The 114,432-nt window shown below is 60.3% G+C and carries 103 protein-coding genes, 18 pseudogenes and 1 other annotated feature; of the genes and pseudogenes, 62 read left to right on the forward strand and 59 right to left on the reverse strand.

Annotated features, from left to right (window positions below; all coding sequences use genetic code 11):
* Positions 1-393 precede the first annotated feature (393 nt).
* From HDG32_RS27785 to HDG32_RS27800, 4 genes and pseudogenes are all read right to left on the reverse strand, one after another.
* Positions 394-927 carry a DUF5943 domain-containing protein gene (locus tag HDG32_RS27785; protein WP_184072224.1) on the reverse strand — a complete coding sequence of 178 codons (534 nt, stop codon included), beginning with the start codon at positions 925-927 and terminating at the stop codon, positions 394-396.
* Between the two features lie 93 nt (positions 928-1,020).
* The gene (locus tag HDG32_RS27790) at positions 1,021-1,992 is read right to left on the reverse strand and encodes a dipeptidase (RefSeq protein ID WP_090807390.1); all 972 of its coding nucleotides are present in this window, start codon (positions 1,990-1,992) and stop codon (positions 1,021-1,023) included.
* A gap of 70 nt (positions 1,993-2,062) precedes the next feature.
* Positions 2,063-2,230: pseudogene (glyA, locus tag HDG32_RS27795) on the reverse strand (serine hydroxymethyltransferase); the annotation flags it as partial.
* A gap of 30 nt (positions 2,231-2,260) precedes the next feature.
* Entirely contained in the window at positions 2,261-3,616 is a 1,356-nt protein-coding gene (locus HDG32_RS27800; protein ID WP_184072225.1) for an MFS transporter, read from the reverse strand.
* 452 nt (positions 3,617-4,068) lie between these two features.
* Between HDG32_RS27800 and HDG32_RS27805 the strand changes: the two are divergent.
* Positions 4,069-4,236: pseudogene (locus HDG32_RS27805) on the forward strand (DAK2 domain-containing protein); the annotation flags it as partial.
* Positions 4,237-4,253: 17 nt separating this feature from the next.
* Here HDG32_RS27805 and HDG32_RS27810 read toward each other — a convergent pair.
* Both HDG32_RS27810 and HDG32_RS27820 read right to left on the reverse strand, forming a co-directional pair.
* Positions 4,254-4,800: pseudogene (locus HDG32_RS27810) on the reverse strand (aldehyde dehydrogenase family protein); the annotation flags it as partial.
* Between the two features lie 53 nt (positions 4,801-4,853).
* Positions 4,854-5,795, reverse strand: a complete 942-nt coding sequence (locus HDG32_RS27820) for a LysR family transcriptional regulator (protein ID WP_184072228.1) — start codon at positions 5,793-5,795, stop codon at positions 4,854-4,856.
* Between the two features lie 291 nt (positions 5,796-6,086).
* Here HDG32_RS27820 and HDG32_RS27825 point away from each other — a divergent pair, with 291 nt between their 5' ends.
* The 10 genes from HDG32_RS27825 (at position 6,087) to HDG32_RS36710 (ending at position 18,754) form a co-directional block, all read left to right on the forward strand.
* Positions 6,087-7,580: a UbiD family decarboxylase gene (locus HDG32_RS27825; RefSeq protein WP_184072229.1), complete on the forward strand. Its 1,494-nt coding sequence runs from the start codon at positions 6,087-6,089 to the stop codon at positions 7,578-7,580.
* Entirely contained in the window at positions 7,573-8,196 is a 624-nt protein-coding gene (locus HDG32_RS27830; RefSeq protein ID WP_090807398.1) for a UbiX family flavin prenyltransferase, read from the forward strand. The genes HDG32_RS27825 and HDG32_RS27830 overlap by 8 nt, the downstream gene beginning before the upstream one ends.
* Entirely contained in the window at positions 8,193-11,222 is a 3,030-nt protein-coding gene (locus HDG32_RS27835; RefSeq protein ID WP_184072230.1) for a molybdopterin cofactor-binding domain-containing protein, read from the forward strand. Before HDG32_RS27830 ends, HDG32_RS27835 begins: the two co-directional genes overlap by 4 nt.
* Positions 11,219-12,040, forward strand: coding sequence for a xanthine dehydrogenase family protein subunit M (locus HDG32_RS27840; RefSeq protein ID WP_184072231.1), 822 nt, complete (start codon positions 11,219-11,221; stop codon positions 12,038-12,040). Before HDG32_RS27835 ends, HDG32_RS27840 begins: the two co-directional genes overlap by 4 nt.
* Positions 12,013-12,579, forward strand: coding sequence for a (2Fe-2S)-binding protein (locus HDG32_RS27845; protein ID WP_184072232.1), 567 nt, complete (start codon positions 12,013-12,015; stop codon positions 12,577-12,579). Before HDG32_RS27840 ends, HDG32_RS27845 begins: the two co-directional genes overlap by 28 nt.
* Complete coding sequence (locus tag HDG32_RS27850; protein ID WP_184072233.1) at positions 12,572-14,128, forward strand: AMP-binding protein; 1,557 nt, start codon at positions 12,572-12,574, stop codon at positions 14,126-14,128. The genes HDG32_RS27845 and HDG32_RS27850 overlap by 8 nt, the downstream gene beginning before the upstream one ends.
* A 6-nt stretch (positions 14,129-14,134) precedes the next feature.
* Positions 14,135-14,941 carry an enoyl-CoA hydratase/isomerase family protein gene (locus HDG32_RS27855; RefSeq protein ID WP_184072235.1) on the forward strand — a complete coding sequence of 269 codons (807 nt, stop codon included), beginning with the start codon at positions 14,135-14,137 and terminating at the stop codon, positions 14,939-14,941.
* A gap of 33 nt (positions 14,942-14,974) precedes the next feature.
* Positions 14,975-16,723, forward strand: coding sequence for a GMC family oxidoreductase (locus HDG32_RS27860; protein WP_184072237.1), 1,749 nt, complete (start codon positions 14,975-14,977; stop codon positions 16,721-16,723).
* 97 nt (positions 16,724-16,820) lie between these two features.
* The gene (locus tag HDG32_RS27865; protein ID WP_184072239.1) at positions 16,821-18,197 is read left to right on the forward strand and encodes an MFS transporter; all 1,377 of its coding nucleotides are present in this window, start codon (positions 16,821-16,823) and stop codon (positions 18,195-18,197) included.
* 314 nt (positions 18,198-18,511) lie between these two features.
* Positions 18,512-18,754: a hypothetical protein gene (locus tag HDG32_RS36710; RefSeq protein ID WP_244145037.1), complete on the forward strand. Its 243-nt coding sequence runs from the start codon at positions 18,512-18,514 to the stop codon at positions 18,752-18,754.
* Between the two features lie 7 nt (positions 18,755-18,761).
* On the opposite strand, the gene HDG32_RS27875 is transcribed toward HDG32_RS36710, so the two are convergent.
* Positions 18,762-19,670, reverse strand: coding sequence for a LysR family transcriptional regulator (locus tag HDG32_RS27875; RefSeq protein WP_090807413.1), 909 nt, complete (start codon positions 19,668-19,670; stop codon positions 18,762-18,764).
* 1,004 nt (positions 19,671-20,674) lie between these two features.
* Positions 20,675-20,959 (reverse strand): DUF4142 domain-containing protein, encoded by a 285-nt coding sequence (locus HDG32_RS27880; RefSeq protein WP_260336617.1) that lies wholly within the window; start codon positions 20,957-20,959, stop codon positions 20,675-20,677.
* Between the two features lie 85 nt (positions 20,960-21,044).
* On the opposite strand from HDG32_RS27880, the gene HDG32_RS27885 reads away from it, so the two are divergent.
* Positions 21,045-24,071: an ankyrin repeat domain-containing protein gene (locus HDG32_RS27885; protein WP_184072241.1), complete on the forward strand. Its 3,027-nt coding sequence runs from the start codon at positions 21,045-21,047 to the stop codon at positions 24,069-24,071.
* 185 nt (positions 24,072-24,256) lie between these two features.
* On the opposite strand, the gene HDG32_RS27890 is transcribed toward HDG32_RS27885, so the two are convergent.
* Positions 24,257-25,732 (reverse strand): PAS domain-containing sensor histidine kinase, encoded by a 1,476-nt coding sequence (locus HDG32_RS27890; RefSeq protein WP_184072243.1) that lies wholly within the window; start codon positions 25,730-25,732, stop codon positions 24,257-24,259.
* Positions 25,733-26,423: 691 nt separating this feature from the next.
* On the opposite strand from HDG32_RS27890, the gene HDG32_RS27895 reads away from it, so the two are divergent.
* Positions 26,424-26,660 carry a hypothetical protein gene (locus tag HDG32_RS27895; RefSeq protein WP_184072245.1) on the forward strand — a complete coding sequence of 79 codons (237 nt, stop codon included), beginning with the start codon at positions 26,424-26,426 and terminating at the stop codon, positions 26,658-26,660.
* Positions 26,661-26,970: 310 nt separating this feature from the next.
* Positions 26,971-27,774: a transglutaminase family protein gene (locus HDG32_RS27900; protein WP_184072247.1), complete on the forward strand. Its 804-nt coding sequence runs from the start codon at positions 26,971-26,973 to the stop codon at positions 27,772-27,774.
* 431 nt (positions 27,775-28,205) lie between these two features.
* Here HDG32_RS27900 and HDG32_RS27905 read toward each other — a convergent pair whose 3' ends face one another.
* Together HDG32_RS27905 and HDG32_RS27910 are read right to left on the reverse strand one after the other, a co-directional pair.
* Positions 28,206-30,656: a glycoside hydrolase family 15 protein gene (locus HDG32_RS27905; protein ID WP_184072250.1), complete on the reverse strand. Its 2,451-nt coding sequence runs from the start codon at positions 30,654-30,656 to the stop codon at positions 28,206-28,208.
* Between the two features lie 707 nt (positions 30,657-31,363).
* Positions 31,364-31,642, reverse strand: coding sequence for a DUF799 domain-containing protein (locus HDG32_RS27910; protein ID WP_260336618.1), 279 nt, complete (start codon positions 31,640-31,642; stop codon positions 31,364-31,366).
* A 144-nt stretch (positions 31,643-31,786) separates the two neighbouring features.
* On the opposite strand from HDG32_RS27910, the gene HDG32_RS27915 reads away from it, so the two are divergent.
* The 3 genes and pseudogenes from HDG32_RS27915 to HDG32_RS27925 form a co-directional block, all read left to right on the forward strand.
* Positions 31,787-32,029 carry a type II toxin-antitoxin system CcdA family antitoxin gene (locus tag HDG32_RS27915; protein ID WP_184072254.1) on the forward strand — a complete coding sequence of 81 codons (243 nt, stop codon included), beginning with the start codon at positions 31,787-31,789 and terminating at the stop codon, positions 32,027-32,029.
* The gene (locus HDG32_RS27920) at positions 32,029-32,346 is read left to right on the forward strand and encodes a CcdB family protein (RefSeq protein ID WP_184072256.1); all 318 of its coding nucleotides are present in this window, start codon (positions 32,029-32,031) and stop codon (positions 32,344-32,346) included. Before HDG32_RS27915 ends, HDG32_RS27920 begins: the two co-directional genes overlap by 1 nt.
* A 177-nt stretch (positions 32,347-32,523) precedes the next feature.
* A pseudogene (locus HDG32_RS27925) lies at positions 32,524-32,797 on the forward strand (transposase); the annotation flags it as partial.
* 294 nt (positions 32,798-33,091) lie between these two features.
* On the opposite strand, the gene HDG32_RS27930 reads toward HDG32_RS27925, so the two are convergent.
* The 6 genes from HDG32_RS27930 to HDG32_RS27955 are packed head-to-tail and all read right to left on the reverse strand — an operon-like array spanning position 33,092 to position 39,593.
* Positions 33,092-34,249, reverse strand: a complete 1,158-nt coding sequence (locus tag HDG32_RS27930; protein ID WP_184072258.1) for a PLP-dependent aminotransferase family protein — start codon at positions 34,247-34,249, stop codon at positions 33,092-33,094.
* Positions 34,250-34,267: 18 nt separating this feature from the next.
* Positions 34,268-35,851, reverse strand: a complete 1,584-nt coding sequence (locus tag HDG32_RS27935) for a class I tRNA ligase family protein (protein WP_184072259.1) — start codon at positions 35,849-35,851, stop codon at positions 34,268-34,270.
* Position 35,852: 1 nt separating this feature from the next.
* Positions 35,853-36,188 carry a cupin domain-containing protein gene (locus tag HDG32_RS27940; RefSeq protein WP_184072387.1) on the reverse strand — a complete coding sequence of 112 codons (336 nt, stop codon included), beginning with the start codon at positions 36,186-36,188 and terminating at the stop codon, positions 35,853-35,855.
* Positions 36,189-36,204: 16 nt separating this feature from the next.
* Positions 36,205-36,984 (reverse strand): phytanoyl-CoA dioxygenase family protein, encoded by a 780-nt coding sequence (locus tag HDG32_RS27945; protein ID WP_184072262.1) that lies wholly within the window; start codon positions 36,982-36,984, stop codon positions 36,205-36,207.
* Between the two features lie 40 nt (positions 36,985-37,024).
* Positions 37,025-38,266 carry an MFS transporter gene (locus tag HDG32_RS27950; protein ID WP_184072264.1) on the reverse strand — a complete coding sequence of 414 codons (1,242 nt, stop codon included), beginning with the start codon at positions 38,264-38,266 and terminating at the stop codon, positions 37,025-37,027.
* Positions 38,267-38,270: 4 nt separating this feature from the next.
* Positions 38,271-39,593 carry a lysine N(6)-hydroxylase/L-ornithine N(5)-oxygenase family protein gene (locus tag HDG32_RS27955; protein ID WP_184072266.1) on the reverse strand — a complete coding sequence of 441 codons (1,323 nt, stop codon included), beginning with the start codon at positions 39,591-39,593 and terminating at the stop codon, positions 38,271-38,273.
* A gap of 497 nt (positions 39,594-40,090) precedes the next feature.
* Between HDG32_RS27955 and HDG32_RS27960 the strand changes: the two are divergent.
* A pseudogene (locus HDG32_RS27960) lies at positions 40,091-41,262 on the forward strand (IS3 family transposase).
* A 290-nt stretch (positions 41,263-41,552) separates the two neighbouring features.
* Here HDG32_RS27960 and HDG32_RS27965 read toward each other — a convergent pair.
* Positions 41,553-42,623: a porin gene (locus HDG32_RS27965; RefSeq protein ID WP_260336619.1), complete on the reverse strand. Its 1,071-nt coding sequence runs from the start codon at positions 42,621-42,623 to the stop codon at positions 41,553-41,555.
* 298 nt (positions 42,624-42,921) lie between these two features.
* Here HDG32_RS27965 and HDG32_RS36715 point away from each other — a divergent pair.
* Positions 42,922-43,372: pseudogene (locus HDG32_RS36715) on the forward strand (transposase); the annotation flags it as partial.
* 101 nt (positions 43,373-43,473) lie between these two features.
* Here HDG32_RS36715 and HDG32_RS27970 read toward each other — a convergent pair.
* Positions 43,474-44,727, reverse strand: coding sequence for a cytochrome P450 (locus tag HDG32_RS27970; RefSeq protein ID WP_184072389.1), 1,254 nt, complete (start codon positions 44,725-44,727; stop codon positions 43,474-43,476).
* 36 nt (positions 44,728-44,763) lie between these two features.
* A protein-coding gene (locus HDG32_RS27975) for an IS3 family transposase (RefSeq protein ID WP_184072271.1) occupies positions 44,764-45,998 on the reverse strand; the annotation gives its coding sequence in 2 pieces (ribosomal slippage) (positions 44,764-45,707 and positions 45,707-45,998; 1,236 coding nt in all).
* Positions 45,601-45,717, reverse strand: a sequence feature (AL1L pseudoknot). Its footprint overlaps the gene before it by 117 nt.
* A 111-nt stretch (positions 45,999-46,109) precedes the next feature.
* Here HDG32_RS27975 and HDG32_RS27980 point away from each other — a divergent pair.
* Both HDG32_RS27980 and HDG32_RS27985 read left to right on the forward strand, forming a co-directional pair.
* Positions 46,110-46,369: pseudogene (locus tag HDG32_RS27980) on the forward strand (IS701 family transposase); the annotation flags it as partial.
* A gap of 958 nt (positions 46,370-47,327) precedes the next feature.
* A pseudogene (locus HDG32_RS27985) lies at positions 47,328-47,938 on the forward strand (transposase); the annotation flags it as partial.
* A gap of 204 nt (positions 47,939-48,142) precedes the next feature.
* Here HDG32_RS27985 and nodU read toward each other — a convergent pair.
* From nodU to HDG32_RS28000, 3 genes are all read right to left on the reverse strand, one after another.
* The gene (nodU, locus tag HDG32_RS27990) at positions 48,143-49,864 is read right to left on the reverse strand and encodes a nodulation protein NodU (protein WP_184072272.1); all 1,722 of its coding nucleotides are present in this window, start codon (positions 49,862-49,864) and stop codon (positions 48,143-48,145) included.
* A gap of 13 nt (positions 49,865-49,877) precedes the next feature.
* Positions 49,878-50,507: a nodulation methyltransferase NodS gene (nodS, locus tag HDG32_RS27995; RefSeq protein ID WP_184072273.1), complete on the reverse strand. Its 630-nt coding sequence runs from the start codon at positions 50,505-50,507 to the stop codon at positions 49,878-49,880.
* 192 nt (positions 50,508-50,699) lie between these two features.
* The gene (locus tag HDG32_RS28000; RefSeq protein WP_184072275.1) at positions 50,700-52,712 is read right to left on the reverse strand and encodes a carbamoyltransferase; all 2,013 of its coding nucleotides are present in this window, start codon (positions 52,710-52,712) and stop codon (positions 50,700-50,702) included.
* Between the two features lie 513 nt (positions 52,713-53,225).
* On the opposite strand from HDG32_RS28000, the gene HDG32_RS28010 reads away from it, so the two are divergent.
* Positions 53,226-54,173 (forward strand): LysR family transcriptional regulator, encoded by a 948-nt coding sequence (locus HDG32_RS28010; RefSeq protein ID WP_184072277.1) that lies wholly within the window; start codon positions 53,226-53,228, stop codon positions 54,171-54,173.
* 58 nt (positions 54,174-54,231) lie between these two features.
* On the opposite strand, the pseudogene HDG32_RS36720 reads toward HDG32_RS28010, so the two are convergent.
* From HDG32_RS36720 to HDG32_RS28080, 15 genes and pseudogenes are all read right to left on the reverse strand, one after another.
* A pseudogene (locus tag HDG32_RS36720) lies at positions 54,232-54,348 on the reverse strand (IS3 family transposase); the annotation flags it as partial.
* A gap of 213 nt (positions 54,349-54,561) precedes the next feature.
* Entirely contained in the window at positions 54,562-54,864 is a 303-nt protein-coding gene (locus HDG32_RS28020; protein ID WP_184072280.1) for a hypothetical protein, read from the reverse strand.
* Between the two features lies 1 nt (position 54,865).
* Entirely contained in the window at positions 54,866-56,239 is a 1,374-nt protein-coding gene (locus tag HDG32_RS28025) for a carboxyl transferase domain-containing protein (RefSeq protein WP_184072282.1), read from the reverse strand.
* Positions 56,240-56,325: 86 nt separating this feature from the next.
* On the reverse strand, positions 56,326-57,666 hold the full coding sequence (locus HDG32_RS28030; RefSeq protein WP_184072284.1) for an amidase family protein: 1,341 nt from the start codon (positions 57,664-57,666) through the stop codon (positions 56,326-56,328).
* A gap of 36 nt (positions 57,667-57,702) precedes the next feature.
* Positions 57,703-59,391 carry an NAD(P)/FAD-dependent oxidoreductase gene (locus tag HDG32_RS28035; RefSeq protein WP_184072286.1) on the reverse strand — a complete coding sequence of 563 codons (1,689 nt, stop codon included), beginning with the start codon at positions 59,389-59,391 and terminating at the stop codon, positions 57,703-57,705.
* A gap of 81 nt (positions 59,392-59,472) precedes the next feature.
* Positions 59,473-59,958 carry a hypothetical protein gene (locus tag HDG32_RS28040; RefSeq protein ID WP_184072288.1) on the reverse strand — a complete coding sequence of 162 codons (486 nt, stop codon included), beginning with the start codon at positions 59,956-59,958 and terminating at the stop codon, positions 59,473-59,475.
* Positions 59,959-60,130: 172 nt separating this feature from the next.
* Positions 60,131-60,613, reverse strand: a pseudogene (locus HDG32_RS28045) (electron transfer flavoprotein subunit alpha/FixB family protein); the annotation flags it as partial.
* On the reverse strand, positions 60,610-60,966 hold the full coding sequence (gene nifW, locus HDG32_RS28050) for a nitrogenase-stabilizing/protective protein NifW (RefSeq protein ID WP_260336620.1): 357 nt from the start codon (positions 60,964-60,966) through the stop codon (positions 60,610-60,612). The pseudogene HDG32_RS28045 and the gene nifW (HDG32_RS28050), both read right to left, overlap by 4 nt.
* Positions 60,967-61,008: 42 nt before the next feature.
* Positions 61,009-62,145 carry a homocitrate synthase gene (gene nifV / locus HDG32_RS28055; protein WP_221307894.1) on the reverse strand — a complete coding sequence of 379 codons (1,137 nt, stop codon included), beginning with the start codon at positions 62,143-62,145 and terminating at the stop codon, positions 61,009-61,011.
* Between the two features lie 234 nt (positions 62,146-62,379).
* Positions 62,380-62,727 (reverse strand): annotated as a pseudogene (locus tag HDG32_RS36035) (glutamine synthetase); the annotation flags it as partial.
* A gap of 325 nt (positions 62,728-63,052) precedes the next feature.
* A complete protein-coding gene (locus HDG32_RS36725; RefSeq protein ID WP_260336621.1) occupies positions 63,053-63,364 on the reverse strand; it encodes a glycosyltransferase family 2 protein in 312 nt (103 codons plus the stop codon).
* On the reverse strand, positions 63,342-64,034 hold the full coding sequence (gene nodB / locus HDG32_RS28065; RefSeq protein ID WP_184072291.1) for a chitooligosaccharide deacetylase NodB: 693 nt from the start codon (positions 64,032-64,034) through the stop codon (positions 63,342-63,344). The genes HDG32_RS36725 and nodB overlap by 23 nt, the downstream gene beginning before the upstream one ends.
* Positions 64,031-64,663 (reverse strand): NodA family N-acyltransferase, encoded by a 633-nt coding sequence (locus HDG32_RS28070; protein ID WP_184072293.1) that lies wholly within the window; start codon positions 64,661-64,663, stop codon positions 64,031-64,033. Before HDG32_RS28070 ends, nodB begins: the two co-directional genes overlap by 4 nt.
* Positions 64,660-65,427 carry a hypothetical protein gene (locus HDG32_RS28075; protein ID WP_184072296.1) on the reverse strand — a complete coding sequence of 256 codons (768 nt, stop codon included), beginning with the start codon at positions 65,425-65,427 and terminating at the stop codon, positions 64,660-64,662. The genes HDG32_RS28070 and HDG32_RS28075 overlap by 4 nt, the downstream gene beginning before the upstream one ends.
* A complete protein-coding gene (locus HDG32_RS28080) occupies positions 65,424-65,666 on the reverse strand; it encodes a hypothetical protein (RefSeq protein ID WP_184072298.1) in 243 nt (80 codons plus the stop codon). Before HDG32_RS28080 ends, HDG32_RS28075 begins: the two co-directional genes overlap by 4 nt.
* A 219-nt stretch (positions 65,667-65,885) precedes the next feature.
* Here HDG32_RS28080 and HDG32_RS36730 point away from each other — a divergent pair.
* Positions 65,886-66,527, forward strand: a pseudogene (locus HDG32_RS36730) (transposase); the annotation flags it as partial.
* Between the two features lie 404 nt (positions 66,528-66,931).
* Positions 66,932-68,767, forward strand: coding sequence for a nif-specific transcriptional activator NifA (gene nifA, locus HDG32_RS28095; protein WP_184072300.1), 1,836 nt, complete (start codon positions 66,932-66,934; stop codon positions 68,765-68,767).
* A 336-nt stretch (positions 68,768-69,103) separates the two neighbouring features.
* Here the strand turns inward: nifA and HDG32_RS28100 are convergent.
* From HDG32_RS28100 to HDG32_RS28145, 10 genes and pseudogenes are all read right to left on the reverse strand, one after another.
* A pseudogene (locus HDG32_RS28100) lies at positions 69,104-69,346 on the reverse strand (hypothetical protein); the annotation flags it as partial.
* Positions 69,347-69,433: 87 nt separating this feature from the next.
* Positions 69,434-69,733, reverse strand: a complete 300-nt coding sequence (locus HDG32_RS28105; RefSeq protein WP_018423212.1) for a ferredoxin family protein — start codon at positions 69,731-69,733, stop codon at positions 69,434-69,436.
* On the reverse strand, positions 69,730-71,040 hold the full coding sequence (locus HDG32_RS28110) for an FAD-dependent oxidoreductase (protein ID WP_184072302.1): 1,311 nt from the start codon (positions 71,038-71,040) through the stop codon (positions 69,730-69,732). Before HDG32_RS28110 ends, HDG32_RS28105 begins: the two co-directional genes overlap by 4 nt.
* Positions 71,041-71,051: 11 nt before the next feature.
* A complete protein-coding gene (locus tag HDG32_RS28115) occupies positions 71,052-72,155 on the reverse strand; it encodes an electron transfer flavoprotein subunit alpha/FixB family protein (RefSeq protein WP_184072304.1) in 1,104 nt (367 codons plus the stop codon).
* On the reverse strand, positions 72,152-73,000 hold the full coding sequence (locus HDG32_RS28120) for an electron transfer flavoprotein subunit beta/FixA family protein (protein ID WP_184072391.1): 849 nt from the start codon (positions 72,998-73,000) through the stop codon (positions 72,152-72,154). The genes HDG32_RS28115 and HDG32_RS28120 overlap by 4 nt, the downstream gene beginning before the upstream one ends.
* A 34-nt stretch (positions 73,001-73,034) precedes the next feature.
* Complete coding sequence (gene nifW / locus HDG32_RS28125; protein WP_184072306.1) at positions 73,035-73,373, reverse strand: nitrogenase stabilizing/protective protein NifW; 339 nt, start codon at positions 73,371-73,373, stop codon at positions 73,035-73,037.
* Between the two features lie 5 nt (positions 73,374-73,378).
* The gene (locus HDG32_RS28130) at positions 73,379-73,531 is read right to left on the reverse strand and encodes a hypothetical protein (RefSeq protein WP_184072308.1); all 153 of its coding nucleotides are present in this window, start codon (positions 73,529-73,531) and stop codon (positions 73,379-73,381) included.
* Positions 73,528-74,664 (reverse strand): homocitrate synthase, encoded by a 1,137-nt coding sequence (nifV, locus tag HDG32_RS28135; protein WP_184072310.1) that lies wholly within the window; start codon positions 74,662-74,664, stop codon positions 73,528-73,530. The genes HDG32_RS28130 and nifV (HDG32_RS28135) overlap by 4 nt, the downstream gene beginning before the upstream one ends.
* Positions 74,665-75,028: 364 nt before the next feature.
* Positions 75,029-75,403, reverse strand: a complete 375-nt coding sequence (gene erpA, locus HDG32_RS28140; protein ID WP_184072312.1) for an iron-sulfur cluster insertion protein ErpA — start codon at positions 75,401-75,403, stop codon at positions 75,029-75,031.
* 292 nt (positions 75,404-75,695) lie between these two features.
* Positions 75,696-75,950: pseudogene (locus tag HDG32_RS28145) on the reverse strand (aminotransferase class V-fold PLP-dependent enzyme); the annotation flags it as partial.
* Positions 75,951-76,281: 331 nt separating this feature from the next.
* Between HDG32_RS28145 and HDG32_RS28150 the strand changes: the two are divergent.
* From HDG32_RS28150 to HDG32_RS28210, 14 genes and pseudogenes are all read left to right on the forward strand, one after another.
* Positions 76,282-76,470: pseudogene (locus tag HDG32_RS28150) on the forward strand (nif-specific transcriptional activator NifA); the annotation flags it as partial.
* Between the two features lie 291 nt (positions 76,471-76,761).
* The gene (gene nifB / locus HDG32_RS28155; RefSeq protein WP_184072314.1) at positions 76,762-78,357 is read left to right on the forward strand and encodes a nitrogenase cofactor biosynthesis protein NifB; all 1,596 of its coding nucleotides are present in this window, start codon (positions 76,762-76,764) and stop codon (positions 78,355-78,357) included.
* A 41-nt stretch (positions 78,358-78,398) separates the two neighbouring features.
* Positions 78,399-78,593 carry a 4Fe-4S binding protein gene (locus HDG32_RS28160; protein WP_184072316.1) on the forward strand — a complete coding sequence of 65 codons (195 nt, stop codon included), beginning with the start codon at positions 78,399-78,401 and terminating at the stop codon, positions 78,591-78,593.
* Positions 78,594-78,643: 50 nt separating this feature from the next.
* The gene (locus HDG32_RS28165) at positions 78,644-79,051 is read left to right on the forward strand and encodes an iron-sulfur cluster assembly accessory protein (RefSeq protein ID WP_116117469.1); all 408 of its coding nucleotides are present in this window, start codon (positions 78,644-78,646) and stop codon (positions 79,049-79,051) included.
* A gap of 15 nt (positions 79,052-79,066) precedes the next feature.
* On the forward strand, positions 79,067-79,648 hold the full coding sequence (locus HDG32_RS28170) for a hypothetical protein (protein ID WP_184072317.1): 582 nt from the start codon (positions 79,067-79,069) through the stop codon (positions 79,646-79,648).
* Positions 79,645-79,770, forward strand: a complete 126-nt coding sequence (locus HDG32_RS36735; protein WP_260336622.1) for a hypothetical protein — start codon at positions 79,645-79,647, stop codon at positions 79,768-79,770. Before HDG32_RS28170 ends, HDG32_RS36735 begins: the two co-directional genes overlap by 4 nt.
* The gene (locus HDG32_RS28175; protein WP_184072320.1) at positions 79,763-80,143 is read left to right on the forward strand and encodes a nitrogen fixation protein NifZ; all 381 of its coding nucleotides are present in this window, start codon (positions 79,763-79,765) and stop codon (positions 80,141-80,143) included. The genes HDG32_RS36735 and HDG32_RS28175 overlap by 8 nt, the downstream gene beginning before the upstream one ends.
* A complete protein-coding gene (locus HDG32_RS28180) occupies positions 80,140-80,415 on the forward strand; it encodes a nitrogen fixation protein NifZ (protein WP_027193759.1) in 276 nt (91 codons plus the stop codon). The genes HDG32_RS28175 and HDG32_RS28180 overlap by 4 nt, the downstream gene beginning before the upstream one ends.
* On the forward strand, positions 80,412-80,783 hold the full coding sequence (locus tag HDG32_RS28185; RefSeq protein ID WP_184072322.1) for a hypothetical protein: 372 nt from the start codon (positions 80,412-80,414) through the stop codon (positions 80,781-80,783). The genes HDG32_RS28180 and HDG32_RS28185 overlap by 4 nt, the downstream gene beginning before the upstream one ends.
* Positions 80,784-80,860: 77 nt before the next feature.
* Positions 80,861-81,187, forward strand: coding sequence for a hypothetical protein (locus HDG32_RS36740; RefSeq protein WP_260336623.1), 327 nt, complete (start codon positions 80,861-80,863; stop codon positions 81,185-81,187).
* A gap of 41 nt (positions 81,188-81,228) precedes the next feature.
* Positions 81,229-81,447: a putative nitrogen fixation protein NifT gene (nifT, locus tag HDG32_RS28195; protein ID WP_007177241.1), complete on the forward strand. Its 219-nt coding sequence runs from the start codon at positions 81,229-81,231 to the stop codon at positions 81,445-81,447.
* 1 nt (position 81,448) lies between these two features.
* Positions 81,449-81,727, forward strand: a complete 279-nt coding sequence (locus HDG32_RS28200; protein ID WP_184072324.1) for a hypothetical protein — start codon at positions 81,449-81,451, stop codon at positions 81,725-81,727.
* Positions 81,714-82,877 carry a DegT/DnrJ/EryC1/StrS aminotransferase family protein gene (locus HDG32_RS28205; RefSeq protein ID WP_184072326.1) on the forward strand — a complete coding sequence of 388 codons (1,164 nt, stop codon included), beginning with the start codon at positions 81,714-81,716 and terminating at the stop codon, positions 82,875-82,877. The genes HDG32_RS28200 and HDG32_RS28205 overlap by 14 nt, the downstream gene beginning before the upstream one ends.
* A 2-nt stretch (positions 82,878-82,879) precedes the next feature.
* A pseudogene (locus HDG32_RS28210) lies at positions 82,880-83,008 on the forward strand (SIR2 family protein); the annotation flags it as partial.
* A 10-nt stretch (positions 83,009-83,018) separates the two neighbouring features.
* Here the strand turns inward: HDG32_RS28210 and HDG32_RS28215 are convergent.
* The 3 genes from HDG32_RS28215 to HDG32_RS28225 all read right to left on the reverse strand — a co-directional run bounded on the left by HDG32_RS28215 (position 83,019) and on the right by HDG32_RS28225 (position 84,393).
* The gene (locus HDG32_RS28215) at positions 83,019-83,375 is read right to left on the reverse strand and encodes a hypothetical protein (protein WP_184072328.1); all 357 of its coding nucleotides are present in this window, start codon (positions 83,373-83,375) and stop codon (positions 83,019-83,021) included.
* 24 nt (positions 83,376-83,399) lie between these two features.
* A complete protein-coding gene (locus HDG32_RS28220; protein ID WP_090811320.1) occupies positions 83,400-83,636 on the reverse strand; it encodes a zinc ribbon domain-containing protein in 237 nt (78 codons plus the stop codon).
* An 82-nt stretch (positions 83,637-83,718) separates the two neighbouring features.
* On the reverse strand, positions 83,719-84,393 hold the full coding sequence (locus tag HDG32_RS28225) for an OmpW family protein (protein ID WP_184072330.1): 675 nt from the start codon (positions 84,391-84,393) through the stop codon (positions 83,719-83,721).
* A 164-nt stretch (positions 84,394-84,557) separates the two neighbouring features.
* Between HDG32_RS28225 and HDG32_RS28230 the strand changes: the two are divergent.
* From HDG32_RS28230 to istA, 9 genes and pseudogenes are all read left to right on the forward strand, one after another.
* Positions 84,558-85,046, forward strand: a pseudogene (locus HDG32_RS28230) (radical SAM protein); the annotation flags it as partial.
* A 170-nt stretch (positions 85,047-85,216) separates the two neighbouring features.
* On the forward strand, positions 85,217-86,113 hold the full coding sequence (cyoA, locus tag HDG32_RS28235; protein WP_260336624.1) for a ubiquinol oxidase subunit II: 897 nt from the start codon (positions 85,217-85,219) through the stop codon (positions 86,111-86,113).
* A 3-nt stretch (positions 86,114-86,116) separates the two neighbouring features.
* A complete protein-coding gene (gene cyoB / locus HDG32_RS28240) occupies positions 86,117-88,123 on the forward strand; it encodes a cytochrome o ubiquinol oxidase subunit I (RefSeq protein WP_184072332.1) in 2,007 nt (668 codons plus the stop codon).
* Between the two features lie 3 nt (positions 88,124-88,126).
* A complete protein-coding gene (cyoC, locus tag HDG32_RS28245; RefSeq protein ID WP_184072334.1) occupies positions 88,127-88,735 on the forward strand; it encodes a cytochrome o ubiquinol oxidase subunit III in 609 nt (202 codons plus the stop codon).
* A complete protein-coding gene (cyoD, locus tag HDG32_RS28250) occupies positions 88,736-89,068 on the forward strand; it encodes a cytochrome o ubiquinol oxidase subunit IV (protein ID WP_184072336.1) in 333 nt (110 codons plus the stop codon). It abuts the gene before it with no gap.
* Between the two features lie 105 nt (positions 89,069-89,173).
* On the forward strand, positions 89,174-90,253 hold the full coding sequence (locus HDG32_RS28255; protein ID WP_260336625.1) for a fatty acid desaturase: 1,080 nt from the start codon (positions 89,174-89,176) through the stop codon (positions 90,251-90,253).
* Between the two features lie 65 nt (positions 90,254-90,318).
* Positions 90,319-91,428 carry an HBL/NHE enterotoxin family protein gene (locus HDG32_RS28260; RefSeq protein ID WP_184072338.1) on the forward strand — a complete coding sequence of 370 codons (1,110 nt, stop codon included), beginning with the start codon at positions 90,319-90,321 and terminating at the stop codon, positions 91,426-91,428.
* A gap of 473 nt (positions 91,429-91,901) precedes the next feature.
* On the forward strand, positions 91,902-92,129 hold the full coding sequence (locus tag HDG32_RS28265) for a hypothetical protein (RefSeq protein WP_184072340.1): 228 nt from the start codon (positions 91,902-91,904) through the stop codon (positions 92,127-92,129).
* A 239-nt stretch (positions 92,130-92,368) separates the two neighbouring features.
* Positions 92,369-93,307, forward strand: a pseudogene (istA, locus tag HDG32_RS28270) (IS21 family transposase); the annotation flags it as partial.
* A 24-nt stretch (positions 93,308-93,331) separates the two neighbouring features.
* Here the strand turns inward: istA and HDG32_RS28275 are convergent.
* From HDG32_RS28275 to HDG32_RS28285, 3 genes are all read right to left on the reverse strand, one after another.
* Positions 93,332-93,850, reverse strand: coding sequence for an ankyrin repeat domain-containing protein (locus tag HDG32_RS28275; RefSeq protein WP_184072342.1), 519 nt, complete (start codon positions 93,848-93,850; stop codon positions 93,332-93,334).
* A gap of 70 nt (positions 93,851-93,920) precedes the next feature.
* Entirely contained in the window at positions 93,921-94,529 is a 609-nt protein-coding gene (locus HDG32_RS28280) for a hypothetical protein (protein ID WP_184072344.1), read from the reverse strand.
* A gap of 36 nt (positions 94,530-94,565) precedes the next feature.
* Positions 94,566-94,985 carry a group II truncated hemoglobin gene (locus HDG32_RS28285; RefSeq protein ID WP_184072346.1) on the reverse strand — a complete coding sequence of 140 codons (420 nt, stop codon included), beginning with the start codon at positions 94,983-94,985 and terminating at the stop codon, positions 94,566-94,568.
* A gap of 379 nt (positions 94,986-95,364) precedes the next feature.
* On the opposite strand from HDG32_RS28285, the gene nifH reads away from it, so the two are divergent.
* The 15 genes from nifH to HDG32_RS28365 all read left to right on the forward strand — a co-directional run bounded on the left by nifH (position 95,365) and on the right by HDG32_RS28365 (position 108,435).
* On the forward strand, positions 95,365-96,246 hold the full coding sequence (gene nifH, locus HDG32_RS28290; RefSeq protein ID WP_018423167.1) for a nitrogenase iron protein: 882 nt from the start codon (positions 95,365-95,367) through the stop codon (positions 96,244-96,246).
* A gap of 103 nt (positions 96,247-96,349) precedes the next feature.
* A complete protein-coding gene (gene nifD, locus HDG32_RS28295; protein WP_133667172.1) occupies positions 96,350-97,813 on the forward strand; it encodes a nitrogenase molybdenum-iron protein alpha chain in 1,464 nt (487 codons plus the stop codon).
* Positions 97,814-97,874: 61 nt separating this feature from the next.
* Entirely contained in the window at positions 97,875-99,434 is a 1,560-nt protein-coding gene (nifK, locus tag HDG32_RS28300; RefSeq protein WP_184072348.1) for a nitrogenase molybdenum-iron protein subunit beta, read from the forward strand.
* Positions 99,435-99,914: 480 nt separating this feature from the next.
* Complete coding sequence (locus HDG32_RS28310) at positions 99,915-101,333, forward strand: AAA family ATPase (RefSeq protein ID WP_184072350.1); 1,419 nt, start codon at positions 99,915-99,917, stop codon at positions 101,331-101,333.
* Positions 101,334-101,651: 318 nt separating this feature from the next.
* Complete coding sequence (locus HDG32_RS28315) at positions 101,652-101,813, forward strand: hypothetical protein (protein ID WP_018423161.1); 162 nt, start codon at positions 101,652-101,654, stop codon at positions 101,811-101,813.
* Positions 101,814-102,313: 500 nt separating this feature from the next.
* On the forward strand, positions 102,314-103,762 hold the full coding sequence (gene nifE, locus HDG32_RS28320) for a nitrogenase iron-molybdenum cofactor biosynthesis protein NifE (RefSeq protein WP_184072352.1): 1,449 nt from the start codon (positions 102,314-102,316) through the stop codon (positions 103,760-103,762).
* A 59-nt stretch (positions 103,763-103,821) separates the two neighbouring features.
* Positions 103,822-105,213 carry a nitrogenase iron-molybdenum cofactor biosynthesis protein NifN gene (nifN, locus tag HDG32_RS28325; RefSeq protein WP_184072354.1) on the forward strand — a complete coding sequence of 464 codons (1,392 nt, stop codon included), beginning with the start codon at positions 103,822-103,824 and terminating at the stop codon, positions 105,211-105,213.
* Between the two features lie 22 nt (positions 105,214-105,235).
* Complete coding sequence (gene nifX / locus HDG32_RS28330; RefSeq protein ID WP_184072356.1) at positions 105,236-105,649, forward strand: nitrogen fixation protein NifX; 414 nt, start codon at positions 105,236-105,238, stop codon at positions 105,647-105,649.
* Complete coding sequence (locus HDG32_RS28335) at positions 105,642-106,127, forward strand: NifX-associated nitrogen fixation protein (RefSeq protein WP_184072358.1); 486 nt, start codon at positions 105,642-105,644, stop codon at positions 106,125-106,127. Before nifX ends, HDG32_RS28335 begins: the two co-directional genes overlap by 8 nt.
* A gap of 24 nt (positions 106,128-106,151) precedes the next feature.
* Positions 106,152-106,352 carry a CCE_0567 family metalloprotein gene (locus HDG32_RS28340; RefSeq protein ID WP_105512102.1) on the forward strand — a complete coding sequence of 67 codons (201 nt, stop codon included), beginning with the start codon at positions 106,152-106,154 and terminating at the stop codon, positions 106,350-106,352.
* A 25-nt stretch (positions 106,353-106,377) separates the two neighbouring features.
* Positions 106,378-106,686, forward strand: coding sequence for a ferredoxin III, nif-specific (fdxB, locus tag HDG32_RS28345; RefSeq protein ID WP_184072360.1), 309 nt, complete (start codon positions 106,378-106,380; stop codon positions 106,684-106,686).
* 11 nt (positions 106,687-106,697) lie between these two features.
* Positions 106,698-107,258 (forward strand): nitrogen fixation protein NifQ, encoded by a 561-nt coding sequence (locus HDG32_RS28350; RefSeq protein WP_184072362.1) that lies wholly within the window; start codon positions 106,698-106,700, stop codon positions 107,256-107,258.
* Positions 107,259-107,312: 54 nt separating this feature from the next.
* The gene (locus HDG32_RS28355; protein ID WP_311540438.1) at positions 107,313-107,576 is read left to right on the forward strand and encodes a hypothetical protein; all 264 of its coding nucleotides are present in this window, start codon (positions 107,313-107,315) and stop codon (positions 107,574-107,576) included.
* 117 nt (positions 107,577-107,693) lie between these two features.
* Complete coding sequence (locus HDG32_RS28360; protein WP_260336626.1) at positions 107,694-108,200, forward strand: DUF2325 domain-containing protein; 507 nt, start codon at positions 107,694-107,696, stop codon at positions 108,198-108,200.
* Positions 108,201-108,279: 79 nt separating this feature from the next.
* Positions 108,280-108,435 carry a hypothetical protein gene (locus tag HDG32_RS28365; protein ID WP_260336627.1) on the forward strand — a complete coding sequence of 52 codons (156 nt, stop codon included), beginning with the start codon at positions 108,280-108,282 and terminating at the stop codon, positions 108,433-108,435.
* Here HDG32_RS28365 and HDG32_RS28370 read toward each other — a convergent pair.
* The 5 genes from HDG32_RS28370 to HDG32_RS28395 all read right to left on the reverse strand — a co-directional run bounded on the left by HDG32_RS28370 (position 108,432) and on the right by HDG32_RS28395 (position 114,166).
* A complete protein-coding gene (locus tag HDG32_RS28370) occupies positions 108,432-109,220 on the reverse strand; it encodes an ABC transporter permease (protein WP_184072364.1) in 789 nt (262 codons plus the stop codon). The genes HDG32_RS28365 and HDG32_RS28370 overlap by 4 nt on opposite strands.
* 3 nt (positions 109,221-109,223) lie before the next feature.
* Positions 109,224-110,138 (reverse strand): nodulation factor ABC transporter ATP-binding protein NodI, encoded by a 915-nt coding sequence (gene nodI / locus HDG32_RS28375; RefSeq protein WP_184072400.1) that lies wholly within the window; start codon positions 110,136-110,138, stop codon positions 109,224-109,226.
* 272 nt (positions 110,139-110,410) lie between these two features.
* Positions 110,411-111,769, reverse strand: a complete 1,359-nt coding sequence (gene nodC, locus HDG32_RS28380) for a chitooligosaccharide synthase NodC (RefSeq protein WP_184072366.1) — start codon at positions 111,767-111,769, stop codon at positions 110,411-110,413.
* A 54-nt stretch (positions 111,770-111,823) separates the two neighbouring features.
* The gene (locus tag HDG32_RS28385) at positions 111,824-112,441 is read right to left on the reverse strand and encodes a polysaccharide deacetylase family protein (RefSeq protein ID WP_311540440.1); all 618 of its coding nucleotides are present in this window, start codon (positions 112,439-112,441) and stop codon (positions 111,824-111,826) included.
* 708 nt (positions 112,442-113,149) lie between these two features.
* Positions 113,150-114,166 (reverse strand): DMT family transporter, encoded by a 1,017-nt coding sequence (locus HDG32_RS28395; RefSeq protein ID WP_260336628.1) that lies wholly within the window; start codon positions 114,164-114,166, stop codon positions 113,150-113,152.
* Between the last annotated feature and the right edge of the window lie 266 nt (positions 114,167-114,432).

A 114,432-nucleotide genomic window follows, 5' to 3' on the forward strand; every position in this document is an offset into this window, starting at 1 on the left:
AAGCTCAAGAGCGCTCAAAAGCGGCCTTCGATCATTGCCGCTTGCTGGATGCAGGCTACGCTGTGGTGATGTCATGAATTATGGAAGTCTCAATAATAGAGCCGTAAGACTTCCTTGATCTGACGCATGGATAACCTGTTGTTCGGCATTCGCACTCCCGACGCAAAAACGTCGAGGGTGCCATGGGTTACCCGCGTGGTTACCTCACATTCCAGCGCTCGACTTCACGTGAAATTCATGCTCGGGCAGTCGTGGAATCCGCGCTCGACCTGCCGTCGAATACGCACTTGTACGTCGCGTCAGGGACACGATGTCCGTTCTCGCGTACTGCAATGGCCTACGCTTTGGCGCCGTCTCTCAGCATCTCAGGTCAGCTTATTGCGAGAAAACGGTTTATTGCGCGACTGGCGACACTTCGAACACGCAGTGGTCGTGGCCTTCCGCTGCGCATTGCACTTCCTTCGACTGCGAGCGCGGAGCGCCCTCGCCAGCTTCAGTAGTGTCGTTCACCCAGTCCATAGCGCCGGCGAACCAGCCCGAGAACATGTAGCAAAGCTTGCCGTGCTTGCCCGGTTGCGCCAGCACGAAGGATGAGTGACGGAGTTCGACGCGCGCACGCGCGCTCACCGGATCGACTTCGACGATCGTGAAGATGCCCCATCCTCGTTGCGAAAGACGCTTCACGTAATGCTCGAATACGGCTATGCCACTGATGCCGTGCTGCTTTGCTTCCTTGTCGCACCAGTGATAGGCCGACTTGTAACCCGCCTTGTAGAGGATCTCCGCGTAGGCATCACGCCCGAGCGCCTCTTCGACAGCCTTGTGATTGTTCGTGAAGAAATGGCGCGGGACGTACAGCATCGGCAGTGCGTCAGAGGTCCAGACGCCAGTGTTCGGATCGACGTCGATCGGCAGTTGCGGTTGCATCGCGAGGGTGCTCCGAGGGGTGAGTTTCGGTTCGCGCGGGCGCTCGTCACGGCGCCCGTCGCGTTTCGATGAATGAGGATCGGGCTTCGGTGCTTATGCGCCCCAGACATCGCGGAACACGCGCACCCAGTTTTCGCCCATGATCTTGCGGATGCGCGTCTCGCTCCAGCCTGCGCGCTGCATGGCCGCGGTGAGGTTCGGGAACTCGCCGATCGTGCGGATGCCTTCCGGGTTCACGACCTTGCCGAAGTTCGTCAGACGGCGATAGCGGCCCTTGTCGTGCGTGAGCCAGTCGAAGAAGTCGACGCTGTAGCCCTGCGTGAAATCGGTGCCGATGCCCACCGTATCTTCGCCGGCCAGGTTGACGACATAGTCGATGGCTTCGATGTAGTCCTCGACCGTCGCATCGATTCCGCGCTTGAGGAACGGCGCGAACATCGTCACGCCGATGAAGCCGCCGGCCTCGGCGATTTCCTTCAGTTGTTCATCGGACTTGTTGCGCGGGTGCTCCTTGAGACCCGACGGCAGGCAATGCGAATAGCAGACCGGCTTCTTCGAGAACGCAATGGCCTCCGACGACGTATTGCCACCAACGTGCGACAGATCGACCATGATCCCGACGCGGTTCATTTCGGTAATCACTTCGCGGCCGAAATCCGACAGCCCACCGTCGCGCTCATAGCAACCGGTGCCGACCAGGTTCTGCGTGTTGTAGCAAAGCTGCACGACGCGCACGCCCATGTCGGCGAAGGCTTCGATATAGCCGAGGTTGTCCTCGAACGCGTGCGCGTTCTGGAAGCCCAGGATCACCCCAGTGCGGTTTTCCTTCTTCGCACGCGCGATGTCTTCGGTGGTGCGCACGAGCGTCAGCAACTCACTGTTTGCGCGGATCTGCTGCTTCATCAACGAGATGTTGTCGACGGTCTTCGTAAAGCTCTCCCACACCGACACCGTACAGTTGGCCGCGGTGATGCCGCCCTTCCTCATGTCCTCGAACACCGAGCGGTCGAATTTCGAAATGTTCAGGCCGTCGATGATGATGCTGTTCTCATGCAGATTGCTCATTCGATGCTCCGTATAGGCTTCTGGCGTGTGGGGTCGCTATGGCTGTGCGCAAGCTTGGCGATTCGGCGAATCAGTAAATCGGAAAGCGTTCGCACAGCGCGAAAATCTCACGGCGTACGCGCTGTTCAGTGGCCGCATCCCCATCCGGATGGTGGCCCAGCGCATCGAACACTTCGAGGATCAGGCGGCCAACCTCGCGGAATTCGCCGACGCCAAAGCCGCGCGTCGTGCCGGCCGGCAGTCTCGGGAAAGCTTCGAACGATCCGGGCTACCTGAGCGGTCGCTGCGCTCCGAGCATCTCGCCTATAGCTTGGTCGTTGTCAGTGCCCACATCTTGCAAGGACATTCGTGAAGTTTCTGGAAGCATCATCCCGCCGATCAGGCCCATGAAAGATACGGCGATCAGATACAAAGCGGGCGACAGATTGTTTCCGGTCGTGCCGATCAACCAGGTAGCGACCAACGGCGCGGTGCCCCCGAAGATCGTGTAGGCGAGGTTATAGGTAATGGCCGACCCGGTATAGCGCATCCTGGTTGGGAACACTTCCGACAACAACGCAGCCGTAACCACGCCCGACAACACCGCGCCTGTCGCGAGCATTGCCACGCCGATCAGTGCTGACAGAAATTGTCCCGAGCCCGCGAGCGAGAACGAGGGATAGACGACTACAATCAACAGCGCGCACGTGGTGAATAATGTCATGCGGCGCCCGGCGAAATCAGAATACAGGCCGGCCAGCGGACAAATGGCCGCAGCAAACAAAAGTGCCACAACGGTGATCAGCAGCGAAGTTGCGCGACTCATGTGTCCTACGACCTGCAGATATGTCGCGAAATAGGTAGTAAAGGTATAGAAGGACAATGCTGTCACTGAAATAAATGCACCGAGCTTCAGAATGCCGCCCGCCTGCGTACGGAACGTTTCGCGCAACGGCGCATGCGCCACCTGGTGCTCGCCTTCAAGAGCGCGGAAGGCGGGTGTTTCATTGAGACTGATGCGCAGGTACAGCCCGATGAGCCCGATGGGTGCGGACGCGAGGAACGGCACGCGCCATCCCCACGCGCTCATTGCATCAGCCGAAAGCGTTGCATCAAGCGCATAAGCGACGACGGCCGCGATCGCAAATGAAGAAAAAGTCGACACGGGAATAAAGCTGCCGTACCAGCCGCGTTTGTTTTGCGGCGCGTGCTCCATTACGTAGGCACAGGCGCCAGCATACTCACCACCGGCCGAAAAGCCCTGCACGCAGCGAATCACGGTTAGCAACAACGGCGCGAGAGCACCGATGGCGGCGTAGTTCGGCAGCAGGCCGATCAGTGTGGTCGCCCCGGCCATCATCAAGATGGTCAGCGCCAGCGTGCGTTTGCGCCCAATCCTATCTCCAATTAAGCCGAACACTATGCCACCGACCGGACGAAATGCGAAAGCCACTGCAAACACCGCGAAAGTCTTCAGGAGGCCCGCGGATGGATCGCTGCTCGGAAAAAACTCGCTCGTGAGGATAGTTGCGAGGAAACCATACGCTGCGAAATCGAACCATTCAACAAAGTTACCAATCGAGGCAGCCATGATGACTTTGCGCAGTGTTCTAATATCGACTTCAGGGGACGGTGCCTTAGACATTCGATACTCCCGTAGTTGCTGTGAGCGTGCCGTGAAAGCATCACCCACATGCGTAATCGATCGCGCTTCAAAAAGTGAGGATCGGTAGTGAGTAGAAGGGACCAAAAGTCGGCGTCATAGAACATTCCCGCCATTACGTTGTAACGAGAGCGCCAGGTTTTCAGCGCGCTGATTCGACTTCCGGTATTTTGAGCGAGGCGGAGGGTCGGCCGGGATTCGCAAAAAATCCGCCGTATCCCGCATCTCCAATCTCGACCTAAGCCACTGATTTTAATGCGAAATCGATCGTCGGATCGAGCGGAGGCACGGGTCGCCGGAGATCGGGCAGATAGTCACCGAGCGCGTCGTCCAGGCTGAAGAAGCGCTGATTGCGTAGGCGGGCGATGACCCATCTCTGCGCCAGAAGGAGCGACCACTCCTTTCGGCTTATCGCGGGGTTTTTTACTCCGGGCTGGAATGCGGCCTCGACGGCTAAGGGCGCGGACGAAACCGCGAGCATGGCGCGACGCGCCGGACGCGCGAGCTATCTCGGCGCGCGTGCGGTGGGTTGGCCCGATGGCGGCGCGGTGGCGGTCGCGATCTGGCTTGCCGCGTTGATGCCGCATAGCGGCGGACGCTAGCACGCGCCTTTGGCGCATCAACGAAGAGGAGCCACGTCTTCCACGATGCCCGCCGGCATGCAGATGTGCTTGATCTCGGTGAAGTCGGCGAGCGCGTCGTAACCGTGCAGACGCCCGAGCCCGCTTTGCCGGTAGCCGCCCGTTTCCGCTTCCGCGAACAGCTTGTTGTGATCGTTGATCCACACTGTCCCGTTGCGCAGCGCCCGCGCGGTGCGCAACGCGCGCGCGCCGTCGTGCGTCCACACGCTGGCCGACAGGCCGAAGACCGTATCGTTGGCCTTCTCAAGTGCTTCCTGCTCGCTTTCAAAAACTTCGAGCGTGACGAACAGCCCGAAAGTCTCGTCCTGACAGAAGAACGCCTTCGGATCGCCACGCTCGACGAGCGTCGGCGACAGAAACGCATGGCCGGAGCCCGCGCCGAGCAGCACGACGTGGGCGCAGACGTGCATCCTGCGCCCACGCCGTGCGATCGAACACATGGCGCGCGGCGGCGATGGCGGCATCGGCTTCATCCGCGCCGCCGTCGGCGAACTGGCCGATGGCCTCGCCCGTGGCGGGATCGATGCTGTCGAGCGTAGGCGTGCCGGTCCATTCGCCGGCAATCCAGCGTGATGCGTTCATGCGGAGCGTTCCTTCAAAGAAGGGGATGGTTCGTTACACGAAATATTCGAGGCTTGATGCAGCTCGTTGCCGATGATCGCGATCAGCGCTTCGGCCGCCGCGCTCAACGGCCTTCGCGGATGGCTCACGCAGATGACATGCCGCACGATGCGCGGCGCGAGAATCGGGCACGCGCGCAAGGTGCCATGCCGCGCCGCGCGCTCGACCACGATGCGCGGCAGGATCGTCGCAAAGCGCGTGTTTTCGACGAGCTTGAGGATGGTCGAGAGCACGTCGATTTCGAAGCGCGGCGCGAGCAGCACGTCTTCATGCTGCGCGGCGCTGTCGAGCACGCCGCGCAGGCCGTGGCGCTTGGTCGGCAGCACGAGTTCCAGTTCGGGCAGCTGCGCGAGTTCAATGGCGTGCGGCAGATCGGGGCCGTGCGCGGCGCTGGTTGCGAGCACCATCTCTTCGTCGAGCAGCGCGCGGGAGTCGAGCGACAGACGCGCGCGCGGCTTGTTGATGATCGCGGCATCCAGCTGACCGCCCGCCACCCAGTCGATGAAAGTCGCGCTGTAGCCGTCGGCGACCGTGACTTCGACATCCGGATATTGCGCGTGAAAGCGCGAGAGCGAATCCGCGAGCACGCTCTCTGTGACGGACGCAATCAGCCCGATGCCGACGTGTCCCGTCACGACTTCATCGCGCTGAACGATCTGCTGCCGCGCGTGTGCGAGGTCGCGCATGATCGGCAGAAACAGGCGATACATCAGCCGCCCTGCCGCGGTCGGCGCCATGCCGTGCGCGCCGCGCTCGAAGAGTTGCTGATGCAGTTCGTCCTCGAGCTTCGCGATCTGCATGCTGAGCGCGGGCTGCACGATATTCAGGCGCTTGGCCGCCCGCGTAACCGAGCCGTCCTCGAACAGCGCGATGAAGTACTGAATTTGCTTGAGGTCCATCTCATCCCTTCGTGCATCAGCGATGCTAATAGCCGCCACCTGCATTATCACGTCGAACGGTGCTTGCCTGCCGCTCGCCGTTGCCGCCCACGCCCGCCAGTGCGGGTTGCGGGACGGGTCTATTGATACGTAACTGTAAGAAGGCTGTCATCGGGGCTAACACTGATATAAGAGGCAATGATTCAGCGCATCAGAAAACACTATTAGAAGTTATGGTGCGATATCGCTACGCTTGACCCCATCGCTCGCTGCGGCATCACTTTGCCGGGCACAGCACAGATGGAGACGCTGATGAACATACGCGATGCCGAAAAGAACGGCATTTCCTCATTCTCGTGGGCCCCGGAAGGCTCGGAGGCGGGCTCGCTCTCGCTGCGCGACTGGCTCGCGCATCTCGCGAAGACGGGACGCCTCGCGACCATCGACAAGCCGGTTGCGCTCGAACACGAACTCGCCGCTGTCGCCAAACGCCTCGACGGCACGCAAGCGGCGTTTTTCACGCGCCCCGGCGGCCATGCGGTTCCGGTCGTGAGCGGATTCATGTCGAAGCGGGCGTGGATTGCCGAAGCAATGGGCGTCGATGAAGCCGGTTTGCTCGCACGTTTTTCCGCCGCTGCCGCCGAGCCGCTCGCGTCGAAAGTCATTGCGCGTGAGGACGCGCCGTGCCAGCAAGTGGTGCATACGAGCGGAATCGATCTGCACGCGCTTCTGCCTATTCCCACGCATAGCGAGCATGACAACGGCCCGTACATCACCGCGGGTCTCGTGATTGCGCGCAATCCGCGCACCGGCGTGCAGAACGTGTCGATCAACCGCATTCAGGTGCATGGCCGCGATCGCATGGCGATTCTGCTGCTGCCGCGCCATCTCTACGCGTTCCAGCGCGCCGCCGAGGAAGCGGGCGATGCGCTCGACGTGGCCGTCGCCATTGGCGTCGATCCGCTGACGATGCTCGCTTCGCAAGCGATCACGCCCATCGATAACGACGAACTCGAAATCGCTGGCGCGCTGCACGGCGCGCCGCTGCCGGTCGCGCAATGCGTGACGAGCGGTGTGCAGGTGCCCGCGTTCGCGGAGATCGTCATAGAAGGACGCATTCTGCCGAACGTGCGCGAGCCGGAAGGCCCATTCGGCGAGTTCCCAAAGTACTACAGCGCGAAGGAAGCGCGCGAAGTCATTGAAGTGACGGCGGTGACGCATCGGCGCGACCCGATTTTTCATACGATCGTGCCGGCCGAAATGGAGCATCTGCTGCTCGGCGCGATTCCGCGCGAAGCGACGCTCCTCGCGCACCTTCAGCGCAGCCATCCGGCGGTGAAGGACGTGCATCTGTCGGTAGGCGGTGTGTGCCGCTATCACCTGTGGGTGCAGTTCGACAAGAAACGCGAAGGCGAAGCGAAGAACGTGCTTCTCTGCGCGTTCGGCGCGCATTACGACATCAAGCTGGTCGTCGTCGTGGATACGGACGTGAACGTGCACGATCCCGCAGAAATCGAATGGGCGATTGCGACGCGCTTTCAGGCCGACCGCGATCTCGTCGTCATCGCGGGCGCGCAAGGCTCGCCGCTCGATCCCTCGACGACGGTCGGCCAGCCCGACGACGCCCCCGCGCATCTGCAAGGCATCAGCGCGAAGATGGGACTCGACGCGACGCGCCCGGTCGTCTATCCGGCGCATGTCTTCACACGCGTGCGCATCCCGGGTCAGGACACCGCGGATCTGACCGCGCTCGTCGCCGCCGACAACAGCGCGCTCGACGCCTACCTCGCGCGCGATCATGGCTGAGCGGAAGAAGCGCATCGTCGTGGGCATCTCGGGCGCGAGCGGCGCGGTCATCGGCGTGCGGCTGCTCGCTGCGCTGCGGCGCCTCGGCACGCACGAGACGCATCTGATCGTGTCGGCGTCGGGTGCAGTGACGGCGGCGCAGGAACTCGGCCTCACGCGCGGCGACGTCGACCAACTCGCGGACGTCGTGCATAACGTGCGCGATATCGGCGCGGCCGTGGCGAGCGGTTCGTTCCTCAGCGAAGGCATGGTGATTGCACCGTGTTCGATGAAAACGCTCGCGGGTGTCGCGAACGGCTTCGCGGACAATCTGCTGACCCGCGCCGCCGACGTGATGCTCAAGGAGCGCCGCCGCCTCGTGCTGGTCGCGCGCGAGACGCCGCTCAATCTCGCGCATCTGCGCAACATGACGCTCGCGACCGAAATGGGCGCCATCGTAATGCCGCCGGTGCCGGCGTTCTATGCGCATCCGAAGACCATCGACGATGTCGTCGATCACACGGTCGGGCGCATTCTGGATCTGCTCGGCATCGAGCACGGCGAGATTGCGCGCCGCTGGAGCGGTCTCGCCGATGAATTCGGCAGCCGCGGCGAAGATGACGGAGTGACGCCATGAATCAGCGCGAAACCGGATTTGCCGATATCAACGCGCGCGTGGCCGACAGCGATGCCGCGAAGCCGCAGCGCCACGTCGGCCAGCCGATGCAGCGCTTCGAAGACCCCGCGATTCTCACGGGTCGCGGCCGCTACGGCGACGATATCGCCGTGAAGCCCGGCACGCTGCACGCAGCGATTCTGCGCTCGCCGCACGCGCATGCGGAACTCGTTTCCATCAATACCGAAGCCGCATCGAAGCTGCACGGCGTGCGCGCCGTGCTCACGCGCGACGATCTGCGTCCGTGGTCGCGACCCTTCGTCGTCGGCGTGAAGTCGCCGATGGAGCAGTGGGCGCTCGCGATGGACCGCGTGCGCTACGTCGGCGAGCCGGTGGCGGTGGTGATGGCGGAATCCCGCGCGCTAGCGGAAGACGCGCTCGACCTCATCAAGGTCGACTACGCGATGCTCGATCCGGTCACGTCCATCGAACAATCGGTGCGGGGCGATGCGCCGGTGCTGCACGAGCGGGTCGGCAGCAACGTGATCAGCGACCGGCGTTTCCGCTATGGCGAACCGGAAGCCGCGTTCGAAAACGCGCCGCATCGCGTGAAGCTCGTCGCGCACTATCCGCGCAACACGTGCGCGCCGATCGAATGCGGCGTGGTCATCGCCGAGTATCTGTCGGGCGGCGAAGGCTATGACGTCACATCCAATTTCATGGGACCGTTTTCGCTGCACGCCGTCATGGCGATGGCGCTCAACGTTCCCGCGAACCGTCTGCGTCATAAGGCCCCGCGCGATTCCGGCGGCAGCTTCGGCGTCAAGCAGGCGGTGTTTCCGTATGTCGTGCTGATGTGCCTTGCCTCGCGCAAGGCCGGCGCGCCGGTGAAATGGGTCGAGGACCGGCTCGAACACCTGAGCGCGGCGACTTCCGCGACCGCGCGCCTTTCGACCATCGAAGCGGCCGTTGAAAGCGATGGCCGCATCGTCGCGCTTTCCTACGATCAACTGGAAGATATCGGCGGCTACGTGCGCGCGCCCGAACCCGCGGCCTTCTACCGGATGCACGGCTGCCTGACGGGCGCATATGCCATTCCGAATCTCGTCGTGCGCAACCGCGTCGTGCTCACGAACAAGACGCCGACCGGCCTCGTGCGCGGCTTCGGCGGACCGCAGGTCTACTTCGCGCTGGAGCGGCTCATTCAGCGTATCGCCGTCGAACTGAGGCTCGATGTGCTCGATGTGTACCGCCGCAACTTCGTTCCCGCCGATGCCTTTCCGTATCGCGCGACGGCGGGCGCGCTGCTCGACTCCGGCAACTATCAGGAAGCGCTGCGCCGCTCGATGACCGAAGGCGGCTACGACGAACTCGTCGCGCGACGCGACGCGGTGCGCAAAGTTGGGCGTCTTTATGGCATCGGCTTCGCGGCGATCGTGGAGCCGTCGGTATCGAACATGGGATACATCACGACTGTGATGCCGCCCGACGCCCGCAAGAAAGCCGGGCCGAAGAACGGCGCGATCGCCAGCGCGACGGTGAGCGTCGATCTGCTCGGCGGCGTGGTCGTCACCATCGCGTCGACGCCAGCGGGCCAGGGCCACATGACGGTGTGCGCGCAAGTCGTCGCGGATGTGCTCGGGCTCGACCCGAAGGACATCGTCGTGAACGTCGAATTCGATACGCACAAGGACGCGTGGTCCGTCGCGGCGGGCAATTATTCGAGCCGATTCGCGGGCGCGGTGGCCGGCACGGTGCATCTGGCCGCGACCCGCGTGCGCGAAAAGCTCGCGCGCATTCTTGCAAAGCAGTTCGGCTGCGCGCCCGGCGACGTGCGCTTCGAAGGCGCGCGCGTCTTTCCGAACGGTGCCGAAGAGCGCGCGTTGCCGTTCGCGCGCGCCGCAAGCAATGCGCCGCACTGGGCGCCCGCGCTGTTACCGGAAGGCGAGGAGCCGGGTCTGCGCGAGAGCGTCTTCTGGTCGCCGCCGCACATGGACGCGCCCGACGAGCAGGATCGCATCAACACGTCGGCGGCGTATGGCTTCGCGTTCGACATGTGCGGCGTGGAAGTAGACAGCGTGACGGGGCGCGTGCGCATCGACCGTTATGTGACGACGCACGACGCCGGCACGCTACTCAATCCCGCACTCGCCGATGGCCAGATTCGCGGCGCGTTCGTGCAAGGCGTCGGCGCGGCGCTGATGGAAGAGTTCCGCTACGGCGCGGACGGCAGTTTCCAGTCCGGCACGCTCGCCGACTATCTGATGCCGACGACCTGCGAAGTGCCCGACCCGGTGATCGTACATCTGGAGACGCCGTCGCCCTTCACGCCGCTCGGCGCGAAGGGGCTCGGCGAAGGCAACAACATGAGCACGCCGCCGTGCATCGCGAATGCGGTGGCCGATGCCCTCGGCGTCGACGATATCCGCCTGCCGCTCACGCCGCCCAAAGTGATGGCGCTGATCGGCATCGACGATCCCGAACCGTCGCGGCCCGAACTGCGCGAAGCACCGGCTGCGAAGCCCGCGACGCCGGGCGGCAAGGCGTTGACGGCGCGCGGCACGGTCGATTTGCCCGCGACGCCCGAAGCCGTGTTCGGCGTGCTGCTCGACCCGAAGGCGCTCGCGAAGGTTATTCCCGGCTGCCATGCGCTCGACGAGACCGCGCCGAATCAATATCGCGCGGACGTGACGGTGGGCGTCGGCATGATCAAGGCGCGCTTCGAGGCGCGCATCGGCTTGTCGGAGATCGACGCGCCGCACCGGCTGCGGCTCGCGGGCGCGGGCATCTCGCCGCTCGGCAGCGCGCGCGGCAACGGTCTCGTCGAACTGACGCCGCAGGGAACCGGCACGCGCCTCACTTATGACTATGAAGCGCAGGTGTCGGGCAAGGTGGCGGCGGTCGGCGGACGCATGCTCGAAGGCGCGGCGAAGGTCGTGCTCAAGCAATTGTTCGAATCGCTCGGACGGCAGGCGGCGGGCCAGCCCGTCGAGCAGCGCAAGTCGTGGATTGCGCGGATTTTGGCCCGCTTCAGGAGGCACGTATGAAGCCCGCGCCGTTCGATTATCTGCGCGCCATGACGACGCAAGACGCGCTCGACGCCCTCGCGCAAACCGGCGACGACGCGCGCGTGCTGGCGGGCGGTCAATCGCTGATGGCCGTGCTCAACATGCGGCTCGCGCAGCCGCGCGTGCTGGTCGATATCTCGCGCACCGCCGAACTCGACGCCGTGCGCGTGGATGACAAAGCAGGCCATCTCGTCGTGAGCGCGGCGGCGACGCAAGGCAGCGTCGAATGGCGTCCCACGCTGCGCGACGAAGTGCCGATGCTCGCGATGGCGTTCCCGCATATCTCGCATTTTCAGATTCGCAATCGCGGGACGGTGTGCGGCTCCGTCGCGCATGCGGACCCGAGCGCAGAACTGCCGCTCGTGCTGGCCGCGCTCGGCGGCGACGTGATGCTGCGCTCGAAAAAGAAGCGCCGCACGCTCGCCGCGCAGGACTTTTTTCAGGGAATGCTGATGACCGCGCGCGAGCCAAACGAACTCGTGGAAGCCGTGCGCTTTCCGCTCAGGAAGCCCGGCGAACGCTATGCGTTCAGCGAGTTCTCGGCGCGGCACGGCGATTTCGCGATCGTCGCGTGCGCGGCGGTGGTGACGGACGATTCGATCCGTATCGCGGTCGGCGGCGTCGCGGACCGGCCGGTGGCGGAAAGCTGGCCGCGTCTGACAGGCGACGACCTGCGCGGCGCATTGAACGACCTGAGCTGGAAACTGAACGCGCAGGACGACGCGCACATCAGCGCGAAATATCGACGCAATCTCGTCCGGCAACTGGGATGGCGCGTGATCGAGGAGGCTACGTGAGCAGCAACACATCGGACAACATCATGCGGCAAGGGGAGCAGCGGCGCATCACGCTGACGCTCAATGGCCGCGAACGCAGCGGCCATTGCGAGCCGCGCGAACTGCTGTCGGATTTCATCCGCCACCAACTGGGCGCGACCGGCACGCATGTCGGCTGCGAGCATGGCGTGTGCGGCGCATGCACGGTGCACGTGGATGGCGTCGCGGCGCGCTCGTGCCTGATGCTCGCGGTGCAGGCCGATGCGCGGCGCATCGACACAGTCGAAGGTCTTGCGCCCGACCAGACGCTCGGCGATTTGCAGCAGGCGTTCCAGCGCCATCACGCGCTGCAATGTGGCTTCTGCACGGCGGGCATTCTGATGTCATGTGCGGACTATCTGCAGCGCGTGCCGAATCCGACCGAGGATCAGGTGCGCGACATGCTCTCGGGCCATATCTGCCGCTGTACCGGCTATACGCCGATCGTCGCGGCCGTGCTCGATGTGGCAGCGCGTCGTCAGGTCGAGGCGCGCGGCAAGAAGGAGGCCGAACATGCTTGATCTCGGCCGCACGTTTCTGCAAAGCGTCGAGCGCAGCCCGAACGCGCTCGCGCTCGTCGATGGCGACATGCAACTGACCTATGCGCAGTGGCATCGCAAGATTCTGAATGTCGCCGATGCCCTGCGCGAACTCGGGCTGCAACGCGGCGACCGGTTGCTCGTCGTGCTGCAAAACCGCTGGGAAATGGCGACGCTGCACTGGGCGGGGCAATTCTCGGGCATCGTGATCGTGCCGCTCAACTGGCGCGCGAAGCCGGAGGAAGTCGAGTACTGCGTGACGGATGCCGGCGTGAAGGCGATCGTCTACGAACCCGTTTGCGCCGATGCCGTCGTGGAAAGCGCCGCCGCGCAGCACGTGCCGCGCATCGGTCTGGACGACGCCCCCGGCCGCACGATTGCCTTCGACGCGCTGCTCGCGGAACGCACGCGCACCGGCGAGACGACGCACGCCACCGCCGACGATATCTCGCTGATCCTCTACACGTCCGGCACGACCGGCAAGCCGAAGGGTGTCCCGCGCCGTCATCGGCATGAACGCGCGGGCGCGCTCGCGCACGTCGCGCAGAACCTGTACCGGCGCGGCGAACGCACGCTCGGCGTGATGCCGCTTTATCACACGATGGGCGTGCGCTCGCTGCTTTCGATGGCGCTCGTCGATGGCGTCTTCGTCTGCGTGCGTCGCTGGAACGCGAAGCTCGCGCTCGAATCCATCGCGAAGTACGCGCTCACGTGCCTCTATCTCGTGCCGACGCTTTATCACGATCTGCTCGCGGACAGCGCGTTCGCCAGCACCGATACGTCGTCGGTCAGAAAGCTAGGCTTCGCGGGTGCGCCGATGAACGATGGTTTGCTCAAGCGCCTGTCGGCTGCGTTCGAGCCGGAGATCTTCGTCAATCACTACGGTTCGTCCGAGGTCTACACGGTCAGCATCGATCAGGACGCGACGCGCAAGCCGGGCAGCGCCGGGCGCGCGGGCGTGAACACGCGGCTGCGCGTCGTGAAGCTCGACGCCGTGTCGCCCGATGAGATCGCACAGGCCGGCGAGGAAGGCCAGATCATCGCGGACCTGCTCGGCGACGAAGCATTCGAAGGCTACTGGAACCGCCCGGACGCGAACGCGAAGTCGCTGCGCGAGGGCTGGTATTTCACCGGCGACACCGGCTATTTCGACCGCGACGGCGATTTGTACGTGACCGGCCGCGTCGATGACATGATCATCAGCGGCGGCGAAAACATCTCGCCGGTGGATATCGAATCGGTGCTCTCGCTGCATCCGGCCGTCGATGAAGTCGCGGTCGCGGGCGTCAAGGACGAGCGCTGGGGCCAGCGCGTGGTCGCGTTCATCAAGCGCCGCGAATACGTCGATGCCGAGGCGCTCGACGCCTGGTGCCGCCAGTCCGACCTCGTCAACTTCAAGCGCCCGCGCGACTACGTGTTCGTCGACGATATTCCGAAGTCGCCGGTCGGCAAGATTCTGCGCCGCAAGCTCTCGGCGGGCGAATACGCATCCGACGGCAACGTTCACCCTACACAGACCACAAAGGAGTAACCCGATATGAGCGATTTGAACCATCGCGGCCAGACGCTGCTGCAAGGACTCGACGGCTTCTCGGTCGAGATCGACGCCGAACGCGAGCGCGCCGACATCATCCTGCATCGGCCGCCGTTGAATGTCATTTCGATGCGCGCGCGCGACCAGTTGCGCACCGTCATCGAGGCGCTGGACGACGACGAGCGCGTGCGCGTGATCGTCGTGCGCGCGACGGGCGAGCACTTTTCGAGCGGCGGTGACATCAAGGGTTTTCTGGAAGCGTCGCCGGAACACGTGTCGAAGCTCGCGTGGAATATCGCGGCGCCCGCCCGTTGCTCAAAGCCGGTGATCGCGGCCAATCGCGGCTTCTGCTTCGGCGTGGGGTTCGAGCTGTCGCTGGCTTGCGATTTCCGCATCGTCACCGAAACGACCTTCTATGCGCTGCCGGAGCAAAAGCTGGGGCAAATTCCGGGCTCGGGCGGCTCGGCTCGTCTTCAGGCGATGGTCGGCATCGGCCGGACGAAGGACATCGTGATGCGCTCGCGCCGCATTCCGGGGAAGCAGGCTTACGAGTGGGGCATTGCGGTGGACTGCGTGGCCGACACGGAACTGGAAACCGCCACCGATGCGCTCGTCGACGAACTGCGCGCGTTCTCACCGCTCGCTCAGCGCACCGCGAAGAAGCTGCTGAACGATTCGGAAGATGCGCCGCTTTCCATTGCTATTGAACTTGAAGGGCATTGCTATAGCCGGCTGCGCACATCGGACGATTTCCGCGAGGGCGTCGAGGCGTTCCATGGCAAGCGCAAGCCGGTGTTTCGCGGAAGTTGATAAGCAGCGTCACAGAAGAACAGGAGACAGAGGATGGAACGCTTCGATTACGTAATCGTGGGCGGCGGCTCTGCGGGATGCGTGTTGGCGCATCGGCTGTCGGCCGTGCCGTCGCTGCGCGTCGCGCTGATCGAAGCAGGCGCCGATACGCCGCCGGGCGCGGTGCCCGCCGCCATCCTCGACAGCTATCCGATGCCCGTCTTCTGTGGCGAGACCTACATCTGGCCGGACCTGAAGGCGAAAGCCACCAAGGACGCCGCGCCGCGCGTCTACGAGCAGGGCCGCGTGATGGGCGGCGGGTCGAGCATCAACGTGCAATCGGCCAATCGCGGCCTGCCGCGCGACTACGACGAGTGGGCTGCGAACGGCGCCGATGACTGGGCGTGGCGTGACGTGCTGCCGTACTTTCGCAAGCTGGAACGCGACGTCAACTTTCCGGGCGGCGAACTGCACGGCAGCGACGGCCCCGTGCCGATTCGCCGCATCATGCCGAAAGACTGGCCGCCCTTCTGCGATGCGTTCGCCAAGGGCTTGCGCGCGAATGGCGTCGCGCAATTGCAGGATCAGAATGGCGAATTTGGCGACGGCTTTTTCCCCGGCGCGTTCTCGAACATCGACGACAAGCGCGTGTCCACGGCCATCGCCTATCTCGACGAAACCACGCGCAAGCGCCCGAATCTCACGGTGTATTCGAACCTTCGCGTCGAGCACATCGTGATGGAAGGTGCGGCGGCGCGCGGCGTGATCGCGCTGGCGCAAAGCGGCGAGCGCGTGCGTTTCGAGGCGGGCGAAGTCGTGCTGAGCGCGGGCGCGCTGCAGTCGCCTGCGCTGCTGATGCGCGCGGGTATCGGCGATGCCCGCGAACTCGCGGCGCTCGGCATCGCGTGTGCAGTGGATCGGCCGGGCGTCGGGCGCAATCTGCAGGATCATCCGTCGCTCACGTTCTGTCATTTTCTCGAACCGCGCTTTCGCATGCCGCTCGCGCGACGCCGCGCCAGCATGATGGCCGCGCGCATGAGCTCCGGCGTCGCGGGCTGCGACGAGTCGGACCTGTATCTGTCGAGCGCGACACGCGCGGCATGGCACGAGCTGGGCAACCGGCTGGGCCTTTTCTTCCTGTGGTGCAACCGGCCGTACTCGCGCGGCCGCGTGCAGCTCGTATCCGCCGATACCGCCGCCGCTGCGCGCGTCGACCTGAATCTGCTCGACGACGAACGCGATCTGCAACGGCTCGCTACCGGCGTGCGGATGCTCGCGAGCGTGGTCGAGGCGTCGGGGCTCGGACGCGATCCGCGCGACTTCTTTCCAGCGGCGTTTTCTCCGCGCGTCAAGGCGTTGAGCCAGGTCGGCGAGCGCAACGCGCTTTTGACTTCGATGCTCGGCACGCTGCTCGATACGCCCGCGCCGCTGCGTCGTTTTCTGATCGAACGCTTCTTCACGCGCGGGCTGGACATGGCCGCGCTCCTGGCCGACGACCGCGCGCTTGCCGACTTCATCCGCGCGAACGTGTTCGGCGTGTGGCATGCGAGCGGCACATGCCGCATGGGCGGCGCGCAGGATCGCGACGCCGTCACGGATAGCGAAGGGCGCGTGCACGGCGCGCAGGGACTGCGCGTGGTCGATGCATCGCTGATGCCGAGACTGCCTTCGGCCAACACCAACATACCGACCATCATGATCGCCGAGAAGATCGCCCACGCGATGGTCACACAGCGACGCGCGAGCTTGGCATCGGGCGCATCCAGCGACTCCGCTGCGCCGCCGCTGGCCGCCGCGCACTGACGATTTTTTAACCTCGACAAGAGCACGCCAAAAGACAAACGTGCCTGCGACACGGGGGCGATCGAAAGACGGCCCAGTGACATACAAGGAGATGCAAATGTCCGTAGTAGCGCAAGAAGGTGCCGCCGCGCTTCACGTCAATCAGCGCCAGGTCATGGGCGCAGTCGTGGCCTCGTGCATGGGTTGGGCGCTCGATCTGTTCGACCTGTTCGTGTTGTTGTACGTGGCGCCGGTGGTCGGGCGTCTGTTCTTCCCATCCGAGCACGCGATGCTCTCGCTCGCGGCGGTCTATGCGTCGTTCGCGGTGACGCTGCTGATGCGCCCGCTCGGTTCCGCGCTTTTCGGCTCCTACGCGGACCGTCATGGCCGCAAGGGGGCGATGATCGTCGCGGTCGTTGGCGTTGGCCTCTCGACGGCGGCCTTCGGCATGCTGCCGACGGTCGCGCAGGTGGGCCTCGTCGCGCCGGTCCTGTTTATGCTGCTGCGCCTCGTGCAGGGCGTGTTTGTCGGCGGCGTGGTGGCTTCGACGCATACCATCGGCACGGAATCCGTCGCGCCGAAGTATCGCGGCGCGGTTTCGGGGCTGATCGGCGGCGGTGGCGCGGGCCTTGGCGCACTGCTCGCGTCGCTCACGTATCTCGCGATGTCGTCGCTTTTTCCCGGCGATCTCTTCGACGTCTGGGGCTGGCGCTGCATGTTCTTTACCGGCATCCTGAGTTCGCTGCTCGGCCTCTTCGTATTCAATAGCCTGGAAGAATCGCCGCTCTGGAAGAAGCTCGCCGCCGAGAAGGCCGCCAAGGCCGCCGCGCAGGTCAAGAGCGGGCAGGCGGAAGTGGTGCGCTCGCCGGTTCGCACGCTGTTCTCGCGGGACTATCGCAAGGTGCTGTTCGTGAACCTGCTGCTGACCATCGGTGGCGGCAGCGGCTATTACCTCACGTCGGGCTATCTGCCGACCTTCCTCAAGGTCGTGAGCCACGTGCCGAACGGCGCGGCCGCCGCGATCCTGATGATCTGCAGCGTGGCGGTGGTCGTCGCCTCCGTTGCGGCGGGGCATCTGAGCACGTTCATCGGGCGCAAGAGCGCGTTCGTGTGGCTCGGCCTCATCCGGCTGGTCGCGCTGCCTGCGCTCTTCGTGCTGCTGCCGACCGCGCAGAACATCACGATGATCGGCGTGTACGCGGTGCTGCTCTCCGCGCTCGGCAGCGCGGGCTATGCGCCGATCCTGATCTTCCTGAACGAGCGCTTTCCGACTGCGATCCGCGCGACCGGGACGGGTCTTTCATGGAATATCGGCTTCGCGATCGGCGGGATGATGCCGACCTTCGTCTCGCTCGTCGCGAAGGATGCGAGCCAGTTGCCGTCGACGCTCGCGATCTTCGTCGGCGCGATCAGCGTGATCTTCCTGATCGGCGCGTTCGTCGTGCCCGAGACGCTCGGCAAGCTCGAAAACGGGGCGGCGCGCAATCCGTCCTGAAGCATGCAAGCATCGGCGGGCGCGCCGAAGAGCGCGCCCGCGCATCGTCCGATAGAAAAAGGAGACGCTCATCATGAAGTATGACGACGACATTCGCGCGCGATCCTACAAGTTTCGCGACGAATATGTGCAGGCGACGCCGTGGTGGTATCGCGGAGAGATGCATCTCGGTTTCACGCTCATTTTCACGACGGCGGTGATCGTCTATTGCGCCGCGCAGCTTCATGCGCCGACGTTCGCGGAATGGCTCGCGGTCGTGCCGCTCTTTCTGTTCGGCAACTGGGCGGAATGGGCCGCGCACCGCTATGTGCTGCATGGCCGCGTACTATCTGATGTACGAAGGGCTGCACACGCTTTCGCATGTGACGGACAGCCCGTTTCTCGACCGCGTGCCGCTCATCAACACAGTCCGGCGCCTGCACGTCACGCATCACGATCCCGAACTTATGGCGACGCAGAACTTCAACCTCACGTTCCCGATCTGCGACACGCTGTTCGGCACGCGCAGCGATGCGTCGCGCAGCGCGCGTGAGCCGATGAGCCCGAGCGGCGGTTGAGTTTTCACTAAGCCCGCGCGCCAGTGGTCACGCGCCGGATCTCCTCGGTGATGATCGCAATGAGCGCCTGCGCGGCCGGCCCGATCGGCCGCTTCGGGTGAGTGACCTGAATGATGTGACGCACGATCGGCGGCGAGTCGATCGTGCGCGCCCGCAGCAGGCCTTCGTCCACCTTCGCCTGCACCACGACGCGCGGCAGGATCGTCGCGATGCTGCTCTGCTCGACGAACTGCACGATGGTGCTGAGCAGATCGATCTCGAACTTCGGCTGAATGACGACGTCGGCGGCCATCAAGGCGGCGTCGAGCGCGCCGCGCAGTCCGTTGCGGCGCGTGGGGAGCACAAATTCGATACCGGACTGCGTGACCAGATGCATCGTCTCCGGCAGATCCGGCCCGTGCGCCGCGCTCGTCACCAGCACCATTTCTTCCACCAGCAGCGGCTCCACGTCGAGCGTGAGCCGCCCGCGCGGCTTGTTGATGATCGCGGCATCGAGTCGGCCCGCTTCGACGGCGTCGATGAGTTGCGCGCTGAAGCCGTCCGCGACGGACACTTCGACTTGCGGAAAAAGGGCGTCGAACCGTGCGAGCGATTCGGGCAGCACGCTTTGCGCCTCCGACGACACCATCCCGAGCGACACGCGTCCCGTCACGATGACATCGCGCCGGCTCAGATGCTCGCGGGCATGTTTGATGTCGCGCATGATCGGCGTGTAGAGGCGGTACATGAGCCGCGCCGCTTCGGTCGGAGCCATGCCATGCGGGCCGCGCGCGAAAAGTGTCTGCCGCACTTCGGCTTCGAGCTTCGAAATCTGCATGCTGAGCGCGGGCTGCGCGATGTTCAGCCGCTTGGCCGCGCGGGTCACGGTGCCCTCCTCGAAGAGAGCGATGAAATACTGGATCTGCTTCAGTTCCATGGGGCGGCGGTCGGGCGGAAGGAATCGGCTGTCGGTTGAACGCAGATATCGTAACGCCGCGCGGGATTTGCGTCGCCCTTAAGACATTGGGCCGCTCGCCGTTAACCCGTCGTTTTTCTGCTGCGGATAACCCGGGGATCATACGGGCGACGGCGACTGCGGCGACGCATAGCTGCCACCAAAGCGGTAGTCGCCAGATAACGCACCCGAGTTCGCAGCCGCCGACGGGGATGTTTGCGTCGCAACCTTGCATTGCAGCGGTGCGTAAGCCAACAGCCTCGGCGTATCGAGCTTGGCGTAGTCTTGATAGCCTCGGATAGGGACGGACGCCGTGAGTATTCTTTGTCGAATCAAGATCGCCGTGACGGCCTGCTCGGTTGCCGCCGGATGCGTGTCGCAGCCCATAGGGCCGGCGGTAGCCGTGAAGCCGGGGCGCGACAAGCCATTCACCGTTTTTCTGCGGGACGATGCGCAGTGCAAACAGTATGCGAGGGAGCAACTGGCGAGCGGTGTCGACACGCGCGCCGCGAGCGACGCCCACGTGCCGCGGGCACAACTGAACGTGCAGCAAAGATACGATCTCGCGTACCTGGAGTGCATGCACGCGAAGGGGAATGATGTGTCGGAGCGTACGGAGCCAACGACGGAGCCTGAATAAGGGACCTTTCGCAGGACGACTACATACAGCTGCCGGACGGCGGCGCCGACAGCGCGGCAGGCGTAGGCACGTAACGTATCGCCGCTCCGCGTGTGCTGTCTCATTCAACCGATAGAAGGCGCTGACACGCGCTTGCGTTTCTGAGGCAGTTACAGATTGCTTTCCGGACATTCGCACCTCGGCAGCCGCGAATGACAGGTTTCGCCGTTTGCAGATGCGAGTTTTCGACTATCGGCATTCGACGCAGCCTCCCCCTTGAAATCAACACCCGCGATCACAAAATCCTGCAGGCCGGACTATCAGATGTCATTGGCCCCCAGCACCACGTATCTCGCGCACCCCGCGGTCAAGGCGCCGGCGCATCGCGCCATCCGCGAATGTAGTCTCCGTCGAACGCGTACTCATCGGCCGCATTCAACCTGGCGAGGTTGTCATCCCCTTCGTTCCGAAACGCCTCGCTCTTCCTACTATTTTCGGGGTAGAGCATCAGCCTCTGCGTCAATTCGACGGCTGATTGATACAAGTCGCTGTGTTCCGCGATCATTTTTCCCGCGAAATTCTGGATGCTTCTTCTCTGGCTTCGGCTTAGCGCTAGGTTGCCCGCCTCGATTTCGGCTCGATTCGCCACCATGAATGACCGGAAAACTTGCTATAGAGGTTGGCAGGCCAGGCGGCCATGAGAGAATTCTTGTTCTTGCACTTGTCCTCATCGCCTCATGAAGATTCTCGAATACACAGGCCTCGACACTTCACGCGTCAAGGCCAGCTACGACAAGGTGTCCGCGGCCATCGCCCGCCACGACTTCCGGGCTGCCCAAGTCAAGAAGCTCGCCAATCTGAGCCACGGCAAGTTCTACCGGGCGAAGCTGGATGACGCCGACCGGCTGTTGTTCTCGCTGGTGCGCCACGGGGATGAAGTCTGCGCACTGATGCTGGAAGTGATCGCCAATCACGCCTACGATAAGTCACGTTTCCTGCGCGGCGCGGCGATTGACGAGAGCAAAATTCCAGACATCAGCGCTGATGACGCCATCAGGGAGGCGCAAGCTCTACGCTACCTTCATCCCGAGCGTACCGGCATTCACCTGCTCGACAAACCGATCTCGTTTGATGACACGCAGGAGACCATTTACCGACAGCCACCTCCCTTGGTTGTCGTCGGCAGCGCTGGCAGCGGCAAGACCGCACTGACGCTTGAAAAGCTCAAGCATGCCGAAGGTGAGGTCCTCTACGTCACTCACTCCGCCTTCCTGGCGCAGAGCGCCCGCGACCTTTATTACGCCAACGGTTTCGAGCATGGCGCTCAGGATGCCGTATTTCTGTCCTACCGGGAGTTTGTCGAGTCGATCCGCGTTCCGGCAGGACGCGAGGCTAGCTGGCGCGACTTTGCGGGCTGGTACTCGCGTATACGGCAGAACTTCAAGGATGTCGATGCCCACCAGGCTTTCGAGGAGATTCGCGGCGTGATTGCCGCCGGGTCGGGCGGTGTCCTGTCGCGCGACGAGTATCAAGCACTGGGGGTGCGTCAATCGATCTTTCCCGTAGAACGGCGCGACCAACTCTACAATCTGTTTGAGAAGTATCGCGCCTGGCTGGTCGAGGCAAAGCTCTACGACCTGAATCTGGTCGCCCAGGACTGGCAAGCGCTGGCTGCGCCGCGCTACGACTTCGTGGTTATTGACGAGGTGCAGGACATCACCACCGTGCAACTCGCGCTCGTGCTGAAAACCATCAAGAAGCCTGGCCATTTCATGCTCTGCGGGGATTCCAACCAGATTGTCCATCCCAATTTCTTTTCCTGGAGCCAAGTCAAGAGCCTGTTCTGGAAGGACCCGAAACTGGCCGAGCGGCAGGAATTACGCGTGCTAATGGCCAACTTTCGCAACGGCCTGGAGGCCACTCGCGTCGCCAATCAGTTGCTCAAGATCAAGCAGCGGCGCTTCGGCTCCATCGACCGGGAGAGCAACTTCCTGGTCCAGGCCGTCGGCGGCGAGACCGGCCAGGTTACGCTGATACCCGACAAGGACGCCACCAAGCGCGAACTGGACCAGAAGATTCGCCAATCCGCCCAGTTCGCCGTCCTGGTAATGCGCGATGAGGACAAGGCCGACGCCCGCAAGCACTTTGCCACGCCGCTGTTGTTCTCGATCCACGAAGCCAAGGGTCTCGAATACGAGAACATCGTGCTCTACCGTTTCATCTCGGATCACCGGGGCGAGTTCAACGACATTGTCGAGGGCATCGCCAAGACCGATCTGGCGGTCGAGACACTGGATTACAAACGCGCTAAAGACAAGAGTGACAAGTCGCTCGAAGTCTATAAATTCTTCGTCAATGCCCTGTATGTAGCGCTGACCCGCGCCATCAAGAACATCTACATGATCGAGTCGGACACAGGGCATGATCTGTTCGGGTTGCTGGATCTGATCGTCGGCCAGACCAGGATCGAGGCCCGGCAATCCACGCTCGAAGACTGGCAGAAGGAAGCACGCAAACTTGAACTGCAGGGCAAGCAGGAGCAGGCGGAGGCCATCCGCCGCACCATCTTGAAGCAGGTCCCGGTGCCGTGGCCGGTGTTCGATGAGGCCAAGGTCAGGGAACTGCTGATCAAGGTCTTCCGCGAGCAGTCTCCGGGCAACAAGGGCAAGCAGCAACTCTTTGACTATGCCACCTGCTTCGATGAACCGCAGCTCGCCGAGTGGCTGGCAGTCGAGGCGAAATTCGAGCAGGCACGAACCTTTGATCAGCAGCGCGCGGTTTTCGCCCGCAAGAGCTACGTCCCTTTCTTCGCCAACCGCTTCAAGGACATCCTCAGGCAGTGTGACCAGCATGGCGTCGATCATCGTCTGCCAATGAACCAGACGCCGCTGATGGCCGCAGCTGCTGCAGGAAATGTGGCGCTGGTGGAAGCCCTGCTGGAGCGCGGTGCCGACCGCGATGCCGTCGATCACTATGGTCACAATGCCCTGCACTGGGCTTTGCGTCAGGCATTTGGCGATGCAAAGTTTGCTGCTGGCCCGCTGGCGGCAATCTATGAATGCCTGGCTCCGCCCTGCATTGATGTCAGAGCGGGCGATCGTTTGGTCCGCATCGACCGGCATCTGTCTGAATACTTTCTGTTCCAGACCCTGTGGGTATTGTTCAAGGCACGATTCAGCAAGATACGAGGCAATACAGACAGCGCGTTCCAGACCCAAATCATCCTCGATGCCTGGCAACACTTACCCGCTAACATCGCGCGGCCTGAGCGCAACAAGCGCCAGCATCTTTCTGGCGTGCTGGCGAGGAACGAAATCGACAGAGACTATGCCTACAATAGATCCCTGTTCCTGCGCGTATCCACCGGGCGGTACCAGTTCAATCCCAAACTCGCTGTGCGTCGCCGCCAGGGCGAAGAAGAAAACTGGGTCCCGATCTACACGGCACTCAACCTCCCGTTGATTAGCGAGTTTGCCTACAACGACGGCTGGATCAGCACCTGGGACAATATCGACAAGCTTGTGGTCCTTGCTGGACTACCTGAACGAACCACACCCATCGCGGCTGAACGCTTCGCCGAACGGCAAGCGGCCCAAATGAGGGAGCTGGACGAACGCAGAGCCAATCAACTTGCTGCCAAAGCACGCATTCGTGCAGCCGCCGAAGCCACCCAGAACAGAGCGCCACGATGGGGAACAAAGGAAGCTAAACGGCTTGAAATCGAACGTGTGAAACAAGAAATCGAAAGACGAAAGAAAGGTTGATTTGCCGATATTTCTTTTGGGGCGGCTTTCGGCCCATCAACTGTCGTTCGCTCAGCGATCCGGGCGGACATTCGAAGATCCGCTTCGCTCAGTTAAGGGACGTTTCGTCCAACATTTTGTTGGACCCATCATCGGCCATAGCGGTCGGTTGCCGATCGGGCAGCGTGCGGCGGCAGCAGGTCGCTTTATTCCCCCGATCCGCTATCGCCGATCACGGGAATAGTGAACTGAAAAGTCGCGCCGTATCCGGGATTGTTCTCTGCCCAAACCCGCCCACCATGGGCATCGATAATCGAACGGCAAATAGAAAGCCCCACACCCATACCTTCGGGCTTCGTAGTGAAGAACGGTTCGAATAGCCGATCGGCGTGCCGCAGGTCAATTCCTGTCCCGGAATCTTGCACCGAGACGATCACATAGCCGTCGTCGCTGCGCCACGACTTGATCGTCAGTTCGCGCGGCCGGTCTTCGATCGTGCTCATTGCCTGGATACCGTTTGTAATCAGATTCGTGACGACTTGTGCCAGTTGGATCCGATCGCCAAGCACCGCCGGCAGTTTCGAAGCAAGCGTCGCGCGCAGGGCTACATTGTGCTTCAAGACCTCGCGCTGGAGCAGTACCATGACGTCACTGATCAGCTCGTTGATTTCCAGTCGCGTCATCTCAGGGGCAATCCGCTTGGCGAGCATGCGGACGCGCCTGACGATCTCGGTCGCGCGTTGTACATCAGTAAGTATGCGTTGCACGGAGGCTCGCACTTTTTCAAGGTCGGGTACGTCCCGGTCAATCCATCGCAGGCACGCGGCACCATGGGTGGCGACCGCTGCGAGAGGCTGGGCGATTTCGTGGGCCACCGACGCGCCCAATTCGCCGATCGACGTCAAACGAGACACCTGTTGCAGCGCCTCTTCGACCCGCTTGCGCTCGGTGATGTCGGTGCCCGTTTCGAGGGTCGCGATCGGTCGCCCCTGTTCGTCTCGCACCAGGGCCCAACGGCTGGCCACTGCGGCTTCCGACCCGTCGCGCCGGGTATTGACGATCTCGCCTTCCCAACGGCCCGTTTCAATCAAAGTTTTTTTGATGTCCTCGAGTGCTGCAGGAAAACGCGTGTGAAGCAGACGGTCGGCAACGTGGCCGAGCGCCTCGTGTTTCTTCCACCCATAAAGCGCTTCCGCGCCGCTGTTCCAGTAGGTAATTACATCGTTCATATCGAGAGCTACCACGCTGTCGTGGGTAAGGTCGAGAAGCTGTGCCTGCTCACGATGGACCGCTGCCAGTTGGCGAGTCCTATGCACGAGAAAGGTGACGACGAACGATGTCACAAAAAAGGCGGTCAACACTACGATGTCCTGCTGGGCATCTACACGGAAGGTAAATAGTGGCTGTGTAAAGAAAAAGTTGAGGCAACCAACAGCGATCACCGAGATAGCTACCGATGAAACGAGGCTGCCCATCAGTGACACCAGCAAGACCTCGATCAGGTAGACGAACCCAACTACCGCGACGCCGGCTCCCAGGCGAAAGCATACCCAGGTCGCGATCGCTATGCTGATAGCGCCGGCGAACAGGATCGCGGCAACGGAGCGCGATTGAACGATCCCGTTGGTCGTTCTGGTTGCGTGCATCCCCCGCCAGCCATCGTTCGCAAGGAGATTCTTCATTCGGTTTTTCCCCTTTGAACGGCAAGTCGAAGCGCTGACTCGCCCTCTCGGTCAAGGGACACGGCAAACCATGTGCTTGTCGGACGCGGTACTCGCAAAGTCTGGGAAGCGCATGAACAAGGTTCCCGGCCCCACGATGTGCAGCACACAGGCATGAAGTTCGAGCGAAGTCAGGGGAGCGGTCCGCTCGCCGGCGGACAGCCCTGATGATAGATCAGGATTGACAGGACGGTCCTCCCCAATGAAAGTAGGGCTAGGGTGAACGCCGAGGTGTTGCCAAGCACCAGCACAGGCCAGAATGTCCGGGCGACGTCGTCAATTGCGAACGCATACTTTTCTACAATCCATTATCGGGGTGCCGCAAGCCGCCCTTCACGGGGCAAGCGAAAGTCGGGAATTGCGAATTCAGGTACCAGCGGCTCACGGTCGAAGGGTCAGGGAATCTTGAAGCATCTGGTGCAGCCGGAAAGAACGCATCTCGCGGCACCCGGTCCCTTCCCGACGCTCGGCACGTCTGTCAGGACCATCAGTACTGGGGGCACAGTTCAACCAATAGGCAATTGCCGTCTCGAACGCCTCTGCAAGCAGAATTACGACGCCGGTTACCGACCTCGTACGGGATCAGCGCCTGTAGCCGTATGAACCATGCAACGTTCGCGTGTTAGTCTCCGATAACGACATGGAGCCTTTCATGCAACGAATGATCACCTATCGTGGCTTCGAGATTCACGTCGAGTTGACTCCGGCTGCGGAGGACACGTTCAACGTGACTGTCCAGATCAAAGGCGGTACCAACCTCGAAGTGCTCGGCGCGCGGGGGGGCCGGATCGCGCTGCGCAACGGCCCCTTTACTGAACGATGGGCCTACCTGGTTGGGGAAGTCGCCGGTCAAGCCGCAATCGACCTGCTGCTTGGCCCGACTGGCTGATTCCATTCCTGTTTCGCCGCCTCGACACACTCACTCGTCCCGCCGAGTACGGTCACTAGCTGCGTTCGACGTCGCACGCACGACGGTCGTCGCCGTTGAGAGCATTGGCGTCAGGCCCAATCTCTCACCGGGAGACGGCGTTCATTTCATTTCAACAGACCATAGGGCCGCTCAGGCCAGGTAGCGGCGATTGTTTTTGAATGCGAGCGTGACGCCCGGCGTCGTGGGATCATCTGTTGTGGCTGTCTCGGGCCGCACGCCTTTGAGTTGTCAGCCCCAACCTCCGGGATCAGACGAACAGGATAAATATATGAAGCTTCGCGTCGGATACGAACTGTCGTACGAGTGCTCACAACCGACGCCGATGATGCTGATGCTGAACACGCACTTTTCGCATGCAAAGGATATTGTCGAGGCAGATCTGCTCGTTACCGATCCGCCGGTGGCGACGAGGCAGTACCGCGACTTGTTCGGCAACCTGTGCACGCGGATAGTCGCGCCCGCCGGGCGTGTTGGCTTGAGCACGACCGCGCTTCTGAATGTGCCAAATGCGATGGAAACGCGTCCGAAAGACGGTTGGGGCCATCCAGTCGAGCAGTTGCCCGACGATACGCTCGTTTTCCTATTGGGTAGCCGCTATTGTGAAACCGATTTGATGGTCGACGTCGCGTGGAAGGTTTTTGGACAGTGCGCGCCGGGCCGCGAGACTGTTCTCGCAATCTGCGACTTCGTGCACCGGCATATCGCATTTGATTACCTGCACGCGCGGCCGACCAAAACCGCAGCGGACGTTTACCGCGAACGAAGGGGCGTTTGCCGGGACTTCGCCCATCTGGGCATCACGCTATGCCGCGCCATGAATATTCCGGCTCGCTACTGCACCGGTTATATCAGCGATGTCGGTTTGCCCCCCGTCGCAGCGCCGATGGATTTCGCGGCATGGTTTGAGGCCTACGTAGGGGGTAGCTGGCAAACCTTCGATCCGCGTAACAACGCACCGCGCATCGGGCGCGTTTTGATGGCATACGGTCGCGACGCCGCCGATGTTGCGATAAGCAATGCGTTTGGGGCCGCCGTGCTAACGCACTTCAAGGTGCATTGCGATCAGGAATAACCGCGCACAATTGGCCATTGCTGAGCCGACGGGGATTTTTGAATCCCCTCCCGGTAACTTAAGCATTTGGACCGCGCTGGCCTAATTGATTGCGCGCCTGAGCGTCACCGCGTCGTTCACCCGTTCCACGCGTCAGTCGTTCGGTGGGCTATGGGCGACCGGATGCGCGGCGGAGTATGTCCGGCAAAGTTACTCGGCGAATGAGCGCTGTGCTCCTGGGCGGAGACCACATCGGCGCGTTCTATCTGGGCCTCGACACCACCGAGCCCTCTTGGGTGGGGCCCGCTGCTCGTCAAAGGGAATATCAAACAGTTCGATGACCCGCGTACCTACGTGCGGTTCTCCAGCGTCATGGAGTTCATGGACGGCTTAGATGAAGTCGTGTGTTTCTCCATGACAGACGCAATTGTCTGCCGTTGGCGACGCATCGCTTAGGATTGGAGGGCGACGGAAAAATTCTGCCCTTGCCACGTCTGACTCGAGGTCCAGAAGAAGGTGAATGCAAGCGATGAACCGGCCTGGGCTGCTTGCGTGACCAGATCGACGTAGTAGATGCCGAGCGCCGTTGCGGTGGCTTCGCTGTCCTCCGACGTGGCCCAGTCGTCGATCGTCCAGCGCAGGCGGAAAGGCGCAGCCAAAGGGATCCGAATTGTCGTGGCGGCCGGAATCGACGGCAGCGGGTGGTTGAAGTTCCAGATTTCGATATTGCTGCGAGCGCGCGGCGCCTGGCCGGGCTGAGACTGATAACGATCGGCGACGACTTTCAGGTGGTTAAAGACCTGACCGTCCGAAGCGGAGCGAACGAGCTTGATGTATTCGGCGTGGGCCCACGCGAGCGGCATGGCAGAGCCAGTCGGCCCGCCAGTGACGAAGGGCGGGTCTGCCAGATCGGGCAGATCCCACACTTGCTCGGGAAGCAGACCGCGCGTTCCGGCGAACGCCTCGAGAGCGCGGATGTAGGATGTGGCGTCGCCACCAGCGGCCAATTCGTAATGACCGCGTTCGCCAGTGAGCAGCGGCCACGGTCGACCAACGCCGAAGGTAGCGCCGTCGTACCAGTCCTCGCCGAGATTGCCTTGACCATAACCGTCGTGGTTGTATCGGTAAAAGGCAGGCCCCTGCGGCAGAATTTTTCTGATTACTGCATCGACTACCTTGACCGAGTTGACGATGATCGGATCGTTCGCGGCGCGAATGCCATAGCGCACCAGTTCGAGAAAACCCGCGTCCACGATGGTGTTTGCGTTGTAGTCTTTCTTCCAGACGGTTACTTGGGCGGTATCTGGATTTTCTGGAAAATTGAAGACGCCATTGACGTGCGTCGGCAAGATTCGAATGTAGTGCTGCGTCACGCCCGGAACCGGTGAGCCTTCCGCAGCGACGCACCATGTCTCTAGATGCGATTCCAGAAAATCCGCGTATTCGAGCAGGAACTGGGCGGTGCTGGCGTCCGCCCATTTAGTAGCCGCACAGACTAGCGCCGCGATGTTCGATGCCAGTGTCGAAGGGGAGTATCCTTCGAGTTCTTCCCATCGTTCCTGCTGAGTCATGGGGCCGTTTTTGATCAATGCGCCTGCTGCGGCCAGCACCATGCCGGTGGGATCGAACTGACGCAGCAGACCGGCTTCGCTCAAGTGATAGGCCAGAATGATTGGAAAGGAATATTCGTCGAGCTGCGAGGCATTGTCCCGCCAAGGCTCGCCGTCAATGAAAAACTTTTGCGGAAAGCTACCATCCGCCAATTGCGACGCAGCGAGAAACATCAGCCCGCGTAGGGGCGCATCCTGCGCGCCCGCGGCCAGCAGCGCGAGTGCGCTTTGGCACATGTCACGCGGCCAGACCATGTGGTAGCCGGCAGCGAGGTCCCGCATCGTCTGTCCCCACGGGATGCTCAATGAAGCCACCAGTGCGCCGTCGGCCGTCTTGTCCTCATGCGCGAGCAACACGTTGCGGCTCATGTTGAAAAGCGTATTGCCATCGCCCGTAATGTTCGCCTTGGGCTCGAACGGGTCGCGAACAGCGTCGTTCCAGCCCTGGATGAACGCTTGCTTGTGGCTGTATGGGTCGGCGGGTCCGTCGAAGGGGTAGGCCAGCGCCTCGGATACGGCGGTCAGCGCCTTGTTGGGCGTGCTCTGCGTAATCGGAGTCGGTTCGTCGACGCAAAACGCCAGTGCCAGAACGAATTGATTCTGCCCTGCGCGGTTGATCTCTGCCGTCACGGCGACGTATCCGTCCTTTGCTGCGTCGTAGTTCCAGGCCGGCAAGCGCTTGTTTGCGATGATGTCGGTCCAGCCATCGTTCACTCCCACGAAGCCGCAACCCGTCGTGCCGAAGCCGCAGTCGGCGCCCAGCGCGAGCCAGTAATGGTCACGCGTCGCGACCAGGCGATCGCCATTTGCGGTGCTGACGCGATGCGCGGTGTTGCCAGCGCCGTATCCCGCCATGTGAGGCGTCAACAAGGCATAGACGTGCAGTTTGTTAAGGAAATCCTGGTCCCCCTGCAGGGTCGTGCGAACCAGCACGCAGGCCGAACCCTTCTCGGCGATCACGTCCTGCACGACGGTGTAGGGTTGCCCTTTCGCCTGGGATGTGAGCCGGCAGGATAAGGCGGGCGGCTCCGGCCATTCGCATCGATGGTCGAAGTCCTTCTGCGCGTCGTGATAGAAGGTCGACCCGTCGGTAATGATCAGCTGGAAGTCTCGTACCCGAGGGGTGTCGACATCCGGGAAGTAGATTTCCGTGAGGATGCCGCCTGCTGTCGTGTACCAGACCTGGCTCGACAGCGAGTACGCCGTTCCGACGGCGTCTTTGTCCGCGCGGCTCCAGTTCAGCGGATTGCCAGGTGCGCCCGGAGCCGGATTCGATTCAAGCAGATTTGCCATCGCATCTCACTCCATATCTTTGCTTAGATCGATCAGAAATCCACGTGATGAGCAGAAGAGCGGGCATGCTACGCATTGTAGCTATCGAGGATAGCGCTTTTGACGTGCATAGAGAGGCACACGTGAGGCCGCTCAATCAGCGACAGTTCGGAGGGACGCGTGCCGGGCGCGCCTTCCATCACAAGCATGTAGAAGTCGTTTCTAAGTGCGGCGTGTGATCGTGATTGCGCCGGCTACGGATCCGCCGCGTCGTTCAGCGGCCTGGGGGGAGTCGGGGCATCGGCCACGAGGGGGACGCGAAGCTGTAAACTTCGCCTAATAAGCGTCTACGGCGAATAAGCCTCTACGGCGGACGACAGCAGGGTGGAATAAAGAGGGAACTGGCGAAGTCGCGTACTTCCGGGTTCGGCCAAGAGGCGTCATTCGACCCGACCGGTAACCGGCCACATAGCAGTGGCATCCGCCCCGCTAAGCGGCCACTCAACCGCCGGAGACGCACCTTGCTTTCTCTGCATACCGGCACCGTGTTTGACGCGACTTAGGACAACGGCGTCATGGGTTAGGTCGTCCCGCAACAACTTCGCGGATGTATCGCATCTGCGGCGGGAGAGGGTAGCGGTTGTCGCCCCCTGGCAATTGTTCCCGCGTTTTCTTTCGCGGGAACATTCGATCTCGAACTGCCGCGACCGACTCAGAAGCTTGCGCCGTCAGACCTGTACTGACCGTCGTAAGGGCCGGCCGGCAAGCCCTGTCCGGCTTTGTTGACCGAGATCGCGTTTGCCTGCTGAGCCAAAGGAACGTTTGTTACCTGCGTTCGCGGCTTGCGGCGAGTAGACCATGGTTTGTCTGTGGGTCCACAGAGTTTCTGCGGTGGTGCCACTCTTCAGCGCATAGCTGAGTTCGACTGTCACCGATGTCGCTAGAACCGCATACTTCGCATCCCACCGGATGATGGTGACGTACATGATCGAGTCCGCACCGAACATGGGTCATTTTTACATCGGCGCTAACACGAAAGGGAGGGCTTGCCTGCGCATATGACCGCAGCCTTCTCGACGCGACGGCACCAACTGCCAGATGTGGGTTATTATGTGGATAAACATGCGCATTGTTCGCACGGAGAATTCACCATGGCACATGCAGCAACAGGCGGGGCGCGCAAGGCGACGAATGTCACGCTGCCCGTGGATGTGTATGAACGGGCGAGAAGTCTCGGCATCAACTTTTCCCGCACCTGCGAGCAGGCCTTGCGCGAGGCGATTCAGGTCGAAGAAGGCCGTCGCTGGGCTGAGGAACACGCCGAGTTCATCAGGCACACGAACCAGTGGGTCGAAGAGAACGGACTTCCCTTGGCGCAATACCGGATGTTCTGATGGCGCGATTCGACGTCTATGCCAACAGCGGTAGAGGCCGCGCCAGTACACCGTATCTTGTCGACGTGCAAAGCGACTTTCTAGACGGTCTGTCGACCCGCGTCGTCGTACCGCTGATTCAGGCTGATGCTTTTCCGCCCGGGAAGCTCCCGGCGGACTTCTCGCCATCATTCGATATCGGCGGCATCCGGTGCATCCTGCATCCGGCGTTTGTCGCGGCCGTGCCCTTAAGCGAACTGGGGCCGAAGACCGGTTCGCTTGTCGAACACCGTGACCGGATCACGGCCGCGCTGGATCGCCTCCTGGGCGCTTACTGATTATTCTGGACGGTAGACACGCCGGGGCAGGACATTCCCGCTATCTCAGGCGGGGGAATACCAGAGTCGCCGAGCTGCGCCGTCTAGCTTGTCGAGAAGTGTGGCAGCGTGCGAGCACGGTGTTTATGCAACCGGCTGTTGCACAAATTCCCAACGGCGAAAGGCTTGCGCGCGCATGTACGCAGTATTGGCGCACTCTATCGCATCGAAGAGCACATTCGAGGCAAGCCGCCCGAAGAGCGACGGCGCATCCGCCAGGCACACGCCGTTGCGCTGCTTGATGACATGAAGCGGTGGGTTCGAGGCGACGCTTCTCACACTCTCAGCGAAATCGGACACCACCAAAGCGATCCAGTACTCGTTGAATCGCGATACTGCTGGATGCAGAGATAGCCTATCAGCACGACGGCGATCGACACGATCAGCAGTTTCCTCACTTGCTCTCCTGTTTCGATTTTGGTCGGAATCCCATACCGTTTACATCGGGTAGGTCTTGATGTTGATATCGGCTGCAGAGCGATGACGTGCTGATCGCACAGAACGCACAGGAATTGACTGGTTCCGAGACACGCGCGAAGGGGGTGTCTGCCTATATAACGGACGGATCCTGAGCGAAATCAGTGACGTAGTGCCATGCCGAAAAGCGTCCGTGGAGTTGTTTGCGGTAGAGGGCGGCGCAGTGGATGACTTCGCTCGGCCTACGCTTGTACATCTCGCACCGACTATCCGTAGTACTTGGCATTCTCTAGCCACGCCGCTTAAAGCGCGTCGATGTCAGAAGGCTCGCATGCGCGTCGTCTATCTGAGCCAAGCCGCGCTCGATCAAACGCGGCTGGAGATAACTGAAGCTTAAGCGTACACGGGCTGCACCGCTCGGTCCATGGTGCTTTCCATCGACGAGTTTCACATTGTGCTTCCGGCGCACCTCGCCGACCAATTCGGCGGAATCGACGCCTTCGGCAAGCGAGACCCAGAACGAAAATCCACCACTCGGAATCTCGTAATCCGGTTTGCAGAATCGGCAGGCCTGTAACAGCCGATGCATTGCGTCGCGCTTGCTCCGGTAGTGCGTCCTTAGGTGTTCGACGTGAGCGTCCAATGACGACGACTGCAATAAGGCGAGCGCCATATTGCTGACAATGGGACTCACACCTCCATCGCATTTCAGGTGGGCTAGGCGGTCGACAATTTCCGGCTCGGCCAGCACCCAGCCTACGCGAAGCCCGGGGCCTGAGATTTTGGAGAAGCTATGCACATTGATGATGTTGCCACCCGCCTGCAGAATCTCGGGTGACGCGCCATCATAGGGCAACTCGCTATAAACCAGATCCTGCACCAGCCCCACGCCGTTGCGGGACAGTAGAGCCTCCACCTCGACCATATGCCGGTGTGCAAAGTATCGTCCAGTCGGATTGTGGAACGCCGGAGTGGTGTAGTACAACTTGGCTCGCCCCTTTGCGTGCTGCAATGCTTGTTCGAGCAGATCGAGGTCGACACCCGAGGAATCCGCACCTACTTGAACCACCGTCGCGCCCGCAATAGAGAAAATGCGCAACGCGCCGAGATAGGACGGGTCCTCGGTCAGCACGACGTCTCCCGGGTCGATAAAAGCATCGGCGAGCAGTTGCAGGGCTTGTGAAGCGCCGTTCGTCAGAATGACATTGCCACGCGCCATCCGGTACCTTTGGCCAAGCTGTCCGCGCAGTTCGGGAAGGCCATAGGCGTCGGTGTACTGCGGTAGGTCGGAGATGCTGACGCCCGTCTCGACGGAAAGCGGGTCCGGCCATTGCAGGCGGCCGAACGTCAAAGGATCGGGAAGCCCATAGGCGAAGTTGACTGTGTCCTTGCCTGAGGTGTAGTCGAATACCCCATAACTGAGCGAAGTGCGACTGCGCATCGACATGCCTGGCTCCATCGTTGGTTACGCGGCATCGACGGCGCGCTGGAAGCGCGATTGATATTGGCGGATGAACGAGTCGGCAATCGGCATTCCGAACGGCGGAAATTCGGCCGTTGCTCTGGGAGGCGTAGCCAATAGCGTGGCGTTTGCGCCGAGTGCCGGTGTCCAATTCTCGCCAAAGAACACGTTTCCATAGCGTTCGGCCAGCACTGGCATCACGGGATGGAGCATGCTCAGAAAGACGGATACGTGCACCGGCCGCCACGTTTCCGGGCTCGTGCCGAAGCCCGTCGCGACGAAGTATTCGTCAATCAGATCGAGGGCGTTCCAGAAGCGTACCTGGTCCATCGCGGTGATATAACGTTGGACTATGTCGTCGTGCGCCGGCGTAAGACCGCTTCCATCGACATTCGCCGAGTGCAGTGAATCGCGGCGGAGGGCGCTTTCCCACGCAAGGATGTGCGAAGCCGACCGGATCAGTTCGCCGATCTGGAAATCGTTATTGTTGGTGCCGAACGGCTTGGCAATCCGAGCGAGCGCATAGCGCAACACACTCGGGTCGACCTGCCGGGATACTTCATCTGCCCAGAGTGCATGGTCGCGGCTGGTCGAGAATTTCTCGCCCTCCAATTTATAGAAGTCCTGGATCGAATGATTTGCCGGAAGCGGGTAGCCGCGCGCAAGCAGGCTGCCAGTCACGCCGATGGTGTAGTAGAAGCGGTTATCCTGGCCCATGAAAAACAGGAGGCGTGTATCGGGGTCGCGCATCACGGTGTCGTAGTTGACCTCGTCGCGCGCGCACTGCAAGCGGATCCCCGTCTCGAAACACCAAAGCCCTTCGAACCACGTCATCAACGTTTGCCCCGCAATCTTCGCGGGTGCTTCAAGTGTCACACCCCGGTCGAAAATGCGCGACATAGGCAGCGGCCGCAATTCGTCACGCAACCATGCACGCGCTTTACGCTGGATCGTTTGATCCCATTCACTCCCCTTGATCGCATCGTCAAGCATGGCTGCCATGCGAGGGATGTCGAAAACCGCCTGTTCGATGGGGCGAAGCGATAGCGGTTTGCCGCACGACGTGTGGACTGGCGCTCGCAACTTCGAGTGCTGTTGCGCCAAACCGCAGTTTTCGCACAAGTTGCTGTCGGTGGACGCATCGCACGCGGGGCAGAGGCCGACGGCAAGCGAATCGGCCACGAACTCGTCACAGTTTTCGCAGTAGAGTTGATGGCCATCACGCACATCAATGTAGCCTGCAGCTTCCAGCTCGCGAAAGATCTTCAGACTGTTCTGCTTGTGCGTAGCGTCCGTTGTTCTGATGAAGACATCGGGCTCGATGTGCATTGCCCGCAAGCAATCCATTATCTCGTCAATATGCAACTGCGCGACTTCGTCAATCGGACGACCGAGCTTGCGCGCCTTCACTACCATATAGGTGCCGTGCTCGTCCGCACCTGTGACGTGGTAGGCGCGGTGACCTCTCATGCGTTGAAAGCGAACGAAAAGATCGGTGAGCAGATAGACCCCGCCGATATGGCCGAGATGCAGCTTGCCGTTCGGGCAGGGCGGTGCGGGGCAAACGAAAAAAGTGCGTGTGTTCACGTTAGTCCCACCATATCGATAGAAATTTCAGGCTCGCCGCCGGATCGGCATTGCGAATCGCGTGCTCCTGATTCGGCTCGATATAGAGCAGCGTTGAATCTGCGACTGGCCGCGCCTGACCATTCACCTCGAAGACTCCCTTGCCTGAAACGAGTACCCACAGTTCATGCTCGGAATGGGAGTGCAGATTGACAGCGCCCGCCGGCACGACCTCAACAATCGACGTGCCGAACGCTGTTGTCAGGCCAGCGGGCAGATGTTCGAGCAGCCGGCAAACAAGAACGCCGTATTCCGACTGCATCATGGATGGGTCAATCTGCTTTGTGTACACGCACATCCTCCGGTGAATTACATTAGGTGCGATAGAAAATGCCATTTGGCGGCTTCAGATCGTGGATATCCGATTCCTTGCCTTCGGGTGGGTTGTAGGCACGCTTCAGTTTGTTGTATTCCGTACGCGTGGGGCCACCAGTTGAGGCGCGCTGGAACACCAGATAGAGCGTGCGGCGCGAACGGTTACTTTTGTTGGGCTGCGAATAGTGCGGCGCGTAGTCGTCGAAGACGAAGATGTCGCCGGCCTTCCAGGGCACGGGTTCCCACTTGAACGTCTCGGCCACTTCCGGATGAATCACGCCGCCGGCGTCCATCGGAAACACACCTTTCTGATGGTTGCCCGGACTGAAGAACAGGCCGCCGTTGTCCGGATCGGAATCGTCGATGCCGATGGCGACCACGGCATGCACCATGCGTTCAGGAATGTTGTGCGGAATGTGATAGATGTCCTGATGCGGACGATAGCCGCCGCTGTCCGGGTACTTGAAGATGAGCAGTTCCTTGAGCATGCGGGTATCTTCATCGAGAAGCGATTCGACAGCCGTCTGGATACGCTTGTCGGCCAACAACAGATCGCGCAGCTCGTTGTTGAAGTCCAAAAAGTTCTCTACCTTTGAAACGATCCTGCGGTCGTCCTCGGTCTTCTCGAACCACATCATCCATTTGCTGTCGCTGATTTCCCAGCGCGAGACATCGTTGACCAGAGCAGAAATCTTTTCGCGGGTGACCGGATCGAAAAAGCCCTCTACTTTTAGATATCCATCTTCGTGCCACTTGGATTTTTGCGTTTCATTCAGCATACGAACCACCTCGTTAAGGAACGGAGTTTTCAAGGAGAAGTCAGGCGGCGAAATGCGCCTTCATTCGCATGACGCCGAGTAGCACGACATTGGCGAGTACGGCGCCTAGCAGGGCGACGAGCATTGCATCGGCGCCGAAAACGTGAATCAGAACGCCACATAGGGAAGGGCATCCGAACAGACCGATGAAATAGGCAAGCGTAAAGATTTGCGAAGTCACCGGCACCGAAACGGCGTGGTCTCCGGCGAGGTTCACGGCCATGCCGTTCAGGGTCGAGTAGCTCAGTCCGTAGCCCGTGGCGAACAGCGCGGTAGCGACCATATAAAGCGTCGTGCTGCCGTGGTTCAACAGGAACAGTACGAGCGAGGCGCCGGTCAGCAAAAACAATGCGAGCGCCAGTCGCGCGGGCTTGATGCGTCCCATGGTTCTCGCGAGCGACAAGCGCAGTGCCACGCTGGTTATCGTGAACGTCAGGAAGAACAGGTCTGGCCTGAGGTTACGCGAGACGGCATAGGGTGTCTGGTAAGTCGCCAGCCCGGCGAAGACACAGGCTGCCAATGCGATCATTGCGATCGGCACTGCTGTTCGTGCCCTGAGCAGGGCCAACGTGTCGGTCGCGGTAATGGCCACGCGCGTCATCGGCAAACAGGACCTATCCCTCATCGCCTCGCTGGCGAGCTTGACGCAGACTGCCGCCACCGCGCATGCCGCAGCGAACAGAAGGTAGGCCAGCGCGATCGAGCCGGTATGTTGGGCGATCAGGCGGCTCAAAGGCGCCGCCATGCCCAGGCCGGCCATTTGCGTGCCGGAGACGAAGGTCAGGTACTGGATACGCGCGTTGGGGCACAGATGATGGATGATTTGCAGCGGCGCGATTATGAAGAACACGGACCACCCAGCGCCCAACAGCAAACCGCCTGCATAGACGGCACGAATGTCCATTGGCGCAGCGGCGAAGCAGAGCATGCTGCCTGCCATGACGAGCGAGGCCAGCGCGATGGTCGGCATGACACCGATACGCTGGGCTATGCGCCCAGCCACGCAGCAGCAGATCATGGTCGAGACCATGCCGCTCGAAATCACGGCGCCGGCGACATCGCTCTTCATGCCCAGGGACTGCAGGTACTCGGGCAGGAGAAAACTCGTCCCGTACGAAGCGGCGATCACCAGTGACGCGAACAGAAACGGAATGAACGCCCGTAATTGGAGGGATGCCGGCAAGTGCTCGGCGTGTGAGATCGCACGCTCGCCAGTCGATAGATAAATGGAGGAGCCAGTCATGCGCTTACGCCACTGCCGGTTGACGCGAGGCCTGAGGCGCGTCGCACAGTACCGATCCTGCTTCAGTCTCCTGATCCTCAAGGCTGTCGAGCAGTTGCCGGTCCGGAACATCCGGATAGAACGCACGACCTAGCAGACTGTTGATGATGCGGCTGTTCCTGTACGCCACCAGCGAAAGATTGACGCTTTGCAGGCCATGCTGCACGCGGCTTTGGTTTTGCAGATACACGGGACCGGGCATTGGCGCATCGAAGCGCACGGCGTAATCGGGATCGAGCGTTGGCAGACCGTCTTCACGGCTTGCGCCGTCGAGCAGCTTCTGAACGAATGGCAAATGGCGCGGCTGAAAACCGGTTGCCAGGATGATTCTGTCCGCGCTTATGCCGTTGCGCTGCGACGTGACGAGCGAGGTCAACCCGATATGCCAGCGACCGCTGCGGCGGGTGATCTCGTCCATCGTCACCGAAGGCAACAGACGAAAGCAGTCGGCTAGCGTGCCACGGACGCTGCGTTCGTACAACGCTTCATAGAGGCGGTTGCACAGGCTGGCGGAGATGCCGTCGCTGGTGAGCTTTTCGCTTTCGACAATGGCCCGGCGCTGCTGGATCGGCAGCGTGTGAAAGCGTTGGCTATAACTGGGCATGTATGCTTCATTGACAAATGCGTTGTCGTCCATCGCAAACAGATTGGCGCGCGACGTCGCCCACGTGATCTTGTCGGGACCTGACTCGGTCAGCATGTGCTCGACGACTTCCGCGCCGCTCTGCCCGCCGCCCACCACCAGCACATGTTCGTCTTCGCTGAACGGTTTCCGGTTAAGGTAGTCGTCTACGTGATAGACCGTCTCGCCAACCACCTGCCGCGCACATGCCGGCACCTTGGGTTCGACGCCGACCCCGACCACTACCGCGCGCGCATGATAGGTGCGCGCGGTAGTGGTCACGCAATAGCCCTTATTGCAAGGCCTGATATCGATCACCTCCTCGCCGAATCGAAGCGTGTCCAGGCATTGCGCGACCCATTGGTAATAGTGGGTGAACTCACGTCGCGACGTGCTGTTTCCACCTTTATTCACGAAACTGTACAGGCGTCGATGTACAGCGAGATAGTTGAGAAAGGAATATGGGCTTGTGGGATTCACCAGGGTCACACAATCCTTGAGCGGCGACACCTGGAGTTGACTTTGGGGCAGCATGAGCCCCGGATGCCAGGAGAATTTTATGCGCTTCTCAAAGAAGAGCGCTCGCAAACCGGTCGGCTGAATGAGCGCCGCGAGGCTTAGATTGAACGGTCCGATACCAATACCGATGACGTCTAGCATGTCCATAGGAACTTGTTCCGCCGTTAGAGGGGAATTGGCCAACCGATATAGTGCAGCGCAATTCCCGTGGACTAAGATTGAGGCGGTGGTGCCGGCGTACTGCGTAGCCGATGCCCGCTGCAGGAAAACGAAAGCCGTAGATGACGATCGCTTTTCTTCCTAATGGCATTCTGACCAGCACTATGCTTGGTTTGACATTACCTCGGGCCGCCTGAGTGAATCATACGAGGAATTGAGAAGCTGAACACTTTGAACATACGCAAACCTTGCGGTGCGTCAATTGTTCACGCGGCGTTGTCGGATTCAGACGCCGGATCACCCGCAGTCCAAAGAGAGTTGTCACGTTGCTCAGTGGTTCGAATAACATCCGGGACTCAGAACATCGAATCGGTCTATCGTGGTCATCGCTTCCGGCGATCGTCATCAATCGTGTCGTGCGACGGTGAGGCCGGTTGAAAAAAGTGGACGCCAACATTCCGTAAAATTGAGGAATGGAGGCATTGATGAACCGAATCCCAAGGCTGTGTACACGAAGGAATTTCGTGAAGAAGCAGTAAAGCTGGTAATAGCCGATGGCCTCGGCGTGTCCGAAGCCGCGTGTCGATTGTCAATTTCGATGAAGACGTTAGCAAACTGGGTTCTGCTGCGAAGGACGGCAAGCTGGAGAATCTTGGGCAGCATCAGAGACCACTGACAGAGGTTGAGGCCGAGCCGGGGCGGGTCATGCGGGAATTGGCCGAAGTAAAAATGGAGCGCGATCTGTTAAAAAAGTTCGCAATGTACTTCGCGACGGAGTCGCGGTGAAGTACGGCGTAACTGAACAGATGCGACAGCAATATCCAGTGCGTTTAATGTGCCGCTTCCTGGGCGTGTCCATCAGTGGCTAGTTTGCCTGGCGCAAACGGCCGCTGTCGTTACACGCTCAGCAAAAGCGTCGACTCGAAGCACAGGTGCGTGCAGCTCACGAGCGGACGCGAGAAACCTTTGGCCCGGAACGGCTACAGAACGATTTGGCGCACCACGGCGTCCAGATTGGTTTTCACCCCATCATGCGTTTGCGCACGAAGCTCGGCCTGCGCTGCAAGCAAAAGCGCAAGTTCAAGGCGACGACGAATTCAACGCACGACCTGCCAGTCGCGCCGGATATCCTGGACCAGGACTTCCGTGCGAGCGCTTCGAATCAGGCCTGGCGTGGTGACATCACTTACGTCGCGACCGATGAGGGATGGCTGTATCTGGCCGGCCCCAAGGACCTGTTTACGGAGAAGTAGTCGGCTATGCGATGAGCGAGCGCATGACAAAACAGCTGGTAATGCGTGCGCTTTTTCGTGCCGTCGCGTCGCACTTATCACCGGCCGGTCTAATTCAGTATACGGACCGCGGCAGTCAGTACTGCGACCATGCCTATCAGAAGCTCCTCAAACAGTCCGGCATGCAGGCATCAATGAGCAGACGCGGAAATTGTTTCGATAACGCACCAATTGAATCATTCTGGGGCTCACTGAAAAATGAGCTCGTCTATCATCGCAAGTTCGCGACCCGCGACCAGGCCCGCAACGAGATCACTGAATACATCGAAATCTTTTACAACCGGCTGCGCACACAGGCGCGTCTGGACTATCTGTCGCCGGCCGCTTTCACGCAGCGATTCCATTTGAGTAAAACCGCTGCTTAACCCGTTGGCGTCCACGAATTCCGACAGACCTCACAGTTGGTCAGGGTCGGCCTGTCGCACCAACGGGTGCTTCAGGCCGATCTGCTCTCGCAGCGGCTGGCGGAGAAATCTTGTTCCGGCACAGGCGTCTTCGGACGCATCTGCACCTCGTCGAAAAATGCAGGATTTACGCGTCAATATGCCAGGTTCCCGCAATTCCAACGACACCATTTCGGCCCCAAAGCCATGCCATATAAGGCTCGCCGGATTGTTCAGGCTCGACTGATTAGCCGCCGATTTTCAACTTTAATCTAGAAGGTCGTTCGCATTCCGAATCTAAACACGCGTGCCGTGGAGTTGGGGTATGCCGGTTCCCCGTAATATAGGGCTTGCCCCAACGTGTAAGCGGACCCGTTTTTATTTTTTGTTTGTGCGTACCCGATATATATACTGGTGTTTTTAAAAAGAGAATAAAAAACACCGAGTCCTATAATGTACGAATTTTTTGACTGAGTAATTCCATTCGAGGTGTCAATCAATTTGATAACTTGTGCCATTAATACGGTCGAATGGGTGATTTGGTAGCTCGCCCCAAGATTGGCGATTGCATACCGCAACGAATTATTCAACGATGCTGCGCCAGGTATGATTGAATAGTCATCTTTAGTGTATCCGAGATACACCCTTACCGGCCCAATCCCATAGTTACCGCCGACACCCCATGCTTTGTAATATCCCTGATCCAATCCGTCTCTCTGATAGACATATCCGGCATGAAACGTTGCGGGCCCATTGGTGTAATTGATTGCCCCGCTAAAAGTTGTTCCGCCACTTGTAGATTTCGCAACACCGCCGAGACCGTACATCAACCCAACCGAGAATCCATAAATTTTCGGAGATGAGTAAAGAACGGAATTATTAACGCGGCACGTAATGACCTCGGTAAGGAGCGTAGCTTGGACGGTACCATTAGGCAAAGTGCGATCAACGCCCCAGATGCTCCTTCCTAAGCCTCCCAAAAAAACGTCGTTGTCACTCATAGCAAGAAACTCTGGCGAGTATTGACGACCAAAAGTTAAAGTCCCTTCAGGACCTTCGAAGCCAATATACGCTTGCCGGCCGAAAAGTGCACCGCCCTGCTGTATGGTGCCGGCATTAGGCGCGAAACCACTCTCAAGTCTGAAAATAGCTTTGTAACCGTCACCGAAGACTTCGCTACCCATAAGGCCAAGTCGCGATCCGAACGTGCCGCCATTCGACATTTTAGTTAAGGTTCCTCTGCCCTGATTTGAGATATCAATGAGAACATCTAATGCTCCATATAGCGTAACGCCACTCTGCGCTCGGCTTGAATCGCACGCTAATCCAAAAAATACTCCCATCAACACTGCGTATACCGATTTTATCATTTGGAAGCCGAATTTCTTTTTGCTTCTGATGAGCCAATATCGTGGTCATTGAACAAATCCGACAGAGAGTGGAGTTGGATGGAGTAACCGCCAAATCTATGCCATGCGCACTCCGTTACTATCTTCACGCCTCGATAACTGAGAATTGGGAATCCAGGCCCGGCATGATGCTCCAAGTTGCAGTCGTGAGCCGGGGGGCACCGGGCCTGGCGGGGCAGGTGATCGCTAATAGGAGTTCAGCCGGAACATCATTAGGCCATCCAGTACGTGAATGCGGAGACTTGCCGCCGATGTTGCAGACCGAGCCGTGCAACGTGCGAAGCCCGCGATGCATGAAAAGCCAACAACATCGGTTAGTCGACCCATTCATGAGCGTTGACGTAGGCAAAGGTCACCATCACCCCGTAGCCCTCGGCCGAACCCGAAAGCGTTGGTACAGCAAAGCGCTGGCCCGACGATGAGGCCAAGCTGTGCACTCATCTCCGAACTGAAGACGTTCGGTGAAATTTTGTTCGTCGTAGATCACCCTCACCATCGAAGCATTGTCCGTGACAGTCGCTCCTGACCTTGGTGTCCTAGTCGCATCCTTACCAGCCTGGCTATGCGCCGCATTGCCGACCTGCTCGATGGCAATGCCAAGATTGATGCGCTCAATGCCGCTTACACTGCGCTGCCTCCGACTGGCTGATGTACTGCTCGCCGCTATCACCATGCTGTGCGGCCGCCACAACCCACGCAGCATGCAGAGGTGTGGAAAGAGGACGCTCGGTTCATCGTCAAGGCCGAGCCTCAAGGGTTCACTCCAACTACAGGCTCCGGTAGCTCAATGCGGATGCACCACGCAACGAACTGGAAGATGCTTCGGGCCGCTCACGAAGCTGGACGCAACGAATTCGATTTCGCCCGCCGGCTCAATAAGCCGTAACCTCGGGACCAGTTCCTCAAACAAGATGCGCATTTCCATGTTCGCGAGATGCTGACCCAAGCACACGTGGGCGCCGACGCCGAAAGCGAGATGCCGGTTCGGTTTGCGGTCGATATTGAATGCGAACGGCTCAGGGAAGACTTGCTCGTCACGATTTGCCGAGCCATAGCAGAGCATCAGCCAATCGCCCTTGCGGATTGTCCGACCCCGGACGTTGGTGTCGGCAGTCGCTGTACGCATGAAATGACGCACCGGCGATGCGTAGCGAAGGGTTTCGTCGATAAACTGCGGAATCAGCGAACGATCCGCCTGTAGTCGCGGCAGTAGCTCAGGGAAGCGGCTCAACGCCCACATCGCGACCGATATGGACGACGAAACCGTATCATGTCCTGCTGCGGCGATGATCACGTAATAGCCGAGACGGGTCGCTTCATCGATAGGCTGTCCATTGATCACCGCGTTGGCCAGCAAGCTTGCGATATCGTTACGTGGGTTCTTCCGGCGGTCTTCGGTCAGGCGGTCGAAATAATCCTTGAAGTCGGCCACAATGGACAGCAGAGCCTTGCCCATCGCACCGCCCGCATCGCCTTGGCGCTGCACTTCGCGCTTGTATTCGGCATCCTCGCTTCCGAACATCTCCTGAGTCAGCGTCAACATGCGCAGGGAATCTTCCTGCGGAACGCCGAGAATATCCATGATCACGTTCAGTGGGAAATGCAATGCAAAGTCATTCGCAAAATCGATCACTTGCCCGCTGTGATGCAACAGCTTCGCGATCGTCATATTTGCCAGCGATCGAATGCGGTCGTCAAGCTCGAGAATGCTGTTCGGCATGAACCACGACTGTGTCAGCGCACGTAGACTCTTGTGCTCGTCGCCGTCGACGTGCACGAGCGATCGGACGATGTTTGGACTACCGGTGGTGGAAATGACATGCTCAATCGACGCTCTTGGCCTGCAGACGACAGAATAGTCGCCGTTGCGGAACAAGACATTGTCTCGTGAGATCATGGAGACGTCGGCGTGTTTCGTGACCACCCAGAACGGATCATGTCCGTCCGCCATTGCACGCCCGACAGGGTTGTTTGCACGCGCCCAAGTATAGGTTTCATGGAGACGATTGAGGTTGGTATAGGACTGCGGATCAACCAGATTGAACCGCCCCGGGAATCGTGGAGGCTGGTTGGTTTAAGTTGATGCGGGTTCTGCGGCAGCTGTTTCAAGTTGCCGATAGTAGTTTGCCTCAGCTTCGGCGGGCGGGATATAGCCGAGGGGTTCCATCAATCGATGATGATTGAACCAGGCCACCCACTCCAGCGTTGCTAGTTCAACGGATTCCCGCGTTTTCCAGGTGCGGCGATGAATCAGTTCAGCCTTGTACAAACCGTTGATCGTTTCAGCCAAGGCGTTGTCATAGCTGTCGCCCCGGCTGCCGACCGACGGTTCGATGCCCGCTTCGGCCAGCCGTTCGCTGTAGCGAATGCTGACGTATTGGGACCCTCTGTCCGAATGGTGTATCAAGGTTCCGTCGTCGCCCGGGCGCCGCGCGTAAAGCGCCTGTTCAAGTGCATCCAGAACGAAGTCCGTGGTCATCGAGCTGCTGACTCGCCAGCCGACGATACGGCGAGCGAACACATCGATCACGAAAGCCACATACAGCCAGCCCTGCCACGTCGAAACGTAGGTGAAATCCGAAACCCAGAGCTGGTTCGGCCGTGCCGCCTTGAACTGGCGATTGACCCGATCCAGCGGGCGCGGGGCTATGGCATCAGGAACAGTCGTGCGAACACGCTTGCCTCGCATCACGCCTCGCAAACCCAGTTGCTTCATCAACCGTTCGACCGTGCAGCGCGCCACCGCGATACGCTCCCGGTTCATCTGTTTCCAGACTTTATCCGCGCCGTAGACCTGCATGTTGGCCTGCCACACACGCTTGATCTCCGGCCGCAGACGTTCATCGCGGATTGCGCGAACAGAGCGCCGCGACGGATCACGAAGCTGCGCGGCATGGCGTCGGTAACCCGACGGGGCAATCCGCAAGACCTTGCAGATCGGCTCGACCCCGAAGGTATCGCGATGCTGATCGATGAAGGCCTTCAGGACTTGAAACGGCGGTCGAGCTCCGCCTGGGCGAAAAACGCGCTCGCGACCTTGAGAATCTCGTTGGCACGACGCAACTCCTTGACTTCGCGCTCCAAGGCCTTGAGGCGCTCGCGCTCGTCTGTGGTCACGCCATCGCGCTCACCGTGGTCGACCTGGTCGCGCTTGATCCACTCGTGCAGTGTCTGCGGTGTGCAGCCGATCATGGGCGCAATCGATTCGACCGCCGCCCACATCGACGGATGTTCGCTACGCTGCTCGCGCACCAGCCGCACTGCGCGCTCCCGGACTTCCGGGGAAAACTTGGTTACCTTCTTGTTCATGGCTCCATTCTCTCAAGAGTTGGAGCCTCCACAAAATCCGGGGCGGTTCAGTACGCAACAATCTGAGCCGGCCCCAGAGGAGGCGAGGCTTGAGCAGTTTGTGTTCGTGACCAAATGCGCTGGCGCATCGAGCGCGACTATCAGGACCTGAAACGGGAGTTTGGGCTCGGTCACTACGAGGGGCGTGGCTGGCGTGGCTTTCACCACCACGCCAGACTGAGTACCACTGCATATGGGTTTATGATGGCTCAGCGACTCAGGATGGGATCAGATGAAGGCGATAAAAAAACTTCCTTGAACGCACGCTGCCTGTCCTTCCCCCGGATTACATCCCACGGGGCAGTCCAGCGCGCACAACGCCACGTTCCTGATTTGTTACCGCGTTGCGTATCCTGCTTGGACTACGCCTCATACAAAGATGGCACTCTTCCTGTGCGGAAATAGAATACACAACTAATTATATGATGCAGTAAGACTTAAGCCTGATGCGATCGGTTTTTTCGCTTCGTTCGCTCCCGCACAAACAGTCTTTTCGTCGAATTGATTGAACATCTACTGCAGCCGCTTCATCGATGCAGATACCCGGACGTCGGGTGTGGACGTTTGCATTCGTAGCCCATCTGGCTGGCACTGTCAACTTGAGACCGCTGCCAGATAGAATGTCGGGATGAAGAAGAGCAAATCACCGTACCACGGCTTTCATTTCCCGACGGCGATCATCAGTTGCGCGGTTCGTTGGTGTTGATATGACTTTGCATGTCAGTCACGACATTGGTTTTCAGGTTGTTGCATCGACGCATGAATTTCCTGAGGGCGGCGCAGCAGTATGTCTCGACGGTGGATCACACTTCTATGAGCGAAACTCTGTCAAGACCGCCTATGCCAGAGGTCGGGTGCACATTCGTCAGTTCGCGCACATCTCGCCGAACAGCATCGCCTGGTGACCGAGGCGTTGGGGCGAAGTGGACCTCCTGAATCTTCCAGTGTTAGCAATCGTGGGGAAGATGGCGTATCGGAGAAGCCGGAAGCATCTACCAGGCGACGAACTAAACGGCTCGCTCCGGATTGAACTCGGCCAGATGTTATCTATGGCCGGAACCTGTCCGTGGCCATCGAACTCAACAACCTGGTAAGGCCGCGTAGCTGCCGGCGTGGTCGCCCGTCGATACGCGGCAGCCCTTTAAGGTGCGAGGCGCCGGCAGCGCCTGCTGCCGTGCCGAAGCCGCTCAAAAATTCCACCTTTACGCGCGGTGACAGCGACCGGATAGCGCGGTTTGAGTTGACCCGGTTCGACGGATAGACTGGCAGTCGAGTCTAATGCGGTGCACGCCCGAACAGGTCACCTCGGTGAGCGTTGACATGTCGCCGGCGTTCATCAAGGGCGTGGGCGAACATCTGCCCAATGCGCGGCTGACATTCGACAAGTTTCACGTCGTCGCCCACGCGTCCAAGGCGCTCGATACGGTCCGCCGCCAGCAGCAGAAAGCCGATTCGGAACTCAAGGGGATGGGCTGGACGCTGCTCAAGGACGTGAACAAACTGAATCTGGCGCAATTGACCGACCTCGAGGCGCTGGTCAGGCAGTACGCCACCAAACGCACCGCCCGCGCCTAGCTGTATCGCGAGCAACTGCGCGAGATTCTCGAGCGCAAGCAAATCCATGTTGTTTCCGCGATGTTGCGGCAGTGGTGCACCAACGTCATGCGCTCGAAAGTCGAGCCGATGAAGGACGTGGCACGTCTGATTTGCCGGCACTTCGATGGCATCGTCGCCTGGACTCAGACCCGCCAGACCAACGGCTTCATCGAGGCCATCAAGGCTTGTTTCAAGCTGCCAAGCGCAAGGTTCGCGGTTACACGCGCTTCACGACGATGCGCACCGTCCTCTTTCTCATCGCCGGCAAGCTCGATTTCTCCAGCTTCAACCCGGATGCCGCGTAAGCCTCGTTACCCACTGCATTTTGAAATGAGCCAAAATTTCCGAGGAGGGCATCGAGGTTCCGCGGGTCGATGAGCAACCTCCGCCCGGGATAAGTGCTTGTGAAAATCGAGCCAAGGGCGGCCTGCTGATCGTCTTCGGACCGCAGCGATAGAGCGAGCTGCCGGGACAATTGACCGCGTCGTACTGACCACTGAGCTGCAACGTCAGCAATCTTCGAACGGCGACGTAGCGAAAAGTGTTTCGTCGACTGACGGCGACAGACCAGTCCTGGTCAGTAACAAACCATCGCACCACACACGTTCGACGCGTCCCCACGCACAGGCTGAAGCAGCGTCCGGGAAGAAACCTCGTCCGTGATAGTTGGCGCTCGTGTTGCAGAGCAACGGAATACCCGTCAGTTTTTCGTATTCGACCAGAAGTTGCGCCACCGGATGCTCGGAAGTTCTTGAAATGGTCTGCAATCGGGCAGATCCGTCGAGATGCACGATGGCAGGGATCTTTTCTCGCCATTCCGCGCGCGTCTGATGATCGAACAACATATAGGGATCAGGGCTCCCCGGGCTAAAAATGGTCGGCGCACGATCCTCAAGGCAAATTGGCGCCACGGGACGGAAGTGCTCTCGAAACTTGATGTCGTTGAGATGATCCTTCATTGTGGGCAAAGTCGCGGCGGCCAGAATGCTTCTGCCCCCCAATGCTCGTGGTCCGAGCTCGGCTCGGCCGGCAAGGAAAACGACGGGCTTGCTACTGGCGAGTATGCTGGCGAGTTCTACAATGGAGCAAGTAGACGCCGTCCATCCGGGCGGTACTTGGCAACCTTTTAAGGCCGGTCCGCTATATACCGACCACTCCAGCGGCACGAAGCCCTTCTCGGCTGCCAGCGCGCAACAAGCGGCGCCAATCGCAGACCCGCTATCGTTGGGAAACGGCGGCACCCAGATTGCGTCGAACAAACCGCTCGCGCGCAGGGCGCTGTTCCATTTGATATTGAGTCCGCATCCGCCAGCGATGCACAAATTTTTCGGCCCCGCAATCGAATGGCGCTGCAGCGCGATACCCATTTCATGAACGAGAAGACGCTCGAGGAATACATGGAACGAGGCGAGTACGTCTTCGGGCGGCCTGGCTTCCAGTCGCAGCGCGCTTGCTTCGAAGAACTCTCCCACAGCCGCTAGTGACGCGTCCGCGCTGTGGATGTTCTCGCGATAAGCTTGCGCACACTCCGTGTCGCCAGCAAAGCGTGCCTGATAAAGCCCGCGAAATACCTCAACGATATCTTCGTCAACGGAGCCCAGCGCGATGTAAGCCATCAGCTTGCCGGCCACACCCAGATCCCACCGGGCGCCGCCCGGTTTCTTATAAGGACCAAAGTGATGACCCGCCGCAGCGTAGATGTGACCTATCACGGGGAACAGGCAGTCAACATGGCGGGCGTGGTGGCGTTCTACATGGTAGAGGCGTGGGACGATGCCACCATCCCACACCAAACAGAATGCAGATTGCCCGCTTTGGGCAAAGGGACTGGTGCAGTACGCCGAGGCCACATGGCCTGACACGTGAGGATAGCTTTTATAAGGAAAGGACTGGCCGCCGACAAGCAGTCCGGAGCCGTCGAGCGAAGCGAGAAGATCATCGGCTCGGCGTTCGGCATAAGGGGCTCCTTTCAGGCTGACGGGAATCGACCCACTGAGGACCCGAAACTCCGACTCGACTACTCCGTCCCAGCCGTCGATGACAAACTGGTCGATATCGTGCGCATCGAAACCATGCTCGGCCAATGCGATCGCGATCGCGTCGAGGTCGTCGATCGCCTGATACCGCGGATTGTTGTCTAGCTTTTCCTGCTCCACGCAAAAAACCAGTTTTCCATCCTCGACAAGGGCGATCGCTCCGTCGTGCGTCAGTTTGATCCCACAGATGCGCATAATATCTCCCGGCCTAAGGCTGGTAAGTTGGTCCACACGAAGGCGAAGCCGCGTTTCGAAAACAGGCGAGCAGACAGTCTTCATTCGACGACTGACCGACGCACCTCAAGCGATCGATTTCAACCAGCTCTTCTTCCAGGATGGCTATGACCGTCTCGGCTCCGGCAATGTGGCCCCATCGCCGGCAATTGGCGTCACGTGCCGATCCGAAAACCAGCTGTCCAGCGGGCGCAAGCATCCGTGCTAAATTGCGGACAGCCGCGCGCACCTCGGCGCTGCCGTCGAGGTAATAGAGAACCTCCGCCACCACGATCAGATCGAACTGTTGCTCAGTCGAAAAATGCTGGACATCGGAGACGATCCAATTGATGTGTGGTGAGTCCATCATGCGTTCGCGTGTCCTGGCAATTGCGCTTGGCACGATATCGATCACGGTGAGCCGTTGGCAGTGCGGTGCCAATTTTTCCGTGAAGGCTCCGCCTGCGCATCCGACTTCGAGCGCATTTGTGACGGATCCCTGCGAAAGGGCCATCCGAAGCATTTGCCTGTGGCGCTCGTGCTCAAAGGGATTGCTGTCGAGCCGCCATGGATCGTCTGCGTCCAATTCCCGACGCAGCAATTCGAAGTTCGTTTGATGTGTCAATTCCGTCTACCTTTATGGTGCGCCGCTGCGAGTGTCCGGACCTTGGGCCGGGACTGGTGCTCCGTTGAAAACCGGCGTGTTGGTACAAGAACTGCACGGCGGCCAAACGCTATTGTTTAACGTTCTGGAAAAATAGCTCGCGAGTGCTGTTACCTAGTTTCAGACCTTCAGCAACTCATTGGAGGCGCGTCGTTACCGTGACAACGCCCGTGAGGGATGTAGCCGAACCCGACGCTGTTCCCACAATCCGCGCAGCTCCTTGACGAGGGCTTCACGTCGAGTCTGCTCAGGCGTAATTGAATCGAGAAGATGTCCGAGCACGGCTTCGCCTTCGATCCGCATCAGCAGATCGAACAACTCATGTGAAATACGCACACTGTCATAGTTGGAGCCGCCGGTGCGAATTTCGCACACCGTCTCCTGACGATCCAGCGCTGTGTGAGCGCGGACCCGATAGAGCGATGCATAGGGCGGCAGTGAAACCGCGAGCGCAGTCCAATGTTCCTGCGTTGCGGGCCGCTTTTTGACGAGGAACGGCCCGACCACAAGTCCATCCAGCTCTGTCGTCAGAAATGTGGCAATTGCGTCTGCAACCGAATCTACGATCGGCTCAGCGTTGTTATTAAAGGAAGTATTGAGCAGAATTGGGATTCCTGTCCGCTTTTTGAACGCATTAATAACCTCCCAGTAGGCGGGATTCGTCTTGCGCGATACTGTTTGCAGCCGCGCTGTACCGTCAATGTGCGTGATGGCGCCGAGCAAGGCACGCTTGGAGTCGCGCACGCGAACTACAAAATTCATAAAAGGGAATTCGCGGGTGCCCTCTGGGAGGTCAAAAAATTCGCGCGCATCGTCCTCGAGCACTGATGGCGCGAACGGTCGGTAACCCTCACGCTTTTTGACCATGGCGTTAATCCGGTCCTTGTTTGCCACCGGCCTGGGATCGGCAAGAATGCTGCGGTTGCCAAGCGCGCGTGGCCCGAACTCCGAACGACCCTGCACCCAGCCGATCACGGCGCCATTGGCCATCCAGTCCGCTGCTCTGCCTGCCACGTCATCACTGCGTTCAACGTCGAGGTGTCCGGCCCACGCATTCAATTCTTGCTCCACGACCAGATCGCTCCCCAGATCGGGCCCCCAATAAACCTCCTGCAATCGCTCACGCGGCGCGGGCCGACCGAAGTCGTTTGACATCATAAGGGCAGCGCCTAATGCGCAACCGGCGTCATGCGCTGCGGGCTGCACGAAGATGTCTTCGAAAAGTCCCGAATACAGCAGCTTACCGTTCATGGTGCAGTTATGAGCTACTCCTCCGGCTATACACAGCCGCTTCATACCGGTGACCTCGCGATGATGGCGGAGAATGTGAAACACGATCCGCTCCAGCGCTTCCTGCAATGAAGCACCCACATCTCGATGCTGCTGTGTGAATGGCATTCCCTTTCGCCGGACCTGGATGCTGCGGAGCAACGTCGGACCGATGCGGTCCAGGTAGACGCGGTACTCACCGTTGGCGGACAGTTGATAGAATTGCTCGAAGAGCCCGCGATAGGGAGCGGGATCCCCATAAGGTGCAAGCCCCATGACCTTGTATTCGTCGAACAAGCCGTAACCGAGATACCGGATTGTTTCGAGATAAAACAGCCCTAGAGAATTATGCTCTGCGAAAGTCGCGAGTTGCGTAATTTCGGTTCCAGATCCGAGCGCCAAGAGCCCCGAGAGGAAATCACCGCCGCCATCGACCGCGAGGATCAGACTTTGCTCGAATCCAGACATCGCAAACGCGCTCACGGCATGCGCCAGATGGTGACTCACGAATGAGACTCGCGAAGGATCGACCTCGGTACCGAATTCCCGCATTAGTAAGTTACGCAGAAACAGCTTGGCATCCACCGGAATGGAGATGTTCGGCTGGGACAGGAACAGGCGTTCGAGCATGACGTTGCAATAGGCCTCGGTAGCGTAAAACGCGATGTGGTCGATATCGCTGAGCTGAATCCCTGCGGATGCGAGGCAGTATTGAATTGAACTGCTCGGGAACTTGTTAGAGTGCTTGATCCGGTTGAGGCGCTCCTCTTCGACGGCCGCTATTACGCGTCCGTCCCGGACAAGCACCGCAGCGCCGTCGTGCAGAAATGTGTTCGGCAGTTCGAGTGAATTTTCATGAACTTTGTCTAGCCCGCCGCTCACTCCTAAGCACAGCATGTTTCTCTCCTTCATCGTGGTAGGAAGGCCCTACTGGCAAGACTCGAACCCCTACCACATAAGTAAGGTAGGGTATCGCTCGCCGCTGCGAACACTGGTCAGAGGTCACCAGCCCAAAGAATCTCGCGTAGGGTCCGTCTGCAAAATGGCGCCGCAATTCATGAAAATTCTGTACCGTTTGGTCCAGGGTCGCGTTTCCTGGCGGTGAAGGATGGCGCGACCAGAAAGCTGAAGCGCTGGAACCTCGAGGAAATCCGCAATCGTTGCCAAACATGCGGCGGGTTCGCGAGGAGGGCTCCCGATGCATGTGATTGATCGACAACTGCTGCAACGTCATTTCCTCGGCTTCGCTCAGTTCTGCGACACACTTCATCCACTATCCCGGCACCACGAAGGCGCCAGCAGGTTGCGAAATTTAAACGGATCTACCAGGAACACTATCCTCCATGCCGTATAATTCGTAAAATCGATTGTTTTGATGGAACACATCTACATTATGGATAACTTGGGATCATGCGTTTCAAGGGCCTCGATCTAAATCTCCTCGTCGCGCTCGATGCTCTGATGACCGAGCGTAATCTCACCGCGGCGGCACGCAGCATCAACCTGAGCCAGCCGGCCATGAGCGCGGCCGTCGCCCGGCTACGCGCCTATTTTTGCGATGAACTATTTACGATGAGGGGCCGGGAATTTGTCCCAACACCGCGTGCAGAAGGGCTCGCTGCTCCAATCCGCGAGGCGCTGGTGCACATCCAGCTCTCCGTTATTTCCCAGGACGTCTTCAACCCAGCCAAATCGGATCGCCGCTTCAGGATCATCCTTTCCGATTTCATGGCAGTCGTATTTTTTCGAAAGATCGTGGAGCGTATTGCACGGGAAGCTCCCGCCGTCAGCTTCGAGTTGCTGCCACTTGCCGATGACCCCGATGAGGTTCTCCGGCGCGGCGAAGCCGATTTTCTTATCTTGCCGGAATTGTTCATGACGAGCGCGCACCCTAGAGCGAAGCTGTTCGAGGAGACGCTCGTGTGCGTAGGCTGCCGCAGGAACAAGCAGCTATCAGGGCAGCTTACATTCGAGAGATATATGTCGATGGGGCACGTTGTGGTCAAGTTCGGGCGTACGCGGCAGCCCTCCATCGAGGAATGGTTTTTGCGTCAGCACGGTCTCAAGAGACGGGACGAGGTCATCGTGCAGAGCTTTAGCATGATCCCGCCTATGCTATTAAACACTGACCGTATAGGGACGATGCCCTTGAGGCTGGTCAAGTATTTCGAAAAAACGATGCCTCTGCGGATCGTCGAACTTCCGCTGCCACTTCCCGCATTCACCGAGGCCGTCCAATGGTCTGCCCTTCACAACAGTGATCCGGCAAGCAATTGGATGCGGGAGATAATATTGCAGGAGGCGTCACGCATGACTCCTCCGCGTGAGACCACGCGAAGACCAATCCACCCAAGTTAGAAAATGGCATTTTTCAGCAAGGTTTTTGCGGCATGGATTTGTGGGGTTTCGAGGGTTTTGTGGCGATATAACGTATATCGTCACACCAGGCCTGATTCAGCACGGTGACGGCAAACGCCTGATCGAGCAGGTTCGGCGCGACCGGCAAGCTGTGTGTCAATCTGGTTGTTGCCTGAATGGCGCCGCGGTGATGGACAACGCTGCAACTGCGCGATCGCTGGGTGCTGAAGATCATCATTAATGAAGTCTATCGCTCACAGCACGCGTGCGGTGCGCCACGGGGACTGTCGCCGGTCGACGCTAGCGGCCGTTATGTGATACAGGTTTCTCGGACGGTTGTGAGTGATCGCGATGGTTCGGCAGCCTGCCACCACTCCGTGCACCGAACTCACGACTTAACGCCGGACTTCCACGGCCAGCGGGCGCTGGTTTCAACATTTTCTCGGTCCTTCTGGATCTGCTCGCCGTTGAGCCTGGCTTCGCTGGGGGCCGCAACCTGGTTCGTCGAGATTCGGTCGGCGTCGGCTTCAGTCGATGCCGCATGCACCTCCTCGCTAGCCCTCAACAACGGCAGGCCGACGCCAAACCGCGAAACTTCGCCCTTTAACGCGGCGATATCCGCCCGCCATGTCTCCGCGTTACCGACAAGCAGACTGCGCTGGACTGTGGAAGTGAGACGCTTGCGATTCAACTCAGGCGCCAGCTTCACTCCCTACAGGGAACAAATACTGGGTAATTTGTTCCCGAGTATGTTCTATCTCGATGACATCAGTAATCAGCCCATTAATTTTCAACAATTCGGGGTTTTCAATCTCGTCGGTCAGTTTTCGCATTATGGATCTGGTGGTCTCATCAGATTCAGACATTACTTTCTTCATCGTGTCCGGGCTGAAAACCCCGATGTGGGCCTGCGGATACGCCAGTACTGCCACAGGGTCAAATCCAGGACCACACATGGCGTACACGCCTCCCGTATACGCTTTTCTGGCAACGAGCAGTAACTTTGGTACCTTGCATCGAACATGTGCTCTGAATAATTCCGCTGCAGCCGAAAATATGCCACTATTTTCAGCTTCTCTGCCGATCATAAATCCCGGGATATCGGCAATGAATATGATTGGCATGTTGGTTTTTGCGGCAATATTTATCATTTTTATCATTTTTGAGGCGGATTTCCGATAAATTGCACCTCCATTATGTCGAGGGTTGTTGGCAATAATTGCAGCGAAATTTCCTTTGATGCTCGCGTAGGCGGTCAACACTTCCTCCGCGTATTCGGCGCTTATTTCCGTAAAGCTGCCTTTGTCGATAAAGGAATGCAGCAAATGATGCATATCATAGGGTGCGCGATGATCTGATGGAATTAATTTTTCAAAATCAGCCGCGTCGGGTTCTTCATATTCAAGACCATGGGCTGCGTTGCCTTTGAAACTTCCGTGCAGTAATTTTCTTATGCACTCGAATAAACCTTCTTCATCTTTGAATACCAGTTGAACCGAGCCCGAGCCCTTGCTGTGAACGTCTGTTCCACCTAGCGAATAGAGATCGGACTCCTGGGCCAGCATTGCCTTCACCATATCCGGACGGCCCATACATAGAGCGCCTTTCTCAGTCATCAACACCAGGTCTGCGAGCATCAACGGTAAAGCAAGTGGACCTGAGGTCGGACCGAGTATGGCGGAAATTAGCAAATTCCCTTCTGCAAATTCGGCGAGGGATGCACTGACCCTGCCCATTCCAAATGGGGATAAAAGTAGTCTGGCCATGTCCGGCGAGAGCACTTTCGTGGTGTCGAAACTGCCTGTCCCTCCTGCCTTGTCCTGAATGTAGATTAAGGGGGCGCATTTATCCCGGGCCTGAGTTACTGTGCTGATGATCTGCTCGGCAGTGCGCCACTGTCCGCCCCCCTGAAATTCACAGTCTCCTCCGCGATTCATGACCAGAAACGTTTTTACCGAATTTATGGTTCCTTCGCCGCAGATGAAATGACTTTTTGCGGCAGGTTGACGGTCAACAAAACTATCTGCGTCAAAGAGCACGTTTATTCTTTTCAACGAAATTTGCATTAGCTATCTGCCTCCTGGCAATGCGTATGAATGTTTGCTGTTTTCGGTGCCGTGCGTCTGTGCGGTGTTGAATAGCAGCCTTATTTTCAGGAAGCCAAAATGTCTTCTATAGACGTTGCTGCGGCCAGAAGACGGCGGTCCTGACCCCGCGCGGCGTCAATACTCAACCCCACCGGTAATGCATCATCGGGAGCAACTGGAAGGGTGATAGAAGGTATCGCGGCGTTGCTGGCCAGGTCGGTGTTACGTATCACTTCGGCAAACAGTCCCGGCCTGCTGGCATCGCTCAGATGAGGGACGCTACGCGGAACTGTCGGGTACACGAGAAAATCGATGCCTTGAGTGCTGAACAGCGAGTCTATTTGTAGACGTAAGACGCCTATATTCTGGATCGCTGATGAATAATCTGCGGCAGAGATAAGCTGTCCACCAAGATTGGCGTGAATGATGTCGCGGACAATTTTGTCGCGAATGTTATCAAATACGGCATTTATCCTGTTTCCCCATCCTAGGGAAAGCAATGTGCGGGGAAAGTCCGTGAAGAATTCGTAAACCGGAATGGTGAAGGTTCCGGTTCTATTCAGGTCAGCAACAACCGCGTCATCCAGTTCAACGCACTGGAAACCAGCGCGGGTCAATCGCTTGACGGCATGCCAGCAATACTTTCGGACATCATCCTCCAGGTCAGTCCACATGGAGGCCGGAAGGCCTATTCGGCCGCGAGTATTTTTCTGTTTTGTCGGAAGGTGGCTATCGGGGGACAGCAGATCATATAGAAGCAATGCATCTTTCGCCGTCCGCGTCAGAAGGCCCGGCGAATCCTTCGTGCGAGAAACTGGAATGATTCCGGCCGAAGACCAGCGACCACTTGTGGGCCTGAAGCCGGTGATACCACAGAAGGCGGCCGGTATCCTTACGGAGCCGCCGGTGTCCGTTCCGATCGCCATCGGAACGATACCGGCTGCCACGGCAGCGGCACAGCCGCCACTGCTGCCACCAGCCAAATGCCCTGGAGCCGCTGGATTTCCGACCGTTCCCCATTGAGGATTGACCGATGTGATACCAAAGCTGAGTTCATGCATGTTGTTCTTGCCGGCAACGACAGCACCGAGCGATCTCAGCTTTCTGACAACAAGCGCATCGCGCGTGGCTATACAACCTTCCATCCCCGGTGTCCCGGCGGTGACAGGGAGCCCCTTAACACAAATATTGTCCTTTAAGGAAAAGGGAATGCCGTAGAGCGGTGCGCCTTTCAGGGCATCATTCGCTTTAGCGAAATGCGCGTCCGGGCCGCAAGCACGGATGAAGCAGTTGAGCTTTTTCAGATGCGCATCAGCGCTGAGTGCACGCTCCCGGATTTCAGCCGCAGAAAGTGCACCGGTACGTATGCCACCGCAAAGCGATTCCACAGTGTTTTTCGAATACATAAAATTTCCACGAATAGGAGGTCATCGTGTGCGATATCAGTAACGATAAGCACTGCGGATCTCGTCAAGAGGATTGCCCGGTAAAAGATTTCCTCCTGCGCTGCGTATGACGGCGCAGGCGCTATTCACAGCCGTCTGCACAGCTCCCTCAATCCACCCTCCGGTAAAAGAGCAGCCACATCCTGCCAGATAAAGGCCGGAATCCCATGCGGGATCATTCGCGGTCTTGAACTGAAAGAAGAGACGCTGCGAGTAAACATCTTCGCCCGGATAGTTGAGCTTAAAGGCACCCGAAGAATGCGGATCGGTCAGCCAGTCATGGTGCAGGACGCTACGTTCATAGTCATCATCGGCGGGAACAAGGTGGCGCGCAAGTTCTGGATGGAATGTTGCAAGGTCGTCAACGAAGCACTCACACCGCTGTTTTTTGTCGGGAACACTCAGTAGCTTGTGAGCGTCATCCTCCCAAGTGTAACTAAGCAGAACCACACCCTGACCATCTGGCTTATCGGGTTCGTAATCAAGGCAATATACTCCTCTCGCAAAACTGTCAGACTGGATGGTGACTGGCAGGTCTTTCGTGATCCAGAACTTGTCGCGGGTGAGCATGAACAGCTTTGAGGAACCCGTAAGATGCGTTTCCCTGACGGCTCGTGAGACGTCGCGGCTGAGAAACGTTTCGTCGTCGGTCAGGCAATGAACCATCTGCATTGCCCTGTTGTTGCTAGTGACGATTACTCGGTCGAAAACCAATGCCTCGTCTTCATCAGTTACCAGCTTTATCTTTCCATTTTCTTTGTAGATGCGACCCACGCTATTGAAGCGAACCCGTTCAGCAACGGAGCGCCCTGCGATCTCCGCTTCCGCCAGGCGCTCAGTCAGTGTAGAGATTCCGCAGGAAATCAGGCGTTGATCATCCAGATAGCCGTTAACGACCAAGCGCAGTATTTCGATGAATCCGGCCTGATAAACAGGTAGGAAACCGCCGGATCCTATTCCCAGAGAGCCAAACAGCTCAAAGTCATATGGCCTTTCCCAAGGGACGCCTCCGGGGGGGCGAGGACCAGTGAAAATCGCGACAATGGCGGCATAGAAAGAACTGTCACGGAAGACATCGAGCCACGTTTGCCATGCCGCACGCGCTTCCTGAAAGCGATGTGACTTCAACATGACCGTGATTTCTGCCGGCGCTACAAGAGATGTGCCATTGATCACGCACCCATCCTGCAAAAAGGCCCTCCAGCCTTCATGAACGAGCCTGAACAAAGGCGGCGGCGAATCCCCCGCCGGCCAGGTATGGCGAGTGCCGCGATAATGCAATTCGGTATCAACCACTCCTGGATCGGGGAAAGACGCGGTCGTGGAAATGCCGTGTTTGTTCAAATAATGGAAAAGACCGGTTGCACTCGGAGGGACCCGCATTGCGCCCATTTCAGCAATAAGGTGCGGGTAGCGCGGATCAAATACTTGTGACCATATTCTTCCTCCAATGCGATCGCGGGCCTCAAAGACCGTAACGTCGTTTACGCCTGCCCGCATCAGTTCAGTGGCCGCCACAAGACCGCTGATACCGGCCCCTACGATGGCAACGCGCGGAGTTGGGGTGCTTGATGAAAAGGAGCCGATTCCCCCTTCAGACTCGCAGAGCTGGAGGAACGGCGCGTAGTCATACAATAGGTCAACAGTCGGTGATGGACTTTGTGAAGATGCGACATGATTCTTCATGGATTTTCTCCTTTATGGCGATGCATCCACCTGAGGAACGATCATGGCTGGAAATAGCGCAGGGACCTCTTCCGGCGGCGATTATCGGGACGCGGACTGTGCGAGCAAGGCTTCCACGACGTCCAAGCCTATGCAATCGATCGGGTCCAGCCTGCGCAGCTTGGCGATCAGCTTCAGTGCAACGGCGCGCTCACCGCGCCGCACGCTAATGAACGCGAGCGCCTTCAGTGTGAAGAGCCAGAAGCGGCCCGGACCAGGAATGGTGAAGTCGGTGTCGCCCGGCTGTACCGCACACCAGTCGCTGTCGAGCGACGCTTGCCGGGCGGCGACTGCCAAAGCCTTGGTCGCGACCTCCTGCGCCTCGCCAAGTTCACCCCGGTTCGCATGGAACTTATACAGCAGATAGTAGGGTGGCAGGCAGCGCGGGTACGACAGGACCGCAGTCCACAACGCGGCGGCCACATCGTCATTGCTGCCGCCGTGGGTTCTCTCGATCAACTGTAGCAAGGGGGGAGGGACGTTGCCGCCGAACAGATCGGTCGATTCGATACCAGTAGTGAGATTCATCAATTTGCTCCGATATGGTGAGTGGTGAGGCGTCCGGCCGCTTTTGCGGCGCTCGGAAGCCGATGTGACGATGGATGTGTTTGTCTACGCGAACCTGAACTGGATGCGATGCCCGCCGCGCGGACACGCCCATTCGAGGTTGTGATGGTCCGTGCACAGAATGCGGCAACTACGGGTCAATGTTCAGCTCGGTGCAGTCGGCGGTGAGGCCGGTCAAGAGCGTCGTTGCGACAGATCCGGCGAGATCCCGGGCCATCGAGGTTGCACCGAGCAGCAGAATCTCGGAGCGGTACTTGTTGACCGGGTCGGTCAGCCCCTTCGTGAACGGTTCGTTGCGATAGCCGAGCGACACAGGGTCGTGAATCACATACGCTTTGTCCGCGCCGAAACTGAACGCCTCACTGGCAACCTGCTCAAGCGGCTCGTCGGTACCGCCGAGCACGGCCACAGCGACACGAGTGCCGAGTTTGTCGGCGGGCTTGCGCGCCTCACCGGGCAGCTCCCACGACACGCTATGCACGTGGCCGCGGTCGTGCTCGAGAAAGACCCAGACGCCCTGGTAGGCTTTCAGACGTTCGGGCAGATCGAGGTTACGGCCGGCGGCCCGATTGACCGGCGCGGCCGGCTTCTTTTCCGAGGCAGCGGGCGAGTTCATGGGGCCCTCTTCATCAACAGGTCCGCCTCCAATGTCGGATGGCGAGCGAATATCTTGTGCACGAGTTTCAGCGACACGTCGCGCAGGCTGGACGCTTTGAAGACCTTTTGCTCCGCGGGCGTGGATACAACGAAGTCGTTGTCGGCCTTCTGCAGTAAGCATCGATAGACGGCGAGCACGGCCGTCGCGTTGTTACGCGGCAGTTCTTTCTGTTGCTCGATATACTGAAAGAAGCGCTTGAGGATGTGCAGGCGGCTCACGTTCACCACCTTCTCGTCGAATGTGATGTCGAAGAATTGCAGGAAATCCTCGGCCGACGAAAGGTGACGCAGTTGTTCGATAACTTCTTGCATGTCGTTATTTCTATTGGACAAGTTTGGCCGCCATCACCACACTCACGACATCTTCACCCGCGTGCTGTGGGCTTGGGTCAGGAAGCGGCGCAGATCGCTTGCATTCGGCGCCTGCTTGTGCTGCGTGACGAAAGAGCGGATGCGTGCAAGCAGAAGCGGGATGAGCCGCTCCGACACGCTCACGCCTAGAGCGTCGTAGGCCTCACGCACACTTTGAGATCCAGAATGTTTCCCGAGTATCGTCGACCGGTGCCGGCCGAGCTCTGCTGGATCGAATCCCTCGTAGGTCGTGGGGTGCTTCGCGAGGCCGTCGGTGTGAATGCCCGACTCGTGAGTAAAGATGCTCCTACCGATGATGCTCTTGTTGAAGGAAACTGCGCGGCCTGAGGCTTGTTCGACCAACGACGAAATGTCGGGCAGCGCTCTGGTGTCGACGCCAGTGTCTCGTCGCAGCAGGTGCCGCGCGCCCATCACGACTTCTTCCAGCGCTGCATTGCCGGCGCGCTCACCCAACCCGTTGACGGTGGTGCTCGCATGGGTCGCGCCGGCCCCAAGGGCGGCCAGTGTGTTGGCTGTGGCGAGCCCGAGGTCGTCGTGCGCATGGATTTCGATCTCCAGATCGACGGCGACGCGCAGCGCTGCAATGGCGTAGAAGGTCTTAAAGGGGTCCAGGATACCGACAGTGTCGGCAAAGCGCACGCGCTGGGCCCCGTGCTGCTGCGCGCATTGAGCCACTTCTATGAGAAATGAGGGATCCGCGCGCGAGGCGTCTTCCATGCCGAGGGAAATCTTGGGATGGTTTTTCGCTGCCTCGTCGACGACGCGTGCGATCTGCGCTAGTACCCAACTGCGCGACTGCCGCAGCTTGTGTTGCAAATGAATATCCGAAACGGGAACCGAGAGATGAACGATATCGGCATCGCAGCGCAATGCCGCGGTGAGATCCTCGTCGGTGAGGCGCCCCCAAACCGTCAGGCGGGCGTCGAGGTTCAGGTCGACGATTGCAGCGATGCACGCCATTTCGTCTTCGCCCATGGCAGGAATTCCGATTTCGAGTTCGGCCACGCCGGCTTGCGACAGTGCGGCGGCGATCGCGCATTTTTCCTCGGTGCGAAACGCGACGCCGGCGGTCTGTTCGCCGTCACGAAGTGTCGTGTCATTGATGATCGGATTGAGCATGTCAGGTCTCTTGAGTTGTCGGCGATGGATCGCAAGCGTTGTGCCAAGCGAGCATCTACAGTCGGAGCACAATTTGCGGAATGTTGACCGGCACAATGTCGGGTTATGGCGGTGCATCGTCCGATTGTTCGTGTTGCGAATGTTACGTTCCGGACAATGCGGCCCCGCGCTGGAGGTGGCTCGATCGGTTCCATCCGCTAGCGGACAGAATGTCGAACTGATGTCGGTGGCGTCCCGCAGCGTTTTCGGAATTTCCGGTAGCTCGGCATCCCGATACGCGTCGCCGACAAGCGGGTCTGGCAATGCCAGCTTCTCGTCGATGCCCGCAAGACCTGCCGCGATCAGGGCCGCAAAAGCGAGATACGGATTGAGATCCGCACCGCCAATGCGGCACTCCACGCGGACGGCGTCCGAGCCTTCGCCGTAAAGGCGGAAACCGACCGTCCGATTGTCTTGGCTCCGTGCGACCTTGGTCGGCGGAAACGTACCGATCTGGAATCGCTTGTAGGAGTTGATGTGGGGCGCCAGAAAGAGGGTGATGTCCTTCGAATATTTCTGCAGGCCTCCAAGGTAATGGTGCATCAGATTGAGACGTTTATATGCGGATGCGGTACGAACGCTTTGCCGCGCGGCAACGTTTCACAGGGGAATCTTCCTGTCCGTGCAAAATCTGGCGGTGGGCGAGTGCCGAGCTGCTTGCGGTAGGGCTCAGTAGCTCCCAGTTTTCACGGAGTCGACGGATGCACAAATCGTTAGTCGGTAAGGGATTTCGATCAACCCGGTCAACCAGGTGTCGCTCCGGTTGCTGGCGGTCAACTGACCCATGGCCGCGCCGATCGCTGGATTTTGCATTTTCAATGCAAGCCTCGTGACCTCGTCTGAGCCGATTATCGTGTCCGAGTCGACGTTAAGCACCAAATCTCCTAACGAGCGGCGTATCGAGATTCGCAGAACCATCATCAACCACATAGACCCGCAGTTTTCCGGCGTAGTCCTGGTTTGCAATGGACTCCAGGCATGCCGAAAGCGTGCGCGGGTCCTCGTTGAAGCAGGGAACGATGACATCCACGCCCGGCAGAGTGTCGGAGTCGACCAGGCCGTCCGACAGCGATGACACGTTTGTCGGCTGAGCATAAAGCGCCTGCGTGCTTTTATAGACAGTCGAGAGCAGCGCATAAAACGAGACAGCGACAGTGCTAGTTGCGGCAAGCATGTTCATAGGGTGTCTGGTTTGTCCGGTTAGGTTGAGGAAGCGATCGGATTGCAAACCCCCGGTCATGCAATGCTGGAATCATGAGGGAAAGCGCCGTGAGGGTCTGCTCGCGCCGACCAGCGTGAGTGCATCGTCCCAACTCATCGGGAGGGCATCCGTCGTGCAAGAGCACAATTGCACCCGGCCGGACAGAGGCCAGCACTGCGCTGACAATCGCGTCCACGCCGGGACGAGACCAGTCTCGCGGGTCTACCGACCAGTGGAGGGGCGCCAGACCAGCGCTCGCTGACGTAGTGAGCACTGCTTCACTCCACATGCCATACGGGGCACGCATATACCGCAGCGAAGCATGGGGGCTCGCCATCCTGATGACCCGGCTTGCCGTTAGTATTTCCTGTTGCACTTCGGTGGGTTCGCATCTGGACAGGTCCGGATGAGTCATCGTGTGGTTTGCGACCTCGTGCCCTTCTGCGATCATCCGTCGGATCAGCTTCGGCTGGTCCGCTGCGTACGCACCGATGACGCAGAAAGTCGCTGGCACCCGGTGTTCCGCCAGCACATCGAGGACGTCCGGTGTGCAAAGTGGATTAGGGCCGTCGTCAAACGTCAAATAAACGCTGCGACGTCCGGTGGTATCAGCGCACTCGCTGCGCGCTTCGGATAAGCAGTGCCTCACAGCTCTGGCCCGTTCCGATCAATTATCGTTCCGGTCGGCCAATCGCTCATTGACCGTCCAATCGGTAAGACGACAATGAGTACGTCCTCGATGCGCGTGGGCGGCGTGTCGAGATGCACTTCTCGAAGGGTCGACCTCACGCGAACTCCAGGCACAATAGTCGCCAGACCGGGTCGGCCGAGCAGCCTTGCAATATGTTGCCGCAACGCGTGTCGAACCGTGCCGAAGCCAAATGGAACGCCAAGTTCCTGCAACACGGGATACATCACGCGCATTAATTGAGGGATTCCGAGTCCCTCAAGATCCGGACGTACCGCGTACAATCCTAGTTCGGCCACTAGTAGATCGACTGCGCCAACCTTGATGAAACGACGCAGTGCGCCGATATGAGCCGCTACGCCGCGCGCGTCGTAGCCGATTGCACGGAACTCTGGCCTCGCACCAGCCCAACTGTGATTGCCTTCGAATGGTTTTGCATTAAACGCCCCGGTCGGTCCGTAGGTATTTCGGAAGAACTCGGACAGTTCGATGTGGTCGGCGAGTCGCAACTCATTTTCCCAAACCAGCCTCCACCGCACCTGAGAGCGCGTGGAGAGAGGTCCTCTATCTGTGGACACGGCCAAATTCACGACTGCCTCCTATGCGCCGTCCGGCCCTTGAGGGTGGACCTGACGGACGCGAAGGACTTGCTGAGAAAGCGGTTCGATTTCAAGAAATCATCTGCACTCTGGAACAGTTCTGGGATGAAGCCCGAAGAAAAGAGTATTTCCGTCAACGCTTCACGGACCGATTGAACCTCTTCCACGATGGAGATTACATCGAGAGCGCGTGCCTTTCGCACCGGATCTACCAAAGACTTCCCCCGCATCTTCCGCACGATCTGACCGCGATTGACACGAGATCCATTTGGCCGGGTCGCTGAAGCATTTGGCACCTGCAATCGGCTGCTCCCGATTTGTCGCGAAGCCCAGCCGAAGTCGAGGGTTGCCTCAACTGTACGAAGGTAAGCGGCCGATATAGAAAGGGTTTGGAGAACTATGCGAAGTTTTGCCGCTAGTAAGCGCCTACGCGACCTGCCAGACGCTTGTCGCGTCGTGTCGGCGCGATCCAGCTTGCCCACGCCGCCAAAGACCGTGCCCGCATTGGACATGTGCCTCGGTTGATGGTCGGCGTACACCTGAGGATTTTTCTCGGCGTCAGGGCAAAGACCGACAACCATCTTGATATGCCCAAATTCTATTTCTCCGGCCCGACGTTTTGCTACAGTATTCATGAGAGCCTCCACGAGAAATTGACTTGAAATTTGGTGCCATGTCCGCCGAGAAAGTTCAGCGAGTTCGGGATCTGCGATTTCCTTCGTCCAGGTGATGAAGCGTCGCCAGTGGTGCTTCATGTGCCCACCGTTATGGCCGCCCATCGGGCCGGACACGCCGCTGTTGCGCCATGCGTGAGCCAGTCACAGATCGACTGCCCGCTCACGCCGAGTTGCTCGGCGGTGAGCTTGCGCTTGATCCTGTGTCCGAGCGGCGACAGGGCCGCCGCTCGCGTGCGCGAGTCCCGATGCACGTGATTGATCGACAACTGCTGCAACGTCATTTCCTCGGCTTCGCTCAGTTCTACGACACACTTCATCCGCTACCCCGGCACGACGAAGGCGCCAGCAGGTTTGCGAAATTGAAATGGATTTACCAGGAACACTATCCTCCATGCCGTACATTTCGTAAAATCGATTGTTTTGATGGAACGCATCCACACTATGGATAAGTTGGGATCATGCGTTTCAAGGGCCTCGATCTAAATCTGCTCGTCGTGCTCGATGCTCTGATGACCGAGCGTAATCTCACCGCGGCGGCACGTAGCAAGGCCCAACTCAACGTCGTTCGCTACGCCGATGACTTTATTGTGAGCGGTATGTCGAAAGAAGTGCTCGAATTCGAGGTGCTTCCGGCGGTCAGGCAGTTTATTGCCGCTCAAGGTCTGGAGCGCTCGGAAGAGAAGACCCGGATCACGAACATTGCAGACGGTTTCGATTTCCTTGGCCAGAACGTGCGCAAGTACGACGGCTACTGGCCCAGCGCCTGCCCGCTCAAGGAACGATGTCACCCAGCGACTACCGGCGCATTCGACGATGGGAACATGAGCATATAGTTGAGGCCATGCAGCGTCGGCTAGAGCGCAAGCCGGACGCAATGACCATCCGCGGAAGCACTGTCGAACATGTCTTCGGCACGCTGAAGCACTGGATTGGGGGCCACACACTTCCTGACCCGAACGCTCGGACGGGTCAGCACCGAAATGAGTCTACAGGTGTTGGCCTACAACCTGAAGCGCGTCGTGAAGATACTTGGGGTTGCCAAAACAATAGAGGTAGTGAGGATGGCTGGCACCTGGAGCCCGGAGGGGCTTTTTTTGCACTTCAAACGTTACGCTAACGCAGCCATGACTTACCAAACCAGATTGATCGGACCGATAGGCTCGCATCTAACGATCTGAAAACAGTTTCCCTACGTCCTCGGCCAGTTCAAGACGGACATTTTGTCGCCCGACACGGAAGCGCTTCTTGTGCCAAATATCCCGCTGCGCCGGGTGGGCACGCCCGAAGCGGTCGCAAAGATAGATCATCTTCGTCCTATGCTCGGATGCGGCGAGTTATCTCACGGGCGCCGAGGCAGCAATCAATGATGGACGACACCTGTAATCGGCTGCACCTGGAGTAGACAAATCGCAGTTGATTTGAGCGACATCAAGGGAACTCGCGTTCCTAACGGAATCCACGCAGCGAAATCGCAAAAGCAGAAAATAAGTACATCAGGGCACTACAGTTTCACCGTCCTTCCATGAAAGGGCATTATCTTTTGAAGTCAGCCCGTGAAATTGGGCGCTAGATCGAGGATGATATGCAACACAATGCCCGCAAATCCGAACAAGGTGACGGGGAGCACGGTCCCCACAACGGGGACGTCGTCATGCTGCATATCGCTTCCGTACGCGAAAGGCCTGGCTCAAAGTCCGAGACGGACCACGCGGTTCCTATTGTGCAGTGGCACGAGAGCGTGCTTACCGGCATCTTCGAAATATCGAAGGTACTCACCGCCCCCTACCGGCTCGAAGTCACGTTGGCCAACGTCATCGATCTCCTGCAATCGTTTGTTCAGATGCGGCTCGGTATCGTCTCTCTCTTCGACGATGATGGCGTACCGGACATTACCGTTGGCGCGGACTGGAGCGAAGGCAGCGATGAGCACTACCGGATGCGCCTGCCGCAGAAGGCAATTGACCAGATCATGGCGACGGACAGGCCGCTCGTCGCCGAGAACATAGCGGTGCATTCGGGCTTCAGTGCCGCCGACATGGGCGTGCTCGGTGCCTCCGACAACATGCGAGTATCGTTCATTGGCGTCCCTATTCGCATCGACGCGAAAGTCATAGGCACGCTGACCATCGACCGCATCCTGGACTATGGGTCGAACTTCCGGCTCGATTACGACGTGCGGCTGCTTACCATGGTCGCCAACCTGGTGGGGCAGACGGTGAAGCTGCATCGCTTTTTCAAGAGCGACCGCGAGCGATTGATGGCGGGGAAGGACGGGCTGCAAAAGCCATTGTCCGAGCTCAAGCACCCTGCAGGTGAGCGTGAGAAGTTTCAGATCGAGGGGATCATTGGCGACAGCCCGGCGCTGCGCGGGCTGCTCGCGAAGATCGCGGTGGTAGCCGAATCGAACAGCACAGTTCTGTTGCGCGGCGAATCCGGTACCGGGAAGGAGCTGGTCGCCAAGGCCGTTCACGAGCTGTCGCCGCGCGCCAAGCGGCCCTTCATCAAGCTCAATTGCGCGGCGCTCCATGAGACGGTGCTGGAATCCGAATTGTTCGGTCATGAGAAGGGTGCCTTTACCAGCGCCTTCAATTCGCGCAAGGGGCGCTTCGAGCTCGCCGACAAGGGGACGCTGTTTCTGGACGAGATCGGCGAGATCTCGGCCTCGTTCCAGGCAAAGCTGCTGCGCGTCCTGCAGGAGCAAGAATTCGAGCGCGTCGGCAGCAACCAGACCATTAAGGTCGATGTTCGCGTGATTGCCGCCACGAATAAAAACCTGGAAGAGGCGGTGGCAAGCAACGAGTTCCGTGCCGACCTTTATTATCGCCTCTGCGTGGTTCCCTTGCTGTTGCCGCCGTTGCGTGAAAGGCGCAGTGATATTCCGCTCCTCGCCGTTGAGTTTCTCAAGAATTTCAACAGCGAGAACGGCCGTACGCTGACCTTCGATGCGAGCGCGATTGAAGTATTGATGAACTGCGGTTTTCCCGGCAATGTCCGCGAGCTCGAGAATTGCGTGCAGCGGAGCGCGACCCTGGCGCCGGGACCAGCGATCGTGAGAAACGACTTTGCCTGCTGCCACGGCCAGTGCCTGTCCGCGATGCTGTGGAAGAGCCGATCGGACGAAATTGCGCTGCAGCCCGGGCCAATCGTACCAGTGCCCGTGAAGCCGGCTACGCCGCGGGCTGAGGCTGTCACGTCGGGCGCAGCTGCGGTCCAGCCTGTCGGCAGCGAGCGGGCTCCGTTAGCGGCTGGCGGCGCAGTCCTCGGAAGTGATGCGAAGATGACCAACCGCGAGCGTCTCATCGCCGCCATGGAAAGATCCGGCTGGGTGCAGGCAAAAGCGGCGCGGCTGCTTGGACTGACGCCGCGCCAGATTGGCTACGCGCTGAGGAAATACGGTGTCGAGATCAAGCGTCTCTGAAAGTACTGTCGGACTTGCGGCGTGTCGGGGCCGCGACATCGCGACTGAGGCGAATGGCTCGGAGAAGTCAAATCTGGATTTGGCGCGGACCTTGGCACGATCACGATCGGAAGCGGCCCCCGTGTCGGTGCTAATTCGGTAAGCGTCGAGAACGGCACGTCCAACCTTCAAGGGCGGTCCGTATCTCGACTAAGGTGATGCGAACGCGGCGCTGTCATCGCCGGTTCGTTGGCCATGTCGCGCTCAGCGCACGGTCGACTGCTGCCACGCCGCCGGCTGCCAGAATGTCGCCGGCCAACGATGCGATGGCGGGCTGTTTGGACATCGTGTGTCTCCTCAGACGGACCGTTGCAGCAACGCTTCCACTACGCCGAAGCCGAGCTGATCCGCCGGATCGAGCTGCCGTAGTTGTGCGATCAACTGTGTGGCGGTTTTGCGTTCGCCGCGCCGCAAGCCGATGAAGGCGAGCGCCTTTAGCGTGAACAGCCAGAAGCGGGCGGGACCGGGCGCGTGGAAGTTCGCGTCGCCGGCTTGTACCATCGGCCAGTTCTCATTCAACCCGGCGGCATGCGCAGTTGCTATTGGTCCCAGATGGGCCGCGCGGCGGCGGCCGGTTCTCGGTGCAAGCAAACACATGTCGTTCTGGTCTGGCAATGACGATGTTCCTCAACCGAACTTGAACAGGATGCCGTGACCACCGCGCGGGTAGTCCCACTCGATATTCTGGTGGTCGGTACAGAGGATGCGGCAACTGCCGCATTCGAGGCAGCCGTCGGTGATCAGCGTCACCGCGCCGTTGCCTTCGGCCTTGTAGCACGAGGCCGGGCAGACGAAGGTGCAACTCTTCGCGCTGCATTCGCTCTGGCAGACGTCGGCATCCTTGATGTGGACGTGCGGCCGTCCTGCATCGACGCGATAACGGTTCTGGAACAGCTTTTCCTCTACGTTGACGGGTAGGGTGCTCATCGGAAGGCCCTCAGGAGTTTGTAGGCGTCGCCCACGATGCCGGAAAGCGAACGGGCTGTGCGGAAGCTCGAAAAAATCTCGCGCTCCTTGCTTTTCTTGTCCTTACCGTCGACCGTGATCATCGTGCGCGCGGCGCGCGCCATGAGGTCGGGGTAGGTCGTGAAGAACTGCGGATTCTGGTGCAGCACGGCCGGCATGTCGCGGTACTTGTGCAGGTCTTTCATCACGAAGCTCTGATCGAGCGCGGCCTTGTAGGCCTTGAGCGTGCCGGCGCGGTAGCCGTGGCCCGCGGCTTTCGCGTGGATCACCGTTTCGGCGGCGAGGCGTCCCGTGGTCATCGCAAGATTCGATCCTTCTCGGTGCGCGGCGTTCACGAAACCGCCTGAATCGCCAACGATCATCCAGCCGTTGCCGTAGACCTGCGGGATTGCGTGAAAACCGCCTTCGGGAATCAGATGCGCGCAATACTCCTTCATCTCGCCGCCCGCAATCAGCGGTGCGATCGACGGGTGCTGCTTCATCTTTTCGAGGAGCACGTAGGGGCTCGTGCGGTTGGGGTTTTTCTTGAAGTCGCTCAGCATGCAGCCCACGCCTATGGTGAGCGATTCCTTGTTGGTATAGAGGAAGCCAGTGCCCATCATGCCGTCGGTGATCCTGCCGACCATCTCGATCACGACGCCGTCGTCCTCGCCGACGTTGAAGCGCTGGCGGATCGTCTCCTCTGGCACGAAGAGAATCTCCTTGACGGCGAGCGCAACGTTGCCGGCCCCGATCTCTCCATGAAAGCCCGCCTTGCGCGCGAGCGTCGAATTCACGCCGTCGGCGAGCACCACCACGTCGGCATAGACATCGCCGTGCTCGCGGTCGCACTGCACGCCGACCACCACGTCGCCGTCCATGATCAATTCCTTCACCGTGGTCTCGCAGAGCAGCAGTGCGCCGGCTTCGCGCACTTTCGATGAAAACCACTTGTCGAACTGCGCGCGGATGATCGTGTAGCGGTTATAGGGCGGCTTGTTGTAATCCTCGCTGCGCACATGTGTACCGACAAACGACGTATCGTCGAGCATCCACATCCGCTGCTCGATGATGTGGCGCTCCAGCGGCGCATCGTCGCGGAAGTCCGGGATGATCTCTTCGAGCGCCTTCGCGTACAGGATCGCACCCTGAACGTTTTTGCTGCCCGGATATTCGCCGCGCTCGATCTGCAGCACTTCCAGACCTGCCTTGGCCATCGTGTAAGCGGCAGCGTTGCCGGACGGACCGGCGCCGACCACAATCACATCGAACTGTGAAGGTTTTCTCATCGTGATTCTCCTCAGGCAGCCTGCTTGCGGCGCCGGCTCAAATGCTCCGCAAAAGCCTGCTTCAGCGCGGGCAACACTTGCAACGCATTGCCGACAATCCCGTAGTGTGCGAAATCGAAGATGGGTGCGTTCGGGTCGGTGTTGATCGCCACGATCACATCTGCGCTTTCCATGCCCACGCGGTGCTGGATCGCGCCGGATATGCCGGCGGCGATGTAGAGCTTGGGCCGCACCGTCTTGCCGGTCTGTCCCACCTGGCGCTCCCCCTCGACCCAGCCGGCCTGCACGCATGGCCGGGTCGCACCCACTTCGCCGCCGAGCACGTTCGCCAGATCGAACGCCAGCTGGAAGTTTTCCGGACTCTTCAACCCCTTGCCGCCGCTCACAATCACATCGGCATAGGGCAGGTTGATCCGGTTGCTGCTCGCATCCGGGATAAAGTCGAGCAGCCTCGTGACGATGTCCGTCTCGATCATCCCCAGCGTTCCATGGACGATGTTGCCGGTGCGTTCGGCGTCGCGCAGCGGCATCGGCATCACGCGCGGGCGCACCGTCGCCATCTGCGGACGGTACGCGAGCGTCATGATCGTGCACAACAGCGAGCCGCCGAAGGTGGGGCGCGTCGCCGCCAGCGCCCGCGACGCGGGATCGATGTTGAGTTCGGTGCAATCGGCGGTCAGCCCGGTCAACAGGGTCGTCGCTACGGAGCCGGCAAGGTCCCGGCCCATCGACGTCGCGCCCAGCAGCAGGATCTCGGGCTGATGCCGGTTGACGAGGTCGGTCAGCCCTTTCGTGAACGGCTCGTTGCGATAGCCTTGCAAGACCGGGTCGCGGACGATGTACGCATCGTCCGCGCCGTAAGTGAAGGCTTCTGCGGCGAACTGTTCGAGCGGTTCATTTGCGCCACCGAGCACCGCGATGCCCACTCGGCTGCCGAGCGTGTCGGCCAATTTGCGCGCCTCACCGAGCAGTTCCCACGAGACGCTGTGCACGTGTCCACGGTCGTGCTCGATAAAGACCCAGACGCCTTTGTAGGCCTTCAGGTGTTTCGGCAGTTCGAGATTGCGTCCTGCGCGGCCGGCGGGTTTCTTCGCGGGGGCGGCGGGCGCGTTCATGAACCCTCCTTCATCAGCAGGTCAGCTTCCAAAGTAGGATGGCGCGTGAAGATCTTTTGCAGCAGGTTCACCGACACGTCGCAAAGACTCGATGCGTCGAGGTCGAGCATCTCCGCTTTCTCGCTGCGCGGCGTCGGTCCAAAGACTTTGCTGACCACTGTCGGTGAGCCCTTCAGGCCGATCTTGCTGAGATCTTCGATGCCGGCCTGTTCGCAGTTCCATTTGTGCACCGGATAGCCGGCCGCATGAATCATCGCGGGCAGCGTCGCAAAGCGCAGTTCGTTGGTGTTCTCCAGCATTGTGATCAGGCACGGCAGCGCAGTCCTGAGCACGTGCACGCCGCCCTCGGCGCGGCGCTCGACGGTGATCGTGCGCGCATCGAGAGCGGTCTCGACGATGCGCGACACGTAGGTCAGCAGTTGCAGCCCGAGGCGTTTGGCGATACCGGGGCCGACTTGCGCGGTGTCGCCGTCGATCGTCTGCTTGCCAGTGAACACGATGTCCACCGCCTGCTCCTTCGCGATCTGCTGGATACCCGCTGCCAGCGCGTACGACGTAGCGAGCGTATCCGCGCCAGCGAATGCACGGTCGGTGAGCAGCACGGCGTCGTCCGCGCCGAAGCTGATGCACTTGCGCAGCGCTTCCTCGGCCTGCGGCGGGCCCATGCAAAGCAACGTGACCTTGCCGCCGAAGCGGTCCTTCAGTCGCAGCGCCTCTTCGAGTGAAAACAGGTCATACGGGTTGACGATCGCCGGAACACCCTGGCGCATGATCGTGTTGGTGACCGGATGAACGCGGATCTGCGTCGAGTCCGGGACCTGCTTGATGCAGACGACAATGTGCATGGTCTTAACGATGTGCATGGTCTTGCTCCACCTGTCAGGCAAGGGTGCGCGCGGGCAGCGACGCGCGCAGACTGTCGAGTGAAACGTGCTGCCGCCCATTGGTGTCCCGGAACACCTTGAACACTTTTTCCTGCGCCGGCGTGGAGGTGACGAAGTCGCCGTAAGCCTTCAGCAGCAGCGCGTGATATGACGCGAACAGGGCGGGTTCGTCGCCTTCCGGCAGCGCGTCCTGTTGCTGGATGTACTGAAAGAAGCGCTTGAGGATGTGCAGTCGACTCACGTTGACGACCTTCTGGTCGAACGGAATGCCGAAGAACTGCAGGAAGTCCTCGGCTGAGGACAGCGCCTTGAGTTGCTGGACAAAGCTTTCCATCGCGTTTACTCCTTGCAAGCGGATGAGGATAGGTATGGACAGAGCGTCGGCTCGGCGAAGTACTTGTCGCAGGCGCCGCTGGTGGCGCTCGGCGGCGTCGTGCCCGACTGTTCGGGTTTCGCGACGCACTTCGTGAAGCCGACCACAGCGCCGCTCATGACAATTCTCCGACGGTGTAGCGCACCTCGATCAGGAAGCGATACAGGTCGGCGGCGCTGGGCGTTTGCTTGTGCTGGGCGGCATGGTGGCGGATCCGGGTCAGCAGCAGCACGAGCAGCTTTTCACTGACGGCCAGGCCGAGCGCGTCATAAGCCCGGCGCACGCTTTGCGAACCCGAATGCTTGCCGAGCACGACCGAGCGTTCGCGACCGAGTTCGACGGGATCGAAGCTCTCGTAGGTCGATGCATTCTTCGCGAGCCCGTCTGTGTGGATGCCGGACTCGTGCGTGAATACGCTGGCCCCGACAATACTTTTGTTAAGCGCGACCGGGCGTCCTGAAGCCCGTTCGACAAGCCGCGAGATGCTCAATAGCGCGGTCGTGTCGACGCCGGTGTTGCGACCCATGATATGGCGCACGCCCATCACGATCTCCTCCAGCGCGGCATTTCCGGCGCGTTCGCCGAGACCATTGACAGTGGTGTTGGCGTGGGTTGCGCCTGCGCGCAGTGCGGCAAGGGTGTTCGCGGTCGCGAGCCCGAGGTCGTTGTGCGCGTGGACTTCGATTTCCAGATCGACCGCGTCGTGCAATCGCGCAATCGCTTCATAGGTCGAAAAAGGATCGAGGACGCCGAGCGTGTCCGCAAAGCGGATGCGTTGCGCACCGCACTGTTGCGCGTGCCGCGCCACGTCGACAAGGAACGAGGGGTCCGCGCGCGAGGCATCCTCCGCGCCCAGCGAAACCTTGCGGCCGCTTTTGACGGCGGCGCTGATCACGCGATTCACCTGCGCGAGCACCCACGAGCGCGGCTGGCGCAATTTGTGTTGAAGTTGGATATCGGACACGGGAATCGACAGGTGAATGATGTCGGCATTGCAGCACAAGGCCGACGCCAGGTCCGCGTCGGTGAGACGGCCCCAGACCATCAGATCGGCGTCGAGATTCTGTGCGACGATGGCCTGGATGCAATCGATTTCCTCGGCACCCATCGCGGGGATACCGATTTCCAGTTCGGGTACGCCGGCGCTTGAGAGCGCCTCGGCAATCGCGCATTTTTCGGCAACCGTGAATGCGACGCCAGCGGTCTGTTCGCCGTCGCGCAGTGTGGTGTCGTTGATGATCGGATTCGACACGGGAAGTTATCCTTTAGGCATTTGATCATACGGTTTGCAAGTACTGCGCCATGCAAGGTTAGTGCGAATAGCCGCTTGCCGCGGGGCTTTCCGGTGTTCGCTGGCGCTGTGATGAAGCGGTTCCAACGAAGACCTGTCGCGAATGTCCTGTTTCGAACAGCCAGGTGTAGCGATGAACACGGCGCTGCAGAAAGCGATGCGCGATGCGATGGGCGTGGTCAGCCAGGACGTGCGGACGCGGTCGGCGCGATGCAAACGCTGTAGGGATTGGCTATCCATCGGCTATCCAAGGCCCCACGCAATGTCGAACTGGTTGTTCTCCTCGTCGTCGGGAGGCGCCAGTCAGTGAGATTTCATGATTGCCTCACACGGAAAACGAACTGCCGCAGCCACAGGTGCTCTGCGCATTGGGGTTGTGAATGACGAAGCGCGAACCTTCCAGACCGTCTTCGTAGTCGACGCGCGCGCCGGGCAGGTATTGCTGGCTCATCGAATCGACCAGCAGCGTGACGCCGTCCGTGACGATCTGCACGTCGTCGTCCGCCACCTGGTCGTCGAACGCGAAGCCGTACTGGAAGCCCGAACAGCCGCCGCCGGACACGTACAGCCGCAGCTTCAGGTTGGGATTGCCTTCTTCCTCGATCAGCGAGGCCACTTTCGCAGCGGCCTGAGGCGTGAATTCGAGTAGGTCGGGCATGACGCCGGGTGCGGCGGAAGCCGGTTGGGTGAGCGTTTCCATGGAGGTTCCTCTCAGGCTTGAATGGACTCACTTCGGGTTAGACGGGCAGGTCGGTTGCTCGGCGAGTTACAGGTCGTCGGCTGCTGCGCCTCGAATCGTCTGGCGCGAGCGAAAGTCAGACACGGCCGCCTTGATCGCGTCCTCGGCGCGAGAATCGAGCAGTGGATCTCGACCGGCGGCAATGGCAGTTCCTCGACGATCTGATGCGTGCACAACGTCCCCGAACGCATGCCGCGCTCGTGGACGCCGCCGTGCATTTGGCACGCGATCCGCATGCGCGTCCGGAGCCCCACGAGGTCCAGACAATCTCGTGCGGGTCCCCGTTGACGAGCGAACTGACCTGCTCGCGGGCCAGTTCCACCGCTTCTTCGCCGACCCAGCCATAGGCATGCGAACGGCTGGCGGGATTGCCGTACATCTCGGTCAGGTAAGGCAGCATGCGTCTGATCACGCGCGGATCGACCGGCGTGGTGGCGGCATGATCCAGATGCACCGGGTTGGCGCCGCGCGGATGGAGGCCGGTACTCACGCGTTGGAAATCCGACATCGCAGGCTCCTGGAAGCGGGGTAATGCGACCTTCAGGGCAACTTCCATGCCAATGGATTTTCACGCTCTAGTGGCCTCTTTCAACTGGGCCGCTGTTGTTTCGCTGTTGTTTTTGTGTCGATGCGCCCGACGAGTGAGGATTGCCGCCGTTCTTTTTGTCGGATTTGTCGTTACGCGCGGGGGATTGACACGCGCGATGGCTGAATCGTCAGGCGTAGAAATGCGCTTACTTCAAACGCTGTGTCTTTGGGTCGATCGTGCGCCTTGCGCTGGTACATCGAAAGCGCGCAGCGCACGACGGGGAAGTCAACGGTGAACATTCAGGCAAGCGTTGGACGGCGTCTACGAGGTGAGCAAGACGCTGGTTTCGTCGCTCGATGTGGCGAAAGCCTTCCGCGAGTCCCTGAACTATCTTGTGCAGACGATGGAGTGGCGGCGCGCCTTTGTGGTGCTGGCCGAACCGGAGGGGCAACTGCGCGGCCTGAGCGCTACGGGTCTTTCGCGTGACGAGCAGCAGCGGACGATTACACGTTCGCGACATCGCAAGCCGGGGAAGCCGGAGGGTGAACGCGAACGATTGATCTGGTTTGTGCGGGTCCATCTCGCTGGTTCAGAACATGCTGTCCGGGTCGTGTGAGATTTGTCGCAACACCGACACGACGCAACGAGATTGTAGGCATACGTCGCGCGCCGGGATCAAACAGAACTGCGAAATATATCCTAACCCGTTGATTCCTGGCGTTCTTGTCGAGTGGCATGGATCTGGCTCTATGGCTTGCGCGCGGCCGCCGTTGGTTGCGAGGAGATATCCATGCAAGCGAGTTCAAATGCGAGCGACTTGCCCGCAGCGGCCTATATCAGCATCGGGCAGATTAAACCGCTCGGCGTGAAGATCGAAGACCTGTCGACCGGTGGCGGCTGCGGCACGCACGGTGGCGAGGGTAGGGCCAGCTGCGGCGCGTCGGGTAGTCTCGACGACATGCCGCCGGACATCTGGGAGAAAATCAAGAATCACCCATGCTACTCGGAAGAAGCCCATCATCACTATGCGCGCATGCATGTGGCGGTGGCGCCGGCTTGCAACGTCCAGTGCAACTACTGCAACCGCAAATATGACTGCGCGAACGAGTCGCGTCCCGGCGTGGTCTCTCAGAAGCTAACGCCGCAACAGGCAGTGAAGAAGGTCGTGGCGGTCGCAAGCGAGATTCCACAGATGACGGTGCTTGGCATCGCCGGTCCCGGTGATTCGCTGGCGAGCCCGAAGAAGACCTTCGAGACGTTCCGAATGCTGCAGGAACAGGCGCCGGACATCAAGCTGTGCCTGTCGACCAATGGCCTGGCGTTGCCCGACCTCGTGGACGAAATCTGCAAGTACAACATCGACCACGTGACAATCACCATCAACATGGTCGACCCGGCGGTGGGCGAGAAAATCTATCCGTGGATTTTCTGGAAGCACAAGCGCGTGACCGGTTACGAAGCAGCCCGCATCCTTCATGACCGGCAGATGAAGGGTCTCGAGATGCTCACCGCACGCGGCGTGCTGACCAAGATCAACTCGGTGCTGATTCCCGGCATCAACGAGGAGCACCTGATCGAGGTCAACCGCGACGTCAAGAAACGCGGCGCGTTCCTGCATAACATCATGCCGCTGATTTCGGAGCCCGAGCACGGCACTCACTTTGGCCTGAGCGGCCAGCGCGGACCGACTGCGCAGGAACTCAAGGCCGTGCAGGACGCCTGCATGGGCGGCGCCAACCTGATGCGTCATTGCCGCCAGTGCCGCGCGGATGCGGTTGGCCTGCTGGGCGAGGACCGCAGCGAGGATTTCACGCTCGACAAGATCGAGCAGATGGAAGTGGTCTACGACCTCGACCGCCGCCGTGAATACCAGAAGCGCGTCGAAGCCGAGCGTCAGGCGCAGCACGACGCGAAGCAAGAAGCGCTGGCTGTCTCTCGCGAGATCGACGTCGCCGACGACATGAAGGTGCTGGTCGCGGTCGCAACGAAGGGCGGCGGCCGGGTCAACGAGCACTTCGGCCACGTCACGGAGTTTCAGATCTTCGAGGTCTCGGCAGCCGACGCGCTGTTCGTCGGCCATCGCCGGGTGGACCTGTATTGCCGGGGCGGTTACGGCGACGACGAGCAACTACCGTCGGTCGTGCGCGCGCTTCGCGACTGCCACGCGGTGCTGGTCGCGAAGATCGGCGCCTGCCCGAAAGACGAACTGGCGCAAGCGGGCATCGAGCCGGTCGATCAGTACGTCGGCGAATTTATCGAAACAGCGGTGCTTGCCTGGTTCAACGACTACCGCAGTCGCATCGCCAGCGGCGCCATCGAGCACCGGGACCGCGGCGATGCTTCGATCCGCCAGGGTGCTTACACCTCGTCAGCCTCAGCGGCGTGACACCCCCACACCCTTCCAGACAGGACAACAGGAGAGCCTCCATGCCTCTGAAGATTATTGCGTCCACCTGTACGGGATGCTCGGCCTGCGAACCCGAATGCCCCAATGTGGCGATCAGCGAGAAAGGCGGCGTGTTCGCGATCGACGCCAAGAAATGCACCGAATGCGAAGGCCACTTCGACGACCCGCAGTGCGTCGCCGTGTGTCCCGTGGACGGCTGCATCGTTCAGGTTTGAGTCTGGCTCGTGGCCGGGCCGGCCATTCATCCATCAGGAGACTACGCATCATGCTGTCCAACGTAACTGTTACGAGTGCCGCCGAGAAGTTCATGCGTCGTATCGTGCGCTTTTCGGGCCTGCCGGCTGGGGCCGGCTTTCGTCTGGTGGTGAGCGCCGGCGGCTGTTCCGGCTATACCGCGAAATTCACCGCCGAGCCGGCGCTGCAACCAGGCGAACAGGAACTCGACATCAACGGCCTGCGCGTATTCCTGCCGGCTGAGAGCCGGCTGATGCTCGAAGGCATAACGATCGATTTCGCCGACACGCCAACCCAGTCCGGCTTGATCTTTTTCAATCCGAACCAGGCCGCTTGTGGTTGCAGCAGCAGTGCGGAATCGGCGCCGCCGGGCGTGGCGACCATCGATGTCAGCGCGATTGGCCGTGGGCGGCCGCCGCTGCCGCGTCAGATCTCCTGAAGAGGAGCGATGGCGATGGAGTCCGGCGACCGTGCCCTCGACGACGTAATGACCGCGTTTGCGCAGAGCGCGATTGGCGGCGGCTTGCCGTCGGGCGTCAATGCATTGATCGCCGAGGCGGGTCGGTTGCGCGAGCGCCCCGACGAGGCGCTCGCGCTGTTGCAACGCGCCCGCGCCGCTGCACCGCGCCATCCGGTGCCGTTGATCGCGCTGTACCGCTTTTACTTCTACGGCCATCAATTGGCGCAGGCGCGTGCGATCGGCGAAGACGCGCTGGCGGTCGCCCGCACCGCGCTGGGCTCAGATTTCGGCGACGAACCGCTTGCGGCCGCGATCGTGACCACGCGTTATGACGCGGCCGCGCGTTTTTATCTGTTCACGCTGAAGGGCCTCGCGTACCTCAACATGCGTCTCGGCGACTTTGAAGAAGCGCGCATGCTACTGCGCGAATTGCGCCGGCTCGATCCCGAAGACCGGGTGGGGGGCGCGCTGCTTTCGCAAGTCTTGGATCGTCATGAGACCGGCGTCGGGTCCGACGATGTAATGAATGCGCTGAGTGCGTATCCGACGCGCGGCTGGACGGGGACGCAACCATGAGCGTACAGAACGTGCGCGAAGAGGTGCGCGCGCTCGCGCGGCAGCGCCGGCAGTCGGGCGAGGTCGCTAACCTGATGACCACCGGACAGACGCAACGATCAGCAGGAGTGAAGCATGGCTGACATCAACCGCGACGACGACCTGATCGAGGTCGCGTTTCCCCCGCGCTTCAACTACGGCGAGCGCGTGATCGCACGCGCGGTGATCCGCAACGACGGCACCTACAACGGCAAGGACATCGGCGAAGTGCTGGTGAACAAGGGCGAGATTGGCTACGTCACCAGCATCGACACCTTCCTTCAGCAGTTCTATATCTATGCGGTGTATTTCGTCGAGAGCGGCCACCGCGTCGGCATGCGCGCGAAAGAGCTATGCACGCTCGACCACCTGCCGGACGACGTGCTGCAAGGCTTGGGCGAGCGGGCCGAAGCGCTGCACAAGATCGGCACGCGGGTCCAGCCGGAAACGTCGCAACCGCAGGAGCCGTCAGCATGAGTATCGAACCGGTTCAGCCTGCTTATCAGTGGGGCATGCGCGTGATCGCGCTGGATGACCTGTGCAACGACGGCAGCTTTCCGGAGCGCGGCCAGGACGATTGTCTGGCCGAGGCGGGTACGGTCGGCGAAATCGTCAACGTCGGGCAGGTGGTTGAGAGCGGCGAGCCGGTCTATCTGGTGGAGTTCGGCAACTGTGTCGTCGGATGCACGGAGAATGAAATTGCGCCCGCACCCGCCGGCCTGCTACCCGAAGAAGGAGCCATGTCATGACGGTTCAGGCGAGCGCGCCAGAAGCGGCGCCGCCGCGCGACGGTTTGCGCGCGGGCCGCCCGTTCGACCTGACCCAGCGCCAGATCGAGCAAGCGTTGCGCGAGCGTACCCGCTACCGCTATGTGCTGCCGCGCGTGCTGCGCGACGGGCAGGGGTTCCGTGTCGAGAGCCCGTGCTGCTCCCGCAATGTCGACGCGAATGGCGGGCTGATCGACATAGCCTGGCTCACGCGCGATGAAGACGGTATGTGGCACCTGAGCGCGCGCGATCATGCGTCGCACCGATGGATGCCCCAGCATGAGAGCACCGATCTGGCCGAGCTGCTGGACACGCTGTGCATCGATCGCGAATGCGTGTTCTGGCCGTGAAGCAAACTAACGGAGCCGGGCGACGATCTATCTCGACCACAACGCGACCATGCCGCCAGCCTCCGCCGTGGCAGGCGATGCTGTCCATCCTGACGGATGTGTGGGGCAACGCGTCGTCGCAGCATGCCGTCGGGCAGCAGGCGAAGGGCACGCTGGCTGCGGCCCGCGCGACGATCGCGCGAGCGCTCGATTGCAAGCCCGCAGAGTTGATCTTCGCCAGCGCAGGCACCGCGTCGGCCCGGCACCAGCTACCTGCGCTTCGGCGAGCTTCCCGCCGAGGTCGTGTTGCAGCGGTGCGGCTGTCGCTCGGCGAAATCACTACGGCGCAGGACATTGAGTACGTGCTCGCCCATCTACCGCCGTTGCTTCGTCCACTGCTGGAGGAAGCAGCGCATCCCGCTTGAAGCTGGTTTGAACCTGTCATCAATCTCCGGAGTCCGCAACCATGAAAGTCATGATCCGCAAGGACAGCAAGGGCGCGCTGAGCGCCTACGTGCCAAAGAAGGACCTGGAAGAGCCCATTGTCGCGATGGCGCAGCCCGGGATGTGGGGCGGTCTCGTCACGCTCGCGAACGGCTGGCAGCTCGAATTGCCCGCGATGGCCGACGATACGCCACTGCCCATCACGGTCGAAGCGCGGCGCATTGCTGGCGTGGAGGAGTGAGATGAGCCTCAACGCCGAGCAATTGGACTTCGCGGCGGACCTGCTCCGCACGGCACCGACGCTACGCGACGCTGCCGCGCAACGGCACGAACGTTATCCCGAGGTGCGCACAATGCATGTCAGCGCAACGGTGATGCGCGACGAGACAGCAGCGCTCCGGTTCAGTGTGCGCAGTATCTATTTCGCGATATCGGCCGGGTATTACAGGACCATCACGCAGCGGCCTGAAGAGGCCGATGCGTTGATCCTGACTGAGGACAAGGCGCATGGAAATCGATGAGATCGCGCTGAGCGAACCGGCTTGCGCGGCGCGCGAGATCGATCTCGTCAACGCGGTGCTGCAATCCTCGCGTTGGAGCGACGGGCCGATGCTTGATTCGTTCGAGCGCGCGTTTGCGGGCTGGGTTGGCCGGGAGTATGCGGTCGCGGTCGCGAGCGGCACGCTCGCCACCTGGATTGCGTTGCGCGCGACGGGGATCGGCCCGGGAGACGAGGTGGTCTGCGCGTCGCACACCTGGCATCAGGTGGCGCAGGCGATCACGCTGGCGGGAGCCGTGCCGGTGTTCGCCGACATCGACTACTGGAGTGGTTGTCTGAGCGCCGAAAAAGCCGCGCAGAAGATCGGCCCTCGCACGCGCGCGATCCTCGCCGGCAATACCAACGGCCACCCGGCCGCGTGGGCGCTGCTGCGCGAACTTGCCGACGCGCAGCGCTTGCGGCTGATCGAAGACAGTACTGAGGCGTTGGGCTCGCGCTACCGGGGCCGCAACGTCGGCTGTTTCGGCGACGTATCAGTGTTCGACTTCTCCAGCCCGTCCGCGCTGTGCACAGGAGCGGGCGGCATGCTCGTCACCGACGATGACGAACTCGTCCATGAACTGCGCTATCTGCGCGAGCGGCGCGTCACGGACCGCGCGTCCGTCTCGGTCGGCTCGCGGGTGCCGCTGCAGGCCGGGATCAGTGATCTGACCGCCGCGCTCGGTCTCGCGCAACTGGCCGAACTCGACACGCGCCTCGCGCAGCGAAAGCAGGTCGAGACCTGGTATCACGAGGAGATGCAAAGCTTCGAAGGGATCAAGCCGGCCTACGTGGCCGAGGACGTCGAAGAAGTGCACTGGATGCTCTATGTTGTGCATTTGGGCAAGCGTTTTACGCAGAGCGCGCGCGCCCAGATGATCGACGACATGAAATCTTGCGGCATTGAGACGGTGGCCTACAGCCATCCGCTGCATCAGCAGTTCCACTACATGAATGCGGGCGATGCGATCGGCCGCAAGAGCGGCCTGTTGCCCGACACCGAGCGCATCGGCGATCGCGCGCTGGCGCTGCCGCTGCACACGCTACTCGACACCGACCAGGTCAAGTACATCGTCAAGACGCTGAAAGACACCGCGACCAACGTGGGCGCCGGCGCCGCCATTTATCTGTGAGGCTGCCCGACGAACCGACGCGTATGGAGGCGCGCTTTCCCGAAGAGCAGGGCATCACGTGCATCGCGATGCCGCTGGGCGGGTTCGCCGAAGCGTTGGTGGATGCCATGCAACCCGCACTGGCCGCGTGAAGCGTGGCCGCTATCCATCGTTCTTTATCCGTAGCCCTTTATCAAGATCGCCGTCATGACCACATTGACCGTACTGCCTTCGGGCAAGACCTACGGCGTTGCCGCCGGCGCGACCCTGCTGCAGGCAACTCGGCCTCGCGCTGGCGCGCGTACTGCATGCGCAGGACGTTTCCGTCGTGGTCATCGAAGCGCTCGAGCGCGAGGGCGGCCGTGCTGACGCAATGTTGCGAAGCCACGCGTCGAGATACGGGCAGATGCCCTTCGCGCGTTCCAGCAGGCTGTCGGCGGTGGCCTGATCCAGCGTGCCGGCCATCAAGACGGTGAGACTGAGTGCCATCCCGTAGGCGCCCTCGAGGTTCATATACATCGACAGCGCGATTCCCCGTTGGGCTCAGCGCAGCAGCTTGCGACGCTCGGCCGGCGAATAGTTGCTGAGGTGCCCTTCGCGCGCCGCCTGACGCCGCGCGCGGGAGATGATCGCGCGGCTCTTGCCGGGCGAGGCCGGCGCGCTGACCTGCTTGTCCAGCGCGGTGCCGCCGCATTGCGGGCAGACGGGCGTGTGGCCGGCGCGCACCAGCGTTTCGAACGCGTGGCCGCAGGCCGCGCAGCGGTAGTCGTACAGGGGCATAGTGATCAGATCTCCGTTTCAGGTGGATGGGGCGCAGCGGATCGCCCGTTGGTGCGAGCTGTGGTCCGTCATTGCGCGCTCGCTAGAACTTCATCCCGACGCCTATTCCCAGTACCAGTGGGTCGATGTCCAGCCGGCCCAACGAACTATCGCCGAGCGAGGCGTCCGTGTGCATCCAGATCTTCTTGATATCCGCGTTGAGAAAGACGGTCTTCGTGATCTGCACGTCGACGCCAGCCTGCACCGCCGGACCGAAGCTGCTGCGTGACACCTGGATGCCTACGGGGCCCGCGCTCAGGCCGTCGTTGTAGAAGTACGTGTAGTTGACCCCCGCGCCGACATACGGTCGGATCATGCCAGCATGGTTGAAGTGATATTGCAGCAGCAGCGTCGGTGGCAGCACGTTCACGCCACCGAGATCGCCGAGGTCGGACGTCACGTGGTGCCGCGAGGTGGCGAGAATCAGCTCGATGCCGATCGCGTCGCGGATCATATAGGTCAGGTCCAACTCCGGCACGAGTGCGTTATTGACACCCACGCCGAGCGACGACAACGTGCCGCTGGTGTGTACTTCGGGCTGGATCGAGATGGCACGCAGACGCACGAGCACGTCACCGGCGTGGATCCCATCCGCCGGCACCTGGCCTGCCATCGTGCTTCCGTTCGCGCTTACGTCATCCGCGTATGCCAGCACTTCGAACAAACCGGTAGTGCACAGGCTTGCCACGATCATGACGGCCTTAATCATGTGCTTCATCGCTTTCCCCTTGTTGACGTATGCGGGGAATTGTCGACGCGCAAATCAGGGCTGCCCTTGCGCAGGATCAACCGGTCCCGATCCCGAAGTCAAGATGCGACATCGGGTCACGCGTAGGAATGTCGAGATAGCGGGAGCCTTGAGGCCGGACTGGCTGCAGCCGCCGAACGGCACGCAGATCACTCTGCTACTTCTGTGCATGCAACAAGGTCATTACGCACGACCATGGCTGCAGCGCCAGATATCTGAGCTACCTCGTTCGTGAGATGGACCTGGTCGCGTCACATCTCGGACCTGACCGGCGAACCGTGCAGCTGCATCTGGGAGATGGAACGCCGACCTTCTTCCCTGTTGCCGAACTCGAAGAGCTTGTCCAGCAACTGCAGAACCGCTTCGCGTTCTCGATCGACGCAGAACTTGCCATCGAAATTGATCCGCGAACCGTCAGCACCAAAACGCTTTCACCACTCGCGCGCCTCGGCTTCAACCGGGCGAGCTTCGGCGTACAGGACTTTGCGACCGACGTTCAGCAGGCTGTCAATCGCATCCAGCCACTCGATGTGGTGGAACGCGCACTCAGCGGCGCACGCGATGCGGGATTTCTCTCAATTAACGTCGACCTGATCTACGGTTTGTCGCAGCAGACTGTCGCCTGATTTAGCCCGCGCACTGCGTCAGTGCACCGCACCCCGCCGCTTTGTTCGTCCTTGATCGACATCAATCACAAAGCTGGCCGGTTGTCGGACCATGATGCTGCGAGTGTCATGCCGCATGCGTCAAGCCAACTTCACGTCAAAAGTGCCACAACCCGGACTTAACCACTATGACAGACAGAAAAGCCTTAAGGAAACGGTCGATAGCCATCGTCACGACATTGAGCGCCTGTCTATCGGGATGTGATCTGACTGTGCTTGATCCAAAAGGGAGCGTCGGCGCGGCCGAGAAGTCGCTGATCGCCACCGCCACGTGGGCGATGCTGATCGTCGTGATCCCGGTGATCCTGCTGACGCTGTTCTTCGCGTGGCGCTACCGTGCGTCGAACCGTCACGCGATCTACGCACCCAAATGGGCGCACTCGACGGCGATCGAGATCGTCGTCTGGACTATCCCCGCCCTGATCATCCTGTACCTCGGTATCCTGACGTGGCGCACCACGCATGAGCTCGACCCGTACCGGCCGCTGCAGTCGAGCGTGAAGCCGATCGACGTCGAGGTGGTCGCGCTCGACTGGAAGTGGCTCTTCATCTACCCGGACCTCGGCATTGCGTCGGTGAACCAGCTCGCCGTGCCAGTCGATACGCCGGTGAATTTCCGGATCACGTCGGACTCGGTGATGAACTCATTCTTCATCCCGCAACTCGGCACCCAGGTGTATGCAATGGTCGGCATGCAGACCCGTCTGCACCTGATCGCGGATGCACCGGGCAATTTCGAAGGCATGTCCGCCAACTTCAGCGGCAAGGGATTCACCGACATGAAGTTCCGCACGCTCGCGACGAGCACCACCGACTTCGACGCATGGGTGCGCAAGGTCAAGGCTTCGCCGGACCGCCTTAGCATGGACGAATACGCCGAAGTCGCGAAGCCGAGCGAGAAGCAGTCGGTACGCTACTTCTCATCGATCGACCAGTACCTGTTCCGCAACATCGTTGCCCGATACAACAACGGCAACGTCACGGCCTTCCGCGACGCCGCCTGTCGCACGCAGACCACGGAGTAAGCCATGTTTGGAAAACTCACGCCCGGCGCGATTCCGTTCGATCAGCCGATCATCATGGGCGCGGCCGCGTTCATGGCGCTCATCGTGCTGGGGGTCATCGTCACGCTCACGAAGCTCGGCCGCTGGAAGTGGCTCTGGACCGAGTGGCTGACAAGCGTCGATCACAAGAAGATCGGCATCATGTACATCATCGTCGCGGTGCTGATGCTCGTGCGCGGTTTTGTCGACGCCGTAATGATGCGGCTTCAGCTCGCGATCGCGTTTCACGGCCCCGGTTACCTGCCGCCGCACCACTACGACCAGATATTCACCGCGCACGGTGTCATCATGATCTTCTTCATGGCGATGGCGCTGATGGTCGGCCTCTTCAATCTTGTCGTGCCGCTGCAGATCGGCGCGCGCGACGTCGCCTTCCCGTTCCTGAATTCGCTGAGCTTCTGGATGACGGCGATCAGCGCGATCCTGATCAATCTGTCGCTCGTGATCGGCGAGTTCGCGCAGGTCGGCTGGCTCGCGTATCCACCGCTGTCGGAGCTGCAGTTCAGTCCCGGCGTCGGGGTCGACTACTACATCTGGAGTCTGCAGCTCTCCGGCGTCGGTACGCTGATTACCGCGATCAACTTCTTCGTGACGATCGTCAAGCTGCGCGCGCCCGGCATGACGCTGATGAAGATGCCGGTGTTCACGTGGACCGCGCTGTGCTCGAACGTGCTGATCATGGCAACGTTCCCGATCCTAACCGTGACGCTCGCACTGCTCGGCCTCGACCGCTACGCAGGCATGCACTTTTTCACCAATGAGCTCGGCGGCAACGCGATGCTGTACCTGAACCTGATCTGGGCGTGGGGCCACCCGGAGGTGTACATCCTCGTGCTGCCCGCGTTCGGCATCTACTCGGAAGTGATCGCGACCTTCGCGAAGAAACCGCTGTTTGGCTACAGAACGATGGTCTACGCGTCGTGCGCGATCACGGTGCTCGCATTCCTCGTGTGGGCGCACCACTTCTTCACGATGGGTTCCGGCGCGGACGTCAACGCGTTCTTCGGCATTATGACGATGGTCATCGCGATCCCCACGGGCGTGAAAGTCTTCAACTGGCTGTTCACGATGTACCGCGGTCGCATCGAGTTCACCGCACCCGTGCTGTGGACGATCGGCTTCATGGTCACGTTCACGATCGGCGGCATGACGGGCGTGATGATGGCGATCCCGGGCGCGGACTTCGTGCTGCACAACAGCCTGTTCCTGATCGCGCACTTTCACAACGCGATCATAGGCGGCGTCGTGTTCGGCTATCTCGCAGGCTTCCATTACTGGTTCCCGAAGGCGTTCGGCTTCAAGCTTAACGAGAAGCTCGGCAAGCGGGCTTTCTGGTGCTGGTTCGTCGGCTTCTACGTGTCGTTCGTGCCGCTCTACGTGCTCGGCTTCATGGGCATGACCCGGCGCCTGAATCACTACGACAACCCGACCTGGCATCCCTGGCTGTTCGTCGCCGCATGCGGCGTGGTGCTGATCGCACTCGGTGTCGTGCACCAGATCGCCCAGGTCGTCGTGAGCGTGATCCATCGCAACGAGCCGGAATACGGCGACCTGACGGGCGACCCGTGGAACGGCCGCACGCTCGAATGGGCCACCGCGTCGCCGCCCGCTGTCTACAACTTCGCGCGCATACCGGTCGTCCACCAGCTCGACGCGTTCGCGCACATGAAGGAAAGCGGCGCAGCAAATGCCGCACTGGCGCATTACGAGGACATCCACCTACCGTCGAATACCGCGGACGGGTTCCTGATCGGCGCATTCAGCCTCGTGCTCGGCTTCGCCGGCGTCTGGCACATCACGTGGCTCGCCGTGCTGGCCTTCGTCGCGATCGTCGCCGCGCTGATCGCGCGTAGCTTCCGCGACGACCATGGCTACGTGATTCCGGCCTCGCGCGTGCGCGAAATCGAAGCACGACGCGGCAGCGCACCCACCCCGGCCGCCCTTGAATTACCCGAATCCGCGGAGACCTGACCCATGACGCAATCTGCATTACTCGTCCATCACGGCAGGTCGAGCGCTGACCACGGCCCAACGCCCACCGTGTTCGGCTTCTGGCTGTACCTGATGACCGACTGCATGCTGTTCGCGTCGCTGTTCGCCGTGTTCGCCGTGATGGCGCACCAGTTCGCGGGCGGCGCGTCCGGACGGGACCTGTTCGACATCCCGGGTGTTGCACTTCAAACCGGCGCGCTGCTGCTGAGCAGCACCACCTACGGCTTCGCGATGCTCGGCGCGCAGCGCCAGGGGCGTGGTGCCGTGATCGGCTGGCTCCTCGTGACGTTCGTGCTTGGCGCGCTGTTCCTCGCGTTAGAGCTGCGCGAGTTCTCGCACCTGGTCGCCGACGGTGCTGGGCCCAGTCGCAGCGCCTTCCTGTCGTCGTTCTTCACGCTGGTTGGCACCCACGGCCTGCACGTGACAGCCGGCCTCGTCTGGATGGCCGTGCTCGTCGTGCATGTCGTCCGCTCGCCTGAACTGTCCGGTCGCGACCTCACGAGTCTGACGTGCCTGAGCCTCTTCTGGCACTTCCTCGACATCGTGTGGATCTGCGTGTTTTCGTTTGTCTATCTCGGGAGCATGCTCTAAATGGTCCATTCACACTCGACGTCCACGACCGCCTCGCGTGGTGACGTCGCCGGTTATATCACCGGTTTCGTGCTTGCCGTGGCGCTGACTGCTGGCTCATTCTCGATCGTCACGCAACGGTTGCTGCCGTCCGGCTCCGCGATTATGGCGCTCGCGTTGCTGGCGTTCGTGCAGATCGTCGTGCAACTGGTGACGTTCCTGCATCTCGACCTGTCGCGCGGCCAGCGCTGGAACGGGCTGGCGTTATGCTACACCGCGCTCGCCGCGCTGTTCCTGATCTTCGGCACGATCTGGGTGATGCACAATGTCAGCATGAACATGATGTCGCGCTGACTCGCCACCAGCGCGAAACGGTCTGGTGACATCATCGCGGACACGGCATGCAGCCGTCGGCCGCGTGCGTAGTGTTGTGCTGCACCGCTCTACCGGTCTTTCTTCATGAACAGTCCGAATCACCCCGTTCCCGCCAATGAGCCATTGCCCCATCGCAAGGTCATCCGCTCGTGGCTGACACCGTTCGCCGAACGCCGCACCGCCTACGCGCTTCTGCTGCTCGTGTTCGACTACGTTTTGCTATTGTGTGCGCTCGCCGCGAGCGTGTTCGCGCACGGGTTCGTGCTGAAGACCGTATTCGGATGCATGGCGGGCTTCGTCATCGGACGGCTCTTCGTCATCGGTCACGACGCATGTCATGAGAGCCTGACCCGGCACCGCACGCTCAACCGCTGGCTGGGCCGGATCGCCTTCCTGCCGTCGCTCACGCCGTACAGCCTGTGGCAAGTGGGTCACAACGTGGTGCATCACGGCTACACGAACCTGAAAGGCGTCGATTTTGTGTGGGCACCGCTGACGATCCAGGAATATCGCGCCTTGAGTGGGCCACGGCGCGCACTGGAACGTATCTATCGCAGCGGCTGGGCGCCCGGTCTCTACTACATGATCGAAATTTGGTGGACGAAGATGTTTTTTCCGTCGCGGGCCGCCATGCCGACGCGGCGCCCCGTGTTCTTCCGTGACTGCACGCTGGTATCGGTGTTCGCACTGCTGTGGATCGGCGCGCTCGCGTGGATCGCTCGCGCGACGCAGCGGGGGGTGGTCCCGTCAATCGCATGCGGGTTCGGGGTGCCGTTCCTGTTCTGGTGCGCGATGGTGGGTTTCGTCGTGTACGCGCACCACACGCATCCGCAAATCCGCTGGTACGACGATCGCGCGAAATGGGGGCGTTCGGATCCGTTCGTATCCACGACGGTGCACTTGACCTTTCGCTGGCGTTTTGGCGCGCTGTTTCATCACATCATGGAGCACACCGCGCATCACGTCGACATGAGTCTCCCTCTATACGGGCTCGTCGGTGCTCAGCGAACCCTCGAAGCGATGCTTCCGGAACGGATCGTCGTGCAGCGGTTTTCGTGGCGTTGGTACTTCGACACCGCACGAGGCTGCAAACTATACGATTTTTCGACTGATCAGTGGACCGATTTCGCTGGTCGCGCGACGCACGTTCCTTTTACTAATTGAGTTCGTTACGTGCGGCCACTTCAGGTCGCGTTCAATGCAATTTGAATTTAATAGCGAGGGTAAAAATGCCGGATATCAGCGGAAATGCGACAGCAATTGGCGATGCAAACACTCAGCAAATGGGTGCTGCCCTGACCGTTCAAACCTATGCAAATAGCGTTCTCGAACAGCCCCAGGTGGATTTTTCTGGCATCGACGGTCTGTCGCAATACCAGACACAAATCAACGACGGGCTCACCACCGCGAAAGGCCATGCGATCTATTATCTGGACACGCTGCAGCCCAGCCTGATCGAAAACATGGCAAACATCGACAACTACTACCAGCTCAACAAAGCACTACCGGCGACGCTGCCGGCAGGCTCGACTGTTGCCGAGTGGACAGCCGCCCTCACGGCGGTGCAGCAGGAGTCGGTGAAATACCAAGGCGCCGCGAACCAGATTGTCACCAACCTCCAGACGCTTGGCGCGAATCTCACGACGGACTCAGCGGACTTCACAACCACCGTTACCAATATGAATAGTGCGGTTGGCGGAACAGACGGGATTCTCGCCACCATCAAAGGGGAACTCAGCAAAGCTCAGGCAGAAATCGACGGCGCAATCGCCGGAACCGTTCTGAGCGGGCTGACTGTCGTAGGCGGCGTATTTGTCATCTGCGTAGGGGCGATCGCTGAATTTGTCACCGCTGGCGCGTCTACCGGTGCAGTCATCGGCGGCGTTGGCATTGTCTTGATGGGAGTCTTCGGTGAAGCCGGCGCGGCAGCCGGGCTCGTCGCAGCGAATAAGGCGAAGGCGTCGCTGCTCACCGAACAAGCGGACCTGAAGGAAGAGGTAAAGCTCGCTACGGCGATTAGTGGCGGCTACACATCACTTTCTACGCAGGTCAATGGTGCCATTACTGCAGCATCGGCGATGGCAAACGCGTGGGAAAGCATCACATTTGATCTGGGCGACATCATCGCCGATTTGAACAAGGGGATTTCGAGTGCGGACGAGATCCGCACCCTGTTCATAAAAGCGGCAAACGGCGAAATCGGGACGCTCCTGGCGGACATCCAGACGGTCAAGGGCCAAATGGCTCGCGTAACCGTGCAATCGGCCGCCGCGCGTCAGACCGTAAGCGATCTCATCGCGAAGGTCGCCAATCTGCCCGCCTCAGCAGGAGTGGCGTAACGCGATCCGCTAGCCCGTGCGGCCTCCGTCGGGATTGATTCCAACGGAGGCGACCCCGTCATACCACAACGAAGGAAAGAGACAACATGGGTCCTTTTTCACAGACTTTGGCCGCCCTGAACAGTAGTGTCTCCAAATTGCGGTCCATCCAAGGATTGCCCGGCGACGCGGTGCCAATTCAGAACTCCGTCTGCAATTCTCTTATCGGCATTCTGAAGGACGCCGCTCCTTTTTAGACGGCCCTGCTCGGCTATACCGGTTCGGCAATCACCGCGCTGAATGGTGCGCTCGCTGACCTTAAAAAAGGTGCAAGTCCGGGCTCGATAGCCAAAACTGTCTCGGACGTCGCTGCCACCATCAGTACGTACCAACAAAGCGCGACATCACTACTCACCCAATCGAACGCTGCCGCGGCTCTCATGTCGTCGTCGGTTACGCAGCTAGCCCACGTCGAAGGCTCTATCCAGAGTCAGATGACGACATTGCAGGCACAGGAAGGCGCGGCACGGGGCCAATTGGCTGCCGCCGAGGCCTCCAGCCTTAGCGACCTGACAAATCTGAAGACCGCGATCGATGACACTGCCGCAGACTTCACCGTGATTATTAACGATCTCAATCAGGACCCGTCTCCCTTCGTCGTTGAGCTTCGTTTAACCACTTGTATCGCAATGCTCGGCGTTCTACAGGCCGACGCTTCCTGATAGTTCGAAGCTTTCGCGCTGCTCAATCGGTGGCGGAAGCCACCGATGAGTGGCAACCAGCGTGCCATACTGAACGCATCTCAAGACGTGCCACCGGGGCTCGGGGTGAACATACCGTGTTTACGCCGACCGAAAATTCGGCCACATGCCACATGTAGGGATCGCGCCGACTGAAAATTGAGCCGGGCAATCAACCTATCCTGCTAGTTTTTCTGGCAGGGTGTTTGGGGATGATCCCGATGACGATGATTGGCAAGGTGCGGCGGATGTTCCACCGCCAGAACAGGTCGGTACGCGAGATAGCACGTCTCACAAGCCTGTCGCGCAACACGATTAGTAAATATCTGAACATGGATGTTCAGGAGGAGCCGAAGTATCAGCGGCGCTCCCAGCCGACCCGGTTGACGCCGTTTCATGAGGCGCTGGTGCAGGCGCTCAGTGTCGACGCGCGGCGGTCGAAGAAGGAGCGGCGCACCGCCTGGATGCTGTTTCAGGAGATCAAGGCGGGCGGCTACGACGGCTGTTACTCGCGGGTGACCGATTTCATCCGGGGCTGGCGGCAAGGCGAAGGCAAGGCGGTTTCGAAATCGGCGTTTGTGCCGTTGCGATTCGAACTGGGCGAGGCATTCCAGTTTGACCGGTCCGAGGAAGGACTGGTTGTCGGCGGCATTTACCGCAAGCTGCAGGTGTCGCACATGAAGCTATGTGCGTCGCGGGCGTTCTGGCTGGTTGCCTATCCGAGCCAGCGGCACGAGATGCTGTTCGATGCCCATACGCGCTTGTTCGCGGCCTTCGGCGGGATGGCCCGCCGGGGCATCTACGACAATATGAAAACGGCCGTAGACAAGGTTCACAAAGGCAAGGGTCGCACAGTAAATCCGCGTTTCGCAGTGATGTGCTCGCACTACCTGTTCGATCCGGACTTCTGCAACGTCGCCAGTGGCTGGGAGAAAGGCGTCGTCGAGAAGAACGTGCAGGACAGCCGTCTGCGCATCTGGATTGAGGCGCGTGCGCAACGCTTCGGCAGTTTCGCTGATCTGAATGCATGGCTGGCGACCCGGTGCCGGTCGTCGTGGGATCAGGTGAAGCATCCGGACTATCGTGACCTGAGCGTCGCCGACGTGTTCGAGCAGGAGCGCGCCCATCTGATGCCGATGCCGACACCGTTTGACGGTTACGGTAAGACTCGCTAACAAAGCCTGTCATCCGAAAGCAAGCAGCAGTTGCAGCCCGAGGTCGGCTGCCATGTCGTGCGCGCTGCGGCCATCCGGTGCGCACAGTTCTGCGTTCGCCCCATGCGCAAGCAGCATCTGCAGGACGTCGAGGCGAGCGCTCGCGGCTGCCTGCATCAGGCATGTGATGTCGTCGTCGTTCACATGGTCGATCGGCGCGCCGGCGTCGATCAGCCGCAGGATGGTCGCGGGGCCGCCGTGCAGGCACGCGAACCAGAGCGCATGGTTGCCGTCGTCATCGAGCGCGTCGGCGCGTGCGCCGAGTGCGAGCAACGCTTCGACCACCGCGTCCTCGCCATGCTGCGCGGCGCGCATCAACGGCGTTTCGCCGTTCACGCAGCGCGAATGGGGAGCAGGGAAGCCGTGGTACGCCAGCCAGGTGGAAAGTGCGGCGGGCACGATCGTTTCGAGTTGTGCATCGGGGTTCCGGACAACGCGCGAGGCCAGGCGTTCGCGGACGACGAAAGCAGTGTCAGTGTGCATGATCATGGTCGCGTTCGGGTGCAAGGGAACATCGGTTGGCGCAGCCGCGCGGGCGGCAGCCGCAGGGACCCGCGCCTCAGACGGGCCGGTTCTCGTTGGGGTTGCGCACTGGCCCCATCAATTCAAGTCCTTCGCTGTAGGTGATCGTCTCGAAGGTCACGTCGAACTTGATGGCCGCGTCCGCTACCGCATCCAGCTTGCCGCCTGAGTCCTTTTTCTTCAATTCGTTCTTTTCGAGGTACAGCAGTTCGAGCATCTCGTTGTAGACGGTGGACTCGAGAATCGGCAGCACATAGAACATCGCGCCCTTGTACGGCACCTGATATCGCTTGCTCAGGTCGATGTTGTCGCAAAACAGAAAATACTTGCCATCCGCCGAGAGCGTGTCGCTGAGCACCTCGGCCACGTCCTTCAGATGCTCGAAGCTCAACAGATACCCGGCGAAGAACGGCAAGTGCTTATGGCCGATCGTCGCGCATGCCATCACCTGATCGCAGGTCAGCTCCGGCGGCCGCGCTTCGTCGGCGAGCTTTGGGGCAAAGCGCAGCGCAAGTTCGCCGCGGAAGCCGACCCGGCCGAACTTGTTCGTCAGCCCCTTGAGAACCGGGTTGAGCAGACGGCCTTCATGTTCGAGACGGGCGAACGCGGTGTCGTCGATCTCCTTGTGCGCGAGCGTTTCGGTCATCACAGATCCTTGGGTTAAACAGCGTTGAAGAGGGATTCACGTCTGCGTATTGCGCATCCGGTCGGCGATTTTGAAAAAGGCCTGCATCAGTTCATCGCGTAGCACCGGATCGACACCCGTCTCGTCGAACGCGGCGCGCATGCAAGCTAGCCACGCATCCCGTTCGGCGGTGCCGATCGCGAATGCGGCATGACGCGTGCGCAGCCGTGGTTGGCCGCGCTGTGCCGAGTACCGCTTGTCGGCGCCGAGCCATTCGCACAGATACAGCACCAGCACGGCCTTCGTCGAAGACAGGTCCGGGTGATGCATCGCGCGAATGCGCTGCGCGTGGGCCCGCGTATCCATGTGCCGATAGAACGCATCGACCAGGCGGATGACGGCGGTCTCGCCGCCTAGACGGTCGAAGTGCGTCTCGCGCGGCACCGGTCGCGAAGCTTGGGTGGCTGGTGTGTCCATGGCGCGATCAACGCAATAACCGAACCAGGCCGCAACCCGGCGATTGTCCGGCTGCACGCAGGCCAATGCGACAGAAATCGCACGACAAACGCGCCCGAATGGTTTCATTGGCGACGAAGTTCGCGTGGTTTGTCGCGAAATCGACAAGACAGAAGAGGAGTCCGCAAAAGTCCCGAACCAACCGCCGCAGCGCGGCGGGGCGGACGCGTCGCAGTACCGCTGGTGACGTGGCACAGAAGCTGCGTTTGGAGTCCAGCGCGGACACAGGTCCGGCCGATGCGTGGCTCGATATAAGAAGACCCATACAGGCACGACAGGCTGACATGGTCGCGGTTACGCAACCCTGATTTCAACCCTTCTTCCTGAATGGAGAAATGCAATGTCTAAACTTCGGCAAATCGCGTTCTACGGTAAAGGCGGTATCGGCAAGTCGACCACCTCGCAGAACACCCTGGCAGCCCTGACTGAACTCGGGCAGAAGATCCTGATCGTCGGCTGCGATCCCAAGGCGGACTCTACCCGCCTGATCCTGCATGCAAAGGCGCAGGACACCATCCTGTCGCTAGCGGCCGAAGCCGGCTCGGTGGAGGACCTCGAACTCGAGGACGTGATGAAGATCGGTTACCGCAACATCCGTTGCGTGGAGTCCGGCGGTCCGGAACCGGGCGTCGGCTGCGCGGGCCGTGGCGTCATCACGTCGATCAACTTCCTCGAAGAAAACGGCGCCTATGACGGCGTGGACTACGTGTCGTACGACGTGCTCGGCGACGTGGTGTGCGGCGGTTTCGCAATGCCGATTCGTGAGAACAAGGCGCAGGAAATCTACATTGTGATGTCCGGCGAAATGATGGCCATGTATGCGGCCAACAACATTTCAAAGGGCATTCTGAAGTACGCGAACAGCGGCGGTGTGCGGATCGGCGGGCTCGTGTGCAACGAGCGTCAGACCGACAAGGAACTCGAACTCGCCGAAGCGCTGGCGAAGATGCTCGGTTCGAAGCTGATCCACTTCGTGCCGCGCGATAACATCGTGCAGCACGCCGAGCTGCGCCGCATGACGGTGATCGAGTTCGCGCCCGAATCCAAACAGGCGGAAGAGTATCGCCAGCTCGCCACCAAGGTGCACAACAACGCGGGCAACGGCACGATCCCGACGCCGATCACGATGGATCAACTGGAAGACCTGTTAATGGAGCACGGAATCATGACGTCCATCGACGAATCGCAAGTCGGCAAGCCTGCAGCGGAACTGACCGCCTAAGCGAGCGCCGCTGCGCGCGGCCCGGTGTTCTTCTTCACGCGATGAACCGGGCCGTGCCGGCTACCCGCTGCCAGGCTTGATACTCACCCTATGGAGCATTCCCATGAGCGTCACTGTTGAAGAGCGCAAGGCCGCGAACAAGGCCCTGATCGATGAAGTGCTGAAGGCCTATCCGGAGAAGATGGCCAAACGGCGCGCCAAGCATTTGGGCACCTTCGAGGACGGCAAGCCCGACTGTGGCGTGAAATCAAACATCAAGTCATTGCCGGGCGTGATGACGATTCGCGGTTGCGCGTACGCCGGCTCGAAGGGCGTGGTCTGGGGGCCCATCAAGGACATGATCCACATCAGTCATGGTCCGGTCGGTTGCGGCCAGTACTCGTGGGCCGCGCGTCGCAACTACTACATCGGCACTACCGGTATCGACACCTTCGTGACGATGCAGTTCACGTCGGACTTCCAGGAAAAGGACATCGTCTTCGGCGGCGACAAGAAGCTCGACAAGATCATCGACGAGATTCAGGAACTGTTTCCGCTGAACAAGGGCATCTCGATCCAGAGTGAATGCCCGATCGGCCTGATCGGCGACGACATCGAGGCCGTCTCGAAGACGAAGAGTGCGCAGTATGAAGGGCACACCATTTTGCCGGTGCGCTGCGAAGGTTTTCGCGGCGTCAGCCAGTCGCTGGGCCACCATCTGGCTAACGATGCGATTCGAGACTGGATATTCGACAAGGCCGATCCGGACAAGCGGCCCGAATTTGTTTCGACGCCTTATGATGTTGCGATCATCGGCGATTACAACATCGCCGGCGATGCCTGGTCGAGCCGGATTCTGCTCGAAGAGATCGGCCTGCGCGTGATCGCGCAATGGTCGGGCGACGGCTCGATCGCCGAGCTCGAGAACACGCCCAAGGCCAAGCTCAATTTGCTGCATTGCTACCGCTCGATGAACTATATCAGCCGGCACATGGAAGAGAAGTACTGCATTCCGTGGGCGGAATACAACTTCTTCGGCCCGTCGATGATCGAGAAGAGCCTGCGCGAGATCGCCAGCCACTTCGACGACACCATCAAAGCCAACGCGGAGAGGGTGATCGCCAAGTATCGTCCCCTGGTCGATGCGGTGAACGCGAAGTTCAGAGCGCGCCTGCAGGATAAGACCGTGATGCTGTTCGTTGGGGGCCTGCGTCCGCGCCACGTGATCGGCGCCTACGAAGACCTCGGCATGAACGTGGTCGGCACCGGCTACGAATTCGGCCACAACGACGACTATCAGCGCACCACGCACTACGTGAAGGACGGCACACTGATTTACGACGACGTGACCGGCTACGAGTTTGAGAGGTTCGTCGAACAGGTCCAGCCCGATCTGGTCGGCTCCGGCATCAAGGAAAAGTACGTGTTCCAGAAGATGGGCGTGCCGTTTCGCCAGATGCACAGCTGGGACTATTCCGGTCCATATCACGGCTACGACGGCTACGCCATTTTCGCGCGCGACATGGACATGGCCATTTCCAGCCCGGTGTGGGGGCTCGCCAAGGCGCCCTGGAAGAAAAACCCCTAACGCCGGCCACCAGACTGATCACCGGACGGCAGGCCATTGAATTGAATATCAGGAGCATCCCGTGCCCCAATCCGCAGACCAGATTCTCGACCAGGAACTCCTGTTCCGTGAGCCCGAGTACCAGAAAATTTTTCGCGCGAAAAAGGAAAATTTCGAGTTCAACCATTCAGACGAGCAGGTCAAGCAGATCGTCGAGTGGACCAAGAGCGAAGACTACCGGCAAAAGAACTTTGCACGCGACTCGCTCACCATCAACCCGGCCAAGGCCTGCCAGCCGCTCGGCGCAGTGTACGTGGCCAACGGCTTTCACAAGACGCTCAGTTTTGTGCATGGCTCGCAGGGCTGTGTAGCCTTTTACCGCTCGCACTTCTCGCGTCACTTCAAGGAGCCGACCTCGTGCGTCAGCTCGTCGATGACCGAGGACGCGGCGGTGTTCGGCGGCATGAACAACATGATCGACGGCCTCGCAAATGCGTACAACCTGTACAAGCCCGACATGATCGCGGTCTCCACGACCTGCATGGCGGAAGTGATCGGCGATGACCTCGACGCGCTCATCAAGAGCAGCAAGCAGAAGGGCAGCGTGCCGGAAGACTACGACGTGCCGTTCGCGCACACGCCGGCCTTCGTCGGCAGCCACGTGACCGGCTACGACAACGCGCTGCTCGGCATCCTCAGGCACTTCTGGGACGGCAAGGCCGGCACAGCGACGCCGCTTGAGCGCGTGCCCGACGAGAGCGTCAACTTCATCGGCGGCTTCGACGGCTACGTGGTCGGCAACATGAAGGAAATTCGCCGCATCTTCGATCTGTTCGGCGTGACGGTGAACCTCATCTGCGACCCATCCGAAACGTGGAATACGCCGACCGACGGCGAGTTCCGGATGTACGAAGGCGGCACGACCAAGGAGGAAGTCGAGCGCGCGTTGAACGCGAAGGCGACCTTCGTGTTCCAGGAATACTGCTGCGAGAAGACCAGCAAGTTCATTGGCGAGCATGGCCAGGAAGTGGTGGTGCTGAACTCGCCGGTTGGCGTCGCGGGCACCGATCAGTTCCTGATGGAAATCTCGCGCGTGACCGGCAAGCCGATTCCGGCGCAACTGGAGAAGGAGCGAGGCCAGCTCGTCGATGCGATGGCCGACAGCCAGGCTCACCTGCACGGCAAGCGCTTTGCACTCTACGGCGACCCGGACCAGATGCTGGGCTACACGCGGTTCCTGCTGGAACTCGGCGCCGAGCCGGCTCACGTGCTGGCGACCAACGGCAACGAAACCTGGGCTGCGAAGGTGCAGGCGCTGTTCGACGCGTCGCCCTACGGCGCCGGCTGCAAGGTGTATCCGAAACGCGATCTGTGGCACATGCGCTCACTGCTGTTTACCGAGCCGGTGGATTTCCTGATCGGCAACACCTACGGCAAATATCTGGAGCGCGATACCAAAACGCCGCTGATACGCATGGTGTTCCCGATCTTCGATCGCCACCATTACCATCGCTTCCCGACCTGGGGCTATGAAGGTGCGTTGCGGGTGCTGGTCACGCTGCTGGACGAGTTCTTCGAAGCGCTCGACGCCAACACGATCGACGTGGCGAAGACCGACTACAGCTACGACATCATTCGCTGACGAGGAGAGCGCGGCCATGGCAGACACAGCGGATGCATCGGGCGCGGCAGACGCAGCTCTGGTCAAGATGACGCAGGACGGCCATAACGTCGAGGTCATCAACGACTAGGTTTGCCTGGCCGGTGTGGGCGAGGCCGACCACCTCGTCCCGCTGCCCGAACACCGGAACCCGCAGATGATCGCCCACGTGCTGCCCGGGGGCCCGCGCATGTGGCCGGCCGGTTGCCATTGACGCACGAGGAGATTGCGATTGCACAGGGTGCGATGTCGGCGGCTCGACGGCAGTTCGACGCGAGCCCGGCGGGCATCGCGCCGCGGTTACCTCGTGCGGTGTGGGCGAAGATTGCGGCGGAGGGTGTCGAGTAGCGGGGCACCGCTGAAAACGAAATTGCTGCGCTGTATGTAGCTAGCTGTAGCGACTCGTTGTTGCGCGTTCGCATCGGTACTTGGCGCCGCCATCTAATATCAAAGAGTCCGTTCATGAACCAGTTCACCGATATTGATCACAAGAACCTTGACCCGGTAAGGCAGCAATTTGCATGGGAAGCGCTAGCTGCGCATTTTGATGATCGGTCCCCGGAAGAGCTCACCTCCTCGCAGCGGCAGTTTCCCCATCACACGCGCCCCGAGCTTCAACAGACGCTCTCCCGCCTGCTGACGCCGTTCGCTCCGCGCCTTCTCGGCCTCAATCAGGTTCATGAGCGGTTTCCGTTGACAATTTCCTCGCTGTTTGTGCAGAGTACCGGCCCGATGTCTACCACGGTGTCCCTTGCTCCTGTGAAATACCGGGATGTCGATGTCGGAGAAGAAACACCGGTCGCGGTACTCGACAACGGCTTGTGGCTGATCACCGATGGCGAGCTGAGAGCCGCTGTGCTGTTCGAGCAGCACATGGAAGGAATGAACACGTCTATCGCGAGCGTGGAGATTGTCAGTCTGCCCAACGCGCGCGGGCTGGCCTTCGGCAGCGAGGTGTATGCGGGGCTGGAGCAGGCAATTCGCGAGTCCCGTCTGTACCGGGGCAAGGTTCTTTCCCTCGAGGTAACCGAGGATTATTCAGGCCAGCCCCGCAGCATCGTCGTGCACCGTCTGCCTGCCGTGGAGCGTCAGGACGTCATCCTGTCACCGCAAACCATGGAGCTGCTGGATCGCAATATTTTTGAATTCGCACGCACCAGAGAAGGATTAAAGATATTACGCCAGTCGTTGCAAAAGGGTGTCCTGCTGTACGGGCCGCCCGGAACGGGCAAAACCCATACGATCAAGTACCTCGCCAGCAATCTGCCAGCGCATACCACCCTTCTGATCAGCGCCAATCAAGTGGGGCAACTCGACAACTATATGCTGCTGGCCCGGTTGCTACAGCCAAGCATGGTGGTCATCGAGGACGTCGATCTGATCGGGAGACATCGCACCGAGATGCGCGGCCCGAAGGAAGAGAGTCTGCTCAACCGCTTGCTCAACGAAATGGACGGACTTCACCAGGACGCCGAGATCCTGTTCGTGCTTACCACCAACCGGCCGGAGGAAATCGAGGAGGCGCTCGCGGCCCGTCCAGGCCGGGTTGATCAGGCCATTGAAATACCGGCACCTGATGCGGATTGCCGGGCGCGCCTGCTCCGGCTCTACGGTTCGAGGATGAGCATCCCGGCAGACGTCGCAGCGTTTGCAGTGGAGCGGACTGAAGGCGTCAGCGCTGCATTCATCAAGGAACTGGTGCGCCGGTTGGCCCAGCAAAGTATTGCGCGTAAGGCACAGGGCGAAGTGAGCATGGAGGATGCTGAAAACGCGTTGCAGGACATGCTGGTGCGCAGCGGATACCTGAGTCAGGCGCTCCTTGGCGGCGCACCCGCACGGGAAAAACCGCAAGTACGAATCGTGGGTGACCAGTGCTTCTGAGCGTTGCAGGGAGCGAGGGGTCCGGTCCGGAAGAATGATCGGAAAGGGCCGGCGGCCCATATGCCGCCCCTGACTCACCATTTCATCTGCTGGCTACCGGCGTGCCCGTCGAGCATTCTCACTGATTGTGGATCCTGGCCGATGTTATCGAGCCGTTCTCAGTTAACGTGACCCCGTTCTCACTTAATGTGGACCTGGACGCGCCGATATTCTCAGCCAATGTAATCCCGAAAAAACGCTGTTATCGGGCCTTGGAGATTTATGTTATCGAGCCGCTACAGCTAGCCTGCGTGACGAACCTCAGCGAGGGAGCGGGGCATGATTTATGTAGTCGAGCAGTCTGACTCAGTGCCGCTGCGTGCGTGGTTCGCCTACGACGACTTTGAGCGCGAGGTGGCGGCGTCCGACCCGTTGAGCCTCGCGGAGATCAATGACGAGGTAACGCCGCGCGAACTGCTCGCGCTGGTCGACGACGACTGAGCCGCCCAGCGGGGCAGGCGGCGCGAATGGCGCATACACACTGGAAGAGCGTTCGGGATATGCGCGCAGGCGCGCTCGGTGCATTGCTCGAACGCGTACCGGCCGAGATCAGGCCTGAGCGCTTCGAGCGCTTGCTGGAAGTCTGTCTCTGCGACTTTGCGGCGTATCCCGGTCATGGTAGACGGACTACGCGAAAGCTCCACGGATGCGCCGCGCGCTGACTGCTTACCTGGCGGTTCGCGAACCCTTGAGGCCGGATGCGTTGCTGGAGGCGCGCGCGAATGCGATCGCACGGGTCCTGCTCAATACGGAACGGCAAGGCAGGCAGTGAACGTGTGTTGTCGTTTTCTGTGTCGCGAACCGTCTGTCGCAAACCGTTCAAACTCGCCATGACGATGCGCGCGAGCGACTGCTTCAGCGCCAATTGGCACGTTTTCAAGGCGTTTCCCGGTGGTATGGAACTTGCCACTAGAGAAACGTCCATCCATCAGGAGCACGTCATGTCTGCTTCGCTCAATGCCCAAATCGCCGAAGTTTTCGACGAGCCGGGTTGCGACAGGAATCAAGGCAAGAGCGAGAAGGAACGCAAAAGGGGCTGCACGAAGCAGCTTTCGCCGGGTTCGGCCGCGGGCGGGTGCGCGTTCGACGGCGCGAAGATCGCTTTGCAGCCGGTAGTGGACGTCGCACACCTCGTGCACGGGCCGATTGCCTGTGAAGGTAACTCGTGGGACAACCGGCACGCCGCTTCGTCCGGTTCGCAACTCTATCGCACCGGCTTCACCACCGATATCAACGAACTCGACGTGGTGTACGGCGGCGAGAAGCGCCTGTTCAGGAGCGTGCGCGAAATCATCGAGAAATACGATCCGCCCGCAGTGTTCGTCTACCAGACCTGCGTCACCGCGCTGATCGGCGACGATATCGAGGCAGTCTGCAAGCGCGCCACCGAACAATTTGGCAAGCCGGTGATTCCGGTCATTTCTCCCGGTTTCGCCGGGCCGAAGAATCTGGGCAACAAGCTTGGCGGCGAGGCGATCCTCAACCATGTGATCGGCACGCGCGAGCCCGAGTACACGACGCCGTATGACATCAACGTCATTGGCGAATACAACCTGTCGGGCGAACTCTGGCAGACCAAGCCGCTGCTCGACGCGCTGGGCATCCGTATCCTCTCGTGCATCTCCGGCGACGGGCGCTACAACGAGATCGCAAGTTCGCATCGCGCCAAGGTCAACATGATGGTCTGCTCGAAGTCGATGATCAACATCGCGACAAAGATGCAGCGGCGCTACGGCATCCCTTACTTCGAGGGCTCGTTCTATGGGATCGGCGACATGAGCGACACGCTGCGCCATATCGCCAGCCTGCTCGTGCAGCAGGGCGCGCCGCACGATCTGCTCGAGCGGACCGAGCGCCTGATCGCCGCCGAGGAAGCGCGCGCGTGGGAGCGCATCGCGCACTACAAAGCGCGCCTTACCGGCAAGCGGGTGTTGCTCATCACAGGTGGCGTGAAGTCTTGGTCGGTGGTTTCCGCGCTGCAGGAAGCAGGGCTCGAAATCGTCGGCACCAGCGTCAAGAAGAGCACTAAGGAAGACAAGGATAAGATCAAGGAGATCATGGGCGACGACGCTCACATGATCGACGGCATGACGCCGCGCGAGATGTACGCGATGCTCAGGGACGCGCGGGCCGACATCATGCTGTCGGGTGGCCGCTCACAGTTCGTCGCATTGAAGGCCCGCGTACCGTGGCTCGACATCAATCAGGAACGCCACCACCCTTATGGCGGCTACGAGGGGATCGTCGAGCTGGTGCATGAGATCGACCGCGCAATCTACAACCCGGTGTGGCAACAGGTGCGGATCCCTGCTCCGTGGGGCGACGACGGGGAAGCGCTCGGTGTGGTCCAGGGGCAAGCCGCCCGCCCGCTGTCGAGCGCCGCGGGGTAGGGGCGATGAGCCTCGAACCCGGTATACCGACCTGACGCCCCCGAACTCGAGAACATGCCATGGCCGATGTCGTCGAATCTATGAAAGCCTGTGCGGTCAATCCGCTCAAGCTGAGCCAGCCGCTGGGCGCGAGCCTCGCGTTCCTTGGGCTCGATGCCTGCATCCCCGTGATGCACGGCTCGCAGGGCTGCACGTCGTTCGGCCTCGTGCTGCTGGTGCGCCACTTCAGGGAGGCGATCCCGCTGCAGACGACAGCCATGGACGAAGTCACCGCGGTGCTCGGCGGCTACGAGAACATCGAGGCCGCGCTGCTCAACATCCGCAAGCGCGCTGCGCCGAAGGTCATCGCGATCTGTTCAACAGGTCTCACCGAGACCGAGGGCGACGACGTGGACGGCTATCTCGTTACCGTGCGCAAGCGCAAACCCGAACTCAACGACACCGAGATCGTCTATGTGTCGACCCCCGACTATGTCGGCGCATTCGAAGACGGCTACCGGCATGCGATTACCGGCATCGTCAACGCGCTGGTCAAGGCGTTGCCAACGGTGGCCAATCAGGTGACGCTGCTGCCCGGCAGCCATCTGTCGCCTGGCGACATCGACGAACTGCGCGAGATCATCGAAGCGTTCGGCTTCGATGTCATCGTGCTGCCCGACATTTCCGGCTCGCTCGACGGCCATATCGCGCCGGACTGGCGCGGCACGACACTGGGCGGTACCACGCTCGCGGAGATCCGGGCCGCGGGTGCATCGGCATTGACGATCGGCGTGGGCGAGCAGACGCGCGACGGCGCCGAGGCATTGCATGCTATCGCCGGCACACCGTTCGAAGTGTTCGGGCGGCTCACCGGGCTGGAACCCAACGATCGTCTGCTGCAATTGCTCGCGCAGCGCTCCGGACGACCCGTTCCCGCGAAATACCGGCGTCAGCGCAGCCAATTGCTCGATGCGATGCTAGACGGCCATTTCTACACCGGAGGCATCAAGGTCGCGATCGGCGCAGAGCCCGATCTGCTGTTCGCGCTCGGCAGCATGCTGCACGAGATGGGCGCGCAGTTGCGCTGCTGCATCAGCACGACGCGATCGCGCGCGCACGCGTTGCTGCCCGCTGATCAGGTCGTGATCGGCGATCTCGAAGACATGGAGCGCGCCGCGGCGGACTGCGACCTGCTGATCACCCATTCGCACGGCAGGCAGATGGCCGAGCACCTGCAAAAGCCGCTCTTCCGGATCGGTTTTCCGGTCTTCGACCGGGTTGGAAACGCACATCGACGCTACGTCGGCTACCGCGGCACGATGAACCTGATCTTTGAGATCGCCAACCTGATGATCGAGCAGATTCCGCATCACGATCCGGGCGACTGGCCGCTGCCGCAGGCCGCTATCGATCTGGCCGCGCGCGATCCGGCGCGCGAAGCGAACATTCCTGTCGTCGCGGCCGGTGCTTGACCCACCTAAAGGAGCACACAGCATGAAGATCGCGTTCGCCACCCAGGACAGGCAGTTCGTCGATGCGCATTTTGGCTGGGCGAGGAGCATCGTCACCTACGACGTCACACCGGACGGCTACCAGTTCGTCGAGGCGTTCGACTTTGGTGGCAAGCTCGAAGAGGACGGCGACGAGGACAAGCTCGCGCCCAAGCTCGAAGCCGTCAAGGATTGCGCGATCCTGTACGTCGCCGCAATCGGCGGCTCGGCCGCGGCTCGAGTGGTTGCGCTGAAGATTCACCCGATCAAGGTGCCGCGGCCCGAGTCCATCGAGGAGACTCTCGGCAAGTTGCAACAGGTGCTGAAGGGCACGCCGCCGCCGTGGCTGCGCAAGGCGCTGGCGAAGGATGGCGAACGTGTATACGACTTTGAAGACGATGAGGTATCCCATGGCTGAAACATCCGCAATTCCGTCCAAGGCCAGCGACGAAATGCTGCTGGTCGCACCGTTCGTGCAGCAGCTCGTCAAGCAGTTGCGCGCGCAGGACACCCACGGCGTGTGGGACGGAAAGACCGACCTGCAACTGCTCAAGCCGTACATCCACACGCCGGAGGAACGCCGCGCGATTCCGATCATGGGCGACCCCGACCCCGAAACGCTGTGGCGGCTCGAGCTTTTCTATAGCGCGATTGCGGTGGCGATCGAGCGTGAGACCGGCCAAATGGTTTCGCCGATGATGAAGATGAGCCACGAGGGCTTCGGCCGCATGGTGTTGATCGCGGGGCGGCTCGTTGTCGTCAACACGCAGTTGCGCGACGTACACCGGTTCGGCTTCGCTTCGCTGGAGAAGCTCGCCCAGGCGGGCGCAAAGCTTCTCGACGAAGCGGTCGAGGTGATCCGGATGTACCCCGCCGTCGCACAGTACGGCGCCTGAAGGAATCGTGAGGGGACCGAGACGATGAGCACCGATGCCGATGAACTCAAGGCGCACCTGAAGAAACTCAACGCGCAAGCGACCCGGGCGAAGTTGGACCTGCACGACCTCTCAGAGGAACTTCCGACCAACTGGGAGAACATTCTCGCTGTCGCCCAGCGCTGCCATGACGCCCACGCCGCGCTGATGGCAGCCCGCAAGGCTGCCGCTGCGGCAGCGGCCTGAACCAGCGAAGCCATGGAGCCACATCATGAGCGAGACCTTCAGCGTTACGCTGCCGAGCGGCGCCACCTGGACGCCGACGTTCGTCAACAGGCTCGACGAAGAAAAATGCATTGGTTGCGGACGTTGTTTCCGTGTCTGTCCGCGTGGCGTGCTGCAACTCGTCGGGCTTAACGAGGACGGCGCGCACATCGCACTGGACGGCGACGACGAAGACGACGACGAGTACGAGAAGAAGGTAATGATTATCGTGCATCGGGAACTGTGCGTCGGCTGCACCGCGTGCGCGAAGATCTGCCCGAAAAAGTGCTACACGCACGCGGCGGCCGTTCTCTGAGCGATGCCGCGATGGACGCCTATGCAACCCTGATGGCGTGTGCGGTGGATGCGGGCGATCCCACCGTGCTGGCACTGGCCGGCGTGCTGTCGAGCGGGTTCGAGCACCACGGCGTCGATGTGCTGCCGATGCCCGGACTGGACGCCGATCAGACGCGCCGAATGCTCGCGCGCTGGTTCCCGGGTGCCGGGCCGGCGCTCGGTCTTACGTGCGTCTTGTCGCCCGCCACGATGCCGCGTGACGACGAACTGGAAGACCTCGTGGCATTGCTCAATCACCATGCCGATCCGCGCGCCGGCCCGGCAGACGAGGCGAACTGCGTGGCCCATGCATTGGCCTGCGCGAGCCTCGGGCAAAACCACCTTTGGCAAGACCTGCTTCTGCCGTCGCGGCGCGAGTTGTCCGCATTGATCAGCCACTGGTTTCCGCGGCTGGCCGCGAAGAATACGCATGACATGAAGTGGAAGAAGTTCTTCTACAAGCAACTGTGCGAGCGCGAGGGCCTGTCCATCTGCAAGGCGCCGAGTTGTGGCGTCTGTTCGGACCACGCGCTTTGCTTTGGAGCGGAGTAGGCAGCACGCGTCGGTCACCGCTTCGATTGTGTCGCGTCGCGGGTGGCCGACTTCGTGGTCGAGTCCCGCGGCGGGCTGCTGTATTACGGCGAGCGGCATGCGCATCTGCAGGCGGGCTCCAGGCCGCCGTTGCTGCTTGACGAAGAGGGCCGCGAACCCTGGCTGATTCAACTTTGGCACGCGTTCGACGACGTCGGTTTCCCGCCCGCGCTGCGCGCCGACTGCTGGGGCTGGGCGAAGCCGCTGTCCGAGCATCGGCTGGCGCCGCACGCGCGTCAATGCCGGCCGGACGCGCTACACGAACGACGCGGTGCGTAGCTGGTTTCTCACCCCGGCAGCGGGCGAACGGTTCGCGGGCCATGTCACGAGGCGCTCTCCATGAGACCCATGCCGCCTGCCGTTGCCGTAACGGTGCGATCCGAAGCGCAGCCCGTCATGAATCAGAACCGCGGCACATGCCTTCCCGACAGCAGTGCGAGCCTGTCGCTGGAGCGCGCGCGGGCACATGTCGCGAGCCTGCAGCACGAGTTGTTCGCGGTTGAGCAGGCGCTGCTCGACGACCGCGCATTGACGCGCGCATTGAGCGGGCGTCGATGGGTTTATGTGGGCGGGCGGCCAAGCATCAACGCCGTGCTGCGTGCGCTGGTGGAGGCGGCCGGAGGCGAGTTCGTTCATCACACCGGGACCATCGACGACGATAGCCGTGCCGAAGGCTTCGAGGCTTTGCTGTCAGGCGCCCACCGGGTGCTGTGCCCATTGGATCTGATCGACCCGGACTCGCTGGTCGCGCTGCGGCGATTGTGCGCGCGTCACCGCGCGCCGTGGTCCGCTTTGCGTTCGTCGAGCGTGACGAGCTTCATCGCGGGCGTGTTGCGGGCTCGGCCTGCCCAGCCGCACGGCGGCGTGGTCGCAGCGTCGCGCTTCTGCCTGAGGCATGGCTGACGTCGTCATGACTTTACGTACCGCGAGATGTGGGCGCAAAACTTGCCTTTGACGTGGCCTTTCCACGAGAGGGCCTGCCATGTCGGATTCCGCACAACGCTACGGCCTTTTCCTCAACGTCGAGAACCCCGACGGCGACGCGCGCGATGCGCTGACGCAAACCGTGCGTAATGCGCCGGCCGCCCAAACGTTCGGCTGCCACGAGGTGTGGCTCGCCGACCATCGCTGGCATTAAGACATGAGGCGTCGACGTAACAGCGCCACCGACAGGAAGAACGGCAACACCGTGCAAATGCAGAGAGCGCCAGTATGCAGGGCAACACTGCCCACCGGGCGTCCGAGCATCGCGGGACGGATAAGGTCGACGGAATGTGCGAGCGGCAAGAAGCGCGCTACGTCGCAAAAAACGGCAGGTAGCTTACTGATCGGGAAGATCACGCCGCTCAGGAGCACCATGGGCGTGAGAACGAGCGTTTGATAGAACACGAAGTAATCGTGACTGGGTGCAAGCGCCGTGAGGATCATCGCCAGACTCGCGAAGGCGAGGCCAGTCAGGGCGATGGCAGGCAATGCATAGAGAATGGATGACCACGCTGCATAACCCAGCACGGTGGCTACCACCATGACGGCGATGCCGGCAAAAAAGGCCCTGGTGGCGGCCCATGCCAGTTCACCGAGAACGATATCGCCGAGCGTGAGCCGTGTACACAGGATCGCTTCCCACATGCGCTGAACATGCATGCGAGAGAAAGCTGCGTAAATCGTTTCGAAGGTCGCGGAGGTCATCGCGCTCGTGGCGACCATACCCGCCGCGAGAAACGCGATATAAGACGCGCCATCGACGCGACCTACCATTATCCCGAAACCAAAGCCGAGGCCGAACAGATAAATCATAGGATCGGCAAGGTTACCGAGAATCGAGGCAAACGCGACTTTTTTCCATGCCAGATAGTTGTGGCGCCACACTGCAACCCAGTTCCACACGTTCGCGGGCAGGGCCGCTGCATAAAACTCTCTCATCGTTTACTCCTTCATCCCGCGCCCGGTTAACTGCAAAAAGACATCCTCGAGATTTGCTGGACGCTGTAAAAGGCGCAGCGCCGCGCGCCCGCGCAACTGTACACACACCCGTTCCGGATCGGACACATAGCAGAAGAGGGTCTCACCACTGACCTCGATACGCTGCGCGTGCGGCGCGATCAACGCGCGCAGCTCATGCGGATTGCCGCCGTGGACCTCGACCACGTGGCTCCCGATCTGTTCTTCGATCAGCACGCGAGTCCCGCCTTCGGCGATTTTTCGTCCCTCCTCCAGCACACACAGTCGGTCGCACAACCGCTCGGCCTCTTCCATGAAATGGGTGGTCAAGAGGATCGTCTTGCCGCGCGCCAACAGGGAACGCAGGCTTTCCCAGATCAGGTGGCGCGCATGCGGGTCGAGACCCGTTGTAGGCTCGTCCATGACCAACAACTGTGGATCGTTGATCAGCGCGCGTGCCAGCATCAGCCGCCGCTTCATGCCGCCGGATAGTTCGGTGACGCGCGCATCGACCTTGCTTTCGAGGCAAGCGAATTCGAGCAGCGACGGCACGACCGCTTCAATTTCACGTGTGCTCATGCCGAAGTAGCGCCCAAACACCAGAAGGTTCTCGCGCACGGTGAACCCGGGCTCGAGGTTGTCGAATTGCGGCACCACGCCAATGCTCATACGTGCCGAGCGAGCGCGCGCCGGCACTGGCTCCCCGAGCACGATGATCTTGCCTGCGTCGGGCGGCGCCATGCCGAGAACCATACGCACCGTCGTGCTCTTGCCCGCGCCATTTGGCCCTAGCAGACCGAAGCACTCTCCAGGCGCGACGCTGAACGACAATCCGTCGACTACGATCTTGTCGCCATATGACTTCCTTACGCCGGTGAAGCTGATTGCTGCTTTGGACATGGAGATAAGAAGGAAAATTACGCACTCGTCTTGGAGAAAAAGAAGCCGTTCTGCTGCCGCGGCCCGATCGAAAACGCCCTGGTCGATGGAAGATCCTTGCCTGCCAAGCGAGAGAGTTACTGACAATGGAGTACCAGGATTTCGGTGAATGCACTGGCGTTGGGAAGACGACAATCGAGCCTTTGCGTGAGACGATCGCACTCAAGCGGACCAGTGCCGATGGTGGGCGGTGCTGGTTTGGCGCAATATTCGAGATCTATATGTAGGATTAACTAATTGTCATCGAATGCTTCGTCAGACGTCGCTAATGTTGAAGAATCACACGCGTGATCCTGCCGACGGTGCGGAGTCGCAGCTCTTGACGCTGAAGTCGCGTTCGGCTTTGTAGCCGGATTCGGCGTATCGACCTGTTTTTCACGAACGTTCGATGCGTTGCCTGCAGAGCCACGGGACAGCCAATCGCTATTGCTCAATGTACACAGCGCATAGACTTTCAGGGGGAGCAAGAGAAAGAGGTTGATGGGTGTGTGAAGAGAAAAGCCAAGAAATCGAATCTGGCGAGCGCGAACCGAAGCCACGCTACAGCGGATCATGGTCAATGATGCGATTATCAGGGCAGTCCACCACGGCACTGTCGCTGTCAATGCGAGCTGCGCGAGCCCCGCTAGAACCGATAAGGCGAGAAATAGCGAGCCCAGATTCAGTCCGATCACGTCCAGCGTAAGGTAGCGATCGAGACAGGGCAGTAGGCGCAGCGAAAGCAACGTGTCCCGATACGTACTGCGCGCCCAGCGCAGTTGTTGGCGCAGATACGCCCCCAGTCTGTCCGGAACCACTGTCGCCGCAATGGCGTCCGGAACGTACTCGGTGCGATAACCTGCCGCCAGCATGAGAATCGTGAGATGGCGGTCCTCGCCGAAGTCGCTTGGTTTCCCGCGAAAAAGTTGCGTCTCGTACTGATCTAGCAGCAAAAGGAGCGCGGACCGGCGGTACATGGTACACGGACCACAGCAACACATAACAGCGCCGAAGCGAGCCTGTGCGGCGCGTTCTTCGTTGCAAGCTAACCAGTACTCCATATCGATCAGACGGGTCAACCAGGTGTCGCTCCGGTTGCTGGCCGTCAACTGCCCCATGGCGGCGCCTATCGTCGCGTCTCGCATTGTCAATACGAGCTTCTTGACGACATCGGGCGCCAGCGTCGTGTCCGAGTCGACGTTAAGTACCAGTTCCCCGGATGAAGAGCGTATCGCGGCGATCTGTGCCTTGCGCTTTCCCATATTTTGGGGAAGCGTAATCAAGTTGAACCTCGGGTCGCGCGTGTAGGCATCGTATACCGGCCTCACGGCGTCGAGATTGCCAGAGCCGTCGTCGACCACATAGACGTTCAGGCATCCTGCATAGTCTTGAGCCGCGATGGACTCCAGGCACCTCCGAAGCGTGCGCGGGTCCTCGTTAAAGCACGGCACGATGACGTCCACGTCCAGCAGAAAGTTGGGGGCGGCGGCATTGGGCGACTTCAGCGGACCACTCGTCGGTAGGCCATGGAGGGCCTGTGCGCTTTTGTAAACAGTCGAGAGTAGTGTATACAATAAAACCGGGGCAGTGCTGATTGCGGCAATGGCATTCATAGATGTCGGTTTGTTCAGTGTGGTTGGGGTAGCGAGCTGATTACAAATCCGCTCTCATGCAGTGCTGGAATCAGGCGGGAATGCGCCATGAGGGTTTGGTCGCGCAGCCCAGCATGACTGCACCGTCCTGACTCGCCGGGAGGACATCCGTCGTGCAACAGCACAATTGCGCCAAACCGGACAGAGGCCAGCACTGCGCTGACAATCGCGTCCACGCCGGCGAGACCAGTCTCGCGGGTCTACCGACCAGTGGAGGGGCGCCGGACCAGCGCTCGCTGACGTAGTGAGCACTGCTTCGGTCCACATGCCATACGGCGCACGCATATACCGCAGCGAAGCATGGGGGCTCGCCATCCTGATGACCCTGCTTGCCGTTAGTATTTCCTGTTGTACTTCGGTGGGTTCGCATCTGGACAGGTCCGGATGAGTCATCGTGTGGTCTGCGACCTCGTGCCCGTCTGCGATCATCCGTCGGATCAGCTTCGGCTGGTCCGCTGCGTACGCGCCGATAACGCAGAATGTTGCCGGAACCCGGAATGGCCCAAGTAAATCGAGCAAATTCGGTATGAAAAAGGAATTGGTACTGTCGTCAAAGGTTAAGTAGACGTCGCGACATCCGGCGCGATCGTGGCACTCGTCGCGTGCCTCGGATACGCAATTGAGGGCCTTCACAGCTCTGGACCGTTTCGTTCAATTATCGAGCCAGTAGGCCGATTCACGGTCGATAGTCCCAACCGAAAGGCTGCGACGGGCACGGCTCCGGTAAGCTTAGGTGGCGCGTCGAGAGATACATCTAAATGTATGGTCATCATGGAGACACGTCTAAACATTGTCGTACTACTTATAAATTTGAAGTATTCGATCAATCAACTTCGATTCCGATTTCCGCAACGAGAGGCTTCACTGTGCAACACAAAAATTGATTTGTAAAATCGATTGCGTTGATGCCTTGCATCTATAGCGTGGATATGTTGAGAAATGGGTTTTAAGGGTTTCGATCTAAATCTGCTCGTTGCGCTCGAGCGCATAGACCAATCCGCTGGCGTTAAGGGAGCTCCGTTTTTGGAGCGACCGACGATGCCGGCTCATCGGACAACCATGCGCAAAATCAAGGAAGGACTCCGCCTGAAGTGGGCATGCGATCTCACGCACCGCCAGCGTGCAGGGCGCCCTCAGCGTCGGTCTGGGGACGATCACGCAGTATCTTCAGCTTGCCGCAGCGGCAGGACTGGGCTGGGCGTCGGTCGAACATCTGGAAGAAGACGAGCTTGAGCGGCGCGTCCTGTCGCTCGCGTCGTCACCTTTGCGGTACTCGACTGCGAAAGTCATATCAGTATCTGGTCGTGGTCATGCGCAGATTGCTCTGTCACAAAGGATCATTTAGGCGCGACACGACAGGTAGAGCACACTTGCAATGATTATGACCGTTCCGAGTGCTACCTGTAGAGAAATGACCTCCCCCCAAATCAAATAGTCGAAAATGATTGCCCATACAATGCTAAGGTAACCAAATGAGGCGACGATTGGGGTGGCTACAGTCGCGACTGCGATCGTTAGCATAAGTTGCGCTACACCTGCAGTCAGCCCAAATAGAACCATGTACCCGAAATCCCTTAGATCTGGCGTTACCCAAGCGACGGAAAGTGACACTCCGCTAACAATCGTCGCTATGATTGTGTAATAGAAGACGATTGTCGCTGGCTCGTCAGTTCGCGAGAGTCTCTTGACTTGGATGACTGAACCGGCGCTAAACATAGCACTTAGCAGAATTAGAATCATTGCGCGCAGCGACCCGCCATTGGCGCTAAATGGTGAGGAGGCCACCGCGACTCCCACGAATCCGGACATCGACGCTATCGCCGTAGGTAGACGAAAACGCTCACCCAAGAACACGATCCCGAAAAAGCAGACAAAGATTGCTTCTGTCTCCTTCAGCGTTACAGCAGTTGATAAAGGCAGATATGGCACGCCGGCAATGAAAAATCCTACTGCGGCAAGCCCTGTGACGGCTCTGATGAAATGACCGCCTAAGCGATATATCGTGAGTTCCTTCCATTGAATGCGGCGAGTCCCGAACACGAACGCGGCGGGAATTAATCCGGATAGCATCCGAAAGAACATCATCTCGTTCGCCGGATATCTTGCCGGAATGAGCCTCGCAACCGCATTGCTTATTGCGAAGAGAAGAATCGCGTAGAACATGAACGCAATCCCGCGCAGCTTTCTAAATCGTGTGCGAAAAAGCCGATTTTCGGTTGCCAACTTGTAGCCAGACTGCTCCGATGTCTCAAAAGAATCGTGACCTATATGAGGATTTCCTAACGTGACACGATTCAAACCGACATACCGCAGAAGGCAGAATTTCGTTGTGCGCGTCATCACGAAAAGTTTTCTCATGTTGCGAAGGTCCCGCGAAAAAGGAGTGCCAGCGCGATCGCGTGTGGTAACGAAGCCCACACGGCGCATACCGGATAACTGTCGGGGCCATTTCAGCGTGGACGGAATTGAGCCGCGTTACGGGACGTCGCGGTTTGTCGAAATATCCCAGGTCGGATAGCTGTCTGCATGCAGCTTTCGCACCATGTCGGCCTGAAAGCTCGAAATCCCCGGTGAACGAACTTTTGGCGCATTTCGCGAAATTGCCTCGGCTGATAGGGCCGACG

It is taken from the genome of Paraburkholderia sp. CI2 (genome assembly GCF_014201055.1).
Classification (GTDB): Bacteria; Pseudomonadota; Gammaproteobacteria; order Burkholderiales; family Burkholderiaceae; genus Paraburkholderia; species Paraburkholderia tuberum.

Bases quoted from the DNA above. Each gene is read 5' to 3' on its own strand.
- HDG32_RS27785 (WP_184072224.1), bottom strand. From the start codon at position 927: ATGCAACCGCAACTGCCGATCGACGTCGATCCGAACACTGGCGTCTGG.
- HDG32_RS27790 (WP_090807390.1), bottom strand. From the start codon at position 1,992: ATGAGCAATCTGCATGAGAACAGCATCATCATCGACGGCCTGAACATT.
- HDG32_RS27800 (WP_184072225.1), bottom strand. From the start codon at position 3,616: ATGTCTAAGGCACCGTCCCCTGAAGTCGATATTAGAACACTGCGCAAA.
- HDG32_RS27820 (WP_184072228.1), bottom strand. From the start codon at position 5,795: ATGGACCTCAAGCAAATTCAGTACTTCATCGCGCTGTTCGAGGACGGC.
- HDG32_RS27825 (WP_184072229.1), top strand. From the start codon at position 6,087: ATGAACATACGCGATGCCGAAAAGAACGGCATTTCCTCATTCTCGTGG.
- HDG32_RS27830 (WP_090807398.1), top strand. From the start codon at position 7,573: ATGGCTGAGCGGAAGAAGCGCATCGTCGTGGGCATCTCGGGCGCGAGC.
- HDG32_RS27835 (WP_184072230.1), top strand. From the start codon at position 8,193: ATGAATCAGCGCGAAACCGGATTTGCCGATATCAACGCGCGCGTGGCC.
- HDG32_RS27840 (WP_184072231.1), top strand. From the start codon at position 11,219: ATGAAGCCCGCGCCGTTCGATTATCTGCGCGCCATGACGACGCAAGAC.
- HDG32_RS27845 (WP_184072232.1), top strand. From the start codon at position 12,013: ATGGCGCGTGATCGAGGAGGCTACGTGAGCAGCAACACATCGGACAAC.
- HDG32_RS27850 (WP_184072233.1), top strand. From the start codon at position 12,572: ATGCTTGATCTCGGCCGCACGTTTCTGCAAAGCGTCGAGCGCAGCCCG.
- HDG32_RS27855 (WP_184072235.1), top strand. From the start codon at position 14,135: ATGAGCGATTTGAACCATCGCGGCCAGACGCTGCTGCAAGGACTCGAC.
- HDG32_RS27860 (WP_184072237.1), top strand. From the start codon at position 14,975: ATGGAACGCTTCGATTACGTAATCGTGGGCGGCGGCTCTGCGGGATGC.
- HDG32_RS27865 (WP_184072239.1), top strand. From the start codon at position 16,821: ATGTCCGTAGTAGCGCAAGAAGGTGCCGCCGCGCTTCACGTCAATCAG.
- HDG32_RS36710 (WP_244145037.1), top strand. From the start codon at position 18,512: ATGGCCGCGTACTATCTGATGTACGAAGGGCTGCACACGCTTTCGCAT.
- HDG32_RS27875 (WP_090807413.1), bottom strand. From the start codon at position 19,670: ATGGAACTGAAGCAGATCCAGTATTTCATCGCTCTCTTCGAGGAGGGC.
- HDG32_RS27880 (WP_260336617.1), bottom strand. From the start codon at position 20,959: ATGGTGGCGAATCGAGCCGAAATCGAGGCGGGCAACCTAGCGCTAAGC.
- HDG32_RS27885 (WP_184072241.1), top strand. From the start codon at position 21,045: ATGAAGATTCTCGAATACACAGGCCTCGACACTTCACGCGTCAAGGCC.
- HDG32_RS27890 (WP_184072243.1), bottom strand. From the start codon at position 25,732: ATGAAGAATCTCCTTGCGAACGATGGCTGGCGGGGGATGCACGCAACC.
- HDG32_RS27895 (WP_184072245.1), top strand. From the start codon at position 26,424: ATGCAACGAATGATCACCTATCGTGGCTTCGAGATTCACGTCGAGTTG.
- HDG32_RS27900 (WP_184072247.1), top strand. From the start codon at position 26,971: ATGAAGCTTCGCGTCGGATACGAACTGTCGTACGAGTGCTCACAACCG.
- HDG32_RS27905 (WP_184072250.1), bottom strand. From the start codon at position 30,656: ATGGCAAATCTGCTTGAATCGAATCCGGCTCCGGGCGCACCTGGCAAT.
- HDG32_RS27910 (WP_260336618.1), bottom strand. From the start codon at position 31,642: ATGTTCGGTGCGGACTCGATCATGTACGTCACCATCATCCGGTGGGAT.
- HDG32_RS27915 (WP_184072254.1), top strand. From the start codon at position 31,787: ATGGCACATGCAGCAACAGGCGGGGCGCGCAAGGCGACGAATGTCACG.
- HDG32_RS27920 (WP_184072256.1), top strand. From the start codon at position 32,029: ATGGCGCGATTCGACGTCTATGCCAACAGCGGTAGAGGCCGCGCCAGT.
- HDG32_RS27930 (WP_184072258.1), bottom strand. From the start codon at position 34,249: ATGTCGATGCGCAGTCGCACTTCGCTCAGTTATGGGGTATTCGACTAC.
- HDG32_RS27940 (WP_184072387.1), bottom strand. From the start codon at position 36,188: ATGTGCGTGTACACAAAGCAGATTGACCCATCCATGATGCAGTCGGAA.
- HDG32_RS27945 (WP_184072262.1), bottom strand. From the start codon at position 36,984: ATGCTGAATGAAACGCAAAAATCCAAGTGGCACGAAGATGGATATCTA.
- HDG32_RS27950 (WP_184072264.1), bottom strand. From the start codon at position 38,266: ATGACTGGCTCCTCCATTTATCTATCGACTGGCGAGCGTGCGATCTCA.
- HDG32_RS27955 (WP_184072266.1), bottom strand. From the start codon at position 39,593: ATGGACATGCTAGACGTCATCGGTATTGGTATCGGACCGTTCAATCTA.
- HDG32_RS27965 (WP_260336619.1), bottom strand. From the start codon at position 42,623: ATGGGAGTATTTTTTGGATTAGCGTGCGATTCAAGCCGAGCGCAGAGT.
- nodU (WP_184072272.1), bottom strand. From the start codon at position 49,864: ATGCGCATCTGTGGGATCAAACTGACGCACGACGGAGCGATCGCCCTT.
- HDG32_RS28000 (WP_184072275.1), bottom strand. From the start codon at position 52,712: ATGCTGTGCTTAGGAGTGAGCGGCGGGCTAGACAAAGTTCATGAAAAT.
- HDG32_RS28010 (WP_184072277.1), top strand. From the start codon at position 53,226: ATGCGTTTCAAGGGCCTCGATCTAAATCTCCTCGTCGCGCTCGATGCT.
- HDG32_RS28025 (WP_184072282.1), bottom strand. From the start codon at position 56,239: ATGCAAATTTCGTTGAAAAGAATAAACGTGCTCTTTGACGCAGATAGT.
- HDG32_RS28030 (WP_184072284.1), bottom strand. From the start codon at position 57,666: ATGTATTCGAAAAACACTGTGGAATCGCTTTGCGGTGGCATACGTACC.
- HDG32_RS28035 (WP_184072286.1), bottom strand. From the start codon at position 59,391: ATGAAGAATCATGTCGCATCTTCACAAAGTCCATCACCGACTGTTGAC.
- HDG32_RS28040 (WP_184072288.1), bottom strand. From the start codon at position 59,958: ATGAATCTCACTACTGGTATCGAATCGACCGATCTGTTCGGCGGCAAC.
- nifW (WP_260336620.1), bottom strand. From the start codon at position 60,966: ATGCAAGAAGTTATCGAACAACTGCGTCACCTTTCGTCGGCCGAGGAT.
- nifV (WP_221307894.1), bottom strand. From the start codon at position 62,145: ATGCTCAATCCGATCATCAATGACACGACACTTCGTGACGGCGAACAG.
- HDG32_RS36725 (WP_260336621.1), bottom strand. From the start codon at position 63,364: ATGAACATGCTTGCCGCAACTAGCACTGTCGCTGTCTCGTTTTATGCG.
- HDG32_RS28075 (WP_184072296.1), bottom strand. From the start codon at position 65,427: ATGAAGCACCACTGGCGACGCTTCATCACCTGGACGAAGGAAATCGCA.
- HDG32_RS28080 (WP_184072298.1), bottom strand. From the start codon at position 65,666: ATGAAGTGTGTCGTAGAACTGAGCGAAGCCGAGGAAATGACGTTGCAG.
- nifA (WP_184072300.1), top strand. From the start codon at position 66,932: ATGCAACACAATGCCCGCAAATCCGAACAAGGTGACGGGGAGCACGGT.
- HDG32_RS28105 (WP_018423212.1), bottom strand. From the start codon at position 69,733: ATGAGCACCCTACCCGTCAACGTAGAGGAAAAGCTGTTCCAGAACCGT.
- HDG32_RS28110 (WP_184072302.1), bottom strand. From the start codon at position 71,040: ATGAGAAAACCTTCACAGTTCGATGTGATTGTGGTCGGCGCCGGTCCG.
- HDG32_RS28115 (WP_184072304.1), bottom strand. From the start codon at position 72,155: ATGAACGCGCCCGCCGCCCCCGCGAAGAAACCCGCCGGCCGCGCAGGA.
- HDG32_RS28120 (WP_184072391.1), bottom strand. From the start codon at position 73,000: ATGCACATTGTCGTCTGCATCAAGCAGGTCCCGGACTCGACGCAGATC.
- nifW (WP_184072306.1), bottom strand. From the start codon at position 73,373: ATGGAAAGCTTTGTCCAGCAACTCAAGGCGCTGTCCTCAGCCGAGGAC.
- HDG32_RS28130 (WP_184072308.1), bottom strand. From the start codon at position 73,531: ATGAGCGGCGCTGTGGTCGGCTTCACGAAGTGCGTCGCGAAACCCGAA.
- erpA (WP_184072312.1), bottom strand. From the start codon at position 75,403: ATGGAAACGCTCACCCAACCGGCTTCCGCCGCACCCGGCGTCATGCCC.
- nifB (WP_184072314.1), top strand. From the start codon at position 76,762: ATGCAAGCGAGTTCAAATGCGAGCGACTTGCCCGCAGCGGCCTATATC.
- HDG32_RS28160 (WP_184072316.1), top strand. From the start codon at position 78,399: ATGCCTCTGAAGATTATTGCGTCCACCTGTACGGGATGCTCGGCCTGC.
- HDG32_RS28165 (WP_116117469.1), top strand. From the start codon at position 78,644: ATGCTGTCCAACGTAACTGTTACGAGTGCCGCCGAGAAGTTCATGCGT.
- HDG32_RS28170 (WP_184072317.1), top strand. From the start codon at position 79,067: ATGGAGTCCGGCGACCGTGCCCTCGACGACGTAATGACCGCGTTTGCG.
- HDG32_RS36735 (WP_260336622.1), top strand. From the start codon at position 79,645: ATGAGCGTACAGAACGTGCGCGAAGAGGTGCGCGCGCTCGCGCGGCAG.
- HDG32_RS28175 (WP_184072320.1), top strand. From the start codon at position 79,763: ATGGCTGACATCAACCGCGACGACGACCTGATCGAGGTCGCGTTTCCC.
- HDG32_RS28180 (WP_027193759.1), top strand. From the start codon at position 80,140: ATGAGTATCGAACCGGTTCAGCCTGCTTATCAGTGGGGCATGCGCGTG.
- HDG32_RS28185 (WP_184072322.1), top strand. From the start codon at position 80,412: ATGACGGTTCAGGCGAGCGCGCCAGAAGCGGCGCCGCCGCGCGACGGT.
- HDG32_RS36740 (WP_260336623.1), top strand. From the start codon at position 80,861: ATGCTGTCCATCCTGACGGATGTGTGGGGCAACGCGTCGTCGCAGCAT.
- nifT (WP_007177241.1), top strand. From the start codon at position 81,229: ATGAAAGTCATGATCCGCAAGGACAGCAAGGGCGCGCTGAGCGCCTAC.
- HDG32_RS28200 (WP_184072324.1), top strand. From the start codon at position 81,449: ATGAGCCTCAACGCCGAGCAATTGGACTTCGCGGCGGACCTGCTCCGC.
- HDG32_RS28205 (WP_184072326.1), top strand. From the start codon at position 81,714: ATGGAAATCGATGAGATCGCGCTGAGCGAACCGGCTTGCGCGGCGCGC.
- HDG32_RS28215 (WP_184072328.1), bottom strand. From the start codon at position 83,375: ATGTATATGAACCTCGAGGGCGCCTACGGGATGGCACTCAGTCTCACC.
- HDG32_RS28220 (WP_090811320.1), bottom strand. From the start codon at position 83,636: ATGCCCCTGTACGACTACCGCTGCGCGGCCTGCGGCCACGCGTTCGAA.
- HDG32_RS28225 (WP_184072330.1), bottom strand. From the start codon at position 84,393: ATGAAGCACATGATTAAGGCCGTCATGATCGTGGCAAGCCTGTGCACT.
- cyoA (WP_260336624.1), top strand. From the start codon at position 85,217: ATGACAGACAGAAAAGCCTTAAGGAAACGGTCGATAGCCATCGTCACG.
- cyoB (WP_184072332.1), top strand. From the start codon at position 86,117: ATGTTTGGAAAACTCACGCCCGGCGCGATTCCGTTCGATCAGCCGATC.
- cyoC (WP_184072334.1), top strand. From the start codon at position 88,127: ATGACGCAATCTGCATTACTCGTCCATCACGGCAGGTCGAGCGCTGAC.
- cyoD (WP_184072336.1), top strand. From the start codon at position 88,736: ATGGTCCATTCACACTCGACGTCCACGACCGCCTCGCGTGGTGACGTC.
- HDG32_RS28255 (WP_260336625.1), top strand. From the start codon at position 89,174: ATGAACAGTCCGAATCACCCCGTTCCCGCCAATGAGCCATTGCCCCAT.
- HDG32_RS28260 (WP_184072338.1), top strand. From the start codon at position 90,319: ATGCCGGATATCAGCGGAAATGCGACAGCAATTGGCGATGCAAACACT.
- HDG32_RS28265 (WP_184072340.1), top strand. From the start codon at position 91,902: ATGACGACATTGCAGGCACAGGAAGGCGCGGCACGGGGCCAATTGGCT.
- HDG32_RS28275 (WP_184072342.1), bottom strand. From the start codon at position 93,850: ATGATCATGCACACTGACACTGCTTTCGTCGTCCGCGAACGCCTGGCC.
- HDG32_RS28280 (WP_184072344.1), bottom strand. From the start codon at position 94,529: ATGACCGAAACGCTCGCGCACAAGGAGATCGACGACACCGCGTTCGCC.
- HDG32_RS28285 (WP_184072346.1), bottom strand. From the start codon at position 94,985: ATGGACACACCAGCCACCCAAGCTTCGCGACCGGTGCCGCGCGAGACG.
- nifH (WP_018423167.1), top strand. From the start codon at position 95,365: ATGTCTAAACTTCGGCAAATCGCGTTCTACGGTAAAGGCGGTATCGGC.
- nifD (WP_133667172.1), top strand. From the start codon at position 96,350: ATGAGCGTCACTGTTGAAGAGCGCAAGGCCGCGAACAAGGCCCTGATC.
- HDG32_RS28310 (WP_184072350.1), top strand. From the start codon at position 99,915: ATGAACCAGTTCACCGATATTGATCACAAGAACCTTGACCCGGTAAGG.
- HDG32_RS28315 (WP_018423161.1), top strand. From the start codon at position 101,652: ATGATTTATGTAGTCGAGCAGTCTGACTCAGTGCCGCTGCGTGCGTGG.
- nifE (WP_184072352.1), top strand. From the start codon at position 102,314: ATGTCTGCTTCGCTCAATGCCCAAATCGCCGAAGTTTTCGACGAGCCG.
- nifN (WP_184072354.1), top strand. From the start codon at position 103,822: ATGGCCGATGTCGTCGAATCTATGAAAGCCTGTGCGGTCAATCCGCTC.
- nifX (WP_184072356.1), top strand. From the start codon at position 105,236: ATGAAGATCGCGTTCGCCACCCAGGACAGGCAGTTCGTCGATGCGCAT.
- HDG32_RS28335 (WP_184072358.1), top strand. From the start codon at position 105,642: ATGGCTGAAACATCCGCAATTCCGTCCAAGGCCAGCGACGAAATGCTG.
- HDG32_RS28340 (WP_105512102.1), top strand. From the start codon at position 106,152: ATGAGCACCGATGCCGATGAACTCAAGGCGCACCTGAAGAAACTCAAC.
- fdxB (WP_184072360.1), top strand. From the start codon at position 106,378: ATGAGCGAGACCTTCAGCGTTACGCTGCCGAGCGGCGCCACCTGGACG.
- HDG32_RS28350 (WP_184072362.1), top strand. From the start codon at position 106,698: ATGGACGCCTATGCAACCCTGATGGCGTGTGCGGTGGATGCGGGCGAT.
- HDG32_RS28360 (WP_260336626.1), top strand. From the start codon at position 107,694: ATGAATCAGAACCGCGGCACATGCCTTCCCGACAGCAGTGCGAGCCTG.
- HDG32_RS28365 (WP_260336627.1), top strand. From the start codon at position 108,280: ATGTCGGATTCCGCACAACGCTACGGCCTTTTCCTCAACGTCGAGAAC.
- HDG32_RS28370 (WP_184072364.1), bottom strand. From the start codon at position 109,220: ATGAGAGAGTTTTATGCAGCGGCCCTGCCCGCGAACGTGTGGAACTGG.
- nodI (WP_184072400.1), bottom strand. From the start codon at position 110,138: ATGTCCAAAGCAGCAATCAGCTTCACCGGCGTAAGGAAGTCATATGGC.
- nodC (WP_184072366.1), bottom strand. From the start codon at position 111,769: ATGAATGCCATTGCCGCAATCAGCACTGCCCCGGTTTTATTGTATACA.
- HDG32_RS28395 (WP_260336628.1), bottom strand. From the start codon at position 114,166: ATGAGAAAACTTTTCGTGATGACGCGCACAACGAAATTCTGCCTTCTG.